The 115343-nt window shown below is 40.7% G+C and carries 122 protein-coding genes, 5 tRNA genes, 1 pseudogene and 1 riboswitch (1 of these 129 running past the window's edge); of the genes and pseudogenes, 31 read left to right on the top strand and 97 right to left on the bottom strand.

Annotation, left to right across the window (positions count from 1 at the left end; all coding sequences use genetic code 11):
• Nucleotides 1-375 carry the 3' portion of a DNA adenine methylase gene (locus C8D76_RS05275; protein WP_116631743.1) on the top strand. It extends 504 nt beyond the left edge of the window, so 375 of the gene's 879 nt are visible here — the last part of the coding sequence; the start codon falls outside the window, past its left edge; the stop codon is at nucleotides 373-375.
• A 44-nt stretch (nucleotides 376-419) separates the two neighbouring features.
• On the opposite strand, the gene C8D76_RS05270 is transcribed toward C8D76_RS05275, so the two are convergent.
• Complete coding sequence (locus tag C8D76_RS05270) at nucleotides 420-1265, bottom strand: type II restriction endonuclease (RefSeq protein WP_116631742.1); 846 nt, start codon at nucleotides 1263-1265, stop codon at nucleotides 420-422.
• A 647-nt stretch (nucleotides 1266-1912) separates the two neighbouring features.
• Between C8D76_RS05270 and C8D76_RS05265 the strand changes: the two genes are divergently transcribed.
• Entirely contained in the window at nucleotides 1913-2971 is a 1059-nt protein-coding gene (locus C8D76_RS05265; protein ID WP_116631741.1) for an IS1595 family transposase, read from the top strand.
• A gap of 36 nt (nucleotides 2972-3007) precedes the next feature.
• On the top strand, nucleotides 3008-3376 hold the full coding sequence (locus tag C8D76_RS05260) for a hypothetical protein (protein ID WP_243405821.1): 369 nt from the start codon (nucleotides 3008-3010) through the stop codon (nucleotides 3374-3376).
• A gap of 1234 nt (nucleotides 3377-4610) precedes the next feature.
• Here C8D76_RS05260 and C8D76_RS05255 read toward each other — a convergent pair.
• The 15 genes from C8D76_RS05255 to rpsU all read right to left on the bottom strand — a co-directional run bounded on the left by C8D76_RS05255 (nucleotide 4611) and on the right by rpsU (nucleotide 16426).
• On the bottom strand, nucleotides 4611-6464 hold the full coding sequence (locus C8D76_RS05255; RefSeq protein WP_133241334.1) for a DUF5906 domain-containing protein: 1854 nt from the start codon (nucleotides 6462-6464) through the stop codon (nucleotides 4611-4613).
• Entirely contained in the window at nucleotides 6445-6690 is a 246-nt protein-coding gene (locus C8D76_RS05250) for a hypothetical protein (protein ID WP_116631739.1), read from the bottom strand. Before C8D76_RS05250 ends, C8D76_RS05255 begins: the two co-directional genes overlap by 20 nt.
• Nucleotide 6691: 1 nt before the next feature.
• Entirely contained in the window at nucleotides 6692-6877 is a 186-nt protein-coding gene (locus tag C8D76_RS05245) for a hypothetical protein (RefSeq protein ID WP_116631738.1), read from the bottom strand.
• Entirely contained in the window at nucleotides 6870-7415 is a 546-nt protein-coding gene (locus C8D76_RS05240) for an ash family protein (RefSeq protein WP_116631737.1), read from the bottom strand. Before C8D76_RS05240 ends, C8D76_RS05245 begins: the two co-directional genes overlap by 8 nt.
• A 44-nt stretch (nucleotides 7416-7459) precedes the next feature.
• Nucleotides 7460-7741 carry a hypothetical protein gene (locus C8D76_RS05235; protein WP_116631736.1) on the bottom strand — a complete coding sequence of 94 codons (282 nt, stop codon included), beginning with the start codon at nucleotides 7739-7741 and terminating at the stop codon, nucleotides 7460-7462.
• Nucleotides 7731-8144, bottom strand: coding sequence for a hypothetical protein (locus C8D76_RS05230; RefSeq protein WP_207775000.1), 414 nt, complete (start codon nucleotides 8142-8144; stop codon nucleotides 7731-7733). Before C8D76_RS05230 ends, C8D76_RS05235 begins: the two co-directional genes overlap by 11 nt.
• Nucleotides 8145-8207: 63 nt before the next feature.
• A complete protein-coding gene (locus tag C8D76_RS05225) occupies nucleotides 8208-8915 on the bottom strand; it encodes a Rha family transcriptional regulator (RefSeq protein WP_116631735.1) in 708 nt (235 codons plus the stop codon).
• Nucleotides 8905-9177 (bottom strand): helix-turn-helix domain-containing protein, encoded by a 273-nt coding sequence (locus C8D76_RS05220; protein WP_116631734.1) that lies wholly within the window; start codon nucleotides 9175-9177, stop codon nucleotides 8905-8907. The genes C8D76_RS05225 and C8D76_RS05220 overlap by 11 nt, the downstream gene beginning before the upstream one ends.
• A 16-nt stretch (nucleotides 9178-9193) precedes the next feature.
• On the bottom strand, nucleotides 9194-9376 hold the full coding sequence (locus C8D76_RS05215) for a helix-turn-helix transcriptional regulator (RefSeq protein ID WP_116631733.1): 183 nt from the start codon (nucleotides 9374-9376) through the stop codon (nucleotides 9194-9196).
• A 132-nt stretch (nucleotides 9377-9508) separates the two neighbouring features.
• Nucleotides 9509-10363: a hypothetical protein gene (locus C8D76_RS05210; RefSeq protein ID WP_116631732.1), complete on the bottom strand. Its 855-nt coding sequence runs from the start codon at nucleotides 10361-10363 to the stop codon at nucleotides 9509-9511.
• A gap of 378 nt (nucleotides 10364-10741) precedes the next feature.
• Nucleotides 10742-11959, bottom strand: coding sequence for an integrase arm-type DNA-binding domain-containing protein (locus C8D76_RS05205; RefSeq protein WP_116631731.1), 1218 nt, complete (start codon nucleotides 11957-11959; stop codon nucleotides 10742-10744).
• Nucleotides 11960-12184: 225 nt separating this feature from the next.
• Nucleotides 12185-12260: transfer RNA gene (locus tag C8D76_RS05200), tRNA-Ile, on the bottom strand.
• Nucleotides 12261-12403: 143 nt separating this feature from the next.
• On the bottom strand, nucleotides 12404-14266 hold the full coding sequence (gene rpoD, locus C8D76_RS05195) for an RNA polymerase sigma factor RpoD (RefSeq protein ID WP_116631730.1): 1863 nt from the start codon (nucleotides 14264-14266) through the stop codon (nucleotides 12404-12406).
• An 80-nt stretch (nucleotides 14267-14346) separates the two neighbouring features.
• Nucleotides 14347-16119 carry a DNA primase gene (gene dnaG / locus C8D76_RS05190; RefSeq protein ID WP_116631729.1) on the bottom strand — a complete coding sequence of 591 codons (1773 nt, stop codon included), beginning with the start codon at nucleotides 16117-16119 and terminating at the stop codon, nucleotides 14347-14349.
• Between the two features lie 91 nt (nucleotides 16120-16210).
• A complete protein-coding gene (gene rpsU / locus C8D76_RS05185; protein WP_005701713.1) occupies nucleotides 16211-16426 on the bottom strand; it encodes a 30S ribosomal protein S21 in 216 nt (71 codons plus the stop codon).
• Between the two features lie 370 nt (nucleotides 16427-16796).
• Here rpsU and tsaD point away from each other — a divergent pair, with 370 nt between their 5' ends.
• Nucleotides 16797-17834: a tRNA (adenosine(37)-N6)-threonylcarbamoyltransferase complex transferase subunit TsaD gene (tsaD, locus tag C8D76_RS05180; RefSeq protein ID WP_116631728.1), complete on the top strand. Its 1038-nt coding sequence runs from the start codon at nucleotides 16797-16799 to the stop codon at nucleotides 17832-17834.
• A gap of 74 nt (nucleotides 17835-17908) precedes the next feature.
• Here the strand turns inward: tsaD and lpcA are convergent, their stop codons facing one another.
• The 6 genes from lpcA to C8D76_RS05150 all read right to left on the bottom strand — a co-directional run bounded on the left by lpcA (nucleotide 17909) and on the right by C8D76_RS05150 (nucleotide 24628).
• Nucleotides 17909-18493: a D-sedoheptulose 7-phosphate isomerase gene (lpcA, locus tag C8D76_RS05175; RefSeq protein ID WP_116631727.1), complete on the bottom strand. Its 585-nt coding sequence runs from the start codon at nucleotides 18491-18493 to the stop codon at nucleotides 17909-17911.
• Nucleotides 18494-18697: 204 nt separating this feature from the next.
• The gene (mfd, locus tag C8D76_RS05170) at nucleotides 18698-22147 is read right to left on the bottom strand and encodes a transcription-repair coupling factor (RefSeq protein ID WP_116631726.1); all 3450 of its coding nucleotides are present in this window, start codon (nucleotides 22145-22147) and stop codon (nucleotides 18698-18700) included.
• A gap of 20 nt (nucleotides 22148-22167) precedes the next feature.
• Nucleotides 22168-24153 carry an LTA synthase family protein gene (locus C8D76_RS05165; RefSeq protein WP_243405820.1) on the bottom strand — a complete coding sequence of 662 codons (1986 nt, stop codon included), beginning with the start codon at nucleotides 24151-24153 and terminating at the stop codon, nucleotides 22168-22170.
• Nucleotides 24154-24235: 82 nt separating this feature from the next.
• A tRNA-Val gene (locus tag C8D76_RS05160) sits at nucleotides 24236-24311 on the bottom strand.
• A gap of 108 nt (nucleotides 24312-24419) precedes the next feature.
• Nucleotides 24420-24495, bottom strand: a tRNA-Val gene (locus tag C8D76_RS05155).
• Between the two features lie 57 nt (nucleotides 24496-24552).
• Nucleotides 24553-24628: transfer RNA gene (locus C8D76_RS05150), tRNA-Val, on the bottom strand.
• Nucleotides 24629-24795: 167 nt separating this feature from the next.
• On the opposite strand from C8D76_RS05150, the gene gltX reads away from it, so the two are divergent.
• Nucleotides 24796-26232, top strand: a complete 1437-nt coding sequence (gltX, locus tag C8D76_RS05145) for a glutamate--tRNA ligase (protein ID WP_116631725.1) — start codon at nucleotides 24796-24798, stop codon at nucleotides 26230-26232.
• Between the two features lie 46 nt (nucleotides 26233-26278).
• Nucleotides 26279-26354, top strand: a tRNA-Ala gene (locus C8D76_RS05140).
• A gap of 121 nt (nucleotides 26355-26475) precedes the next feature.
• On the opposite strand, the gene C8D76_RS05135 is transcribed toward C8D76_RS05140, so the two are convergent.
• The 13 genes from C8D76_RS05135 to nadR all read right to left on the bottom strand — a co-directional run bounded on the left by C8D76_RS05135 (nucleotide 26476) and on the right by nadR (nucleotide 37451).
• Nucleotides 26476-26910, bottom strand: a complete 435-nt coding sequence (locus C8D76_RS05135) for a hypothetical protein (RefSeq protein ID WP_116631724.1) — start codon at nucleotides 26908-26910, stop codon at nucleotides 26476-26478.
• Between the two features lie 402 nt (nucleotides 26911-27312).
• Nucleotides 27313-27789: a 2-C-methyl-D-erythritol 2,4-cyclodiphosphate synthase gene (gene ispF, locus C8D76_RS05130; RefSeq protein ID WP_116631723.1), complete on the bottom strand. Its 477-nt coding sequence runs from the start codon at nucleotides 27787-27789 to the stop codon at nucleotides 27313-27315.
• Nucleotides 27786-28481 carry a 2-C-methyl-D-erythritol 4-phosphate cytidylyltransferase gene (gene ispD, locus C8D76_RS05125; protein ID WP_116631722.1) on the bottom strand — a complete coding sequence of 232 codons (696 nt, stop codon included), beginning with the start codon at nucleotides 28479-28481 and terminating at the stop codon, nucleotides 27786-27788. The genes ispF and ispD overlap by 4 nt, the downstream gene beginning before the upstream one ends.
• A complete protein-coding gene (gene ftsB, locus C8D76_RS05120; RefSeq protein WP_116631721.1) occupies nucleotides 28481-28759 on the bottom strand; it encodes a cell division protein FtsB in 279 nt (92 codons plus the stop codon). The genes ispD and ftsB overlap by 1 nt, the downstream gene beginning before the upstream one ends.
• 90 nt (nucleotides 28760-28849) lie before the next feature.
• Nucleotides 28850-29464 carry a NapC/NirT family cytochrome c gene (locus C8D76_RS05115; protein ID WP_116631720.1) on the bottom strand — a complete coding sequence of 205 codons (615 nt, stop codon included), beginning with the start codon at nucleotides 29462-29464 and terminating at the stop codon, nucleotides 28850-28852.
• Nucleotides 29465-29475: 11 nt separating this feature from the next.
• On the bottom strand, nucleotides 29476-29901 hold the full coding sequence (locus C8D76_RS05110; protein ID WP_116631719.1) for a nitrate reductase cytochrome c-type subunit: 426 nt from the start codon (nucleotides 29899-29901) through the stop codon (nucleotides 29476-29478).
• 93 nt (nucleotides 29902-29994) lie between these two features.
• Nucleotides 29995-30888, bottom strand: a complete 894-nt coding sequence (napH, locus tag C8D76_RS05105; RefSeq protein ID WP_116631718.1) for a quinol dehydrogenase ferredoxin subunit NapH — start codon at nucleotides 30886-30888, stop codon at nucleotides 29995-29997.
• Nucleotides 30888-31793: a ferredoxin-type protein NapG gene (gene napG / locus C8D76_RS05100; RefSeq protein WP_116631717.1), complete on the bottom strand. Its 906-nt coding sequence runs from the start codon at nucleotides 31791-31793 to the stop codon at nucleotides 30888-30890. The genes napH and napG overlap by 1 nt, the downstream gene beginning before the upstream one ends.
• Nucleotides 31794-31873: 80 nt before the next feature.
• Complete coding sequence (napA, locus tag C8D76_RS05095; protein ID WP_116631716.1) at nucleotides 31874-34357, bottom strand: nitrate reductase catalytic subunit NapA; 2484 nt, start codon at nucleotides 34355-34357, stop codon at nucleotides 31874-31876.
• A gap of 32 nt (nucleotides 34358-34389) precedes the next feature.
• A complete protein-coding gene (locus C8D76_RS05090) occupies nucleotides 34390-34650 on the bottom strand; it encodes a chaperone NapD (RefSeq protein ID WP_116631715.1) in 261 nt (86 codons plus the stop codon).
• The gene (gene napF / locus C8D76_RS05085) at nucleotides 34643-35179 is read right to left on the bottom strand and encodes a ferredoxin-type protein NapF (protein ID WP_116631750.1); all 537 of its coding nucleotides are present in this window, start codon (nucleotides 35177-35179) and stop codon (nucleotides 34643-34645) included. The genes C8D76_RS05090 and napF overlap by 8 nt, the downstream gene beginning before the upstream one ends.
• A 304-nt stretch (nucleotides 35180-35483) precedes the next feature.
• Complete coding sequence (locus tag C8D76_RS05080) at nucleotides 35484-36164, bottom strand: metallophosphoesterase family protein (protein WP_116631714.1); 681 nt, start codon at nucleotides 36162-36164, stop codon at nucleotides 35484-35486.
• Nucleotides 36165-36173: 9 nt separating this feature from the next.
• The gene (gene nadR / locus C8D76_RS05075; protein WP_116631713.1) at nucleotides 36174-37451 is read right to left on the bottom strand and encodes a multifunctional transcriptional regulator/nicotinamide-nucleotide adenylyltransferase/ribosylnicotinamide kinase NadR; all 1278 of its coding nucleotides are present in this window, start codon (nucleotides 37449-37451) and stop codon (nucleotides 36174-36176) included.
• Nucleotides 37452-37608: 157 nt separating this feature from the next.
• A riboswitch (FMN riboswitch) is annotated at nucleotides 37609-37747 on the top strand.
• Nucleotides 37748-37822: 75 nt separating this feature from the next.
• Here nadR and ribB point away from each other — a divergent pair.
• From ribB to C8D76_RS05060, 3 genes are all read left to right on the top strand, one after another.
• Entirely contained in the window at nucleotides 37823-38461 is a 639-nt protein-coding gene (ribB, locus tag C8D76_RS05070) for a 3,4-dihydroxy-2-butanone-4-phosphate synthase (protein ID WP_116631712.1), read from the top strand.
• A 68-nt stretch (nucleotides 38462-38529) separates the two neighbouring features.
• A complete protein-coding gene (gene yihA, locus C8D76_RS05065) occupies nucleotides 38530-39147 on the top strand; it encodes a ribosome biogenesis GTP-binding protein YihA/YsxC (protein WP_116631711.1) in 618 nt (205 codons plus the stop codon).
• Nucleotides 39148-39254: 107 nt separating this feature from the next.
• Nucleotides 39255-40796 (top strand): YifB family Mg chelatase-like AAA ATPase, encoded by a 1542-nt coding sequence (locus tag C8D76_RS05060; protein ID WP_116631710.1) that lies wholly within the window; start codon nucleotides 39255-39257, stop codon nucleotides 40794-40796.
• Here C8D76_RS05060 and asnC read toward each other — a convergent pair.
• Nucleotides 40793-41245, bottom strand: a complete 453-nt coding sequence (gene asnC / locus C8D76_RS05055; protein ID WP_116631709.1) for a transcriptional regulator AsnC — start codon at nucleotides 41243-41245, stop codon at nucleotides 40793-40795. The two genes, C8D76_RS05060 and asnC, sit on opposite strands and share 4 nt — an antisense overlap.
• A gap of 180 nt (nucleotides 41246-41425) precedes the next feature.
• Between asnC and asnA the strand changes: the two genes are divergently transcribed.
• The 3 genes from asnA (at nucleotide 41426) to C8D76_RS05040 (ending at nucleotide 44317) form a co-directional block, all read left to right on the top strand.
• Nucleotides 41426-42418, top strand: a complete 993-nt coding sequence (gene asnA / locus C8D76_RS05050) for an aspartate--ammonia ligase (RefSeq protein WP_116631708.1) — start codon at nucleotides 41426-41428, stop codon at nucleotides 42416-42418.
• Between the two features lie 231 nt (nucleotides 42419-42649).
• Nucleotides 42650-42988 carry a P-II family nitrogen regulator gene (locus C8D76_RS05045; protein WP_116631707.1) on the top strand — a complete coding sequence of 113 codons (339 nt, stop codon included), beginning with the start codon at nucleotides 42650-42652 and terminating at the stop codon, nucleotides 42986-42988.
• Nucleotides 42989-43015: 27 nt separating this feature from the next.
• A complete protein-coding gene (locus C8D76_RS05040; RefSeq protein ID WP_116631706.1) occupies nucleotides 43016-44317 on the top strand; it encodes an ammonium transporter in 1302 nt (433 codons plus the stop codon).
• A gap of 406 nt (nucleotides 44318-44723) precedes the next feature.
• On the opposite strand, the gene rplQ is transcribed toward C8D76_RS05040, so the two are convergent.
• The 31 genes from rplQ to C8D76_RS04885 all read right to left on the bottom strand — a co-directional run bounded on the left by rplQ (nucleotide 44724) and on the right by C8D76_RS04885 (nucleotide 62480).
• A complete protein-coding gene (rplQ, locus tag C8D76_RS05035; RefSeq protein WP_116631705.1) occupies nucleotides 44724-45107 on the bottom strand; it encodes a 50S ribosomal protein L17 in 384 nt (127 codons plus the stop codon).
• A gap of 39 nt (nucleotides 45108-45146) precedes the next feature.
• Nucleotides 45147-46136 (bottom strand): DNA-directed RNA polymerase subunit alpha, encoded by a 990-nt coding sequence (locus C8D76_RS05030; RefSeq protein ID WP_116631704.1) that lies wholly within the window; start codon nucleotides 46134-46136, stop codon nucleotides 45147-45149.
• 32 nt (nucleotides 46137-46168) lie between these two features.
• Complete coding sequence (gene rpsD, locus C8D76_RS05025; RefSeq protein WP_116631703.1) at nucleotides 46169-46789, bottom strand: 30S ribosomal protein S4; 621 nt, start codon at nucleotides 46787-46789, stop codon at nucleotides 46169-46171.
• A 29-nt stretch (nucleotides 46790-46818) separates the two neighbouring features.
• On the bottom strand, nucleotides 46819-47208 hold the full coding sequence (rpsK, locus tag C8D76_RS05020) for a 30S ribosomal protein S11 (protein ID WP_012072238.1): 390 nt from the start codon (nucleotides 47206-47208) through the stop codon (nucleotides 46819-46821).
• A 15-nt stretch (nucleotides 47209-47223) separates the two neighbouring features.
• Nucleotides 47224-47580 (bottom strand): 30S ribosomal protein S13, encoded by a 357-nt coding sequence (gene rpsM / locus C8D76_RS05015; RefSeq protein ID WP_116631702.1) that lies wholly within the window; start codon nucleotides 47578-47580, stop codon nucleotides 47224-47226.
• 138 nt (nucleotides 47581-47718) lie between these two features.
• Nucleotides 47719-47832, bottom strand: coding sequence for a 50S ribosomal protein L36 (gene rpmJ / locus C8D76_RS05010; protein WP_005759601.1), 114 nt, complete (start codon nucleotides 47830-47832; stop codon nucleotides 47719-47721).
• 28 nt (nucleotides 47833-47860) lie between these two features.
• Nucleotides 47861-49186: a preprotein translocase subunit SecY gene (gene secY / locus C8D76_RS05005; protein ID WP_116631701.1), complete on the bottom strand. Its 1326-nt coding sequence runs from the start codon at nucleotides 49184-49186 to the stop codon at nucleotides 47861-47863.
• 7 nt (nucleotides 49187-49193) lie between these two features.
• Nucleotides 49194-49628, bottom strand: coding sequence for a 50S ribosomal protein L15 (gene rplO / locus C8D76_RS05000; RefSeq protein WP_116631700.1), 435 nt, complete (start codon nucleotides 49626-49628; stop codon nucleotides 49194-49196).
• A 4-nt stretch (nucleotides 49629-49632) separates the two neighbouring features.
• Entirely contained in the window at nucleotides 49633-49812 is a 180-nt protein-coding gene (gene rpmD, locus C8D76_RS04995) for a 50S ribosomal protein L30 (protein ID WP_005543631.1), read from the bottom strand.
• A 6-nt stretch (nucleotides 49813-49818) separates the two neighbouring features.
• Nucleotides 49819-50319 carry a 30S ribosomal protein S5 gene (gene rpsE / locus C8D76_RS04990; protein ID WP_116631699.1) on the bottom strand — a complete coding sequence of 167 codons (501 nt, stop codon included), beginning with the start codon at nucleotides 50317-50319 and terminating at the stop codon, nucleotides 49819-49821.
• 14 nt (nucleotides 50320-50333) lie between these two features.
• Nucleotides 50334-50687, bottom strand: a complete 354-nt coding sequence (gene rplR / locus C8D76_RS04985) for a 50S ribosomal protein L18 (RefSeq protein ID WP_116631698.1) — start codon at nucleotides 50685-50687, stop codon at nucleotides 50334-50336.
• Between the two features lie 13 nt (nucleotides 50688-50700).
• Nucleotides 50701-51234 (bottom strand): 50S ribosomal protein L6, encoded by a 534-nt coding sequence (rplF, locus tag C8D76_RS04980; RefSeq protein ID WP_116631697.1) that lies wholly within the window; start codon nucleotides 51232-51234, stop codon nucleotides 50701-50703.
• A gap of 15 nt (nucleotides 51235-51249) precedes the next feature.
• Nucleotides 51250-51642 (bottom strand): 30S ribosomal protein S8, encoded by a 393-nt coding sequence (rpsH, locus tag C8D76_RS04975; protein ID WP_116631696.1) that lies wholly within the window; start codon nucleotides 51640-51642, stop codon nucleotides 51250-51252.
• Between the two features lie 37 nt (nucleotides 51643-51679).
• On the bottom strand, nucleotides 51680-51985 hold the full coding sequence (gene rpsN / locus C8D76_RS04970; RefSeq protein ID WP_115636637.1) for a 30S ribosomal protein S14: 306 nt from the start codon (nucleotides 51983-51985) through the stop codon (nucleotides 51680-51682).
• An 11-nt stretch (nucleotides 51986-51996) separates the two neighbouring features.
• Entirely contained in the window at nucleotides 51997-52536 is a 540-nt protein-coding gene (rplE, locus tag C8D76_RS04965) for a 50S ribosomal protein L5 (RefSeq protein ID WP_116631695.1), read from the bottom strand.
• A 17-nt stretch (nucleotides 52537-52553) separates the two neighbouring features.
• Nucleotides 52554-52865 carry a 50S ribosomal protein L24 gene (gene rplX / locus C8D76_RS04960; protein WP_116631694.1) on the bottom strand — a complete coding sequence of 104 codons (312 nt, stop codon included), beginning with the start codon at nucleotides 52863-52865 and terminating at the stop codon, nucleotides 52554-52556.
• Between the two features lie 13 nt (nucleotides 52866-52878).
• The gene (gene rplN / locus C8D76_RS04955) at nucleotides 52879-53250 is read right to left on the bottom strand and encodes a 50S ribosomal protein L14 (protein ID WP_005548786.1); all 372 of its coding nucleotides are present in this window, start codon (nucleotides 53248-53250) and stop codon (nucleotides 52879-52881) included.
• A 313-nt stretch (nucleotides 53251-53563) separates the two neighbouring features.
• On the bottom strand, nucleotides 53564-53818 hold the full coding sequence (rpsQ, locus tag C8D76_RS04950) for a 30S ribosomal protein S17 (RefSeq protein ID WP_116631693.1): 255 nt from the start codon (nucleotides 53816-53818) through the stop codon (nucleotides 53564-53566).
• Nucleotides 53818-54009 carry a 50S ribosomal protein L29 gene (gene rpmC / locus C8D76_RS04945; RefSeq protein ID WP_115636990.1) on the bottom strand — a complete coding sequence of 64 codons (192 nt, stop codon included), beginning with the start codon at nucleotides 54007-54009 and terminating at the stop codon, nucleotides 53818-53820. The genes rpsQ and rpmC overlap by 1 nt, the downstream gene beginning before the upstream one ends.
• A complete protein-coding gene (gene rplP, locus C8D76_RS04940) occupies nucleotides 54009-54419 on the bottom strand; it encodes a 50S ribosomal protein L16 (RefSeq protein WP_116631692.1) in 411 nt (136 codons plus the stop codon). Before rplP ends, rpmC begins: the two co-directional genes overlap by 1 nt.
• Nucleotides 54420-54432: 13 nt before the next feature.
• On the bottom strand, nucleotides 54433-55140 hold the full coding sequence (gene rpsC, locus C8D76_RS04935) for a 30S ribosomal protein S3 (RefSeq protein ID WP_116631691.1): 708 nt from the start codon (nucleotides 55138-55140) through the stop codon (nucleotides 54433-54435).
• A 20-nt stretch (nucleotides 55141-55160) separates the two neighbouring features.
• On the bottom strand, nucleotides 55161-55493 hold the full coding sequence (gene rplV, locus C8D76_RS04930) for a 50S ribosomal protein L22 (protein ID WP_012072223.1): 333 nt from the start codon (nucleotides 55491-55493) through the stop codon (nucleotides 55161-55163).
• A gap of 11 nt (nucleotides 55494-55504) precedes the next feature.
• A complete protein-coding gene (rpsS, locus tag C8D76_RS04925) occupies nucleotides 55505-55780 on the bottom strand; it encodes a 30S ribosomal protein S19 (RefSeq protein WP_005539416.1) in 276 nt (91 codons plus the stop codon).
• A 24-nt stretch (nucleotides 55781-55804) separates the two neighbouring features.
• Nucleotides 55805-56626: a 50S ribosomal protein L2 gene (gene rplB / locus C8D76_RS04920; RefSeq protein ID WP_116631690.1), complete on the bottom strand. Its 822-nt coding sequence runs from the start codon at nucleotides 56624-56626 to the stop codon at nucleotides 55805-55807.
• A gap of 20 nt (nucleotides 56627-56646) precedes the next feature.
• On the bottom strand, nucleotides 56647-56949 hold the full coding sequence (rplW, locus tag C8D76_RS04915) for a 50S ribosomal protein L23 (RefSeq protein WP_207775002.1): 303 nt from the start codon (nucleotides 56947-56949) through the stop codon (nucleotides 56647-56649).
• The gene (rplD, locus tag C8D76_RS04910) at nucleotides 56949-57551 is read right to left on the bottom strand and encodes a 50S ribosomal protein L4 (RefSeq protein ID WP_115636985.1); all 603 of its coding nucleotides are present in this window, start codon (nucleotides 57549-57551) and stop codon (nucleotides 56949-56951) included. The genes rplW and rplD overlap by 1 nt, the downstream gene beginning before the upstream one ends.
• 15 nt (nucleotides 57552-57566) lie before the next feature.
• Nucleotides 57567-58193: a 50S ribosomal protein L3 gene (gene rplC, locus C8D76_RS04905; protein WP_116631688.1), complete on the bottom strand. Its 627-nt coding sequence runs from the start codon at nucleotides 58191-58193 to the stop codon at nucleotides 57567-57569.
• A 16-nt stretch (nucleotides 58194-58209) separates the two neighbouring features.
• On the bottom strand, nucleotides 58210-58521 hold the full coding sequence (rpsJ, locus tag C8D76_RS04900; RefSeq protein WP_001181005.1) for a 30S ribosomal protein S10: 312 nt from the start codon (nucleotides 58519-58521) through the stop codon (nucleotides 58210-58212).
• Nucleotides 58522-58782: 261 nt separating this feature from the next.
• Nucleotides 58783-59298, bottom strand: coding sequence for an MltR family transcriptional regulator (locus tag C8D76_RS04895; RefSeq protein ID WP_116631687.1), 516 nt, complete (start codon nucleotides 59296-59298; stop codon nucleotides 58783-58785).
• A gap of 98 nt (nucleotides 59299-59396) precedes the next feature.
• Nucleotides 59397-60542 (bottom strand): mannitol-1-phosphate 5-dehydrogenase, encoded by a 1146-nt coding sequence (locus tag C8D76_RS04890; RefSeq protein WP_116631686.1) that lies wholly within the window; start codon nucleotides 60540-60542, stop codon nucleotides 59397-59399.
• A gap of 63 nt (nucleotides 60543-60605) precedes the next feature.
• On the bottom strand, nucleotides 60606-62480 hold the full coding sequence (locus C8D76_RS04885; protein WP_116631685.1) for a PTS mannitol transporter subunit IICBA: 1875 nt from the start codon (nucleotides 62478-62480) through the stop codon (nucleotides 60606-60608).
• A gap of 425 nt (nucleotides 62481-62905) precedes the next feature.
• Here C8D76_RS04885 and dusA point away from each other — a divergent pair, with 425 nt between their 5' ends.
• Entirely contained in the window at nucleotides 62906-63889 is a 984-nt protein-coding gene (dusA, locus tag C8D76_RS04880) for a tRNA dihydrouridine(20/20a) synthase DusA (protein ID WP_116631684.1), read from the top strand.
• Between the two features lie 184 nt (nucleotides 63890-64073).
• On the opposite strand, the gene tkt is transcribed toward dusA, so the two are convergent.
• The 4 genes from tkt to uxaC all read right to left on the bottom strand — a co-directional run bounded on the left by tkt (nucleotide 64074) and on the right by uxaC (nucleotide 70676).
• Complete coding sequence (tkt, locus tag C8D76_RS04875) at nucleotides 64074-66071, bottom strand: transketolase (protein ID WP_116631683.1); 1998 nt, start codon at nucleotides 66069-66071, stop codon at nucleotides 64074-64076.
• A 215-nt stretch (nucleotides 66072-66286) separates the two neighbouring features.
• Complete coding sequence (locus C8D76_RS04870; protein ID WP_116631682.1) at nucleotides 66287-67774, bottom strand: UxaA family hydrolase; 1488 nt, start codon at nucleotides 67772-67774, stop codon at nucleotides 66287-66289.
• Between the two features lie 12 nt (nucleotides 67775-67786).
• Complete coding sequence (locus C8D76_RS04865) at nucleotides 67787-69244, bottom strand: tagaturonate reductase (protein ID WP_116631681.1); 1458 nt, start codon at nucleotides 69242-69244, stop codon at nucleotides 67787-67789.
• Nucleotides 69245-69263: 19 nt separating this feature from the next.
• Nucleotides 69264-70676: a glucuronate isomerase gene (uxaC, locus tag C8D76_RS04860; protein ID WP_116631680.1), complete on the bottom strand. Its 1413-nt coding sequence runs from the start codon at nucleotides 70674-70676 to the stop codon at nucleotides 69264-69266.
• A gap of 219 nt (nucleotides 70677-70895) precedes the next feature.
• On the opposite strand from uxaC, the gene C8D76_RS04855 reads away from it, so the two are divergent.
• From C8D76_RS04855 to exuR, 4 genes are all read left to right on the top strand, one after another.
• Nucleotides 70896-71909 carry a TRAP transporter substrate-binding protein gene (locus C8D76_RS04855; protein WP_116631679.1) on the top strand — a complete coding sequence of 338 codons (1014 nt, stop codon included), beginning with the start codon at nucleotides 70896-70898 and terminating at the stop codon, nucleotides 71907-71909.
• Nucleotides 71910-71943: 34 nt separating this feature from the next.
• On the top strand, nucleotides 71944-72435 hold the full coding sequence (locus C8D76_RS04850) for a TRAP transporter small permease (RefSeq protein ID WP_116631678.1): 492 nt from the start codon (nucleotides 71944-71946) through the stop codon (nucleotides 72433-72435).
• Nucleotides 72435-73751, top strand: coding sequence for a TRAP transporter large permease (locus C8D76_RS04845; RefSeq protein WP_116631677.1), 1317 nt, complete (start codon nucleotides 72435-72437; stop codon nucleotides 73749-73751). The genes C8D76_RS04850 and C8D76_RS04845 overlap by 1 nt, the downstream gene beginning before the upstream one ends.
• 109 nt (nucleotides 73752-73860) lie before the next feature.
• Complete coding sequence (gene exuR / locus C8D76_RS04840; protein ID WP_116631676.1) at nucleotides 73861-74631, top strand: transcriptional regulator ExuR; 771 nt, start codon at nucleotides 73861-73863, stop codon at nucleotides 74629-74631.
• A gap of 55 nt (nucleotides 74632-74686) precedes the next feature.
• Here exuR and C8D76_RS04835 read toward each other — a convergent pair.
• Both C8D76_RS04835 and C8D76_RS04830 read right to left on the bottom strand, forming a co-directional pair.
• Nucleotides 74687-75737: pseudogene (locus C8D76_RS04835) on the bottom strand (IS3 family transposase).
• Between the two features lie 140 nt (nucleotides 75738-75877).
• A complete protein-coding gene (locus C8D76_RS04830; RefSeq protein ID WP_116631675.1) occupies nucleotides 75878-78199 on the bottom strand; it encodes a Tex family protein in 2322 nt (773 codons plus the stop codon).
• Between the two features lie 189 nt (nucleotides 78200-78388).
• Between C8D76_RS04830 and tal the strand changes: the two genes are divergently transcribed.
• Nucleotides 78389-79339, top strand: a complete 951-nt coding sequence (gene tal / locus C8D76_RS04825; RefSeq protein WP_116631674.1) for a transaldolase — start codon at nucleotides 78389-78391, stop codon at nucleotides 79337-79339.
• A 139-nt stretch (nucleotides 79340-79478) separates the two neighbouring features.
• Here tal and agaF read toward each other — a convergent pair whose 3' ends face one another.
• The 5 genes from agaF to ftsY form a co-directional block, all read right to left on the bottom strand.
• Entirely contained in the window at nucleotides 79479-79913 is a 435-nt protein-coding gene (agaF, locus tag C8D76_RS04820) for a PTS galactosamine/N-acetylgalactosamine transporter subunit IIA (RefSeq protein WP_116631673.1), read from the bottom strand.
• Between the two features lie 70 nt (nucleotides 79914-79983).
• On the bottom strand, nucleotides 79984-80826 hold the full coding sequence (gene agaE / locus C8D76_RS04815) for a PTS N-acetylgalactosamine transporter subunit IID (RefSeq protein WP_116631672.1): 843 nt from the start codon (nucleotides 80824-80826) through the stop codon (nucleotides 79984-79986).
• On the bottom strand, nucleotides 80816-81592 hold the full coding sequence (agaW, locus tag C8D76_RS04810; RefSeq protein ID WP_116631671.1) for a PTS N-acetylgalactosamine transporter subunit IIC: 777 nt from the start codon (nucleotides 81590-81592) through the stop codon (nucleotides 80816-80818). Before agaW ends, agaE begins: the two co-directional genes overlap by 11 nt.
• 18 nt (nucleotides 81593-81610) lie before the next feature.
• Nucleotides 81611-82084 (bottom strand): PTS N-acetylgalactosamine transporter subunit IIB, encoded by a 474-nt coding sequence (gene agaV / locus C8D76_RS04805; RefSeq protein WP_116631670.1) that lies wholly within the window; start codon nucleotides 82082-82084, stop codon nucleotides 81611-81613.
• 362 nt (nucleotides 82085-82446) lie between these two features.
• Entirely contained in the window at nucleotides 82447-83997 is a 1551-nt protein-coding gene (ftsY, locus tag C8D76_RS04800) for a signal recognition particle-docking protein FtsY (RefSeq protein ID WP_116631669.1), read from the bottom strand.
• Between the two features lie 141 nt (nucleotides 83998-84138).
• On the opposite strand from ftsY, the gene rsmD reads away from it, so the two are divergent.
• A complete protein-coding gene (gene rsmD, locus C8D76_RS04795) occupies nucleotides 84139-84732 on the top strand; it encodes a 16S rRNA (guanine(966)-N(2))-methyltransferase RsmD (RefSeq protein WP_116631668.1) in 594 nt (197 codons plus the stop codon).
• 58 nt (nucleotides 84733-84790) lie between these two features.
• On the opposite strand, the gene C8D76_RS04790 is transcribed toward rsmD, so the two are convergent.
• On the bottom strand, nucleotides 84791-85801 hold the full coding sequence (locus C8D76_RS04790; RefSeq protein ID WP_207775001.1) for an extracellular solute-binding protein: 1011 nt from the start codon (nucleotides 85799-85801) through the stop codon (nucleotides 84791-84793).
• A gap of 179 nt (nucleotides 85802-85980) precedes the next feature.
• On the opposite strand from C8D76_RS04790, the gene C8D76_RS04785 reads away from it, so the two are divergent.
• The 3 genes from C8D76_RS04785 (at nucleotide 85981) to mioC (ending at nucleotide 88752) form a co-directional block, all read left to right on the top strand.
• On the top strand, nucleotides 85981-87276 hold the full coding sequence (locus tag C8D76_RS04785) for an NAD(P)/FAD-dependent oxidoreductase (protein ID WP_116631666.1): 1296 nt from the start codon (nucleotides 85981-85983) through the stop codon (nucleotides 87274-87276).
• 105 nt (nucleotides 87277-87381) lie between these two features.
• Nucleotides 87382-88308: an ADP-glyceromanno-heptose 6-epimerase gene (gene rfaD / locus C8D76_RS04780; protein ID WP_116631665.1), complete on the top strand. Its 927-nt coding sequence runs from the start codon at nucleotides 87382-87384 to the stop codon at nucleotides 88306-88308.
• A 3-nt stretch (nucleotides 88309-88311) separates the two neighbouring features.
• A complete protein-coding gene (gene mioC, locus C8D76_RS04775) occupies nucleotides 88312-88752 on the top strand; it encodes an FMN-binding protein MioC (RefSeq protein WP_116631664.1) in 441 nt (146 codons plus the stop codon).
• 105 nt (nucleotides 88753-88857) lie between these two features.
• On the opposite strand, the gene C8D76_RS04770 is transcribed toward mioC, so the two are convergent.
• From C8D76_RS04770 to C8D76_RS04730, 9 genes are all read right to left on the bottom strand, one after another.
• A complete protein-coding gene (locus tag C8D76_RS04770) occupies nucleotides 88858-89313 on the bottom strand; it encodes an NUDIX domain-containing protein (RefSeq protein WP_116631663.1) in 456 nt (151 codons plus the stop codon).
• Nucleotides 89314-89316: 3 nt separating this feature from the next.
• On the bottom strand, nucleotides 89317-90036 hold the full coding sequence (cobB, locus tag C8D76_RS04765) for a Sir2 family NAD+-dependent deacetylase (protein ID WP_116631662.1): 720 nt from the start codon (nucleotides 90034-90036) through the stop codon (nucleotides 89317-89319).
• A gap of 68 nt (nucleotides 90037-90104) precedes the next feature.
• Nucleotides 90105-90758: an rRNA large subunit pseudouridine synthase E gene (locus C8D76_RS04760; RefSeq protein WP_116631661.1), complete on the bottom strand. Its 654-nt coding sequence runs from the start codon at nucleotides 90756-90758 to the stop codon at nucleotides 90105-90107.
• Nucleotides 90759-90798: 40 nt separating this feature from the next.
• Complete coding sequence (locus C8D76_RS04755; RefSeq protein ID WP_116631660.1) at nucleotides 90799-91800, bottom strand: substrate-binding domain-containing protein; 1002 nt, start codon at nucleotides 91798-91800, stop codon at nucleotides 90799-90801.
• Nucleotides 91801-91803: 3 nt separating this feature from the next.
• Complete coding sequence (rbsK, locus tag C8D76_RS04750) at nucleotides 91804-92736, bottom strand: ribokinase (protein WP_116631659.1); 933 nt, start codon at nucleotides 92734-92736, stop codon at nucleotides 91804-91806.
• Between the two features lie 30 nt (nucleotides 92737-92766).
• The gene (locus C8D76_RS04745) at nucleotides 92767-93690 is read right to left on the bottom strand and encodes a dihydrodipicolinate synthase family protein (RefSeq protein WP_116631658.1); all 924 of its coding nucleotides are present in this window, start codon (nucleotides 93688-93690) and stop codon (nucleotides 92767-92769) included.
• Between the two features lie 19 nt (nucleotides 93691-93709).
• On the bottom strand, nucleotides 93710-95215 hold the full coding sequence (locus C8D76_RS04740) for a tripartite tricarboxylate transporter permease (protein WP_116631657.1): 1506 nt from the start codon (nucleotides 95213-95215) through the stop codon (nucleotides 93710-93712).
• Nucleotides 95216-95222: 7 nt separating this feature from the next.
• Complete coding sequence (locus C8D76_RS04735; RefSeq protein ID WP_116631656.1) at nucleotides 95223-95669, bottom strand: tripartite tricarboxylate transporter TctB family protein; 447 nt, start codon at nucleotides 95667-95669, stop codon at nucleotides 95223-95225.
• Between the two features lie 45 nt (nucleotides 95670-95714).
• Nucleotides 95715-96668, bottom strand: coding sequence for a tripartite tricarboxylate transporter substrate binding protein (locus tag C8D76_RS04730; protein ID WP_116631655.1), 954 nt, complete (start codon nucleotides 96666-96668; stop codon nucleotides 95715-95717).
• Nucleotides 96669-96914: 246 nt separating this feature from the next.
• Here C8D76_RS04730 and recO point away from each other — a divergent pair, with 246 nt between their 5' ends.
• The 7 genes from recO to rimO all read left to right on the top strand — a co-directional run bounded on the left by recO (nucleotide 96915) and on the right by rimO (nucleotide 104700).
• Nucleotides 96915-97628, top strand: a complete 714-nt coding sequence (gene recO / locus C8D76_RS04725) for a DNA repair protein RecO (protein WP_165814346.1) — start codon at nucleotides 96915-96917, stop codon at nucleotides 97626-97628.
• Entirely contained in the window at nucleotides 97628-98950 is a 1323-nt protein-coding gene (rlmD, locus tag C8D76_RS04720) for a 23S rRNA (uracil(1939)-C(5))-methyltransferase RlmD (RefSeq protein ID WP_116631654.1), read from the top strand. Before recO ends, rlmD begins: the two co-directional genes overlap by 1 nt.
• Before the next feature lie 9 nt (nucleotides 98951-98959).
• Nucleotides 98960-101179, top strand: a complete 2220-nt coding sequence (relA, locus tag C8D76_RS04715) for a GTP diphosphokinase (protein ID WP_116631653.1) — start codon at nucleotides 98960-98962, stop codon at nucleotides 101177-101179.
• Between the two features lie 65 nt (nucleotides 101180-101244).
• Entirely contained in the window at nucleotides 101245-101604 is a 360-nt protein-coding gene (locus C8D76_RS04710) for a diacylglycerol kinase (RefSeq protein WP_116631652.1), read from the top strand.
• 17 nt (nucleotides 101605-101621) lie between these two features.
• Nucleotides 101622-102323, top strand: coding sequence for an SIMPL domain-containing protein (locus C8D76_RS04705; RefSeq protein ID WP_116631651.1), 702 nt, complete (start codon nucleotides 101622-101624; stop codon nucleotides 102321-102323).
• A gap of 103 nt (nucleotides 102324-102426) precedes the next feature.
• Entirely contained in the window at nucleotides 102427-103062 is a 636-nt protein-coding gene (slyD, locus tag C8D76_RS04700) for a peptidylprolyl isomerase (protein ID WP_116631650.1), read from the top strand.
• 306 nt (nucleotides 103063-103368) lie between these two features.
• Complete coding sequence (gene rimO, locus C8D76_RS04695; RefSeq protein WP_116631649.1) at nucleotides 103369-104700, top strand: 30S ribosomal protein S12 methylthiotransferase RimO; 1332 nt, start codon at nucleotides 103369-103371, stop codon at nucleotides 104698-104700.
• A 256-nt stretch (nucleotides 104701-104956) separates the two neighbouring features.
• Here rimO and trpS read toward each other — a convergent pair whose 3' ends face one another.
• The 3 genes from trpS to rpe form a co-directional block, all read right to left on the bottom strand.
• Entirely contained in the window at nucleotides 104957-105979 is a 1023-nt protein-coding gene (trpS, locus tag C8D76_RS04690) for a tryptophan--tRNA ligase (protein WP_116631648.1), read from the bottom strand.
• A 125-nt stretch (nucleotides 105980-106104) separates the two neighbouring features.
• Nucleotides 106105-106779, bottom strand: coding sequence for a phosphoglycolate phosphatase (locus tag C8D76_RS04685; RefSeq protein WP_116631647.1), 675 nt, complete (start codon nucleotides 106777-106779; stop codon nucleotides 106105-106107).
• A 14-nt stretch (nucleotides 106780-106793) separates the two neighbouring features.
• Complete coding sequence (rpe, locus tag C8D76_RS04680; RefSeq protein ID WP_116631646.1) at nucleotides 106794-107462, bottom strand: ribulose-phosphate 3-epimerase; 669 nt, start codon at nucleotides 107460-107462, stop codon at nucleotides 106794-106796.
• 121 nt (nucleotides 107463-107583) lie between these two features.
• Between rpe and C8D76_RS04675 the strand changes: the two genes are divergently transcribed.
• Nucleotides 107584-108207: a LysE/ArgO family amino acid transporter gene (locus tag C8D76_RS04675; RefSeq protein WP_116631645.1), complete on the top strand. Its 624-nt coding sequence runs from the start codon at nucleotides 107584-107586 to the stop codon at nucleotides 108205-108207.
• Nucleotides 108208-108294: 87 nt separating this feature from the next.
• Here C8D76_RS04675 and add read toward each other — a convergent pair whose 3' ends face one another.
• The 6 genes from add to C8D76_RS04645 form a co-directional block, all read right to left on the bottom strand.
• Complete coding sequence (gene add / locus C8D76_RS04670; protein ID WP_116631644.1) at nucleotides 108295-109332, bottom strand: adenosine deaminase; 1038 nt, start codon at nucleotides 109330-109332, stop codon at nucleotides 108295-108297.
• A 64-nt stretch (nucleotides 109333-109396) separates the two neighbouring features.
• Nucleotides 109397-110233: a shikimate 5-dehydrogenase gene (locus tag C8D76_RS04665; RefSeq protein WP_116631748.1), complete on the bottom strand. Its 837-nt coding sequence runs from the start codon at nucleotides 110231-110233 to the stop codon at nucleotides 109397-109399.
• Between the two features lie 61 nt (nucleotides 110234-110294).
• Nucleotides 110295-111092: a serine O-acetyltransferase gene (gene cysE / locus C8D76_RS04660; protein ID WP_116631643.1), complete on the bottom strand. Its 798-nt coding sequence runs from the start codon at nucleotides 111090-111092 to the stop codon at nucleotides 110295-110297.
• 26 nt (nucleotides 111093-111118) lie between these two features.
• Nucleotides 111119-112117, bottom strand: a complete 999-nt coding sequence (gpsA, locus tag C8D76_RS04655) for an NAD(P)H-dependent glycerol-3-phosphate dehydrogenase (RefSeq protein ID WP_116631747.1) — start codon at nucleotides 112115-112117, stop codon at nucleotides 111119-111121.
• Nucleotides 112118-112189: 72 nt separating this feature from the next.
• Nucleotides 112190-112717 (bottom strand): protein-export chaperone SecB, encoded by a 528-nt coding sequence (secB, locus tag C8D76_RS04650; RefSeq protein WP_116631642.1) that lies wholly within the window; start codon nucleotides 112715-112717, stop codon nucleotides 112190-112192.
• A 10-nt stretch (nucleotides 112718-112727) separates the two neighbouring features.
• Nucleotides 112728-113165, bottom strand: coding sequence for a rhodanese-like domain-containing protein (locus C8D76_RS04645; RefSeq protein WP_116631641.1), 438 nt, complete (start codon nucleotides 113163-113165; stop codon nucleotides 112728-112730).
• A gap of 217 nt (nucleotides 113166-113382) precedes the next feature.
• On the opposite strand from C8D76_RS04645, the gene proS reads away from it, so the two are divergent.
• On the top strand, nucleotides 113383-115098 hold the full coding sequence (gene proS, locus C8D76_RS04640; protein ID WP_116631640.1) for a proline--tRNA ligase: 1716 nt from the start codon (nucleotides 113383-113385) through the stop codon (nucleotides 115096-115098).
• Nucleotides 115099-115343: the final 245 nt, after the last annotated feature.

Here is a 115343-nt window from a genome sequence, read left to right as displayed (position 1 = left end):
CTCGAAGAAGCAATGGACGGAAAAGATTGGCGCTTTGAGTGTATGACTTTTGAGGATGCTTTTAAGCTTGTAAAAGAAGGGGATTTTGTTTACCTAGACCCACCCTACATTGGACGGCATGATGGTTACTACGATGCTTGGAGCCTAGAATTAGCTGATCAACTCGCTGAGCTTACTCAAACAAGCGGTGCAGGCTACGCTTTTAGTATGTGGTTAGAAAACCAATATAGAAGTAATCTACATATGCAAAAATGGAACGATGGAGTGCTTCTCACAATAGAACATTTCTACTATGTTGGTGCTAGTGAGAAAAATCGGAACAAGATTACGGAAGCATTGATTGTAAGCAAAGAAAACCACAATAAAGTCACATAAACAAGTAGGGGGGCGAGCGTCCCCCACATTTTATTTAGATATACTCATATATCAAATTTCCACCCATTATTCTCCATGGATTTATAAGATTTTAAATACTCTTGATATTTAACCGATAACTGATCTGCCCTTCTATTATCTTTTTTGCGAACCCATTCTATATAGCCTTCTATATTTGTGTACAATGAATCTTTAATTTCCTCTTTATCTTTATATTTGGGGTAATTGACCCAGTACTCATGAAACACTTCATATCCTAAATAGCTAAATGGTCCTACTCCATAAATAAAAGGATATAAACTACTAGAGGAAATTGTTCCAATGTTGTCCGTATTTCCACTACCTTTGCTTTCACCACAAATTCGAAATTTTTCTTGAATGAAAAATTTCACGTTCTTATAAGCAGGAATAATAGAGTCTAAATTTTCTAGATTGCTTGCACCAATTGTTGGATGCTTCTCTCGCTCATATACAATACCTAATATATAATGAGCGTCATAGTCGCTGTAATTCCCGTGTATATTTTTGGTTCCATTTCTCATAAAACTTGTAAAACTACCACCTGTAAAACCAAATTTTGTACTATTAGATCTCCTGTATGTTGTTTTTACATCAATAGCTATTTTTTTACCATTGGGCTTCTTAAAATAAAAATCTGGGTAAACCGTTTGTTTTTCTGATTCACCTAATACGTAACCAAGCTGCTTAGCTGCATTTGCCAATGGCTCGGTAACTAAAACTTCGAATAAACGTCCAATTATCTTAGAATCATTCCCAAACGTATATATATTTCTGTCTGGGCTTATGAATCCTGATAATATCCAATCCTCCTGTCTTGATGGTAAATATTTATAAATGGTTTCAATAATTATATCGGTGTAAGGTGCCATAATCGTCTTTCGTTATACCCACATTTGGGATGATACTATGCTGGATTAATTTCATATTATACAAAAATATAAAGTCAATCTAGTCTTTTTATCCTAATACAATTTTTTCTATTTTACGCAATAACCATTTCATTGACTTCACTATCACTTTCTCTTACATTTAATTCGTTTTGAATCAAATTTCTATATGCCTAGCGTTTGGCTTTAGCACCTTGTACACACAAAGAGTACTTATGGTGCAGCACTATCTGCTCTCTAGCAAATCTTCCGTTTAAGTGAAGATGAAACCTTTCAACTTCTAAAGCAAACCGTTAGGGAAATCATGGTAGAATTATAAAATAACACGTTTAAATTATAGAATAAGTCATTTAGGATAATCACATCAACAATGTTTGAAATATCACCAATCAAACACATCCAAAAAAAATTTCCCTTGATAGAACTCAAGTCTTTCTTTCACTGGATAGATTCAAAAATACCGAAATTTTCAAAAAACACTTAACAAAAGAAAGCGCTTGACAAGCCACCTATAAAATAATACTTTTTTTGCCCACGGATAATAGTCCCTTTATTACAGTTTTTGATTGTTTTTAAGCCTAAAAAGGCTTGGAAAATTGAGAGTTGTAATAAAGGGACTTTTGTTTTTTATGGCACAGCATTTCCTGTTATCTGCAAAAGCCCGCCGCTTGTCACTGACGCAAGTGGCTGGACTTACTGATACTGAAATACTGGCTCTACTCAAAAAGGCCCGATGGGGAACAGAAGAAGAGCAAGTTTGCTCTCGTTGTGGTATTCGTCATTTTGCCTACTTCATTAAAACTCGACAACAATGGCAATGTAAGCATTGTCACACTCGCTTTTCAATTACGACAGGTACCATTTTCCAATCCCATAAATTATCACTAAGGCAAATTCTTATTGCCCTATATCTATTTACTACAGAGAGTAAAGGATTATCTGCTGTTTCGCTTTCACATAAGCTCAATGTGCAATATAAAACAGCTTGGATTCTTCTGCATAAATTCAGAGAGTCACTTAATCTCACTAAAGATTTAACCGCACTTTCGGGCGAAGTTCATATAGATGGTTGTTATGTGAATTACTATCTTCGCCCGAAGAACTTCCAACATAAACGTATTGATAGACGAGCAAAACGCAATCAACGCAAAGACAAGTCTTGTGTAATGGTATTCCGCCAACGTGCAGCTAATCAGAATAGGATTCAAGGTGCGGATAGAAGTATTGTAGCGGTTCTTAAGGAAGAAAATACCCAAGATATTCTAGCCCTAACACATAAATTGGTGAAGCCGAATAGCACAATTTGTGCTGATGAAAATCCAGCTTATGATAGCCTTGCTTTGCATTATCAATTAGAACGGGTAAATCACTCACAAGAATACTGCTCAATAGACGGTATTACCAACAACCTTGCCGAATCGTTTTTTGCTCGGTTACGAAGAATGATTACAGGAATACACCACCGAATGAGTAACCGCTATCTTATTCACTATGCAAATGAAATCGCTTGGCGAGAAGATGAACGCCGTAAAAGTATTCAAGAGAAATTCAATGAATTACTCAATAAATGCCTAAGTTGTCCGCCATCACGCCATTTCGTCGGTTATTGGCAAGGTAATAAAAGACCGCCCGTTTCCTTTGGGGTATCAAGTTTAAGTGACAATCAACAATACCATATAGCAGCTTAATAGAAAGAGAGAGATATATTTATTATGAAATCTATCATGTCTATTGATATACACAGTATTTATTTTGATGATGAAATAGGCAATATTCACGATACCGTACAAGATGATACGGTTTGGTTAGCATTAGAAAATGAAGAAGGGTTGTCTTGGGATGACGTTATGGAGCAACAAGAAGAATCCGATGTTATTCTACCATCACCCTATTATGAGTTCTTACAATCAGAAGAGAATGAACCTTTTCCTGAATTCAGTTCAGCTTATGCTTGTTTTCAAGCACAACAGAAAATCTCACAAATAGATGCTTTAATGGAAACTTTTGAAAAACCGATTATAGCTAGTGAAATGAATGAATACTGGATTGACGGCTATACTATCACTCAAAAAATTATAACAAACATACATTAAAGCGAATAAATACGAGGACTTCTTTTTACATTATTAGAAATATGAGCAAAGCTATTATCAATAACAAAATAGTGTAAGCCATTTATTGTTAAATGATATAATGAAACACCCTAGACTAGCAAAACCAGTCTAAGGTATTAATTTTTTTAGTACTTTTCAGTTTTGTGCAACTGCTACATAATACCGCAAAAAAGCTACTATAACTACAAAAAAGCTACTATAACTACAAAAAAGCTACTATAACTACAAAATTGAGCCAATAAACAGCAAATTTCTATAATTTTTGCATATAAAAACTGTAATAGCGATAAAGCGGAGTTCCATAAGCGGTATTTGAGAATTTTTATCTAAACTTTTTACCCACCCTTTTCCTTGTTTGTATGATGTGTAGTGGGGGTGGGAAAATCGCTATAGGTTTTGCTTATGAAAACCGCCCAAGGAACTCAATTTTTACAATCGCGAAATTAGAAATCTGAAATACAGCAAACTTACATGGGGTTGTTTTTTAAAATTACTCAGCTAATTTTTCAGCTTAGTAACTCATCGTTTTAAAGTAAAGCTAAATTTTGGGTAAGAAGATGATGATGACTAGAACCCCGAAAATTAGGCGAAAACCGCGCTGCCGCAACCCCGTGGAAAGCCATACCCCTTTGGGAGTACCTTTTATTTTCAAATGCTAGGTTTTGACTGGTTCTATCTCAGGTTTTATCAGGTTCTAAATGTCTACATTTGACTACTGAAACTAAGTTTTATGAAGTTTTAACTGTTGCGTTATCGAAACAACTAAAATCAACATCCACCACCAACACTATTATTAATTTGAGATTTCTCAAAAAACACAGCTATTTTTTTATAAAATTTTCGTCTACAAGTCTACAAAATCGCCGTCAAGCCTTATAGCAAAAGGCTTTAAACCCTGTAGAGATAGGCCTACAGAGTAGTGAACTTTCATTAAATTTGTAGGAATAACCGTTTTTCTGACTAAAAAACAATCAAAAATGATATTGAATGTGAGCTGTTTCGATAACAAAACAGTTGCTTTCTGATTTTGGCTGATTTGGATTTTGCAAAATGTTGACATTTGTTGACACAAAAACTTGATCTAAACTTGATCTCAATCGCCGTTGCAATTTGTTCAACTATGGGCATATGACCACGGTTCAAATAGAGCGTTACAGCGCGAGCAATGAAAAAGCCGTGCAATTTAAACACGGCATAGATTAGAAATATTAGGCTAGCCGATCCATTCGTTGATAATGTCATCATTAGCCAGTCTTACATTTGCGCGCAAATAGCCGTTACTGTTGCTATATTGCACCCCTTGCAGTTTTCCTTGTGCGTCTGTGGGGTTGCCTAACTTCTCATTCATCGCGCTTTTAAACGCATCTTTAAACGCATTGAGTGGCAATATATCTTTTTGTTTCAAGTTTTGATAATCGCAAAATGCCATATAGGCTTTATATAACTTTTGTTTGCACTCGTTGGGCGCTGTTGAGCCTGTCGCACTCCCGACTTTCATCCCGTATGAAATCTTATCCGTAAGCTCAAAATGCTGAGCAAATTCAAATAGGTGATTTCCACGCATTTTTATATCAAGGCTTTTAGTATTATTGCGATAAGTCTCTAATATCTTTCTTGCATCGTTTGAATCTGGAAACAAATCAAGTAGTTTTCGCGTTATGCCTAGCACTTCCCTTTTTACTTTATCAACAAAAAGAACATCCTTTTTAGCTAGTGGGATAATCCGATCAAAAGGAATGATTACGCGTCTGCGCACAATATCACCGTTTCTATCGATAAACATCAAGGGGTGGTTTGTGCTCATCATAAAAACCGCATTGAGTTTTATATCTTCCGCATCTCTATAGAGAATTTTCACTTGTTGCACATCTCCGCCAGTGAGCTTTTTCAATTCAACCGCGTTTCCTTTAAATTGCGCTTGATCGGGGCTATAGACGAGTGTTTTTCCTATTGCCTTAGCTCGCCCATTGGCATTATTTTCAAGCGTTTCTATATCAATAAAAGCTGTATTTGCTGAGCCATTTAATAGCGTGGCAATGTGTCCCATAACAGACTTGCCACCACCGCCAACGCCTGAACATTCCAAAAATAGCGCCCATTGATGACGGTTAGTTAATATCATGTAAAGACCCGCCAAAATAGCCTGTGATTTATCCGTATCGCCATTTGAAACGAACGCAAGCCAATCATCAAATAAAGGTGTTTCCCCTGTTAAATCAAGCTCTATCGGCTCAATTTCACGCAAATTTAAATCTGCCGTTAATGGTAAGAGTTCCCCCGTCACTTTGTTGATTGCGCCATTAATAAAGCCATTGAATAAATTGTTAGCTGGTGGAAGTTCAGCAAGGCGAACAAAAAGCAGTGAAACCAATTTATTGAGCTTGTCTGACCCGTAATTTTGCTCATATTCATCAAGAAACTGCGCAAATTTCCGCTTTAACTCAAATTCACTAATAGGTTTCCATATGATACCGTTATAAATATGCGCTCTCTGTGTGCTAACTTCGACTTTTAACGGCTGTTTAAACCATTGCTTAAATTTCTCCACTAATTCTTTCCCAGTGGGATTATCACTCAAAACAGAGCTTTTATTGACCGCACTTTGAATTAACTCGCGCGTATCTTCGTCATTGCGTAATCGTTGAATATATTCGCTAAGGTTTTCAATTAAGCAAAGTTCAGTGCTAACGAGAGAAACCACACTAGACGCGGTTGTTGTCGCAAGATTTAAGCACAATGCGCTAATTTGTTCATTACTCAACTCACCGCACTGAATAAATTTCACCGCGGTTTGCTCTTTGTCTGCTATGCGATACGATGCAATTTTAGCAAGCTCTTTATTGCCTAAAATAACGGGGGTTTGATCGTATGGATGAATAGACTTTTCATCATTAGTGATGAACGGACTTACATTTAAACCGTCCACCAGCAACCGCCATGCAATACTTTCACCCTTGCCCCATGTTTCCCAAGCACGAGAGCCAACCAGTACAAGCAAATCAGAATAATGCTGTTTATTCCACTGTTCTTTTAAATATGGTGCGTTTTTAGTGAGTTTTGTCATCATTGCCCCCTAGCTTTGTTTTTATAAATTCCACACGTTCAGCTAGGGAATTAATATGATAATAAAGTACCGTATTAATACCCTTTAGGGTTTCTTCTAACTCGCTAATATCAAATTTATTCAAGTCAGAATAATGTGCTAGGGCGTGGATGATGGTCGCTGGTTGATGAAGATTTTCAATACCACTTTCTAACTCCCCTAATTGAAGTTCTAAATCAGATTTATTCATTTTACACCTCCCCAAAATGCTCTAAACCTTGATCCATTAATATCAACGCACCGCGCAAAGCTGCCTGCATATCAGTAACGTTGATTTCTTTTTCATTTGCATTGGCCGCCATTAAAATAATGGTGTAGGCTTCCCATAAACGGGATTGTGCTTGCAAATAATGTTGGACTTGTGTAGTTCTAGTCATTGCACACCTCCCTCAACACAACAAAGAAAGGGGCAATTTTGGCGCGTGCTTGTGCTAACGTGTCAGCATTAATGCGCACGGTGTATTTTGGAAAGGCTGAGTAGTGTTTTGCTGTATTGCGTAAATCTGAACGGTTTACGGCTTTGAATAGGTAGATCATGGCTGATAACTCCATTAGTAAATTTGAAGAAGTTACCACGCTGAAGTTTCCAGGCTTAGGGCGGTAACGTGTAACGGGCTGGAAAACTGCGACTAATGGAACACAGCAAAGGGCGAAACCTTTCCCGCTACACGCTACCATTGAGAGAAATGCCACAATGCGAATCTGCATTCTGTTTTCTTTAGGTGTGCGTGTGCTACGAATAAAAAAACACGCTTTGGGCGTGCTATTCGCCATTAGTAAATAATTCGAGTTTCCAGGCTCGGTAGTCGATTTTGCGACTACGCTACAAGAATAGATTGCTTTTGATGTTTTTTCAATGAAATCATCATGAAAAATATTTAAGAGAGTGCTATACTCTGCATTAGTTAATTTCATATTTAAATCCTTTCAAGCCGTTCATTTGAACGGTTTTTTATTGGTTATTTGTTAGTGTTTGTGAGTTCTGCCGCACGTTTTTCTATCTGTGTGAGCATTTTTTTAGCAAACAGTAATTCAGTTTCTAAGAACGCTGTCGGCAATCGTTCAAAATCCGCCATAAGCAACGCAACACGCGATTTTTGCACTTGAATCAAGTCTTCTATTGGGTAAGGCTCTTCATCGCTGTAAAGGCTCATGAAGATGAATAAACGACTATTCCGATTTGTGATGTAATGCTCAATAGCCATAGGGCGCAAAAATTCTTTAGCGGTTCTACATTTCATTTTTGGACTGCTCCACTGTATTTTGATTTAAATCATTTTCCCCCTTGCTGGTGGACTTCCACCATTCAACTACTACGGGCGTATAGTTGCCTTTTTCTACATTCTCGATATGTTCAGCCAATCCCTGAAACTGCTGAATTAAATAACGTGCGCCATTTCTGAAAGCCTTGTATTGTTTGTTTTGCTCTGCGGATAGGGTTACGCCATGATTGCGTAATTCCACCAACAAAGAAAGCCCCATTTGCAATCGTTCAGCAAGTTCAATACATTCCTTAGCCTGTAACTTCTTGAAGTGATAGCAGTCGGGAAAATCGCTTTTACAGTGTTCTGCGCTTTGCTTTGAAATAGCAAAAGTGCGGTTAAATTGTGGGTAGGTTTTAAAGTTTGGTTTGAGTGTTTTCATTCTCTGATTTCCTTAAATGATTTTAGCGGTGGTCGCGCGCGCGCGTACTGCTCCCGAAAGTCTTTATTTCGTTGCCGTGCTTGAGCCTTGTTTGTTGATTAATCCATTACGTACCTTGAAATAAGTCGCACTAAAAGTTAACTGCGCTTTTCGGATCTCGTAATTCATTCCTAACTTGATCATCGTTGCATTTTCACTGGTCAACATATCGATTAGTTCAAGCTGTTTTTCACTCAGATGTTGGCGAATTTCGTCATCTGTAGGCAATCCTTGCGCCTGTAACCATTGCTTACGGTTCGCACCTAATGCCACGAGATAAATCAAATTGTTTTCCTGTGCGTAAGCGTGTTTATTTTGCTTGCCTGTAATGGTTTCACGATATTGAATAGCGTCATTCATGCGGTGTTGGTCGTGTTTTAATTGGTAGCGTTTGCCGATCCAACTTTCCATTTCATTAAATCGTTGAATAAACTTCTCTTTAAATTCAGCCGATTTCTTGCCACGAAAACCCATGACCAAAAATGAAAAGCCGTCACGTGTCATTCTGTACATCGGACGTTTCTCGCCTTTTTCGTCAATGTATTTAACCGGCTGAAAATTCAGCTCGTTAAAATCATCTGAACAATCTAAATTTTCGATAGCTTGTAAAACGTTTTTATGTTCTTTACCAAAAACATGGGCCACATCTCGGCTTGTTGTCATTGCATTGCCTTTGATGTTCTTAACAATATGCGAGAATAAATCTGCACAGATAGAATGATTAGTTGTCATAGTGTTGCTCTCCCTGTGTTTCTTGTTGTGGTTCACTTAGTAGGGTATAAACTGCAATCCCATTGTGCTTTATGCCCGATTGGTCTATTTCTGTTCGGGTGCTAGTGATGATTTCATGGCCTTGTTTTTTTAATTCCATAATGCGCGGAGCGGGTGAGCAAATTCCCTTTGCTCGCAACTCTAACGTGCTATGTGGTCGTTCTCTTAACAATGCTTTGATTAGTGATCTTTGGCTTGCTGTTGAAGTGTTAGTTAATTTCATATCTTCACTCCATAGATTAAGCATTAATGTAAGCTTGAATATCAGCTAAACGCCAACGCGTGGCGCGTCCGCACTTCTTAGGCTGTGGAAATAATCCTTTTTTGATGTGTTCGTAAATTGTGGTAGTAGATAAACCTGTCATCTCTTTGACGCGGTCAATTTTGATAAGTAAGGTTTCTTGATTGGTTTCTGTTGTCATGTTTAATCCCCCTTTTAGGTTTGTTAAATTTCGCCATTGTTTGGCTTGGGGTATTAAACTATTGATTTTGGAAATAAAAAATCCATATAGATCTAATCTTGATCTATATGGATTTTAGGGAAATATTTAGATCTATTTTATATTGTTAGCATTTGCAAATTTAGCTCTTAAATTACTTTCACTTAATCCTTGATAGCCTATATATTTATTAGATAAACTATCAATTAAATCATTCTGATTTTTATATTTACCTGTAGCCAATAATTCATCCTTTAAGGCTTGAATAATATTTAAGTATGAAGTTTCTGATTTTCCCCTAATCTCTTTTTGGTTGTTCTTTAATTTTTCAGAAGATTCATTGATTTTTGTTGATGCTTCTTTTTTGATTTTTTCAAATCCATAATCCCACGCCTTACGCCCTAAAATGTCTTTAATCAAAATAATTAAATCGCTGTCAGTAATATATAAATCACTGTACTGTATTGTTACCCTCTCATTGCATTGTAAATTGGCATATTTAACATCTAATAAGCATTCATTATCAATTCTGATACCTAGCATTTCGTCTTCATCTATTATTATCTCATCATTAATCTCTTTTAATTTTTCACTAGGAACAGTTAAAAGCCCATGAAATGAAAAATAATCATCCGTTATAGTGAATTGTTTAAATGTGCCTGTAAGTTCAATGCTATGAAATTCATCAAGACATGTCATGTAAGAAAAAACAACATTACTATGCTCGGAAAAATAAATATCTATAAATCTATCTTTTGCATCTTCCTCGCTTAGGTTCTCTGTCACTAAATATAGCAGTGATGGAGTTATATAATCAGATAAAACATAAACAAAAATGGGAAAATCATTTTTTACAAAATGAATTATATCTTTAACAGTTAACTCTACACCTGTTTCTTTTTTAATTTCTTCTACAGTTTCAGCTAATGAAAAATATTTGCGTGGTAAACACTCAGAAAGATATCCCATAAACACCCCTATACGTTACCCCCTATCAGTGAAGTGAAAGCACAGAAGAGAATAATAGGGGCTATTCTCTTGTCGGCTCAGTTAATTACTCCGCGCCTATCCGTGCTAATTCGTTTTTACTCGTGTTCTTATTTCTACGGTCATTTTACTGATTTTTTAGACAGTTTCAAGGTGATTTATTTGGGGATTTTTTAGTAGAATTTTGATAAAATGTCTACAAACGTCTACACAATGCTCTACTTGCGTTCAACCCTTATTCTATAAGGCTTTATTATTCTTTTTGTAGATTTATAGACGAAAAATAAAAAAATAGTGGCTGTGTTTTTAAAAATAAAAAAACCGCTTACCAACGGTCAATAATTTGCGTTTGCTGGTGGACTAAATCCCATTTGAACAGCTTTCTACATAATCCCCCCATATCTGCATAACTTTTCTTCGTTCTTCTAAATAATCCGCTCTATTGTAGGCTTTGCGCACTTGGTCTTTTATTCCATGCGCTAAACAGCTTTCTATCACGTCTGAATTAATCAAGCGCTCATTCAGATATGTACTCGCAATAGCTCTCATCCCATGGGAAACTAAACGCCCATGAAATCCAATTAAACGCAATGCGCGGTTTGCCGTCTGTTTGTTCATTGGTTGCTGTGGTTTAACCTCGCTTTGAAAAATATAAGGGCAATGGCTCGATATATTGCGCATTTTCGCCAGTATTGCCAACGCTTGAGTAGATAACGGTATAACGTGCGCTACTTTCATTTTCATCTTGTGTGGTGGAATAGTCCATGTTTTCGCATTTAAATCAATTTCTTCCCATAACGCGCCAACGCTTTCATTTGGTCGTGTCATTGTCAGTAATTGCCACTTAATCAAGAGTTTTGTTTGAGTGCTTAGCTGATAATCTCTAAGTGCGGTTAATAATTCGGGCAATTCTTCAGGGCGTATAGTTTTAAAATGCTCTGCTTTTGGTCTGCTGTAATGGTCTTTTACATTCACGCACTTATTAAACTCTAACGCATTACAGTTAACAGCAAATTTCATCACGCGATTTAATAATGCTATGGCACGATCTCGCGTTTCTGCTCGCCCCCTTTCGTCTAACGGTCTAATCGTTTGAATAACTTGCTTAGGCGTAATGCTTTCTATAGGCATAGCACCTAATTCAGGCAATAAATATTTAGTAATGATAGTCCAGTTCTTAGCAAATGTTTCTTCCTTTAACTCGCCATTCTTGACATCCACCAGCATTTTAGCTTTCCACAGCTCTGCAAGGTGTAAGAATGTATTTTCACGCCTTGCTTGCTCTTCTTCCTGTATCTGTTGGCGGTGTTCTTGTGGGTCAATATCTTGAGCCAATAATGCACGATATTCTTCACGTATAGCGCGCGCTTGCGCTAAAGATACATTCGGGAAAGTGCCTAGACTTATCTCTGTTCTTGCTTTGCTATAAGGTTTGAAATAATTAAACCGCCATATTTTCACGCCTGTTTTCTTCACAAGCAAAAACAGCCCCTTACCATCCATAAGTTTATAATCTGCAGTTTTCGCTTTTGCATTATTCACTTCTGTGTTTGTTAATGCCTTAGTTATTCTAGCCATTCTTCACCAAGCCTTTATTTATAAGGGATTAGCGCATTTTAGGAGTACGCTAAAAGTACCATAGTAGGATCGTACTCCTAAACATACTCCTAAAATTTCAGGCTGTAAACGTATAAAGGCGAAAGAAAACGAATGAAGAAAAAAACAAGAAAGGCGATAAAGTCAGTATTTATAAGGAGTTATTGAAGATTGACGAATGATAACGAAAGAAGAAAAAAGATAATTTGGTGCCCCCAACTGGGATTGAACCAGTGACCAAGCGATTATGAGTCGCCTGCTCTGACCGCTGAGCTATGGGGGCTTGAAGTGTTTTTCGAACGAAAAGTGCGGTCGATTATAGGGGAATTTTGCGGCGAAGTCTAGTCAAGGCAATAAAACTCCACAAAAAAAGGTCTAGTATTTGCTAGACCTTTGTTTTATTTGAATATTTCTTAAACAATCACACTATTCATCTAAGAAACTGCGTAACGTTTCTGAACGGCTTGGGTGACGCAATTTACGCAATGCTTTTGCTTCAATTTGACGAATACGTTCACGTGTTACATCAAATTGTTTGCCCACTTCCTCAAGCGTGTGATCGGTATTCATATCAATACCAAAGCGCATACGCAATACTTTCGCTTCTCGTGGGGTTAAGCCTTCCAACACTTCATGGGTTGCCGCCTTTAGACTTTGCGCAGTTGCGCTATCTAATGGCAATTCAAGGGTGTTGTCTTCAATAAAATCACCTAAATGTGAGTCATCATCATCACCAATTGGGGTTTCCATTGAAATCGGCTCTTTCGCAATTTTCAATACCTTACGAATCTTATCTTCTGGCATTCCCATGCGTTCTGCTAACTCTTCTGGCGTTGCCTCGCGTCCCATTTCTTGTAAACATTGACGTGAAATACGGTTAAGCTTATTGATGGTTTCAATCATATGCACAGGAATACGAATCGTGCGCGCCTGATCAGCGATAGAGCGCGTAATTGCCTGACGAATCCACCATGTGGCATAAGTCGAGAATTTGTAACCACGACGATATTCAAACTTATCGACGGCTTTCATTAAACCGATATTACCTTCTTGAATCAAATCAAGGAACTGTAAGCCACGGTTGGTGTATTTTTTCGCAATAGAAATTACCAAACGTAAGTTTGCTTCGACCATTTCTTTTTTCGCGCGGCGGGCTTTTAATTCGCCTTGAGCAACACGCTCGCCAATATCACGAATTTGAGGTATCGTTAAATTGGTTTCTTCTTCAATGCGTTGCAATTTAGCAATGGCATTGCGAATATCGTCTGCGTATTTTCCGAGTTTTTCGGCATAAGGCTTTTTGCCATCCAGAATTTTTTGTAACCACGCATCGTTTGTTTCTTTCGCTGCACTAAAGATTTTAGTAAATTCATCTTTTGGCATTTTCGCGTAATCAACAGCCCAGCGTTGAATTTGGCGTTCTTCTGAGCGAATACGTTTCATCAGACTACGCATTGGAATCACAAGACTATCAAACTGACGAGGCACTAGACGGAATTGAGTGAAAACCTCAGATAAGGCAACAATCTCATCTCTGGCTTTTTTACTTGTACGACCATGTTTAGCAATGATTTCAATCGTTTTGGTATGTTGTTCTTTTAACAACATAAATTTCTCACGCGCGACTTCTGGATCAATAGAGTTATCACTATCATCGCTTGAGCTATCGCTATCATCACTTTCATCTTCATCGTCGTCATCAATATCATCTGCAGCAACAGCATCATCTTCTTCGTCAAGCTCAATATCGAGCTCTTCCTCTGTGCCAGAGTTCTCATTTGGATCGACAAAGCCAGTAATGAGATCAGCTAAACGCACAGTCCCTTCTTCCACTTGCTCGTATTGTTCAAGTAAGAAAGTCAATGCTTCAGGATATTCAGCGACTGTGCTTTGCACTTCGTTAATGCCGTCTTCGATACGTTTTGCAATATCGATTTCGCCTTCGCGGTCAAGCAATTCCACACTCCCCATTTCACGCATATACATACGCACAGGGTCTGTGGTGCGCCCGAGTTCAGCTTCCACGCTTGAAAGCACTTGGGTCGCTTCTTCTACGGCATCGTCATCGGTATCTGTAATATTGTCATTCAAAATTAAATCATCGGCATCAGGTGCGGTTTCCAACACTTGAATACCCATGTCATTAATCATCTGAATAATGTCTTCAATTTGATCTGTGTCCACCAACTCTTCAGGAAGATGGTCATTCACTTCAGCAAAGGTTAAATAACCTTGCTCCTTCCCTTGGGCAATTAACAATTTCAGTTGTGATTGTGGATTTTGATCCATAAGAATCCGCCTTTGATTAATTGATTATTTTGAATAAGAAATGGTGGCAATTTTACCACTAATTCTATGCTTTCTCTAATTTATTTTCTGTTGCCTAATAATTGGGCTAATTCAAGTTTTTCTCGCCCATCCAAACCAGCACTGCGATCCTTAGCGATTAATTCTTCAATGCGCTGTTCTGTTAATTGATTTGCGTAGTAAGCTAAGGTATCCACAAATGTGGTTTCAATTTGTTCATCGTCAATTAGATGATCCCATACTGCCAACATTTCAAGGGGTTTGACATAATTTGTATCACGGTAATATTCCAAAATTTGCCCCATGCTGATCCCTATATTTTCACGACAAAGTGCGGTCAAATTTTCGAGTAAATCTAAACCTACCACCTCTTGTTTTAATGCGTTGAAAATCGTCAAATCATAAGGCAATTGAGCCAGCTGTGGATTTTGTAGCAATAAGGCGATCATCACGCGCATCGGTGTTCGCTTCATTTCTGGTAAATTTTTGACCGCACTTTTACTGTTATTACTAGTTTGAGCTTGACGGACAAACAGTTTTTCTAACTGGATTGGGTTAATAATCCCCAATTTTTGCCCCAACGCATTCTGCAAATATAAGCGTAAGGTTTCACCTGATACACGATTAATCAGCGGCACAGCCAGAGCGGCTAATTTGCTTTTCCCTTCCTTGGTGGCTAAATCAATATTCTGCTGCAATAAATGTTCAAATAAAAACTCCTCTAAACTTTGTGCTTGTTGAATATATTGCTCAAAACCCTCTTTGCCGTATTGACGAATATAGGTATCGGGATCTTCCCCATCGGGCAAAAAGATAAATTTCAGCTGACGACCATCTTCTAAATAAGGCAAGGCATTTTCCAATGCCCGCCACGCAGCATCACGCCCCGCGCGGTCGCCGTCATAGCAGCACACAATTTGTTCGGTTGAGCGAAACGCCAGCTGAATTTGCTCGGGCGTTGTGGCGGTGCCAAGAGAAGCCACTGCATAATCCACACCAAATTGTGCCAATGCCACCACATCCATATAGCCTTCCACCACCAATAGCATGGTTGGGCTATCATTGGCTTGCAAAGCCTCAAATAAGCCGTAAAGCTCGCGGCCTTTATGATATGTCACCGTTTCCGATGAGTTTAAATATTTTGGTCGTTCATCGCCTAATACCCTGCCACCAAATGCAATGGTTCGTCCACGGCGATCACGAATAGGAAACATCACACGGTTACGAAATGTGTCATAGGCTTTGCCACGCTCACTGCGTTTTAACATACCTAAATCAAACAAACGATCCTGTTCTTCCTTAGAACGTCCAAATCGATTTAACACCAAATCAAAAACATCAGGAACAAAACCAATGCCAAAACGCTGAATCACCTCTGCAGATAAACCACGCTGCTGCAAATAAGCCAACGCCACATCATGCTTAGGCAATTCTTGTTGATACAGCTGAGCAATGTCGTGCATCAGCTCATACAAATCTTTTTTGGCTTTATAGCTTGCGTGCGGTTTAAAGGATTTTTTGTCCGCACTTTGTTCTCGTGGCACGTCCAAACCCAGCATGCCGGCGAGTTCTTCCACGGCTTCGACAAATTCCAGTTTGTCATATTTCATTAAAAAGCTAATGGCATTGCCATGGGCGCCACAGCCAAAACAATGGTAAAACTGCTTATTTTTGCTAACGGTGAAAGAAGGGGTCTTTTCGTGATGAAATGGGCAACAGGCTTGATAATTATTGGTGCCTGCTTTTTTGAGTTTAACGCGAGAGCCTACCACATCCACAATATCCGCTTTCGCTACAATATCGTTGATGAAATCGCGTGGAATATGTCCTGCCATGGTAAATTCTCCTGCGTTTAAAGCAACAAAACCGCGATCCCATTGGCATCACGGTTTGTTGAACTCGAGTTTAATTCGTTAACGTGACGAATTAGTATAAACGTGTATTACGTGCATTTTCACGAGCGACGCGTTTAGCGTGACGTTTTGCACGAGTTGCGTTTTCACGTTTGCGAATTGTTGTTGGTTTTTCATAAAATTCACGAGCGCGAACTTCTGCTAAAATACCTGCTTTTTCGCAAGAGCGTTTAAAACGACGTAATGCAACGTCAAATGATTCGTTTTCACGTACTTTAATTACTGGCATGAGCCATCACCTCTAATAAAATTTTAAAATTTGATAATAAGTTTAAGTTAATTTTGCAAAATTACTGAGCAACTTACTCAATAAGGCTTGAGATTTTACTCTAAAAATCCATCTAAAGTAAAGTTGAAATTTTGATCTTAAGTAGGTCTTTTTAAATTTAAAGCTCAACGAATCTTGGCAGCGAGAGCGCAAATCTGCAAATTCTTCGGCATTCATCTATTTTGTAACCCAAAGTGCGGTCAATTTTTGACAAATTTCCAGCAAAGCTTAAATAGACTATTGGCGAAAATATGCTGCTTGCTTTTACCCACGACAATCAAACAAAAGTGCGGTAAAATTTCACGCAATTTTGAACAAACTAGAGAATAAAATGAAAGTTTTAGGCATTGAAACGTCTTGTGATGAAACAGGCGTGGCGATTTATGATACGGAAAAAGGGCTGATTGCCGATCAACTTTATACCCAAATTGCTGTGCATGCAGATTATGGTGGCGTGGTGCCAGAGCTGGCTTCCCGCGATCATATCCGCAAAACTGCGCCGCTAATTCAAGCCGCATTAAAACAGGCGAATTTAACCGCAGCGGATATTGATGGCGTTGCCTATACCTCAGGTCCAGGCTTAGTGGGCGCATTGTTGGTTGGAGCGACAATCGCCCGCTCTCTCGCCTATGCGTGGAATGTGCCAGCAATCGGTGTGCATCATATGGAAGGGCATTTGCTCGCGCCGATGTTAGAACCTGCGGAAAATCGACCGCACTTTCCCTTTGTCGCCTTGTTGGTGTCGGGCGGGCATACACAATTAGTGCGCGTGGATGGCGTAGGCAAATACGAACTTTTAGGCGAAAGTATTGATGATGCCGCAGGCGAAGCCTTCGACAAAACGGGGAAATTGCTCGGCTTGGATTATCCCGCAGGCGCCGCGCTGTCTCGCTTAGCGGAAAAAGGCACGCCAGGGCGTTTTGTGTTCCCAAAACCCATGACAGATCGCCCAGGGTTAGATTTTAGTTTTTCAGGCTTAAAAACCTTTGCCGCCAATACCATTAATGCCGCCATCAAAGAAGAAGGCGAATTAACGGAACAAACCAAAGCAGATATCGCCCACGCTTTCCAAACCGCTATTGTGGAAACCCTAGCCATAAAATGTAAGCGTGCGTTGAAAGAAACCGGTTATACCAGTTTAGTAATTGCTGGGGGCGTGAGCGCGAATAAACAATTGCGTGAAGGGTTGGCTAAATTAATGGACGAACTCGGTGGCAGAGTATTTTATCCGTCGCCGCAATTTTGCACCGACAATGGCGCGATGATTGCTTATGTGGGGCATCTTCGTTTACAGGCGGGGGAAAACTCTAATTTGGCGATTGAAGTAAAACCACGTTGGGCGATGACCGATCTCCCAGCAGCTGGCTAAACTCACTTCATAGACACTCTATAAAATACAAAACCCACGCCAAAACGTGGGTTTCTTATTATTTATGCCTCAAACTAAACATTTTTCGCCATTTCAAATTCGATGAGCATCATTAAAATATGAATCACTTTAATGTGGATTTCTTGAATGCGATCTGCATAACGGAAATGGGGTACGCGAATTTCTACGTCCGCAAGCCCTGCCATTTTTCCGCCATCTTTCCCTGTCATCGCAATCACTTTCATGCCTTTTTCTTTGGCGGCTTCAATAGCGTTAAGCACGTTTTTAGAATTGCCCGATGTGGATAAACCGAACAACACATCGCCTTTTTGTCCCACCGCTTCAACATAGCGTGAAAACACATAATCGTAGCCAAAATCATTACTCACGCAGCTTAAATGGCTCACGTCAGAAATCGCAATCGCAGGGTAGCCGGGGCGATTTTCACGATAACGCCCTGTCAGTTCTTCGGCAAAATGCATCGCGTCACAATGGGAGCCCCCATTACCACAAGACAACACTTTGCCGCCTTGTTTGAAACTGTCTGAAATTAACAATGCCGCTTGCTGAATGAGCTTAATATTATTCTCATCGGCAATAAATTTTTGTAGCACATCTTGAGCCTCAAGTAGCTCGGCTTTCACTTGATCCAGATACATAATCGTCTCCTTTGGGAATTTGAAATTTTCTCCATTCTCCAACGCTAAAGAGCTTTCGCCCGTTGGGCAATTTGCTTTGTCAGCGAGAGAATCAAAGTGCGGTTAGTATAACAAAAACTTTCGCAAAAATGACCGCACTTTTTGATATTTATTCTCAATCACAAGATTAAATTTATTCGCCCAAACTGCAACTAAGGCGATTGGCTAGGCTAACAGTGAATTCAACAAATTCATCACAAATTCTAACCGCACTTTGGCTTGTTCTAAATTGCAGTTAAAGCGGAATTTTGTTGGCCCATCAAATTTATACACCGCAGGTTTTTCTTTGATTAAATTTAAGAATTTCATTGGGTCTAAATCCGCCGTTGGATTAAATTCCACAAAACCGCCGTTCGCTGTAGCGTCAATTTTGATGACTTTTAGCTGTTTGGCAATAGCGCGCAATTCGGCAATTTGCATAAGATTTTTCGTGGCTTCGGGCAATAGACCAAAGCGGTCGATCAATTCGACTTTTAGCTCGTCCAACGCCGATTTATTTTCCGCGCCAGCAATACGTTTATAGAACGACAAGCGCATATTCACATCGCCGAGATAATCATCAGGCAATAAGGCAGGGACGCGCAGATCAATTTCAACTTGTTGCTGTGTGAGTTCATCAAGGCTTGGCTCACGCCCTTCTTTCATGGCTTTGACCGCACTTTCGAGCAATTCCATATATAAGCTGAAACCGATGCTTTCAATTTGTCCGCTTTGCTCAGAACCCAATAATTCTCCTGCGCCACGAATTTCTAAATCGTGCGTAGCAAGAATAAAACCTGCACCAAGATTATCTAAACTTTCTAGTGCTTCAAGGCGTTTTTGCGCATCTTTTGTCATCAGTTTAGGCGGTGGCGTTAATAAATACGCATAAGCTTGATGATGCGAACGCCCAACACGCCCGCGCAACTGATGCAGCTGTGCCAAACCAAAATGATCGGCGCGCTCAATGATGATCGTGTTGGCGCTCGGCACGTCAATCCCAGTTTCAATAATGGTTGAGCACACCAACACATTAAAACGCTGATGATAAAAATCGCTCATCACCCGCTCTAATTCGCGCTCACGCATTTGTCCGTGTCCGATAATCACGCGCGCTTCGGGCACAAGTGCGGTCAATTTTTCCGCACAATTTTCAATACTTGCCACATCGTTATGCAAATAATACACCTGCCCTCCGCGCAAAATTTCACGCAAAATGGCTTCACGAATCACTAAATCATCGGTCTGGCGCACAAAGGTTTTTATCGTCAAACGGCGTGCAGGCGGCGTGGAAATAATGGAAAGATCACGAATACCATTCATTGCCATATTCAAGGTGCGTGGAATCGGCGTGGCGGTTAGCGTGAGAATATCAATGTTGGCGCGCAACTGTTTGATTTTTTCTTTTTGACGCACGCCAAAACGGTGCTCTTCATCAATAATCAGCAGCCCTAAATCATGAAATTTCGCATCGGATTGAATTAATTTGTGCGTGCCGATCAGAATATCCACCTTGCCTTCTGCCAGTTCTTCCAGCACTTTTTTCTGCTCTTTGGCACTTTTGAAACGCGATAACACTTCCACATTCACAGGCAGATTAGCAAAGCGATCACGGAAATTTTCGTAATGTTGCTGCGCTAATAATGTTGTAGGCACTAAAACCGCCACCTGTTTATGGTTCATCACCGCTAAAAATGCGGCACGCATTGCCACTTCTGTTTTGCCGAATCCCACATCCCCACAAACGAGGCGATCCATCGCTTTTGGTTGGCACATATCGGAAATCACTGCGTTAATTGCCATTTCCTGATCAAAGGTTTCTTCAAAGGGGAAGGTTGCCGAAAATTGCATAAATTCATCGCGATCATATTTAAAGGCAAACCCTTTTTGCGCTTCTCGCTGCGCATACACATCTAGCAATTCCGCGGCGACATCACGCACTTTCTCTGCGGCACGTTGGCGTGCTTTCGACCAGGCATCAGAACCCAATTTATGCAAGGGCGCGGTTTCATCCGCCCCACCCACATAACGGCTAATGAGATGTAGGCTTGCCACAGGCACATAAAGTTTGGCATCGTTGGCGTAGGTCAGCAGCAAATATTCGGCTTTCATACTGCCATTTTCTAAGGTCACTAAACCGCCATAACGCCCCACGCCGTGCTCTAAATGCACAACGGCTTGCCCAATTTTGAGCTCGGCAAGATTGCGAATTAGCGTATCTGGATTAACCGATTTGCGTTTATCGCGCTGGCGCTGTTGCACCCGTTCGCCAAGCAATTCTGTTTCACAAATTATCGCAATTTTGACCGCACTTTGGCCTTCTAACACAAAACCATGATCTAGCGCACTGATGATTAAGCTGAAATGTTGCTGTTGCGCGTCTTGTAAAATTTGAATTTGTTTTGGCTTGAGCTTTAACGGTTTGAGTAAATCTAATAAGGTTTCGCGCCGCCCCTCCGTTTCTACGGAAAACACAATTTTTCCGTCAAAGGTTTCAATAAACTGGCGCAATTGCTGCAACGGTTCTTTTTGCTGAGATTGAATTTGCAGCTCAGGCAAGGGTTGCACCAGCAAATTTTTCTGGCGCACAGAAGCGCGTGCCACTTTGTCTTGTTTTAAGGTGAATTTAGGGTAACTTTTCAGCTGACGATTAATTTCATCAATCTTAATCCATAGCTTTTCGGGCGCCAATAACGGGCGCATTGGGTCAACACGGCGGCTTTCAAAACGTTGTTGAGCATCTTGATAAAAACGTTCGGCTTGGCTTGCGTTCGTTTCAAAATCGATAAATAAACTGTTTTCGGGCAAATAATCGAATAGCGTTGCCATTTGCTCAAAAAACAGCGGCTGCCAATATTCAATGCCTGAAGCCAATGTGCCTTTAGAGATTTGCTGATAAATATGTTCAGGATCGCGGCGGATTTCGCCAAATGTTTCCCTAAATTGAGTGCGGAAAAATTCAATGCCTTTTGCATCCGTAGGAAATTCGTGCGCAGGCAACAAATTAATGCTTGGAATGGCTTCTAGGGTGCGCTGTGTATCCACATCAAAGGTGCGAATGCTATCAATTTCATCATCAAAAAAATCTAAGCGAAACGGCAACGCACTTCCCATCGGATATAAATCCAGCAATGCACCACGCACCGCAAACTCGCCCGGTTCTAGCACTTGTTCTACCGCGCGATAACCTGCATTTTCTAATTGCAGGCGCAAACGTTCGATATTCAGGCGGTCGCCATTTTTAATCAGCAATACATTATGTTGCAAAAACGATGGTGGGCACAGACGCTGCATTAGGGTGTTAATAGGCAGCAATAAAATCCCCGTTTGCGCTTGTTGTAAATAAAACAACGCGCTCAAACGTGCAGAAATAATCTCTTGAGTAGGGGAGAAAGCATCATAAGGCAAGGTTTCCCAATCAGGAAATAAACGAATTTCGCCAGCATAAAAATCCGCTAAAACTCGCTCTAAACGCACCGCACTTTTGTTATCTGGCGTGACCACCACGGTGAGCCCTTTGTGCTGTTGAGCAATATGGCTAATGGCTAGGCTATCTGAGCCTGCAAGGATATTGCCAAGAATTTTGTGATCATTTGCGCGTGTAGGAATATCAAAATTAAAATATGTTGTTGTCATAAGTGCGGTCAATTTTTCTGTTATTTTGTGCCTTTTACCAAATAATTAATTTGCCAAGTGAGTAATTGTTTATAAGCCTCAATGCGTGCCTTTTTCTGTGCACTCATCGGCGTCAGCTGCTCAACCCATAAATTTTCAGGGTAACGTGCGGTTGGATTTTGCCAACAATATTGCACATCTGACGCGCCATCGCTGACCCCTTCCTGATCCGCCCATAAATTTTCGTTATAGGCAAAAGCATATTTGCTGTCGTCTTCCAGCGCAAGCATATTGCGCCCGCCGATGTTCCAATATTCCGTATCGGAAAGGCTTAAAGCGTACAGCGTTGGCAAAATATCTTTATGTGAGCCAATACGGTTCGGATCAAACTGAATCGCCAATTTATTTTGTAACGATGTTGGCACGTGAACATAAAATGGCACGCCTTTCGCCATAAAATTCTGTTTTGGCGCATCAAAACGCACGCAGCGCACGTGGTGATCGCCTGTTGCTGCAATAATTGTTTGATTCCCCACTGCACTTTGGCTGACATTGGTAATGAAATTGCCCAACGCATTATTGGCATATTGATACGTGGCAAGGGATTTGCGATTTTCTTCTTCATTGCCAAACTTTCCTGCCAACGAATTCGGATCAATACGCTCCGCCTGATAATGTGGCGGAATTTCATAAGGCGGATGGTTGGTGATACTTAAGATATTGATAAACAACGGCTCTGTGCTTTCTGATAGCAATTTTTGTGCTAACGCAAAAGCATATTCATCTGCAATGCCCCAATAAGACAACGTGGCTTTTGCTGCGGGGAAAGCTTCAATAATATCATTTTGATCGTAACATTCGTCCACACCTTGCAATGGCAAATAATTGCCGAGATTACGCCACATTAAACCGCCTGAAGTAATAAAAACTGTGCGATAACCCTGTTGTTTATAGGTTTTAAAGGGGCTGTAAGGCAACGCGGTTTGTTGCGCTATCGACTGGCTAATATTCTGGATTGGGCTGTAAAAATACAACGATGCCACGGTGGGCGCAGTACCATCATAATCAGAAATGAAACGCTTGAACACAAAATCTCGTTCAAAGTGCAGTCGTAAATTGCCTAATAAATCGTTGCTTTCGGCATTGTCGAGAACCAGATAATTAGTACCAAAACTCTCCATAACAGCTAACACTACATGCGGTTTGGTTTCTGCTAACGCGTCATTTTTAGGCGTGCGCTCTAGCAGGCTTTCCGTGCCAAAAGCTTGTTGCATTAAGGCTTTACCCTGTTCAAGATCGACGGCTTCAAAATTAATATTGCGTTTGCGGTCACCAAATGCCCATTCCATGGCGATAACGCCATTGGGCACTAATTTGTTAATCACCGCCAGCGAGGCAACTTGCGCATGGTTTTTGCCTAGCGGAGTAGAACGAATCGTACCGCGAACAAAAAAAGCCAAAACTAATAAGCTGATAACAAATAATAGGCTCGATAGCGTCCAATGCAATTCAATGGCTAAAAACCAATGGGATAACCCATAAAAAGTGATCCCTGCTGAAATTAACGCTAACGCCAAAACCGCAAGAGAACCCGAGATAACAGGATAATCATCATAAATATTTTTCAAAACGGCTTTGGTGTCATCTTCTACTAAACCAAACATAAACATATCGTAATAGTTGTTGTAGGTTTTGTAATAATAAAAATTTCCAACCACGATGCCGATCAGCGCAATGGCGAAAATAAGGATATAAATTGACCAAAAAATTGCCGTTGTGTTTATGCTAAAAAAAGCCAAAGAAGCTGAACCAAATAGGAAAAATGGCGCAAGAACAATGGCGATCACTTTCGCATCAAAGCGCGCGCCACGTGTTGTCATACGTTTTAGTGCAGATTGGTATTGTTCACTTTGATGAATTTCTGCGGAAATGAAGGCTTTTGCCATACGGCGGCGATGTAAAAATAGAATCGTTTGGAAATAAGCAAATAAAATCCAAAGGGTAAAAATTAAAGCTGCGAGAGACAAAATGAAGTTCCTGCGAATAATATCAATGAGAGCGCAGTATAACTAAATTAAAATTGAAGTTCAAAGAAAGAAAATAAAGAAGTGGTGGGCGATACCGGTCTCGAACCAGTGACCCCCTCCTTGTAAGGGAGGTGCTCTCCCAACTGAGCTAATCGCCCTTATTTCATTGCTATCATCATTTTAGATTTCTTGAAGTATCAATTTATTACTTACAAAAATCTACGAAATACTAGCTTAAAAATAGGTTTAGATATTTAAGGTTTAAGTGGTGGGCGATACCGGTCTCGAACCAGTGACCCCCTCCTTGTAAGGGAGGTGCTCTCCCAACTGAGCTAATCGCCCACTTAAAGAGCCTTAAAATCAAGGGAAACAACGGAAACCAAATCATTAAAGTTGAAGTGGTGGGCGATACCGGTCTCGAACCAGTGACCCCCTCCTTGTAAGGGAGGTGCTCTCCCAACTGAGCTAATCGCCCGTTGTCGTGGGGCGTATTATATGGATTTATCCTTGTGCGTCAACCTATTTTTTCTAAAAAATGGCTAACTGTTCCAAAAATAACCATAAGAACGGAAATTTCTATTAAGCATTGAACTAAAAAAAGGTACAATAACGCGCAATTTTGTAATGAATATGGAAAATAAAATGAAATTAGAAGCATTATTTAATTTAGATCCTAGCGTAAAAGTGCGTACCCGTTTTGCGCCAAGTCCAACAGGCTATTTACATGTTGGTGGCGCGCGTACAGCACTTTATTCTTGGCTATACGCAAAACACAATAATGGGGAATTTGTGTTACGAATTGAAGACACGGATCTTGAACGCTCAACGCCAGAAGCAACAGCCGCCATTCTTGAAGGGATGGAATGGTTAAATTTATCTTGGGAACATGGCCCTTATTTCCAAACCAAACGTTTTGATCGTTACAACCAAGTGATCGATCAAATGCTCGAACAGGGTTTGGCCTATCGTTGCTACTGCTCAAAAGAACGTTTAGAAAATTTACGCCATGAACAAGAAGCGAATAAAGAAAAACCTCGTTATGATCGCCATTGTTTAGGCGATCACAGCCATTCTATTGATGAACCACATGTTGTGCGTTTTAAAAATCCAACAGAAGGTTCAGTGGTGTTTGATGATGCGGTGCGTGGACGCATTGAAATCAGCAACAGCGAATTAGATGATTTAATTATTCGCCGCACAGACGGCTCGCCAACCTATAATTTCTGCGTGGTTGTCGATGACTGGGATATGGGTATTACTCACGTTGTACGCGGCGAAGACCATATCAACAACACGCCTCGCCAAATCAATATTTTGAAAGCATTAGGCGCGCCAATTCCGACTTATGCTCACGTTTCAATGATTAACGGCGATGATGGTCAGAAATTATCAAAACGCCATGGCGCAGTAAGCGTAATGCAATACCGTGATGACGGCTATCTGCCCGAAGCGCTCATCAACTATTTAGTGCGCTTAGGCTGGGGACACGGCGATCAAGAAATTTTCACTCGTGAAGAAATGATTGAATTATTTGATATTCATTCTGTCAGCAAATCAGCAAGTGCATTCAACACCGAGAAATTGCAATGGTTGAATCAACATTATATGCGCACCTTGCCAGCAGAACACGTTGCAAAATACCTTGCGTGGCATATGAATGATCAAAAAATCAATACAGAAAATGGCCCCGCATTAACAGAAATTATTCCTGTGTTAAGTGAACGCGCGAAAACCTTAAAAGAATTAGCCACTGCTAGCCGTTATTTTTATGAAGAATTTGATAGCTATGACGAAAAAGCCGCCGCGAAAAACTTCAAACCTGAAGCTGTGGCACCGCTCACAAAAATTCTTGAAAAATTGACCGCACTTTCCGATTGGACAGCAGAAAACATTCATGACGCAATGAATGCCACCGCCGCTGAATTGGAAATTGGCATGGGGAAAGTGGGTATGCCATTACGCTTGGCGGTAACTGGTTCTGGACAATCACCGTCAATGGACATCACAGCGCAACTAGTGGGTAAGGAAACTGTGCTTGCTCGTATCAAAAAAGCGATTGAGTTTATTCAAGCACAATAATTCCTATTGACAGAATCCGTGGCGGACTTTATTATATCGCCACTTCGGGGATATAGCTCAGTTGGGAGAGCGCTTGAATGGCATTCAAGAGGTCGTCGGTTCGATCCCGATTATCTCCACCAAATTCAATCAAATGTAATCAAATAAACAAATGTAATCAAAATAAAAAAGTGCGGTGAAATTTTTAAATATTTCACCGCACTTTTCTTTTAATCACAGCTTGTGTCTATAAAGATTTATCCATTAAATATGGCTTACAACCATATCTTTCGCTGCCGCTACGCTATCTGTTGCCACCGCAGCATCTAATGAACCAATCAAGTTATTTAATTTCCAATTTGCGTAATTCACGCCCAATTCAGCACGAAGAGTGTCTTGATGTGAACCATAGTTAAAAGTTTCTGATTCTGCGGCTGATTTAGTTTGTTGCGCTAATTCTTTCGCTTCTGCTGCCAATGTATTGAATGTATTCATATTTGCAGCTTGGCTTAATTGTGCAAGTTTCGCATTCAATTGTGTTTTTAATGCTTGATATTGATTTGCTTCCACATTGAAATCTTGATGATGTTCATTTGAGATATTCGCTTCAATACGTTTTTCAAAAGGGTTTGCCATTGCTTGGCTAGCAAATGCAGCAGCGATAATCGCTAAACTTACTGATTTCATTACATTTTTCATATTCTACTTTCCTATTAGATGAAATAATTTTAAATATACAAACAACGCTAAGTCATTCGATGTGGTGCAGTATATAGTAATTCAAATTTGCAACAATACCCGTTCTGACAAATTAAATTTCCATAAATAGAAAGATAAAGCAAATTTCTCTCTATGCACCAGAATAACAATAACGTTTAGTCATTATTCAAATTCATGACTGAATAACGTCATATCCTTTGATGGCGTGTATTATAGACGGTTAAATTAAGGTGATAAGATGGCTAATAGCAATTTCACTATTAGGATAAAACTAACAATGTTCTATTCTTGGAAGAGTTTTAATTAGAAATGATATTAAAATAAGACAAAGTGCGGTCAAAACTTGAGAAAGTTTGCATTTTTTGACCGCACTTTGTGTGATTAGGCTTTGATCAGTAACGCCACGGCTTCGGTTGCGATCCCTTCGCTGCGCCCTGTAAAGCCGAGTTTTTCCGTTGTGGTCGCTTTCACATTCACTTGTTCAAGTTGGCAAGCGAGATCTTCTGCAATAACCGCGCGCATCGCATCAATATGCGGTCGCATTTTAGGGGCTTGTGCAATAATAGTGACATCCACATTGCCAATTTTATAGCCTTTTTCTTGAACAAGACGAAACGCTTCACGCAGCAAAATTCGGCTATCAATATTTTTAAATTGCATATCGGTGTCTGGGAAAAGTTTTCCAATATCCCCCAATGCCACTGCGCCGAGCAATGCATCGGTGAGTGCGTGTAATGCGACATCGCCATCGCTATGCGCAATGAAACCTGTGTGATACGGCACTTCTACGCCCGCAATAATTAACGGGCGATTTTCACCAAAAGCGTGCACGTCAAAACCGTGACCAATACGAATCATAATGTGTTCCTTGCTAAATAAAATGCCGCTAAGGCTAAATCATCAGGGTGCGTTACCTTAATATTGCTACGTTTTCCTGCCACTAAGTGCGGTCGAAATCCTGCTAATTCCATGGCTGAGGCTTCATCTGTCACCGTTAGCCCTTGGCGTTGAGCTTGCTCTAAAGCATTGATAAGCAGATCGGCTTTAAAAAATTGTGGCGTTTGCGCAAGCCAGATAAAATTGCGATCTTCAGTCATCACAATTTGCCCATCGCTGTTGGCTTTTTTAACTGTATCCGTCGCCGCTAAGGCTAAAATAGCGCCATTGTCGTCCGTGATTTCAAGCAGCTTATCCAATTCATCATGAGTAACACAAGGGCGCGCAGCGTCATGCACCAGCACTTTAACTCGATGAAGATTTTCAATCGCTCGCAAACCATTTAACACGCTGTCGGCTCGATTTTTGCCACCCTCCACCACCTGAATGCAGGGGTGATTAGCAACCGGTAACTGCGGCAAATAAGGATCATCTTTGGCGACAGCCAAAATCACACGGCTGATGGCAGGATAACTCAATAATGCGTTTAGGGTATGTTCTAAAATGGTTTTGCCATGAATTTCTAAATATTGCTTTGGCTTTTCCGCCTGCATTCTCGCACCAATGCCCGCGGCGGGCACAACGGCAACAATGTCATAACAAAGTGCGGTCATTATTTGTTCTCTTTTGTGATGCGATAAAAAGTTTCGTTCGGTTTCACCATTTCATATTGCAAACGCGCCCGTTCTTGAATAGCATTCACACCGTCTTTCAAGTCTTTGATTTCCGCCGCAATCACTTGATTTCGTTGTGAAAGTTTGGTGTTTTCTTCTTTGTGAACAGCAATCTCTTGCTGCGTTTCTTTATAGTCCAAATAACCGTTTTTACCGAACCACAAATCGTATTGAAACAGTAATAACACAGCAGCAAGAATAATAATCAGTAAACGCATAATCTTTCCCATTAATGTAACGGGCTATAGTTTAGGTTAAAACTGCAGGCAAAAAAAGACCGCAGCTTAAAAAGTGCGGTCATTTTTTCATTATTTTTCTTTTTGTTCGTCGTCTTTTTTAATCATATCTTCAGGGATAAAAGATTTTTGCACTTTTTCCATATGCGGGAGACTATGTGCAATCCCTTTGTGGCAGTCGATACAAGTTTTGCCGTCTTGTTGTGCCAAACGATGCATTTCTTGTGCAACTTTTTTCTGCTGCGTGAAATCCATATCGTCAAAGTTATGGCAGTTACGGCATTCTTGTGAATTGTTGGCTTTCATACGTGCCCATTCACGTTCTGCCATTTCTAAGCGGTGAGCCTCAAATTTTTCTTTGGTGTCCACTTTGCCCGTGAAATAAGCATAAACTTCTTCGGCTGCTTGGATTTTACGTGTCCATTTTGGCAAAAATTCATGCGGCAAATGGCAATCTGCACAAATGGCTTTTACCCCGCTGCGGTTGCTGTAATGCACTGTCTGACGGTATTCAGGCACCACATCATTCATATGGCAATCAGAGCAGAATTGTTCAGTGCTTGTATGTTCTAATCCTTCATTCACGCCGCCCCAAGCGAGAATACCACCAATCGCGGATAATAACACCACGACGCCAACTGCCATTTTGCTTGGGCTACGAAACCAGTTCCAAAATTTCTTAATCATTGCCGTACTCCTTATTTGCCTTGATGTTCACGAATGGTGTCAAATTTATTTTGAACAATTGGGTTCACTTCGGCTTGTGGCACATGGCACTGTAAACAGAAGTAACGACGCGGCGAAGTGCCTTCAGTGCGTTGTCCATCACGAGTCATAAAATGACTTTCTGGCACACGCGGCGCACCTGTTGTCGGCGCAACATCTGGCGAGTGGCAACCTAAACATTGGTTCACGTTTGCGGTGACTTGCAAGCCACGGATGCTGTGCGGCACCAATGGGGGTTGATGTGGGAAAGTGGTGGGGATATTTCCCGCATCTTTTACTGGGTTTGTGTATGCTGGCGGGACACTTTCTACTGTGCTATTAATATCCTTAGCAACTTGTGTATTTGCCACAGCAACACCGGCAAATATAGTGAGAAATAAGGTGAGATATTTTCTCATTTGAGTTCACTCCGTTTTTATTAAACTGATAAATCTGACTGAAATCTCACCGCACTTTAGCTGTAAATGTGAGCTGAAAGTGCGGTCAAAAATCTAAATATTTTTTACTTCTACCTGTTTCTCAAAGCGAGAACCGAAAGCAAAAACCTGCTCTGGGCAGACGTCAATACAACGTCCACAAGTAATGCAATCTTTAGAAAGCACAATTTGGCTATCGTCACTCGAACCATGTAGGGGCAAACGTAGCACTTGCGGTTCTGGGCATACGTTGTAGCAATCCATACAGCGGTCACAACGCTTGCGATCCACCACATTGACTTTCACAATACTTTTTGCGCCAATTAATGCATAAGTCGCGCCGATTGGGCATAAATGTCCGCACCAACCATGTTCAACTACAAACAAGTCAAACAGAAAAATAACGGCAACCAGCCAAGCTGTGGCACCGAAGCCAAAGACGAAAGCTCGCCCTAGTGCGGCAACAGGATTAATCCATTCCCATAATAGCGTGCCCGATATAGCACTGCCCACTAAGATCATTGCCAAAATCACATAGCGCAAATTACGCGGAATTTTCGCACTTTGGCGAATGCCTAATTTGCGTCTGAGCCATGCTGCGCTGTCTGTCACCATATTCATTGGGCAAACCCAAGCACAAAAGGCTTTCGTTGCCACTATTGCGTAGAATGCCACAACAATCAGCGCGCCTAAAATGGTTGTCCATTTTGGCAAATAACCCGTTGCCAGGCTTTCTGCGGTCATCAATGGATCGCTCATTGGTATGCTATCTAACAGCAAACTGCCGCTATAATTACCTTTGAGAATCCATACATTCCAAAATGGCCCGCTTAGAAACATTAGGATAATACCCAATTGGCTTAAACGGCGAAGAATCAAAAAACGATAAGCTCGCCACCAGCCTAATTTTTGTCTTGCTTCAAGCCCTGCATCTTTAGGCTTATTTGCCACATATTTTGCTTCAGCCATTATTTCACTCCCTTCATATTGAGATCTAAATCAGGGAAATGCTCTGCTTCTGGCACCGTGGTGGATTTTGGCACATAATCCTCTGTTGCGCGGCTTGGTGTCGCCACCTTTTGATTCGGCTGAACTTGCATAAATTGGTAAGTGGGTTCGTGCATCCCCTCTGGCACACGAGCGTCTAACGCTGGGCGTAAACCCTCTGGATGTTGGTCTTCCAATAATGCTTTGCCTGCATTTTGTTTTTCTTCCCAACCTAAACGGTAATGTCTGCCGAGTAAGCCTTTGGCGAGTTCTATCGGCAATACTTTGATTGCCGCTTCTTCAAGCACACAGGCTTGTTCACATTTGCCACAACCCGTACAGGCATCGGAATGCACCGTTGGAATAAACTTCGCATGAATTTGCGTGCGATTATTGTGCACTTCTTCCAATGTAATGGCTTTATCAATCACAGGGCAAACACGATAGCAAACATCACAGCGTAAACCTTGCCAGTTTAAGCAAGTTTCATGGTCAAGTAATACCGCCAATCCCATACGCGCATCATTGATATCCGTTAAGTTATCACTCAATGCGCCGCTAGGGCAGGCTTTCATACAAGGAATATCCACACACATTTCGCAGGGTTTATCTCGCGCCACGAAGTAAGGTGTGCCGGCTTCCGTTGATGAAATGAGACTCGCCAAATGCAACATATCGTATGGGCAAGCTTGCACGCATTGCCCACAGCGAGTACAAGCAGCTAGAAAATCTTTTTCCGCCAATGCTCCAGGTGGACGCAATGCCACACCTTCCTTTGCATTAGCTTGGTGCTGCTGTAATCCCAAAATCACACCAACACCACAAATCCCTGCTGCAGTTCTTGTCGCATTCTTCAAAAATTGACGACGATTGGGATCCTGTTTCATATAGACCTTCAATGTTTTGTTAGGGCACCATATTCAGCGCCCATTTTAGAGACAGGCTTTTCCTGTCTCAGCCACCTAGGTTATGCCTTAATCACTTTAACCGCACATTTTTTGAAATCGGTTTCACCTGAAATTGGATCCGTTGCATCTAAAGTTAACTTATTCGTTAACTGACCCGCATCGAAGAAAGTGGTAAAAATCAAACCCTCTGGGCATTTATTACGGCCACGAGTATCTAAGTTTGAAATCATTTCGCCGCGGCGAGTAATTAATTTCACTTTATCACCATGACGTAAGCCACGTTTTTTCGCATCTGTCGGGTGCATCCAACATAAGTTGTTCGGGAATGAACGGTGCAATTCTGGTACACGGCGTGTCATTGTTCCTGTATGCCAGTGTTCAAGCACACGACCCGTACAGAGCCATAAATCGTATTCGTCATCAGGGCTTTCTGCAGGTGCTTCGTAAGGAACACCTAAAATAATCGCTTTCTTATCAGGATAGCCGTAGAATGCCACGCCTTCGCCTTCTTTTACATACGGATCATAGCCTTCGCGGTAACGCCACAAGGTTTCTTTGCCGTCCACCACAGGCCAGCGCAAGCCGCGCACTTGATGATAGGTATCAAAATCTGCTAAATCGTGACCATGACCACGACCAAATGATGCATACTCTTCAAATAGGCCTTTTTGGATATAGAAACCAAAATGTTCTGCTTCATCATTGAGATAACCTGGGATATTAGTCGGCACTTGGTATTTATTAACATTACCATTGAGATAAAGTACTTCATAAAGGGTTTTACCACGGTATTCTGGCATTTGTGCTAATAGCTCTTCGCCCCATACTTCATCTGTTTTGAAATATTTTGAGAATTCAACAATTTGCCATAAGTCTGAACGAGATTCGCCAGGGCCTTTCACCTGTTGACGCCAAAGTTGAGTACGGCGTTCTGCATTACCGTAGCCACCTTCTTTTTCCACCCACATACAGGTTGGTAAAATTAAGTCTGCGGCGACCGCACTTACTGACGGATACGGATCTGAAACCACGATAAAGTTTTCTGGATTACGCCAGCCAGGGAAAACTTCTTCATTAATATTTGGACCCGCTTGCATATTGTTGGTACAAAGCTGCCATAGGAAATTTAATTTTCCGTCTTTTAACATACGGCTTTGCATAACGGCTGAATAGCCTGGAACTGTTGGAATTGTTCCTTTTGGCAATTTCCAAATTCTTTCTGCAATCTCAACGTGTTTTGGATTAGTCACCACCATATCTGCCGGCAAACGATGCACGAATGTTCCCACTTCACGCGCGGTTCCGCAAGCGGACGGTTGACCAGTTAATGAAAATGGTCCACAGCCCGGCATTGAGATTTTACCTGTGAGCAAGTGCACGTTATACATCATATGGTTTACCCACACGCCACGCGTATGTTGGTTAAAGCCCATTGTCCAGAAAGAAACGATTTTCTGTTCTGGATCAGCGTACATTTTCGCTAAAGTTTCTAACTGATCTTTCGGCACACCAGAAATTTCGTGCGCTTTTTCTAATGTGTAAGGGGCAACGATTTTTTTGAATTCTTCAAAATCAGAATCATACATTTTGCCCGCTGTTTTCGCATTTTTAGCGGCTTGTTGTAACGGATGTTCTGGGCGTAAACCATAACCAATATCTGTTTCACCACGTTTGAATTTGGTGTGTTTATTCACGAAATCCCAATTGACTTTATCATTTTGGATAATGTAGTTCGCGATATAGTTAAGAATGGCTAAATCTGACTGTGGTTTAAAGATAATCGGGGTATCCGCAAGTTCAAATGAACGATTTTGGAAAGTGGACATCACCACCACTTTGACATTATCGTTTGATAAACGGCGATCAGAAATACGGCTCCATAAAATTGGGTGCATTTCCGCCATATTAGAACCCCAAAGCACGAATGCATCGGTTTTCTCAATATCAGTATAACAGCCCATTGGCTCGTCCATACCAAAGGTGCGCAAAAATGCTACCGCCGCAGACGCCATACAGTGACGCGCATTGGGATCGAGCGTATTAGAGCGCAAGCCAGCTTTCCATAATTTAACTTTTGCCACGCCTTCAAAAATGGTTGATTGACCTGATGAGAACATGCCAACGGCGTTGCCACCTTTCGCTTTCAACGTTGCTTTCACTTTCTCTGCCATAATGCTGAAAGCCTGATCCCAAGAAACTGGCGTAAAATCACCTTCTTTGTGGAATTTACCATCTTTCATACGTAATAAAGGCGTTTGCACACGGTCTGCACCGTACATAATTTTTGAAAGGAAATAACCTTTGATACAGTTTAAACCGCGGTTTACTTCAGCATCTGGGTCGCCTTGTGTTGCCACCACACGACCGTCTTTCGTGCCCACTAGCACACTACAACCTGTACCACAAAAACGGCACGGCGCTTTATCCCACTTAATACCATCATCAGCGGCATAAACATTTTTCACAGGAATCGTCATTCCTGCCGCAGCAGCGGCAGCCATTGCCGCATTTGCCTTCATAAAATCTCTACGATTAAGTTCCATAATGTTTTCCATGTTTGTTAAATGATTAAAAATTATTGCTCATCAAGATAATTTGAAATAAGTGATACCACGATAACACCCTGAATATCCTTCACCTGTTCAATTAAATCCGCAAGCGCAAGCTGTCTGTCACTTTCTAGCGTGACCACTAATTTTCCTTCTTCGGCTTTCACACCGTGAATTTCTGCATAAGGAATGGTTAAAATTTCCGCTTTCACTTGTTCAACTTTAGCGGGCTTGGCTTGTACCACAAGGCTACAAACATACCAATTTGGGCTTTCTAAATTACTCATAATTTCTCAAAATTTTGACCGCACTTACAGGGCATACACTTAAACACGCCCCGCAACCATTGCAGTTTTCTAAATTCAAATGGGGTTTGGTGATGCCGCCTATCTCACGCTTAAATTGAATCGCGCGCGTCTCACAATTATCTTCACAAGCGCGACATTCCACATGATTAAACGCTAAACAATTCGCTTGAATTTCAACTTTATGCTGCCACGCAGCTTCAGCATTTTCGCCTAAGTGCGGTCGAAAAATCGGCTGTTTACACACATCTACGCATTTTTGGCAGAAAGTACATTCGCCACGGCTAAACGTGACTTCTGGAAAGCCACCTTCGCCACGAACGATAATATGCGTTTCGCAAACCCGAATACAATCATCGCAACGCGTACAGCCTGCAACGAAAAGGCTTTCTTCCACCGCCCAAGGGGGGCGGACACCTTGAAACCCCTGAGTTTTAACGGTTTCAGACTGCAACGTTTTCAAAAATCCCCCACGTAAAAAATGTCGACGCGGTAATATTTTTTCTGTCACAATCGTTATACTCTCTAAAAACACTTATTTGAGATTGAATTATAAAGCTACGCCTTTCCTTTTTTCTTACCCTAAATAGGGTATTTGATTGAAATTTCGCAATTTCTTTGCGATAAATCAAAATATGACAGCGTTAAAAATTGACACAAAAAGCGCAATAAAAAAATCTGCCCTTAACGCGCATCATTGTTATATGAATGATTTATTAAGGCGCAGATTTTTATTTCTAAATAGAATGCTATTTTTAGGCAAAAAACTCGGCAAATTTTGACCGCACTTTATGGGTGTTTCACGATATCACAGCTTAGCGATCATCAATGCTTTTCAGCAAATATTCACCCTGTTCATTGGCGATACTTCTAAAGCCGACATTCACAATTTGAAAGGCATTTTTATTCAGTTGCTGATAATCAAAATTCTCGTGATGATGCCCGTGATACACTTGTTTCACGCCCATTGCCTTGGCAAGCGTATTTAATGCGAGAAAACCAGAAGGGTGAGGTTTAGGCGCTTCATGGCTAACTAAAATATCCGCCTGTTGCGTTTGCAATGTTTCTATATCTGACGGGAAAATCGATGTGCGATGACGCAGCGGCAATCCACCGCGCCATAGCTTATCAGCAACACAATATTGGCAATAATGTATTGGGTCAAAAAATAGCGGTTTATTTGGTGGCATCCAAATTTGTCCGCGAAACACGCCGCCAAGCCCCGCAATGCGTTTTCCTTGAATTTCCACCACACGACCATGCAAATTGCGGCTTTTCCATTCTGTTCCCCATAATGCCTTGAACGCCGCCACGGTTTTGCTGTCATGATTTCCATGAATAAACCAAAGATCACAATACTGCGCAAGGCGATCTAATTCATCGACACTTGTCAGCTGCAAATCACCCAAAATCACCAGTGCAACATTAGGTTGATTTTGAACAAAGGGATAGAGATGATCATATTGACCATGGGGATCCCCCGCAAATAAAATCATTTCTGGCTCCTATTTCGTTGTTTTTTCATCGTTATCATGTTCCAAGTGCGAGATTTCCTCGTCATTCAGAATTTTTTCGACAATGACTTTGGCTTGGTTATAACGCTCCAAATAACTTGGCGAAGTAATTTCGATATAAGGCACATTATATTTATCGAGTAATTTTTTTAATAGCTGCTGGAAACGCTGGCGCTGGCGTTCAGAGCCCAAACTGCGCAATCCATCATTAACCCATTTTGTATTATTATTCAATAAGATAGTGATATCGAAAGGGTACTCTTTAATCATGGAATCCAAAAATGGATGCGCTTTGCCCTCATATTGAATACAAAAGGCTTGCGTGGTGATAAAATCCGTATCAATAAAAGCCACTTTGTGAGCATGGCGCACCGCATAATCCACATATTTTTGCTGCCCTAGCGCCATTTGTGGATAATCCGAGTATTGCATTGCTTGCTCATCACCACCGAGCTGTTCAAATACAAATTCTCGCCCATATTCCCACGCCGATGTTGTGTTAAAAACCGTAGCTAATTTGTTCACCAACACCGATTTACCACTGCTCTCACCCCCTAAAATTGCGATAGTTTTGGCAAAAAATGGGCGTACTTCTTTCGGAATAAATTTCCAATAATGGAATGGGTTATTACGAATTTTGGTAGCGGACACATTGAAAAATTCCCGTTTAGGATCCACCAATACTACTTCCAAACCGAGATATTGCTCGTAAGGCGCTTTATCTTGCACTTCGCTACTAAATACCACACTTGGATTCACATTTTTGGCATTGAGCAATTCTTTCACCGCATTTGACCAAGCCTCCCAACCGTTAGGATAGCTCGGCAAACCATCTTCTTGTAAATGATGAATAACGATTTGTTCTTTCTGATATTTAAAAATTTGCTGCATCCAACGTAAACGATCTTGATTCGTTGGCATTCGCTTCATTTTACTGTCTTGGAATAGTTTAAAATCACGCTCTGCGTCCGTACACACCACAACGTGCAACTCATCCACTTTACTGAACGCTTCATAAATCATATTAATGTGCCCAGTATGCACGGGATAGAATTTTCCGAAAATCACCCCGACTCGTTTATCTTCTTGCGGCACAATTTGCAACGCTTTGTGTAGCGCGCTCAATTTTACTGCGCTCGGATTTTTGATTTTTCCGCTCACCAGTTGATTGAAATACGCCCGTGTGACATTTGCCTGCTCGCACAGTGCATTTACTTTTAAATTCAACTGTTTACGTTTTTGCTGCAAATAAGAAAAATCGCTTGCCATACCCATATCCTTTTAAATTTGACCGCACTTTTATGTAGCATAACGCACAACAATAAAGCCCAAAGTGCGGTCAAAATTGTGTAAATTTTGGCTATTGTATGCAATATCCCTCCGAAATAAAACGTTTTTTCGTAGAAAACTTTGGAGTATAATGACGCCGCATTCTCAGGGCAGGGTGAAATTCCCTACTGGCGGTATAGCCCGCGAGCGCTTGCGGCAGGTAAACGAAAGCAAGGTCAGCAGATTTGGTGAAACTCCAAAGCCAACAGTGACAGTCTGGATGGAAGAGAATTAACGGGGCTTGCCCTGTTTTTGTCATTTCTACGCCCTGATTCTGGTAAAACAACGTTTAAATAACAAAGGTCACTACTATGAATCAGTCATTATTATCCCCATTCGGCACGCCTGAAGAGCGTGTTATCAATGCTATCAACGCATTCAAACAAGGCAACGGCATTCTCGTATTAGACGATGAAGATCGTGAAAACGAGGGCGATTTAATCTTCCCCGCAGAAACCATTACGGCAGAACAAATGGCAAAATTAATTCGCTATGGCAGCGGCATTGTCTGCTTATGTTTAAGCGGCGAACTATGCGAACAATTGGATTTGCCGCCAATGGTCAGCCACAATACAATGGTCAACCGAACCGCATTTACTGTCACTATTGAAGCCACACAAGGAATTTCCACTGGCGTTTCTGCCGCCGATCGCGTGGTTACCATCAAAACCGCAGTAGCGGATAACGCTAAACCTTCGGATTTAAATCGTCCAGGGCACGTCTTCCCATTACGTGCTAAAGACAATGGCGTATTAGCGCGCCGTGGCCACACTGAAGCCGCCGTCGATTTCGCTAAATTAGCGGGTTACAAACCTGCAGGCGTCATTTGCGAAATTACCAATGATGACGGCACAATGGCGCGCGCCCCTGAATTAGTGGAATTTGCGCAAAAATTTGGTTATGCTGTGGTCACCATTGAAGATTTGGTGGAATATCGCCAAACCCATTAAAACCAATAAAAGTGCGGTGAAAATGACCGCACTTTTCCACTAACGCACTTTCCATTAAAAAGAGTCTTATGTCTGAATTTAAGCTGAACTATCACAAAACCCATTTTTTAACCAGTGCGGCGAATATCACCCAGCTGCCCGAAGATACAGGCATTGAAATTGCCTTTGCAGGGCGTTCAAATGCGGGAAAATCAACGGCACTGAACGCACTAACCAATCAAAAAAACTTAGCACGCACCTCCAAAACCCCAGGGCGAACACAGCTCATTAATCTCTTTGAAGTCGAGCCCCAATGTAAATTAGTGGATTTGCCTGGCTATGGCTACGCTGCCGTGCCTGAACAAATGAAACTGCAATGGCAAAAATCCCTCGCTGAGTATTTGCAAAAACGGGAATGCTTGCGTGGCGTGGTGATTTTAATGGATATTCGTCATCCGCTAAAAGATCTCGATCAGCAAATGATTGAATGGGCGGTGGCGTCTCAATTGCCCGTATTATTGTTACTCACCAAAGCCGACAAACTCAGTCAAAGTGCGCGTAGCAAAACGGTCAAAATGGTTCGTGAAGCTATTTTACCTTTCCAAGGGGATATTCAAGTGGAACCGCTTTCTGCGATGAATAAATTAGGCGTTGATCGTTTAGCGGCAAAATTAGACAGTTGGTTTGCCGAAAATTTTGCTGAATAATTTTTGATTTTGCGATCTTCATTCCAGAATTAAACAAAATTTATTCAAAATTGACCGCACTTTTTCTATAGTTCTCCGCAATTTTGCCAATTTCGGAGAACTTTTTTATGTCCCTTGCTATCGTTTACAGCCGCGCGTCTATGGGCGTGCAAGCGCCGCTAGTTACCATTGAAGTGCATATTAGCAATGGAAAACCCGCTTTTGTCTTAGTTGGTTTGCCCGAAAAAACGGTGAAAGAAGCGCAGGATCGTGTTCGCAGCGCCTTATTAAATGCCCAATTCAAATACCCAGCTAAGCGCATCACTGTAAATCTCGCCCCCGCGGATCTCCCAAAAGAGGGTGGGCGTTTCGACTTGCCTATCGCCATTGGCATTGGCATTCTTGCTGCATCAGGGCAAATTGAGAATAAGCATTTGCGCCAATTTGAGTTTCTCGGCGAACTTGCCTTAACAGGAAATTTACGCGGCGTGCAAGGCATCATCCCCGCGATTTTGGCGGCTAAAGCGGCGCACCGTCAGATGATTATTGCCGCCCATAATGCAAATGAAGCTTCACTCATTTCAGAACAAGAAACCTATTATGCTCATTCTCTACTCGATGTAGTGAGTTTCTTAAATAATCAAACACAGCTGCCCACTGCAGCTCAATTAATCACACAAAGTGCGGTCAAATTTGTTGAAGAATTTCCAAAAGATCTCACCGATATTATTGGGCAACAACACGCTAAACGTGCGCTGACTATCGCCGCTGCAGGGCAACATAATCTGTTATTCTTAGGCCCACCAGGCACGGGCAAAACGATGTTGGCAAGCCGTTTAACGACACTTTTGCCCGAAATGACAGAGCAAGAAGCCATCGAAACCGCTTCGGTGGCGAGTTTAGTACAAAATGAACTCAATTTTTCTAACTGGAAACAACGCCCTTTTCGGGCACCACATCATAGTGCCTCTTTGCCTGCTTTAGTCGGCGGGGGAACGATTCCGCGCCCTGGCGAAATTTCCCTTGCGCACAATGGCGTGCTGTTTTTAGATGAGCTGCCCGAATTTGAACGCAAAGTATTAGATGCATTGCGCCAGCCATTAGAAAGTGGCGAAATTATCATTTCACGAGCAACCGCAAAAATTCAATTTCCCGCGCGTTTTCAGCTCATTGCGGCAATGAATCCAAGCCCGACTGGCAATTATCAAGGCACACACAATCGCACTTCACCACAACAAATTATGCGTTATCTCAACCGTCTGTCTGGGCCTTTTTTAGATCGTTTTGATTTATCCATCGAAGTGCCATTATTGCCGCAAGGAATGTTACAAAGTAAGAATGAAAGAGGGGAAACTAGCGCAGAAGTGCGGTCAAAAATTCTTAAAGTGAGAGAGTTGCAGCTTCAGCGCCAAGGAAAAGTCAACGCACAATTAACCAGCAAAGAAATTGAACAATTTTGTCCGCTCGACAATGCGGATGCGATATTTCTTGAAAATGCGCTGAACAAACTTGGGCTTTCTGTACGCGCCTATCATCGCATTTTGAAAGTTGCACGCACCATCACTGATCTGCACAATGCCAAGCAGATCAACAGAACACATTTAGCCGAAGCCTTAGGATATCGCGCGATGGATCGACTATTGATGAAATTAAACAATGACCGTGCTTAAGGTTTGATATCACGCAAAATGAGATTCTGCATAGAAATTAAGGTTTCGGTTGACTGAATTTCATCAATGAGCTGAATTTTTGTGGCTAAAACTTGGTGTAATTTGGCAATGGTATGGGTCATTACTTTGATAAAAATCGAATAGTTGCCCGTGGTGTAATAAGCCTCGACCACTTCATCAATCATCTCTAATTGTTTGATAACTTTGTCATAATCCTTTGCGCTTTTCAAAATGATACCAATAAAGCAGCAGACGTCATACCCGAGTTTACGCGCATCAATACGCACTTTAGTGCCTTCAATAATGCCTGCTTGGCGCATTTTTTCCACTCGCACATGAATTGTCCCTGGGCTCACACCAAAATTTTTCGCCATTTCTGCATAAGGGGTACGCGCATCTTGAGTCAAAACACGAAGAATTTGCTGATCTAAATTATCAATATTATACATACAAGCTCCTTTTACGTTGCCATTTTAGAAAAAATCTAAAAATATAGTGTATTTTTTACATATTAAATCAATCATATCATTTTTTTAATAAAAAGTATTGAATTTTATGGTTAATCTGTTGAATAATATATAGCAAGCGTTAGTTGAACGCAGAAACAATATCATTAAGGATAACAATCTATGAAAAAATCATTTATTTTACAGCAACAAGAAATTAGCTTTGCAAAAAATACCTTTACAGAAAATTTGGCTAAACATTTAGGTTTAGTTGAAGTTCAAGGCCCTATTTTGAGCCAAGTGGGTAACGGTATCCAAGATAATTTATCTGGTACAGAAAAAGCAGTTCAAGTGAATGTAAAAATGATTGAAGATGCCAAATTTGAAGTAGTGCATTCTTTAGCAAAATGGAAACGCCATACTTTAGCACGTTTTGGTTTTGCAGAAGGTGAAGGTTTATTTGTGCATATGAAAGCTTTGCGCCCAGATGAAGATAGCCTTGATCAAACTCACTCCGTGTTTGTCGATCAATGGGACTGGGAGAAAGTTATTCCAGCTGGTCGTCGCAACCTTGCATACTTAAAAGAAACCGTGCGTTCTATCTATGCCGCATTGCGTGAAACAGAAGATGCAGTAAGCAAAAAATTTGGCTTAGAAAAATTCTTACCTGAAGACATCACATTTGTACACAGTGAAGATTTAGTGAAACGCTTCCCAGACATGAGTTCTAAAGAACGTGAAAACGCAATTTGTAAAGAATATGGCGCGGTCTTTTTGATTGGTATCGGCGGTGCGTTGTCAGATGGTAAAGCACATGACGTTCGTGCGCCAGACTACGATGACTGGACAACAACATCAGAAGGTGAATACAAAGGCTTAAACGGTGATATTTTAGTGTGGAACCCTGTATTAGACAGCGCATTCGAAGTTTCTTCAATGGGTATTCGTGTAGATGAAACCGCACTTCGTACTCAGTTAGCATTAACTCACGATGAAGATCGCCTAAAATTCGATTGGCACCAAGATTTAATTAATGGTCGTATGCCACTTTCAATTGGTGGTGGTATTGGTCAATCACGCCTTGCTATGTTGTTATTACAAAAACGTCACATTGGTGAAGTGCAGTCAAGCGTATGGCCAAAAGCCGTGATGCAAGAATTTGAAAATATTCTTTAATTCAATCAATTATGAATAGCGATAATTTTAATCAAGGTTAAACCAACTCGCTAAGGCTTGTTTCCTTGGCGGGTACACACCGCAAAGGAAACAGGCTCTCTTCTGAGATTTCTCTCTTTCGACTCCCTGTTTACCCCAATTCGGTTTCCCTCTTATTATTTGGACAAAATGCTTCCAAATGATATAGGCGCGTTTTGCCTAAATTTATTAACACCTAAACAGGAGCAAACCATGAAACAACTCACCGCAGTAATTCAGCCATTCCGTCTTGATGATGTTAGAGATGCCTTAAATGATATTAATATTCATGGCATGACCGTTTCCGAAGTGAAAGGTTTTAGTCGTCAAAAAGGGCATACTGAACTCTATCGTGGCGCGGAATATATGATCGATTTTTTGCCTAAAATTCAACTTGATATTGTACTCACTGATGAAATGGTAGAGCCTGCGATTGAAGCAATCTGTGGCGCAGCTAAATCAGGACGTATTGGCGATGGTAAGATTTTCGTCAAGCCCATCGAGCATGTAATTCGTATCCGTACGGGTGAAATTGACGAAAGTGCGGTCTAAATTTGAATAATTTTTCGGGGAGCAAATATGAAACGCAAATATTTAACAACGCCTATATGGGCAATGATACCCTCAGTGAGCATGGCTGAAACAAGCGATTGGATAAAACCGATTACGGATATTAGCGCGGGCGATACCACCTGGGTCATGGTCGCCACTATTTTAGTCTTATTTATGACAATTCCAGGCTTAGCCCTGTTTTATGGCGGAATGGTACGCAAAAAAAATGTATTAGCCACAATGATGCACAGCTTTGCCACCGCTTGCTTGATTGGCTTAATCTGGGTTGCGGTAGGCTATAGTTTAGCGTTCACACCCGGCAACAAATTTCTCGGCGGATTTGACCGCACTTTTTTACATGGCTTAGATCTGTTTACAGAGAAAGGACTACTGACCATTTACCCCGGTGCCGCAACCATTCCCGAATCTGTCTTTATGCTGTTTCAAATGGCATTTGCGATTATCGCAGGCGCAATCATTACAGGCGCTTTCGCAGAGCGTATGAAATTCTCCGCATTACTTTGGTTTGTGGGGTTATGGTCATTACTTATTTATGTGCCAACGGCACACTGGATTTGGGGAATTGGCGGTTGGTTAGCCTCAGATGGCGTGCTTGATTACGCAGGTGGCACGGTTATTCATGTGAACGCTGGTGTGGCAGGACTAGTCGCTGCTATTATGATCGGTAAACGAGTGGGCTATGGACGCGAAGTGATGGCGCCACATAACTTAGTGATTACATTAATCGGCACGGCAATGCTTTGGTTTGGCTGGTTTGGCTTTAACGCAGGTTCAGCACTCGCTGCAGATGCTCGTGCTGGAATGGCATTAGCCACAACACAAGTTGCCGCTATTGCTGGCGCATTAACTTGGACGCTCATTGAAGTCTGCTCAAAACATAAACCTTCAGCATTAGGCCTTGCTTCCGGCGCAGTAGCAGGATTAGTGGGGATCACACCCGCCGCGGGTTTTGTTAGTATTCAAAGCGCGCTATTTATCGGTATCATCACCAGTGCGATCTGTTATATCGGCGCAACAAAACTAAAATATTGGTTTGGCTATGACGATACCCTAGATGCCTTCGGTATTCATGGAATAGGCGGTATAGCAGGTGCAGTTTTGACTGGCGTATTTGTTTCTACCGATATATCTGGCGCAGACACAACAATTTGGCGACAAACTGAAAGCGTGTTGATCACCATTGCATATAGCGCGATTGGTAGCTTTATCATTCTAAAAATAATTGACAAAATTATCGGCTTACGCGTGGAATATGATGATGAACGCAAAGGTTTAGACCTTGTGTTACATGGTGAACGCGTTGAATAAGACTAAAAGTGCGGTCAAATTTTAAGAAATTTTATCGTACTAAATAAAAAGAAAAGCGTTGGTAACACAACGCTTTTTAATCAACTCAAAATATTAGTGATAAGAATTTAACTGAATATGATTTTCTCTCAACAGATACCTATTATCAATAATTTCAATATCACACATCATCTCTCCTACTTACTGGCTCACTAAACTAAAGTCTACAAACAAATTCGGATAAACATGAAAAATGGATGGTTTCGAAGTCATTTATCAAGGGTTTACAAGAGTTAGGGTTGAACAAGACGTTTATTGGGATTTTAGAGTTAAATGAGTAAAACTAACAAAATACGTTTTAACACTATCTTTTAAGCAATAAAAAAAGCCCACTTTAAAAGTGAGCTTTTTATTTTATCAATCAGTTTTATTCCGCAGCTGCTTCTGCAACTTCTGGACGGTCAACTAACTCAATGTAAGCCATTGGCGCGTTGTCGCCTGCACGGAAACCACATTTTAAGATGCGAGTGTAACCACCTGCACGTTGAGCAAAACGTGGACCTAATTCATTAAATAATTTTGCAACGGTTTCAATGTTGCGTGTACGAGCGAATGCTAAACGACGGTTAGCTACGCTGTCAGTTTTTGCTAATGTAATTAACGGTTCAACTACACGACGTAATTCTTTTGCTTTTGGCAAAGTAGTCTTGATGATTTCATGACTAACTAAAGAACTTGCCATATTACGGAACATCGCTTGGCGATGGCTGCTATTACGGTTTAGTTGACGACCACTCTTACGATGGCGCATGATCTTATCCTTCTCAGAAAAATCTTAACCTAATGACCACTATTCATCAGCAATACTTGCTGGTGGCCAATTATCAAGGCGCATACCTAATGAAAGGCCGCGTGAAGCAAGTACGTCTTTGATTTCAGTAAGAGATTTCTTACCAAGATTAGGCGTTTTTAATAACTCAACTTCAGTACGCTGTACCAAATCACCGATATAATGAATTGTTTCTGCTTTCAAACAGTTAGCAGAACGAACTGTCAACTCTAAGTCATCAACAGGACGTAGTAAAATCGGATCAAATTCCGGTTTTTCTTCCTTAACTTCTGGTTGACGAACATCACGCAAATCAACGAATGCATCAAGCTGCTCTGCTAAAATTGTTGCTGCACGACGAATTGCTTCTTCTGGATCAATAGTGCCATTAGTTTCTAACTCGATAACTAATTTATCTAAGTCAGTACGCTGTTCAACACGCGCTGCTTCTACATTGTAAGCAATACGATCTACTGGGCTATAACAAGCATCGACTAATAAACGACCAATTGGACGCTCTTCATCCTGTGTATGTACACGAGCTGATGCTGGTACATAACCACGACCACGTTGAACACGAATACGCATATTAATAGATGCGTTTTCATCTGTTAAATGACAAATCACGTGGTTAGGATTTACGATTTCAACATCACCATCATGAGTAATGTCGGCTGCAACAACAGGGCCAATTCCAGATTTATTTAGTGTCAGAAAAACATCATCTTTATTCTGAACTTTTACCGCTAGGCCTTTTAAGTTTAAAAGCACTTCAAGGATATCTTCTTGAACACCTTCCTTACTACTATATTCATGCAAAACGCCATCAATTTCTACTTCAGTTACTGCACAACCAGGCATCGAAGATAGAAGAATACGACGTAATGCATTTCCTAGAGTATGGCCAAAACCACGCTCTAACGGTTCTAAGATCACTTTAGCATGAGTTGAACTAATTTGTTCAATATCAACTAAGTGTGGCTTTAAAAATTCTGTAACAGAACCCTGCATTTTATCCTCTCTTTGCTTCTAAGCTTTAACTATTATTTAGAGTAAAGCTCAACGATCAGATGTTCGTTAATGTCTGCTGATAAATCAGAACGTTCAGGAACACGTTTGAACACACCTTCCATTTTAGCAGCATCAACTTCTAACCAAGTTGGTTTTTCTTTTTGTTCTGCTAATTCCAATGATGCTTTAATACGTGCTTGTTTTTTCGATTTTTCACGAACAGCAATCACATCATCAACTGAAACTTGGAAAGATGGAATATTAACAACACGACCATTTACAACGATCGCTTTGTGGCTCACTAATTGACGAGCTTCTGCACGAGTTGCAGCGAATCCCATACGATATACAACATTATCTAAGCGACCTTCAAGTAACACTAATAAGTTTTCACCTGTATTACCTTTTAAACGGTTTGCTTCTTTATAATAGTTGCGGAATTGACGTTCTAAAATACCGTAGATACGGCGAACTTTTTGTTTTTCACGTAACTGACTACCATAGTCAGATAAGCGTGGTTTGCGAGCACCGTGTTGACCAGGTGCTGTATCAATTTTACATTTTGAATCGATAGCACGCACGCCTGATTTAAGGAATAAATCAGTGCCTTCACGACGGCTTAGCTTGAGTTTTGGACCCAAATATCTTGCCATTTTCTTTCTCCAATAATCCTAACGTCTGATTAAACGCGACGTTTTTTCGGTGGACGACAACCGTTATGTGGAATCGGAGTCACGTCAGTAATATTCGTGATACGGAAACCCGCTGCATTTAATGCACGAATTGTTGATTCACGACCTGGACCCGGACCTTTAACCATAACTTCCAAGTTCTTTAAACCGAACTCTTTAACCATTTCAGCACAACGCTCTGCAGCTACTTGCGCAGCAAATGGAGTTGATTTACGAGAACCACGGAAACCTGAACCACCTGCAGTTGCCCATGCTAGAGCATTACCTTGACGGTCAGTAATAGTCACGATTGTATTGTTGAAAGATGCGTGAATATGCGCTACGCCATCTACAACTTGTTTTTTTACACGTTTACGTGCACGAACTGGTGTTTTAGCCATTAATCTTTACCCCGACTATTTTTTGATCGGCTTGCGAGGACCCTTACGGGTACGCGCGTTAGTTTTAGTACGTTGACCACGTACCGGTAAACTACGACGGTGACGTAAACCACGGTAACAACCTAAGTCTAAAAGACGTTTGATGTTAAGTGTTACTTCACGACGTAAATCACCTTCAACGGTAAATTTACCAACTTCGTCACGCAGTTTGTCAATCTGCTCTTCAGACAATTCACTGATCTTAACGTTCTCAGCAATACCTGTCGCTGCACAAATAGCTTGTGCGCGAGTTTTGCCGATACCATAAATTGCTGTTAAAGCGATTACAGTATGTTTATGATCAGGAATGTTAATGCCTGCAATACGGGCCACTATGCACTCCTATTGTTAATTAATTTGACATACTGATCTTGAAAAGCCCGTTTTCAGGATACTCAAACAGTATGCCAAGGATGTAAATGAGCTGAGCATTATATATGCCCAGCCTGTTCTTGGCAAGAAAATTATCTATTAACCTTGACGTTGTTTATGTTTAGGGTCGCTGCATAATACACGAACAACACCTTCACGTTTAACAATTTTACAGTTACGACAGATTCTCTTTACGGAAGCACGAACTTTCATTGCTTATCCTTATTATCTATAGGACAAATTATTGTCCAAAACCTTTGAGGTTTGCTCTTTTCAACGCAGATTCATATTTAGTCGACATTAAGTGACTTTGAACCTGAACAATGAAATCCATAATTACCATTACGATAATAAGCAAAGATGTACCACCAAAATAGAATTGTACATTCCAAGCTGACATCATAATGTAAGGAACCAAACATACAAATACGACATATAGACCGCCAATTAATGTTAAGCGAGCCATAATTTTGTCAATATAACGTGATGTTTGCTCACCTGGTCTAATTCCGGGTATGAATGCTCCAGATTTTTTCAAATTATCTGCTGTATCACGTGGATTAAATTGCATTGCAGCGTAGAAGAAACTAAAGAACATAATTGCAGTTGCATACACGATTAAATAAATCGGCTGTCCCGGCTGCAACATCATCGCAAAGTTAGTTAACCATTCAAAACTTGCACTTTGACCAAACCATGAACTAATTGTCGCAGGGAATAAAATAATGCTTGATGCAAAGATTGCTGGCATTACCCCTGACATATTCACTTTTAATGGTAAATGTGTTGAATGTCCACCTAAGATTTGACGACCTTGTTGGCGCTTAGCATATTCTACTTTAATACGGCGTTGACCACGTTCTACATAGACAACAAAATAAATTACTGCAAAAACAATTACGGCAATCAATAAAAGAACTAATGGGTGCATTTGCCCTTGACGAGCTTGCTCAATAGTATGACCAATCGCTGCTGGTAAGCCTGCAACAATCCCTGCAAAGATAATAATCGAAATCCCATTACCAATACCACGTTCTGTAATTTGCTCACCTAACCACATTAAAAACATGGTTCCAGTAACCAAACTAATCACTGCAGTAAAATAAAAAGCGAATCCTAAGTTAGGAACAAGACCTGGTAACATACTAGGTAAACCAGTTGAAATACCAATTGCTTGTAAGGTTGCAAGAGCCAATGTGGTATAACGAATATATTTACTCATTTTACGGCGACCAGCTTCCCCTTCTTTTTTTAATTCAGCTAATGCAGGATAAACCGTTGCAAGTAATTGAATAATGATTGATGCCGAAATATACGGCATGATACCTAATGCAAAAATCGATGCTCGACTTAATGCACCACCAGAGAACATATTTAACATGTCAATGATGGTGCCTTTTTGTTGGTCAAGTAATTGAGCTAACACAGCCGCGTCAATACCAGGAACTGGAATGAAAGAACCAATACGGAAAACGATCAGTGCACCTAATACAAAAAGTAATCTGCTCTTAAGTTCACCACTACCGCTTTGAGTACTTCTACTTTGATAACCTGGTTGCTTAGCCATTTGTTAATTATTCCTCAATTGAACCGCCAGCAGCTTCAATCGCTGCTTTAGCACCTTTAGTTACACCTAAACCACGTACAACAACTGCAGATTTAACTTCACCCGCTAAAATAACTTTAGCGAATTGAATTTCTTTAGTTACTACATTTGCAGCTTTTAATGCTTCTAAAGTTACTACATTACCATCTACTTTAGCTAAATCGTCTAAACGAATCTCTGCTGTTACGGCAGCTTTCATAGACGTGAAACCAAATTTTGGTAAACGACGATATAAAGGCATTTGACCACCCTCGAAACCGCGGCGAACTTTACCACCTGTACGAGATTTTTGACCTTTATGACCACGGCCACCAGTTTTACCTAAACCAGAACCGATACCACGACCTAAACGCTTAGCACTGTGCTTAGCACCTTCAGCCGGAGATAGAGTATTTAAACGCATTCTATTACTCCTCCACTTTAACCATGTATGAAACTTGGTTAATCATACCACGTACTGCTGGAGTATCAATTAACTCAACGGTATGATGCATATGGCGAAGACCAAGACCTCGTAAAGTAGCTTTATGCTTCGGTAAACGAGCAATTGAGCTACGAACTTGTGTTACTTTAATAGTTTTAGCCATTATCAATTACCCCAAAATTTCATCAACGGTTTTGCCACGTTTAGCAGCTACCATTTCTGGTGATTTCATATTTGTCAATGCATCAATTGTTGCACGAACAACGTTAATTGGGTTAGTTGAACCGTATGCTTTTGATAAAACGTTACGCACACCAGCGACTTCTAATACTGCACGCATTGCACCACCAGCGATAATACCTGTACCTTCGCTAGCTGGTTGCATAAATACACGTGAACCAGTATGAACACCCTTAACTGGATGTTGTAATGTGCCGTCATTTAAAGCTACGTTGATCATGTTACGACGTGCTTTTTCCATTGCTTTTTGGATTGCTGCTGGAACTTCGCGAGCTTTACCATAACCAAAACCGACACGACCGTTACCATCGCCTACTACTGTTAAAGCAGTAAAGCTCATAATACGACCACCTTTTACAGTTTTAGAAACACGGTTTACCGCGATTAGCTTCTCTTGCAGTTCACCAGCTTGTTTTTCGATGTTTGACATCTCAATTTCCTCTATTAGAACTGTAGACCAGCTTCACGAGCAGCGTCCGCTAAAGTTTGGACACGACCATGATATTTAAAACCAGAACGATCGAAAGCAACGTCTTTAACGCCTTTCGCTAATGCGCGCTCAGCAACGGCTTTACCCACTACTGCAGCTGCATCTTTATTTCCGGTATATTTAACTTGCTCACTAATTGCTTTTTCTACTGTTGAAGCAGCGGCAAGCACTTCTGAACCGTTTGGTGCAATTACTTGTGCATAAATATGGCGTGGAGTGCGGTGAATCACTAAACGAGTTACACCTTGTTCACGCATCATATGACGAGCACGAGCTGCACGACGGATACGAGCTGATTTCTTATCCATAGTGTTACCTTAATTATTTTTTCTTCGCTTCTTTAGTACGAACAACTTCATCAGCATAACGAACACCCTTACCTTTATAAGGTTCAGGTTTACGATACGCACGAATATCTGCTGCTACTTGACCAATTAATTGCTTATCCGCACCTTTCAACACAATTTCAGTTTGAGATGGGCATTCTGCAGTAATACCTGCTGGTAAAGTATGTTCAACAGGGTGAGAGAAACCTAAGCTTAAGCCAATAACATTGCTTTTAACTTGTGCACGGTAACCAACACCTACAAGTTGTAATTTTTTAGTGAAGCCTTCAGTAACACCGATAACCATTGCATTAACTAACGCACGTGCTGTACCTGATTGAGCATTAGCACCAACCATACCATCACGTGGTGCAAATGTTAATACACCGTTATCTTGTTTAACTTCGACTGAGTCATGAATGTGACGAGATAATTCGCCATTCTTACCTTTTACTGTTAATAGCTGACCATTGAGTTTAACCTCAACACCGGCAGGAATATTAACAGGTGCTTTAGCAACACGAGACATTTTCCTACCTCTCTATTAAGCTACGTAACAGATGATTTCGCCGCCTAAACCCGCTTGGCGAGCAGCACGGTCAGTCATCACACCTTTAGATGTAGAAACAACAGCAACACCTAAACCACCCATAACTTTTGGTAATTCGTCTTTACGTTTGTAAATACGAAGACCAGGGCGGCTAACACGTTGAATACTTTCTACAACTGGTTTGCCTTGGAAATATTTTAAAGTAATTTCCAATTCAGGTTTAACACCTTCTAAAACTTTAACGCTTTCAATATAACCTTCAGAAGCTAATACGTTGGCAATAGCCACTTTTAGCTTGGAAGAAGGCATACTGATCGCAACTTTGTTCGCAGCCTGACCGTTACGAATACGGGTCAACATATCTGCGATTGGATCTTGCATACTCATTGTATTTTATTCTCCGATTCCAAAATAAAGTGGTAAATTACCAACTTGCTTTTTTAAGGCCAGGGATTTCGCCACGCATTGCTGCTTCACGAACCTTGATACGACTTAAACCAAACTTACGAAGAACACCATGAGGACGTCCAGTTTGGCGGCAGCGGTTACGTTGGCGGCTTGGGCTTGCATCACGCGGTAAAGATTGTAATTTTAATACCGCACTCCAACGCTCTTCATCAGATGAATTCGCATCAGAGATGATTTTTTTCAATTCTACACGTTTAGCATAGAATTTTTCAGCCAATTTAACGCGTTTTACATCGCGTGCTTTCATTGATTGTTTAGCCATTGTAACCTGCCTTATTTACGGAATGGGAAATTAAAGGCAGCAAGTAGTGCTTGACCTTCTTCATCATTCTGAGCGGTAGTAGTAATAGTAATATCTAAACCACGTACACGATCAACTTTATCATAGTCGATTTCAGGGAAGATGATTTGCTCACGCACACCCATGCTATAGTTACCACGACCGTCGAAAGACTTCGCACTTAAACCACGGAAGTCACGGATACGTGGAACAGCAATTGTAATTAAACGTTCTAAGAACTCCCACATACGCTCACCGCGCAGTGTTACTTTACAACCGATTGGATATCCCTGACGGATTTTAAAGCCTGCAACAGATTTGCGTGCTTTAGTAATTAAAGGTTTTTGACCGCTGATTGCCGCTAGATCTGCTACTGCATTATCTAGAAGTTTTTTGTCGGTCAATGCTTCACCCACACCCATATTCAGGGTAATCTTTTCGATTCGTGGGACTTGCATGACAGATGCGTAGTTGAATTTATTTTTTAATTCATTAACTACTTGATCTCTGTAGTAATCATGCAGTTTCGCCATCGCATTACTCCAGTTTGTTAAATAATTTCATTGTTAGATTTGAAGAAACGGACTTTTTTGCCATCTTCGAATCTAAAACCTACACGGTCAGCTTTATTTGTTTTCGGGTTGAAAATCGCCACGTTTGACGCATCAATCGGCGCTTCTTTCTTCACTAAACCACCTTCTTTACCTAAAGCAGGCACTGGTTTTTCATGCTTAGTGATGATTTTGATTCCTTCAACAATCACTTTACCGTTTGGTAACACTTGAGTTACCTTACCACGTTTGCCTTTATCTTTACCGGCAAGAACGATTACTTCATCATTTTGACGAATTTTTGCAGCCATTTTTCACTTCTCCTTACAGTACTTCTGGAGCTAAAGAAATGATCTTCATAAACTTCTCAGAACGAAGTTCACGAGTCACAGGTCCAAAAATACGAGTACCGATTGGTTGCTCAGTGTTATTATTTAAAATTACACAAGCGTTACCATCGAAGCGAATGACTGATCCGTCTGGGCGACGAACACCCTTCTTGGTGCGCACAACAACTGCTTTTAATACATCACCTTTTTTCACTTTACCGCGAGGAATTGCTTCTTTCACTGTGATTTTGATGATGTCGCCAATAGCAGCATAACGACGGTGCGATCCACCTAGAACCTTGATACACATTACGCTGCGAGCCCCTGAATTATCAGCAACATCCAGCATAGTCTGTTCTTGGATCATATTAGTGCTCCGTTAAAATTGAAAACACCCTTTCGGGACGAACCTATTTACCCAAATGTAAACAGGTCGGGAAATATATCACAAATACAATTCAACAATCAAGCTGATTTTCACTATTCAGTCAAGATTTCCTTATAAGATTTATCGCAATTCTTTATTTGACAGCAAAAGTCAAATCGTAGCTTACGAAGCTAAAAAGTGCGGTGAAAAATTTAAAAGTTTTTCAATCACGTAAGTAATAAATATTTTGATAATAAAAAACCGCACTTTTTAACAAAGTGCGGTTTAATTTACGATTGTTTTAAAGCAACAATTAAATTACTGCTTTTTCAACAACACGAACTAAAGTCCAAGATTTAGTTTTTGACATAGGACGACATTCTTTGATTTCGACTACATCACCTAATCTTGCTTCGTTGTTCTCATCGTGAACGTGCAATTTAGTTGTGCGACGGATAAATTTACCTAAAAGAGGGTGTTTCACTTTACGCTCAATTGCGATTGTGAAAGATTTATCCATTTTGTCACTAATTACACGACCTTGAACAGTACGAATTTTATCAGTCATTACTCACCCGCCTTTTGGTTTAATACAGTTTTCACTTGTGCAATGCTACGACGCACTTGTTTTAACTGGTGGGTTTGTTGAAGCTGACCGGTGGCTGCTTGCATACGCAATTTGAATTGCTCACCTAAAAGGTTTGCTAACTCAGCATTCAGCTCTTCAACATTTTTGTTACGTAGTTCTTGAGCTTTCATTACATCACCGTCTTAGTTACGAACGTTGTTTTAATTGGAAGTTTCGCTGCAGCTAATGCAAATGCATCGCGTGCGATTTCTTCTGAAACTCCGTCCATTTCATAAAGTACTTTACCTGGTTGGATAAGAGCTACCCAGTATTCCACGTTACCTTTACCTTTACCCATACGAACTTCTAATGGTTTTTCAGTAATTGGTTTGTCTGGGAATACACGAATCCAGATTTTACCTTGACGTTTAACGGCACGAGTCATAGCACGACGAGCGGCTTCGATTTGGCGAGCTGTTAAACGACCGCGACCAACCGCTTTTAAGCCGAATGTACCGAAGCTAACTTCTGTACCATTGGCAAGACCACGGTTACGTCCTTTGTGGACTTTACGGAATTTTGTACGTTTTGGTTGCAACATCTAGCAGTTCTCCTTACTTACGACCTTTGCCGCGTGGTGCCTTTTTAGGCGCAGCTGGTTGTTGTTCTGGTTGTTGTGCAATTGCAGCCATTCCACCGAGAATTTCACCTTTGAAGATCCATACTTTAATACCGATTACACCGTATGTAGTATGAGCTTCAGCAGTGTTATAGTCGATGTCCGCACGTAACGTATGTAATGGAACGCGACCTTCACGATACCATTCAGAACGTGCAATTTCTGCACCACCTAAACGACCGCTTACTTCAACTTTGATACCTTTGGCACCAAGTCTCATCGCATTTTGTACTGCACGTTTCATTGCACGGCGGAACATAACACGACGTTCTAATTGAGAAGCGATACTATCTGCAACTAATTTTGCATCTAATTCAGGTTTTTTCACTTCAGCAATGTTGATTTGCGCTGGCACGCCTGCAATTTTTGCTACAGCGTTGCGTAATTTTTCAACATCTTCGCCTTTTTTACCGATAACGATACCTGGACGAGCTGTGTGGATTGTAACACGAATGCTTTTCGCTGGACGTTCAATAGTGATACGTGACACTGAAGCGTTCGCTAATTCTTTATTCAAGAATTTACGTACTTTGAAATCGCCTTCTAAATTATCAGCGAAATCTTGTGTATTCGCAAACCATGTAGAGCTCCAAGGCTTAACAATACCAAGGCGAATACCATGTGGATGGACTTTTTGACCCATTTTCTGTTATTCCTCTACGATTAACGATCTGACACAACCACAGTTATGTGGCTTGTACGTTTTAAAATGCGATCTGCGCGACCTTTAGCACGTGGCATAACACGTTTCATGCTAGGACCTTCATCAACGAAGATTTTAGCAACTTTAAGATCATCGATATCTGCACCGTCATTGTGCTCTGCATTAGCAATAGCTGACTCTAATACTTTCTTAACTAAAGCCGCAGCTTTTTTGTTTGTATAAGTTAAGATTTCTAATGCCGCAGCTACTTTTTTACCACGGATTAAATCCGCAACTAAGCGAGCTTTTTGAGCTGAAGTGCGAGCGTAACGATGTTTTGCGATAGTTTCCATCTATTTACCTCTTACTTCTTAGCTTTTTTATCCGCAGCGTGACCGCGGTATGTACGAGTCGGTGCAAATTCACCTAATTTATGTCCAATCATTTCGTCTGAAACATAAACAGGAACGTGCTGACGACCATTATGGACTGCGATGGTCAAACCAATCATTGATGGAATGATCATTGAACGACGGGACCAAGTTTTAATTGGTTTTTTATCCCCGCTTTCCACCGCCTTCTCTACCTTCTTCAACAAGTGTAGGTCAAGGAAAGGACCTTTCTTGAGAGAACGTGGCATGGCTTATCCTCTTAATTAAATCTATTATTTGCCACGACGACGTACGATATATTTATCAGTACGTTTGTTGTGACGAGTTTTCTTACCTTTGGTTTGAACGCCCCAAGGAGTTACTGGGTGTTTACCAAAGTTACGACCTTCACCACCACCGTGTGGGTGATCCACTGGGTTCATTGCTGTACCACGAACTGTAGGACGGATACCTCTCCAACGGCTTGCACCAGCTTTACCTAGTACACGCAACATATGTTCAGAGTTACCTACTTCACCGATAGTAGCAACGCACTCAGCTAATACTTTACGCATTTCGCCTGAACGTAAACGTAAAGTAACATAGTTACCTTCACGAGCAATGATTTGTACATACGCACCAGCAGAACGAGCAATTTGACCGCCTTTGCCTGGTTTTAATTCTACGTTATGTACAGTCGAACCAACTGGGATATTACGCATTGGTAATGAGTTACCCACTTTAATTGGTGAGTTAACGCCAGCTTGGATTTGATCGCCTACAGATAAACCTTTAGGAGCTAAGATATAACGACGTTCACCATCTTTATAAAGCACTAAAGCGATATTCGCAGAACGATTTGGATCATATTCAAGACGCTCAACAACCGCTGGGATATCTAACTTGTTACGTTTGAAATCGATTAAACGGTAATGTTGTTTATGACCACCACCGATATGACGAGTAGTGATACGTCCTAAATTATTACGACCACCAGTTTTAGATTTAGTATCTAATAATGGTGCGTAAGGTTTGCCCTTATGTAATTCAGGGTTCACGATTTTAACAACGTGACGACGACCAGCGGAGGTCGGCTTACATTTAACGATAGCCATAATTCTTTATTCCTCCGTAATTACTCTGCTGCACCTTCAACGAAGTCAAGTGATTGACCTTCTTGAAGAGTAACATAAGCTTTTTTCCAGTCACTGCGGCGACCCATTTTATTACCGCGGCGTTTGGTTTTACCTTTAACAACAACTGTGCGAACTGAATCTACTTTCACTTCAAAAAGTTGTTCAACTGCGTTAGCAATTTCAACTTTGTTTGCATCTAATGCAACTTTGAATACGATAGTATTTGAGCTCTCTGCGTTGTTTGTTGCTTTCTCAGAGACATGTGGTGCTTTAAGCACTTTTAGCAAACGTTCTTGTTGAATCACGCTAACATCTCCTCAATTTGTTTCACTGCATCAACAGTAACAACCACTTTATCAAAAGCAATTAAGCTTACAGGGTCGATACCTTGAACATCACGCACATCAACTTTATATAAGTTACGCGCAGCTAAGAATAGATTTTCATCTAAACTTGCAGTGATGATAAGAGCGTCATTTAACGCCATATCTTTTAATTTTTGTGCTAATACTTTCGTTTTTGGCGCATCAATTTCGAATTTTTCTACAACAACCAAACGGTCTTGACGAACTAATTCAGAAAGAATGCTTTTGATTGCACCACGGTACATTTTTTTGTTCACTTTTTGGCTGTGATCTTGTGGTTTCGCTGCGAAAGTAATACCACCTGAACGCCAGATTGGTGATTTGATATCACCAGAACGTGCACGGCCTGTACCTTTTTGACGCCAAGGTTTTTTACCTGAACCAGACACTTCAGCACGAGTTTTTTGAGCACGTGAACCTTGACGAGCACCCGCTGCATATGCAACAACTACTTGGTGGATTAACGCTTCGTTAAACTCACGTCCGAAGGTAGTTTCAGAAACAGTTAGTGCGTTTGCACCTACAACTTGTAATTCCATCTCTATCTCCTAGACTTACGCTTTAACTGCTGGTTTCACGATAACATCACTATTAGTAGCGCCTGGGACAGCACCTTTAACTAATAATAATTTACGCTCAACATCAACACGAACAACTTCAAGTGATTGAACAGTAACACGTTCAGCACCTAAATGTCCTGCCATTTTTTTACCTTTAAACACACGACCTGGAGTTTGGTTTTGACCAATAGAACCAAGTACACGATGTGATAAAGAGTTACCATGTGTAGCATCTTGAGTACGGAAATTCCAACGTTTAACACCACCTTGGAAACCTTTACCTTTTGAAGTACCAGTAACATCAACTTTTTTAACATCTGCAAAGATGTCAACATTAATTTCTTGACCTAAAGTGAATTCTTCACCTTCAGTACGAAATTCCCATAAACCGCGACCAGCTTCAACACCTGCTTTCACGAAATGGCCAGCTTCAGGCTTAGTTACACGACTTGCTTTTTTCGCACCCGTAGTAACTTGAACTGCAGTATAGCCATCGTTTTCAAGAGTTTTAACTTGAGTTACGCGGTTGGCTTCGATTTCGATAACAGTAACTGGAATTGACACGCCGTCTTCAGTGAAAACGCGGGTCATACCAACTTTACGACCGACTAAACCAATCATTGTAATAACCTCTTAATTAACCTAGGCTGATCTGCACGTCAACGCCGGCAGCCAAATCTAAACGCATTAATGCATCAACAGTTTTTTCTGTTGGCTCAACAATATCAACTAAACGTTTGTGAGTACGGATTTCGTATTGATCACGAGCGTCTTTATTAACGTGTGGAGAAATCAATACTGTGAAACGTTCTTTACGAGTTGGTAAAGGAATTGGGCCACGAACTTGTGCACCAGTACGTTTAGCTGTTTCTACGATCTCCGCAGTAGATTGATCGATCAAGCGATGATCAAATGCTTTCAAGCGGATACGGATTCTTTGGTTCTGCATTAGACCAGAGCTCCAATAAAATTTAGCTATAAAAAAACTGACACCATCACCTTTAACTTCTTAAATAAAGGGAAGTGCAGCAGACCTATTTAGTTTCCAAATCGGAAACATTTTATCTATTACATATCGCAATAGTACGTTTAATAAATGATTACATTAAACGGCTTTCAAATTGAAAGCTCGTGAATTATACCTATCATCTAAGGAAAAGCAAGCTTTTTCCTAAAAAACTTGCAAAAAACTGACCGCACTTTCGCTTAATTAAAGCGGACTTTCAACGCGTAGCTGTCGATAAATTTCTGTTACGGTTAGAATTAAACAAGAACGCACCAATCGTTCTTTACGTTGCTGCTTCATTTGCCCCACTAACGTGGTTAAATCAATCGCGGTTTCTTCAGTTGGCAGCAAATCTTTATCTTTGAACAGGTTTAATTCATGGGCAAAACTTAAAATCAACTCATCGGCAAAGTGATGTTCATCTGCATCATTATTGAGCTGTTCTTTCAGCTGCAAAAAGGCGATGACATCTTCAAACACCTCATGAGAAATCACGCCCAATCCTAATAATACTTTTAAGCGAATGCTCAATGTAGCTAAGGGTCCTGAAGTTTCAAAAAGGCTGTCTACCACTGATTTCACGGCAAAATCGTTTTTGCGAAAAACTTTATTTATCAGCTGATCAATTATTTCATCAAAGATAGCGACAGTCGCAGTGACAAAGCCACGAATAGAGCTGACATCATTGAGTTTTTCATAAATTGGATCTTCAGATACCACAATAAAATCCTTGGCAAAAAATTGAATAAAGTGCGGTCAAAATTTGCTGAATTTTCGCCGCACTTCCGCAGTAACTTTCGTCGTTAGCTTTTCACTAATTAAGCATTATATGCCGCTGCAATGCGTGCGATCACAGATTCATCTTGTAATTCTGTGTATTTTTTCACGGTAGCCACCACGCCGTTCTCTGCTAATGATTGCGCAAGCTCAAGGGCTTGTGGATCATTTTCATTGCGGTATTTCAACGCTGTTGCAATGGCGCGGATAAGATTGTCATTCGGCAATCCATATTCCAACGTGCCACGCAATGGTTTGATTAAACGATCATTATGGCTCAATTTACGCAGTGGCTCACGGCCAACACGATCCACATCATCCACTAAATATGGATTTGCAAAGCGTTTTAAGATTTTTTCAATATAGGCTGCGTGGGCTTGCGGATCAAAGCCATAGCGTTTGATCAAGACCGCACCACTTTCTTGCATTACCGATTTTACAAAGGCTTTAACATCGGTATCTTCAATGCTTTCTTTTACGAATTTGTAGCCTATCGATTTGCCATAATAAGATGTTACCGCATGGCCTGTATTTAAAGTGAACAATTTGCGCTCTACAAATGCCATTAAATTATCCGTTTGTTCCATGCCTTTGATGTTAGGAATTTCGCCTTTGAATTGGGTTTTATCCACAATCCATTCGCTAAATTCTTCCACCGTCACCAATAATGGATCATTGGCATCAGGTTGCACTGGTGGCACGATGCGGTCAACCGCGCTATCCACAAAGCCGATTAACCGTTCCACTTGATCTTTAACCGCAGGATTCAAATGTTGGAAAACTTGCTCTTTTAAGAAAGAGGTCCCGCGCACCATATTTTCACAAGCGATGATGTTTAACGGTTTGGTATTACCACTTGCCAAACGAGCTTCCAAGGCTTTGGCGACCGATTTTGCGATGATTTTTAATACATTAGGACCAACCGCTGTCGTGACTAAATCCACTTCATTGAATAACGCCGTGATGGCGGCTTCGTCCGTTGAGTTCACGCCAGACACATTTTTCACTTGTTCCACTGTATTGATGCTGTCGCCTACAATTTTCACACCATAAGTGCGGTTAGTTTTAAGCAAATTTATGACGTTTTCATTAACATCGGCAAAAATCACTTCCACATTGCTATCGGCTAATAATTTGCCAATAAAACCACGCCCGATATTACCTGCACCAAAATGTAATGCTTTCATATTTTGTCCTTTTATAACGCTGAATTCAGTATAAAAAAGGTGGGTCTGCACCCACCCTAGGAATTATGCTGTGAGAAGTTCTAAAATTTTGTTCACATCATCTGTTGAAGTGAGCAATGCGATCGCTTCGTCACTATCTAATGCATTGGTGATTGCTGACACCACTTGGATATGCTCGTTATTGCGCGCTGCAATACCAATCACCAATTTCGCCACGCCGTCTTCTTCATCTGTGAAGCGTACGCCTTCAGGATATTGGCAGACCACAATACCTGTTTTTAGCACTGCATCTTTCGCTTCAATCGTGCCATGTGGTACAGCCACCCCTTCGCCCAAGTAAGTTGACACTAATTTTTCACGTTCAAACATCGCATCCACATAGCTTGGCTCTACAAAACCCGCTTTCACTAATTGTTCGCCAGCAAAACGAATGGCTTCAAACTTATCCTCCGCGGTTAAGCCTACGAAAATTTGCTCTGCTTTTAAGCTAAATGTTGTGCCATTCACTGAAATTTCATCGGCTTTTAGCGCACTTGGCGCGGCATTTTCGTTAAAGTTTGCTTTTAAATCACTGACTAAGCTGTCATAGAATTTATTGTCTAAGAAGTTAGTTAAAGACAAGTGCATTGCATTTGGTACTTGTTTTTTCGCGCGCAATGTTAAGTCTTGATGCGTGATTACTAAACGTGCATTTTCGGGTAAATCGTTAATCGCACAGTTTGCTACTTCAATTGGAAGACCTGCATCGTTCACTTTTTTACGCAACATACTCGCGCCCATTGCGCTCGAACCCATGCCTGCATCACAAGAGACAAAGATTTTTTTCAAACCGTTGTAATCTGTCACTTGTTGCGCATCACCTTTGTATTTCATTGCCTTAGACGCTGCTTGCGCTTCTTCTAATTTATCTGAACCGTCTTCTTTTTGTAATTTTACAAAGAATGAAGAAATTAAGAATGACACTGCACAAGATGCAACCACAGATGTAATCACCCCTAAAAATGACGCTTTTGGTGTCATCGCTAATACAGCGATAATCGAACCTGGTGAAGCGGGCGCTTGTAAACCTGCGTGGAATAACACAAGCGTAAACACACCTGTTGCACCACCAGCAATTACGGCAAGGATTAAACGTGGATTCATTAATACATAAGGGAAGTAAATTTCATGAATACCACCGAAGAAGTGAATAATCGCCGCGCCGCCTGAGGTTTGTTTTGCAGAGCCTTTACCAAACAGCATATAGGCTAACAATACGCCTAAACCTGGGCCTGGGTTGGCTTCAATTAAGAAGAACACAGATTGACCAAATTCTTGCGATTGTTGAATGCCCAATGGCGAGAATACACCGTGGTTAATCGCATTGTTTAAGAATAGGATTTTTGCCGGCTCAACAAAGATAGAAGTTAATGGCAGAAGATTGTGTTGAACTAACACATCAACACCCGCAGCCAATGCTTGAGATAAGGATTTCACCACAGGGCCGATTACCCAGAAGAAGATAATCGCTAAGATCATCCCGATAATCCCCGCTGAGAAGTTATTCACTAACATCTCAAAACCGCTTTTAATTTTGCCGTCTGCCCATTTGTCGAATTTTTTAATCGCCCAACCGCCAGTCGGTCCCGCAATCATTGCGCCTAAGAACATTGGAATATCCGTACCCACAATCACACCCGCTGTGGTGATCGCCCCGACAACCGCACCACGGTCGCCACCAGCAAGTTTACCCCCTGTGTAACCGATTAATAACGGCAGTAAATACGTCACCATTGGACCAACTAATTTGGCAAGCTGCTCATTTGGCAACCACCCCGTTGGAATGAAAAGTGCGGTAATAAAACCCCAAGCGATAAATGCCCCAATATTCGGCATCACCATATTTGATAAGAAGCGTCCAAAACTTTGGATCTTCAATTTTGCACTTGCTGATAGCATGTTATTTCTCCAAAAATAAGAAAATGGATTTGGTTTTGAGTTGGTTTTGAATGGGTGAAAAATAGCACAGCCCATTTAAAAGCCGAAACGATTTTGTATTGTTATGTGATCACGATCACAAAATATTTTTTATGGTTATTTTATAAAATGTGATAACGATCACACTTTTAAATCCAGCATGATTTTTATGTGATCTGCATCACAAAAAAGCGCGGTCAAAAATAACAAAATTTTCAGCGTTATGAGCATAGTTGGTAAAAACAAAAGGGTTCATTAAAATCATTAACAGTGACTTTTAGATTTTTATTGCCACTATTTCGTGCTAAAAACCAACAAAAGCGATACTCGCCCTTGCTGGCTCTGAAATTCTCAAGCGAGCAGATTTTAGGTATAATTCGCCAAATTTCTTATTTAAGCAGTTAAAAATGAAGCAAAATCAACCGCACTTTTATCGTGGACGTTTCTCTGTCGCCCCAATGCTCGACTGGACAACACGCCATTGTCGCTATTTCCACCGCCAATTTTCGCAATATGCTCTGCTCTATACCGAAATGGTGACGGCACAAGCTATTATTCACGCAAGTTATGATCACCTTGCCTTTTCCACGGCGGAAAACCCCGTGGCAATTCAATTGGGTGGCAGCGATCCTGCTCAACTTGCCCACTGTGCGAAATTGGCGGAAGAAAGGGGATATGTAGAAATTAATTTGAATGTCGGCTGCCCTTCGGATCGGGTTCAAAATGGAATGTTCGGCGCTTGTTTAATGGCAAAAGCAGATTTAGTGGCTGAATGTGTAGGCGCAATGCAAAGTGCAGTCAATATTCCAGTTACAGTGAAAACCCGTATCGGCATTGATGACTTAGACAGCTATGAATTTCTCTGTGATTTTGTCGAAAAAGTGGCTGCCACGGGTTGCAATGAATTGATTGTGCATGCACGCAAGGCTTGGCTTTCTGGTTTAAGCCCGAAAGAAAATCGTGAAATTCCGCCTTTAAACTATGAGCGTGTTTATCAGCTAAAACGTGATTTTCCTGAGCTCTGGATCAGCATTAACGGGGGGATTAAAACCATCGAAGAAATGAAAAACCATTTGCAGCATGTTGACGGCGTGATGGTGGGGCGTGAGGCTTATCAAAATCCGTCTTTATTAGGGAAAATTGATCAGGCATTATTCGATGAAAATGCGCCGATTATTACGGCTCGCCAAGCGGTGGAAAATATGTTGCCTTATATTGATGAGCAATTACACCAAGGCATTTACTTAAATCATATTTCTCGCCATATGTTAGGTGCGTTCCAAAACTGCAAAGGTGCGCGACAATGGCGCCGCTATCTCAGTGAAAATGCCCATAAACAAGGCGCGGGAGTTGAAGTGGTGCAAACCGCGTTAAGTTTTGTGGAAGAATAACGCGCTCAAAAACTGCGGCTAAATCGACCGCACTTTATCTTCTTCACTCTCCAAGCTAATCTCCCTAGGCGAACAGTGAGTATTATTTAAGCAAGCGTATAAAATACGACTTTTCATTTTCTCCAATAAAAAACGCCTAGCGTTATCTTGCTAGGCGTTTTGGAAATCAAAGTGCGGTCAAAAATTACAAAATTTCTTTCGCTTTTGCCACCACATTTTCAACGGTGAAACCGAAGAGTTTGAATAGCTCGCCAGCTGGCGCTGATTCGCCGAATGAATTCATTGCCACAACACGGCCTTCGAGACCCACATATTTATACCAGAAATCAGCAATTTGCGCTTCGATAGCAACACGTTTTGTCACGGCGGCAGGCAACACGCTTTCACGATATGCTGCATCTTGTTTGTCAAAACGGTTGGTGCAAGGCATTGATACTACACGTACATTTTTGCCTTCTGCCGTTAATACATCGGCAGCTTTCACCGCTAATTCCACTTCAGACCCTGTTGCGATAAAGATTAAATCTGGCGTGCCTGCGCTGTCTTTCACGATATAAGCACCGCGCGCAACGTTAACCAATTGCTCAGAAGTGCGGTCTAATTGCGCTAAGTTTTGGCGGGTGAAAATTAATGCGCTCGGGCCGTCTTTGCGTTCTACCGCTTGTTGCCACGCAATCGCCGATTCCACTTGATCCGCTGGGCGCCACGTTTCTAAATTCGGGATTAAACGTAATGCCGATGTTTGCTCCACAGGTTGGTGGGTTGGACCATCTTCGCCAAGGCCGATTGAGTCGTGGGTGTAAACAAACAACGTGCGTTGTTTCATTAATGCCGCCATACGCACGGCGTTATGGGCATATTCATAGAACATTAAGAATGTTGCGCCGTAAGGAATGAAACCGCCGTGTAAGGCGATACCGTTCATAATTGCTGACATACCGAATTCACGCACACCATAATTGATGTAGTTGCCGTCCACATTTTCTGTGGCACGGATTGGTTTTGAGCCTGACCATAAGGTTAAGTTTGAACCCGCTAAGTCTGCAGAACCGCCTAAAAATTCTGGCAATATATGGGCATAGGCTTCGATAGCATTTTGCGATGCTTTACGGCTTGCAATTGAGGTAGGATTTGCCTGTAGTTTTTCAATAAATGCTTGGCTTTCTTGCGCCCAATTTGCCGATAATTCGCCTGCTACACGGCGTTTAAATTCTTTCGCCAATTCTGGGTAAGCTTTTTCGTAAGCGGCGAATTTATCATTCCATGCTTTTTCTGCTTCCGCTCCTTTCGCTTTTGCATCCCATGCGGCATAAATATCAGCTGGGATCTCAAATGGTGCATAATCCCAATTTAATGCCTTGCGGGTTAATGCAATTTCTTCATCGCCTAATGGCGCGCCGTGGCTATCATGGGATCCAGATTTATTTGGTGAACCATAGCCAATGATTGTTTTACAAATAATGATTGACGGTTTGTGGGTTTCCGCTTGCGCTAATTTCACTGCGGCTGCAATTTGTTCAGGATCATGGCCATCTACATTATCAATCACCTGCCAGCCATAAGCTTCAAAGCGGCCTTTTGTATTATCAGTAAACCAACCATCAACGTGACCATCAATGGAGATATTATTGTCATCATAGAATGCAATGAGTTTACCTAAACCCAAAGTGCCCGCTAGCGAACACGCTTCGTGAGAAATCCCTTCCATTAAACAACCATCACCTAAAAATACATAAGTGTGGTGATCAACGATGTCATGCCCTTCACGGTTAAATTGCGCGCCTAAAGTTTTTTCCGCAATCGCCATACCCACGGCATTCGTGATACCTTGACCTAATGGCCCTGTGGTGGTTTCAACGCCTGGTGCATAACCATATTCTGGGTGCCCCGGTGTTTTAGAATGTAATTGACGGAAATTTTTAATATCGTCAATGGAAAGATCGTAACCTGTTAAGTGTAAAAGGCTATAAATCAACATTGAACCATGACCATTTGAAAGGACAAAGCGGTCGCGATCTGCCCATTTTGGATTGGTCGGATTATGTTTCATAAACCCACGCCATAATACCTCTGCGATATCCGCCATTCCCATCGGCGCACCCGGATGCCCTGATTTTGCTTTTTGCACTGCATCCATACTTAAAAAACGGATAGCATTTGCGAGTCGTTTGTGATATGTCATTTTAACTCCTACTAAAAAATAGACTGTAACGAAATTACAGCCTATTCTTATCTAGTTATATGGATTTTGCAAATAAAATATTGCTATTTGGTAAATAGGCTAGGTTTAGTTGGGATGATGATAAGTTTCAATATTCAAATATTTAGTAAATGCTTCTTCTAAAATATTTGCTGTTGGAATAATTTAACCTAGCTTAAATATAGTAATGTTCTTAACTAAAGCGTAACTCCACTTTTGAAAATCGCTAATTCACGAAATTCATTAATTTCATTCTTTGTTAACTTACCATTTACCGTAACGACAACTAGATCAATAAAGTCCTCTAGCAGTTCAGACATTGTCATGTTGTAAACTAACCGCCCTGCATCGAAATCAATCCAATGCTTTTTCTTTTGTGCCAGTTCGCTATTTGTTGCAATTTTCATAGTTGGTACAAAGCCGCCATAAGGTGTGCCACGCCCAGTTGAAAATAACACCATATGGCACCCAGCGCCAGCTAAAGCACTGGTTGCGACTGCATCATTGCCTGGTGCACTGAGTAAATTTAAACCTTTTACTTTCAACCGTTCTCCATATTTTAATACATCCACCACCTGGCTATGACCCGCTTTTTGAGTACATCCAAGAGATTTATCTTCTAATGTAGTAATCCCACCTGCTTTATTACCAGGCGATGGATTTTCATAAATTGGCTGATTGTGGTTTATGAAATATTGTTTAAAGTCATTAACCATTTCCACCGTTTTATGAAAAACTGTCTCATTTTCGCAATGACTCATTAAAATGCGTTCTGCACCAAACATTTCAGGAACTTCAGTTAATACTGTTGTTCCACCATGACTGATAAGATAATCAGAAAAATTACCGAGCATTGGATTGGCAGTTATACCCGAAAAGCCATCAGAGCCACCACATTCAAGACCAAATTTCACTTCGCTGAGTTTTCCTAGTTGACGCTGATCTTGACGCATTTCTTGGTAAAGTTGTTGTAATAATGCAACGCCAACTTCTACTTCATCATCATAATGTTGTGAAATCATAAATTTCACACGATCTTTATCGTAATCACCAAGACTCTCTTGAAAAGCACCAACTTGATTATTTTCACAACCTAACCCAATCACGAGTACAGCACCAGCATTGGGATGCTTAACCATATTTTGCAACATTACTTTGGTATTTTCATGATCATCCCCTAACTGCGAACAGCCATAACTATGGTTAAATGTGAAAACCCCATCAATATCAGACAAATCATTATTTTGCATAAATTGCTTTTTGATTTGATTAGCAATACCCACTACACAGCCTACTGTAGGTATAATCCAAAGTTCGTTACGGATACCAATATCACCATTTTTACGACGATAAATTTGTACATCACGATCAGATATTTCAGTAGAAAGTGCGGTCAATTCTGGCAAATATTCGTAGTCATTAATATCGCTTAAATTGGTTTTTACATTATGCGTGTGAATATGCTCACCAACAGCAATATTTTGCAAAGCATGCCCAATTGGATAACCATATTTAATCACATCTTGATTTTGACGAATGGGATTAACTGCAAATTTATGTCCACGGGCAATATCCGCTTTTAACTCAATTTGTTGCCCATCAATATCAAGCAATGCACCTACTGATAAATCTTGTAATGCAACCGCCACATTATCTTGATGATGAATTTTAATAAACTGCTTCATATTCATACTCACTTAATTAAGACAATATTGGCGTAAGGCAAAACGCATACCATTTTCTATAATTGTTTCCAATTGCATCGTCACTGTATCAACCAATTGCGAAACTTGGGTTAAATCCTGTTCCCAGTGAGCCTCTTGTTTCAACACATTATGCACAAGTTGACGTAATGATAATTCACCACTTGCGACTTGTTGCCACCAAGTTTTGAAATTTACCAGCCAAATTTCATCATCCTGTAATGGAATTGATTGTCCATCACGCTCACCTCGATAAAAAGCAATTAAAGCAGCTAAAGCAAAAGTTAAGTGCGGTGGCAATTTGTCAAATTTCTCAATATAAGAAAGTAATTGTGGCAAATTACGGGTACGATATTTCGTCATACTATTTAATGAAATAGATAACAATTGATGTTGAATAAACGGATTTTGAAAACGCTTAATGACTGCATCAGCAAATTGTTGAAGTTCGTCTTTGGGTAAAGAAAGCACAGGAATAATTTCTTTCTCCATTGTATGTTGTACAAATTGGCAGAGTTCTGCATCATTCATCGCTTCACCAATCGTATCCACATTTGACAAGTATGCTACTGGCACCAACGCTGTATGAGCACCATTTAAAATAGCGACTTTACGCTCTTTATATGGTTTTATATCATCTACAATTAATACATTTAAATTAACTTGATCTAAATGGAGTAATTTCTCAATAAACTTCGGTCCTTGAATAACAAATAGATAAAAATGTTCTGCTGTGTCTAAGAAGGTATCCTTATAACCTAATTCCACTTCAAGCGCTTCCGCCTCGCCACGTGGATAGCCTGTAACAATACGGTCAACTAAGGTTGAACAAAAGGTATTTGCTGATTCTAACCATTCAATAAATTCACTAGACAACTGCCATTCTTGAGCATATTTAAAAACCAATTCTTTTAAATGCTCACCATTGTAATCAATCAATTCGCAGGGAAATAAAATAAAACCTTTTTCTTTATCACCATTCGCAGCAATAAAACGCTCATAAAGCAAACGCGTTAATTTTGCTGGATAACTTATCTGTGGACGATCATCAAATTTATCGCCTTCGTGATAGCTAATTCCGGCTTCAGTGGTATTAGAAAAAATAAATTTAATCTCTAAATTATGTGCTAACTGTAGATATTCATCATATTGTTGATAAATATTAATCTCATTATTCACAGAACAGATAATCCGACTTTCTTTTACTTTGTTGCCATTCTCATCTAAACCACGAATTATCGTTGTATAAAGCCCGTCTTGTGTATTTAATGATGGTGGAAAATCAGTATTAATCGGACGCACAACAGTAATACCTGCATTTAAATCCGTTTTTTCATTTAAAATATCAATCTGCCAATCAATGAATGCACGCAAAAAATTACCTTCACCAAATTGAATAATTTTTGTTGGATGTTGGCGGCCTGGGTGATTAGTTTTATTTAGTTGTTCCATAATAAATACCCCAATCAAATTAGTTTAATTCAATTTCAAAATAGCGTTTTGCATTATCAAAACAAATATCTGAAACCATTTGACCTAAAAGTTTAATATCATGTGGAGCTTCGCCATCACGTACCCAATGGCCAAGCATCTGACATAAAATACGGCGGAAATATTCATGTCTAGTATAAGAAAGGAAACTTCGACTGTCTGTTAGCATACCAACAAAATGACTCAATAACCCTAATTGACTGAGCTGTGTCATTTGACGGATCATTCCATCTTTTTGGTCATTAAACCACCAGCCAGAGCCGAATTGCATTTTTCCTCGGATACCAGATTGTTGATAGTTGCCACACATAGTTGCAACCACTTCATTATCCCGTGGATTTAGGCAATATAAGATTGTTTTAGGTAATGAGTTATTAGCAGCTTGTGCATCTAATAAACGGGATAATGCAAATGCTATAGGTTCATCATGAATGGAGTCAAATCCAGTATCGGGACCTAATTGATTGAACATAAATGTATTATTATTACGTAAAGCACCAATATGATATTGTTGTACCCACTTACGTTTGTGATACTGTTCTCCTAAGAATACTAAAACTGCAGTTTTAAATTTTGCAATTTGTTCTTTATCTAATATTACGCCTGATAATCTCTCTGCAAGGATTTGATTTAATTCTTTCTCATCTGCTCTTCCATATAAAACTACATCTAATGCATGATCTGAGACACGGCAACCATGTGCATGAAAATAATCAATACGTTTTTCAAGTGCTTGACATAAGCTTGCAAAGGAAGATATTTCAATATCAGCTACTTCACCAAGTTTTTGGATATAACTACCAAAAGTATCCAATTCAATATTAAATGATTTATCAGGACGGAAACTTGGCGCTACCTTAGTTTTAAAGTTAGAATCTTGAGCGATAATTCTATGATGCTCAAGTGAATCTATAGGATCATCTGTTGTGCCAATAAACTTCACATTCATCTTTTGGATGATACCTTTTGCTGAAAAATCTTTTTGTTGTAGAAGTGTATTCGTCTCATACCAAATATCATCTGCGGTAACAGGTGACAATAATTTATCTGTTATACCAAAAGGACGGTGTAACTCTAAATGTGTCCAATGATATAAAGGATTCCCTATAGTATGTGGAACCGTTTCTGCCCAAGCAAGAAACTTATCATAATCAGATTGCAAACCGGTACAATAACTTTCATCTACCCCATGAGTGCGCATTGCACGCCATTTATAATGATCGCCTTTCAACCAAATGTCATATAAATTCTTAAATTGGTAATCTGCTGCGATTTGCTCTGGTGGTAAATGACAGTGATAATCAAAAATAGGCTGATTTTCTGCGTAATCAAAAAAAAGCTCTTGTGCAATCTCAGTATCAAGTAAAAAGTTCTTAGTCATAAAAGAGTTCATTTGAATTTCTCCATTTTGGTATCTAACACACCTAAATATGTTATACCAAAAACAGCAATAAATTCTAACTATTTTTGTGATCCAGATCTCATATTTGAGAATTTATACGACAAATTTATTTTTTTACTGCTAACATACATGCTAACAATCAGTTTTTAGATGTAAAAATACTATTAATAAAAAGTTATCATACAACCTTTATAAATGGAGATTTATATTATGAAAATTAATAAGTTATTACTTTCTAGCTTATGCATAGCCCTACCAATGCTATCAGTATCAACGAATGCATTAGCACAAAAAGTAACATTAAAATTAGCCCACAACTTGGACCAAACCCATGTAGTACATCAGGCTCTAGCCAAAATGGCAAAAGAAGTACAAGAAAAATCAAATGGTGAATTAAAAATTCGTATTTACCCTAGTGGCCAGATGGGTGGACCACGTGAAACTATTGAATTAATTCAAAATGACGCATTAGATATGACAAAAGCAAGTGCGAGTGAAATGGAATCTTTTGTAAAAGAATTCTCAATTTTCAGTAGTCCATATTTATTTGATAATGAAGAACATTTTAAGAAAGTCTTATTTGGCGAAGTTGGAAAAGAAATTACAGACAAAACTCAAGCGAGTGGGTTTAATGTATTAGCTTCTTATGTTGCTGGTACCCGAAGCTTTTATGCTAAAAAGCCTATTCATTCTCCGGCAGACATGAAAGGTTTAAAAATTCGTGTTGTATCAACACCAACCACAAATAAACTTATTGAATTATTAGGCGGTTCACCAGCTCCAATCCCATTTGGTGAAGTTTATACTGCTCTACAACAAGGTGTTATTGATGGGGCAGAAAATAATATTCCATCTTATAACCAAACTCGTCATGTAGAAGTCGCTAAATACTATATTGAAGATCAACATACGAGTGTTCCAGATTATCTCATTATTTCAAGTAAAACTTGGGCAAAACTGGACGATAACCAACGTAAAATATTAACTGAAGCAGCTAAAAATTCCGAGATTATTCAGCAACAACTTTGGGATGATGAAGTGAAAAAATCACGCGCAGAAGCAGAAAAAGTTGGAGCTACGTTTATATCTGTCAATAAAGAACCATTCCGTAATGCGCTAAAACCACTATATGATGATTTTGCTAAAGATCCTGATTTAGCTACATTAATTGAAAAAATTAAAGCAACAGCTAATGAGTCAATCATAGAACATCCCTTTAAATAAAAGGGATGTTAGATTTTCCTAAAGGAGTACATCTATGTTACTTGAAAAAGTGAAAAAGCCCATTGATACTTTTATTTCAACATTTGCCATCATCGTAATGGTTTTGCTTGTTATTTGTGTGACATGGCAAGTTTTTAGTCGTTATGTTTTGCATATGCCTAGTACCATGACAGATGAAATTGCACGTTTTAGTATGATTTGGGTGGGATTATTAGGTGCTGCATACACAGTAGGTTTACAAAAACACTTATCCATTGATTTATTTACTCATAACCTTTCAATGAAGAAAAAAGCAATGAGTAATATATTTATTAATCTTTGCATTATAGCTTTTTCTTTAGGCGTAATGGTATATGGTGGATTTACATTGGTTTCTAATGTTTATGCAACAGGACAAATCTCTCCATCTATGCAAATCCCAATGGCATATATTTATATTGCGTTACCACTAAGTGGCATTTTAATGCTTTTTTATAGCATATTATTCTTATTTGAAAATATTGCATTATTAAAGGAGAATAACTAATGGATATTTTATTATCATGGGAATGGTTTGTTCCTTGCGTGATGTTTCTCTCTTTTTTTGCTCTTGTGTTTATGGGAGTACCGATTTCATTTTCAATCGGTATCGCAACATTAACATCAGCAGCATTAATGTTCCCATTTGATACAACATTGATTGTATCTGGACAAAAAATAGCGACAGGCTTAGATAGTTTTTCACTACTTGCGATCCCATTCTTCATTTTAGCTGGTTCATTAATGAATAGTGGTGGAATTGCGACTCGCTTAATTAATTTCTCCCAGATTCTAGTTGGGCGCATACCCGGCTCATTAGGTCATACAAATGTAATGGCAAACATGATGTTTGGTTCAATTTCAGGCTCTGCCGTTGCCGCCGCTGCAGCTGTTGGTGGAACGATGTCACCTTTGCAAGCAAAAGCAGGATATGATCCTGCATATTCTGCAGCCATTAATGTGTCATCTTGTATTACTGGGCTCTTGATACCACCATCTAATGTGATGATTGTGTATGCCTTAACAGCAGGAGGAATTTCTGTTGCAACATTATTCATGGCTGGCTATATACCTGGTATTTTAATGGGAGCAGGTATCATGATAATGAACTATATTATTGCTAAAAAACGTCAATATCCTGTTTCAGAAAAACCAACTTTTTCGACCGCACTTAAATATACCTTGGATGCAATTCCTAGTTTATTAATGGTTGTTGTCGTAATGGGAGGCATCTTAGGCGGAGTTTTTACAGCAACTGAAGCCTCTGCTATTGCCGTAGTCTACACTTTCATATTATCAGTTCTCATATACAGAGAAATTAAATTATCAGAGCTACCTAAAATTATTCTGGATGCTATTGTAACAACCTCTATTGTACTTTTCCTAATCGGTGTATCCGTTGCAATGTCTTGGGCAATGACAAATGCTGATATTCCTTATATGGTTAATGATTTACTAATTAGTGTTTCTGATAATCTCATTGTCATTTTATTAATTATAAATATTCTGTTATTAGTTATCGGCATCTTTATGGATATGACACCAGCGGTCCTTATTTTTACTCCAATCTTTTTACCTATTGTAAAAGAGTTAGGAATGGATCCTGTCCATTTTGGTATTATGATGATTTTAAATTTATGTATTGGTTTGTGTACACCTCCTGTTGGAAGTGCTCTTTTCGTTGGTTGCTCTGTATCAGGCGTAAAACTACAAGATCTAATCAAACCATTAATACCATTCTTCTGTGTGTTATTAGCCACTCTATTTCTTGTAACATATATTCCATCATTATCTTTATTCCTACCTAATTTCTTCGGGTTATAATAAAGCTAGTTGCTATCTTCAATAGATAGCAACTAATCTACGCTAATCAGCAAAGATTAATAAATTATATGTTACAATTAGCTAACAATTTTTTAATTACTGAGATCTTATGAAGTTATCTGACCATCAACGTTTATATCAACAGGTTGCCCAAAATCTTAAATATAGAATCACAAACGGCATTTATAAAGTTGGTGATAAATTACCTGCTGAACGCTTTATTTCCGAAGAAATGAATGTAAGTAGAACAGTCGTGCGAGAAGCAATCATAATGCTAGAAGTAGAAGGATTTGTTGAGGTCAAAAAGGGATCTGGCATACATGTTATTTCCACAACACCTAAAAATATAAATAATCTCCCCCATATTCGTGGATTGGAATTTTCTGCTTGCGGGCCATTTGAATTACTACAAGCAAGACAACTTATTGAGCCTATTATCGCTGAATTTGCTGCAACTCAAGCAACAAAAGAAGATATTATTGATATTATGGAAATTCAAAAAAATGCCCGTCAAGAAGATCGTTTTCGCGATTCTGAATGGGATCTAAAATTCCATACTAAAATTGCTGAAATTACTCGAAATAGCGCATTAATTACGATTGTACAAGAAATGTGGCAGCAGCGTGTCTTAAGTCCATATTGGAAAAAATTGCATGAACATATTGATGCAAAATCAATTGATAGTTGGTGCAATGAACATGATGCAATATTAAAAGCATTGATCAATAAAGATTCATTCGGAGCCAAAATGGCAATGTGGCAACATTTGGAGAATACTAAACAAATGTTATTTAATGGTGCTAATGATGATTTTGAAATAGAAATTGATAAATTTCGTTTCTCGGAGAATCCTGTGATTCACTTAGATTCCGCAAAATAAATATATCAAATAAAAAGGAGCTTATTGAGCTGACCCCAAAAAGTTAGACTCTATTTTAATTCAAGGACTGAGTTCTGTATTCCACAGGGCTTAGTCCTTTTAGCTTCACTTGAATACGCTCATTGTTGTAGTAATGAATGTATTCGTGAATCACTTTTTCAAGCTGTTCAAATGTCCCAAACCGCTTGCCAAAGTAACATTCTGTCTTTAATCGCCCGAAAAAGCTTTCCATTGCCCCATTATCAAGACAATTGTCTTTTCTCGACATACCTTTGCTTAATACCGTGTTTTTTCAATATATTCCGATAACCTATCATTTGGTACTGCCATCCTTGGTCGGAATGGCGTATCGGTTTTGCCCCATTCAAGCGTTTCATCGCCTGCACCCTTTTGTGGTTGATAATCCAGTATTTTCTTAATTCCAAGGTAATTCGACGACAACCATAATTTTCGTCATTTTTGCGATAAATCACCTCTATTTGCTGTAAAATCTCGGCATTTTTATCAATCTTTGGTTTGATATAATAAAAGAAGGAACTGCGTGCCAATCCGATTAGCCTGAGCAATAATTCCCACGGAAAACACAAACGCAAGACATTTACAATGATGACTTTTCCTGCATTTTTTGTTGGCTGCGTTCCTGCCACTTTTTTAGAATAGCATTCTCCGCTTCTCATTCCAAAATTCGGTAACGCAAGCGTTTCTCTTCCGTTTTGGGCTTCGGTGGCATTTGGGGCGATTTTAGTTTCATACTTGAACGACCTTTAGGTTTGGGTAATAACCCCTCTATACCTTGTTTTTCGAAGGCTTGCAACCATTGGCTAATGATTCCTGAATTGGGAATATCAAAGTGAAAGCACGCGGCTTCAGCGGAATACTGTCTTTTTGAATAGCTTGAATAACTTTTAATTTAAATTCAACAGAATAACATCGTTTTTACCCAACACCGCTAATCCATTGATTTCATTATGATTAAATTTAGCAATCCAGTGCTCTAACGTGCTTTTGGTAAGCTGAAAATACTGGCGAGTAAGCGAACGATTTTTTCCATTTTGAAGATAAAAGTCGAGTACTTATTGTTTGAAACTTTGAGTATATTTAGTCATAAACAATCTGCACCTTAATCAGTTGGTTAGTTAGCCCAACTTTTGGGGGACAAATCATTTCTTTAAATATTAATCCTTTTATAGAAAGGGTTAGCGATAAAAACTGCGGCGAAATTGACCGCACTTTTATGTAACAAACGTTATTTTTTCCAGCCTTTTAGCGCATCCGCAAAGGCGTTATTGGCGAACTGATTGCGCGATGGTTGGCGTTTGTCATGATGAGCGTTATCCCGCCCTTGACGTGGTTTTGCCGATAAAGTGCGGTCAGATTTATCAGAATTTTTCACCGCACTTTCGTCTAAACGCATGGTTAAGGCAATACGTTTGCGCGCCACATCCACTTCCAGCACTTTCACTTTGACCACATCGCCTGTTTTCACCACTTGATGCGGATCTTCCACAAATTTATCACTGAGCGATGAAATGTGAACTAACCCATCTTGGTGCACGCCAATATCCACAAACGCACCAAAATTGGTGACGTTGGTAATTGTGCCTTCCAAAATCATCCCCGCTTTTAAATCTGTGATCTCTTCCACGCCGTCCATAAAAGTTGCTGTTTTAAATTCACCACGAGGATCGCGCCCCGGTTTTTCCAACTCTTTGAAAATATCCATCACTGTCGGCAAACCAAATTGCTCGTCAGTAAATTGTTTCGCGTCAAGTTGGCGAACCGCTGTGGCATTGCCCATCAGATCTTGAATAGATTGCTCTGTCGCTTGTAGAATTTTCTCGACCACCGCATAGGCTTCAGGGTGAACACCTGAAGCATCAAGCGGATTTTTTCCATGCGTAATGCGCATAAAACCTGCGCATTGTTCAAAGGCTTTTGGCCCCAAACGTGGAACTTTTTTCAGCTCAGCACGGCTGTCAAAACGCCCATTTTCATCACGATAATCCACAATATTTTGGGCAAGAGTTTTTGTCATTCCTGCCACACGAGCCAATAATGGCGCGGAAGCCGTATTTAAATCTACGCCCACGGCATTTACACAATCTTCCACCACCGCATCCAGCTTGCGGGCTAATCGCGATTGATTGACATCATGTTGATATTGCCCCACGCCAATGGCTTTTGGCTCAATTTTCACTAATTCGGCGAGCGGATCTTGCAGACGGCGGGCAATAGACACCGCACCGCGCAAGGAAACATCTAACTCTGGAAATTCTGCTGCTGCAAGCTCTGAGGCTGAATAGACCGATGCGCCCGCCTCGCTCACCACCACGGTTTGCGGTTTCAATGGTTTAATTTCTTTGATGACATCTTTCGCAAAACGCTCTGTTTCACGAGAAGCCGTGCCGTTACCAATAGCGATCAACTCCACATTATGCTTTTTGATCAGCTGATAAGTGGTGAGCATTGCGGCATCCATTTGCCCTGTGTGTGGATAAATAGTCGCGGTTTCCAATAATTTCCCTGTATTGTCCACAACGGCAACTTTAACCCCCGTACGCAAGCCGGGATCAAGCCCCATTGTATTTTTAGCCCCAGCGGGTGCTGCCATTAAAAGTGCGGATAAGTTTCGCGCAAAAACATCAATGGCTTCGTCTTCGGCTTTTTCACGCAAAGCCGCCATTAATTCCGTTTCTAAATGCAGGGCAACTTTAATTTTCCACGTCCAGCTGATGACTTGCTCACGCCATTTGTCCGCAGGCTGAGCATTAAAACGTACGCCTAAATGATCTCGGATGATTTCTTCACAATAGCTAGAACGCGCGCCTTCTTCTGCGTCTGGATCGGCATTTAAGCTCAGTTGCAAAATCCCTTCATTGCGCCCTCGGAACATTGCCAAAGCACGATGGGAAGGGACATTTTTCAATGGTTCTTGGTGATCGAAATAATCTTGGAATTTTGCCCCTTCCGTTTCTTTTCCTTCTAAAACTTTTGAAATGATGACCGCACTTTGTTGCAAATAACGGCGCACTTTTGCCAATAATTCAGCATCTTCGGCAAAACGTTCCATCAGAATATAACGCGCGCCGTCCAATGCGACCTTGCTGTCAGTAATGTCTTTTTCCGCATCAACAAATTGTTCGGCAGCGATTTCTGGCTGTTGGCTAGGATCGTTCCAAAGTAAATCTGCTAAAGGCTCAAGCCCTGCTTCAATCGCGGCTTGCCCTTTGGTGCGGCGTTTTGGCTTATACGGCAAATACAAATCTTCTAGTTCAGTTTTGCTCTGGGTTTGCAGAATTTTATCGCGCAGCTCATCGCTGAGTTTGCCCTGATCATTGATCGATTTCAAAATAGTTTGGCGGCGATCTTCTAGCTCGCGTAAATAAATTAAACGCGTTTCAAAATGGCGCAGCTGGGTATCATCTAAACCGCCAGTCACTTCTTTACGATAACGAGCGATAAAAGGAATGGTGTTGCCATCATCAACTAATTGAATGGCGGCAAGGATTTGCTGTGGGCGAACATTCAGTTCGGTGGCAATAATTTGGCTGATTTGTTGATTTAACATTTTTATATCTTCTAATGAAAAAATTGTCGATAGGATACTGGTTTTGATAGGTTTGCTCAACTGAAAAAATCCGAATTTTCAGCAAAAGAAAGCGTGATCTTAATCACAAATTGGGGAATAATAACTAGTGATTTTTATTATTATCATTAATAATGATCAACTAATTATTTACTCGTGAAAGGAAATACTATGACAACACAATTAGACGCACTCAAACAAATGACTGTCGTTGTGGCGGATACTGGCGATATTGAAGCCATGAAACTTTACAAACCACAAGATGCCACAACCAACCCTTCTTTAATCTTAAGCGCATCAGCACTTCCACAATATGTTTCATTGATTGATGATGCTGTGGCTTACGCAAAAGCTCAAAGTAGTGATAAAGCGCAGCAATTAATTGATGCCGAAGATAAATTAGCCGTTAACATCGGTTTAGAAATTCTAAAATTAGTGCCTGGACGCATTTCAACGGAAGTGGACGCACGTCTTTCTTACGATACACAAGGAACCATTGAAAAAGCGCGTAAAATTATTCGCTTATACAACGAAGCTGGCGTAGCCAATGATCGTATTTTGATTAAAATTGCATCAACTTGGCAAGGTATTCGTGCTGCAGAAGTGCTTGAAAAAGAAGGCATTAACTGTAACTTAACCTTATTATTCTCACAAGCACAAGCATGTGCTTGCGCAGAAGCGGGCGTATATTTAATTTCGCCATTCGTAGGGCGCATTTTAGACTGGTATAAAGCCAACGAGAAAAAAGAATATGCACCAGCGGAAGATCCAGGCGTTATCTCGGTGACAAGCATTTACAATTACTACAAAGAATACGGTTACAACACGGTAGTAATGGGCGCAAGTTTCCGTAATATTGGGGAAATCACTGAATTAGCAGGTTGCGACCGCTTAACCATTGCTCCAACTTTGTTAAAAGAATTGCAAGAAAGCAACGCACCATTAAGCCGCAAATTAGAATACAAAGGCGAAGTAAAAACACGCCCTGCACCAATGACCGAAAGCCAATTCTATTGGGAACACAATGCAGATCCAATGGCGGTAGAAAAATTAGCCGAAGGTATTCGCAAATTCGCAGCAGATATTGAAAAATTAGAAGCAATGCTTGCAGCAAAACTTTAATTTTTCCTTATATAACAAAAAAGTGCGGTCAAAATTCTTAAAGAAAATTGACTGCACTTTTTTCATTTAAATTATTTGTAGAAGATCAGGTTTGAGCTGGCAATCAATTGATTAACCACGGCAGGTTTACTCAATAACCTCAAATTCCGTCATCTTCTGTTCTATCCGCTCTTTTGGTTCTTTGTTGAGCCGACAATGTGGTGATGCCTTGGTTTGCACTAGCTAGCGCTTGTTTAACCAATTCTGCAAACTCAAGTTCATCTTTTGCCATTATAGTTTCAATCAACATCTGTAAATTTGTGCCAACAACCACTTCCGCGCTCTCAAACTGTTGTGCGAGCATCGCACATTGACGAAATGGTGTACCACCCAAAATATCGCAGCAAAAAAGCACCGCACTTTCATTTTCCGCGCTCAGATATTGTTTAATGTTTTGAGATAATTGCTCTGGTGTAATTTGCTTATCATCAAAATCAAAAAATGCCACTTTCGGATATTGCCCGATAATTTGCTCTAATGCACTTTGTAATCCTGTGGCAAAATGCCCGTGTCCACTCACGATTAAGGTTGTCATTTTTTCTCCTTACTAATAAAAAATGAATGAAAAATGCCGAGCAAACACTCGGCATTTGTAACCACTAAATTTATAGAATACCCGCAAAACGTCCGCCGATACCAATCACTACTGTAAGAATGATTAAGCGTAATGGCGACCAATTACGTTTCACCAAGTAGTACATCAATAAGGTGTACACTAGCGGTAAAAAAGCCGGCATAAGTTTATCTATTACATCAGCTTGTACTTTTACCACCGCGTCCCCTGCTGTGATTTCTGCGGTAGTTTGGAAACGAATGTAAGTGGCAACTAATGCGCCAATCACGGTCATACCAATCATTGATGCAGCGTGTGAAACTTTTTTGGTGTTTGCTTTAATGGTTGGAATAGCCGCTACCCCCATTTTGTAGGCGTAATGCGCTAAACCAAAACGTAAAGCGAAATGCACAATATTAAATACCACAAAGAAGAAAATCGCACCAAGAATCGATCCTTGTAAAGCAAGACTTGCACCGACACCACCACAAATTGGCAATAAGGTGAACCAGAATAAGGCATCACCGATACCGCCTAATGGTGCACCCACGGCGATTTTTGTACTTTGAATCGCATTCACTTCCTGTTTAGAACGTTCCATTGCCAGCACAATACCCATTACAAACGTAACAAGGAATGGGTGGGTATTGAAAAAGCCTAAATGCCCTTTCATTGCCTTGCTTAAATCTGCTTTGTTGGTGTGAATTTTTTTCAATGCGGGGCTAATTCCATATAGCCAACCCGCTGCTTGCATACGTTCATAGTTGAAAGAGGCTTGTAGCAATAAAGAACGCCACGCCATAGTATTAATATCAGATTTAGTGAGTTCTGTTCCCATTGTTTGATCTTCGTACACATTATCATTTTGTACGTTTTGACGTGCTTTAGATTCCATCTTGAAACTCCTCTTTTTGCGTTGCTTTCGTTTCAGTATTGCCTTTACGCATATAATCAATGAGTGCCATTGCAACCGCAGCGGCGGCAATCGCTAATACAGGAAGATTAAGCCAAGCGGCACCCACAAAACCTAGGATAAAATACGGGATATAGGTATTTTTCATCATAATTTTCATTAATACCGCAAACCCGATGGCAGGCATAATGCCACCCGCTACCCCTAAGCCATCAATCACTTCTTTTGGCAACATTTCAATGATTTTACCCGCATATTCCGCACCAAAGTAAGTTGGTAAGAAAGCACAGAAGAAATAGAATGTACCAAGAATTAACAAGCCAAGATAGTTCACATAATCAATGCCTTTGAGATTAGCTTCTTCCGCCATTTGGTCACAACGAGACATTACCGCAGACATTACGGAGAATAAGAAGGTAATCCCCATTTGCACCGCAATAGAAAACGGTACCGCAACCCCAACTGCGACTTTCGGATCAGTTTTGGTGGTAATGGCAAATGTTGTTCCCACAATCGTACCGATAATCACATTTGGCGGTTGTGCCCCCGCTAATGGTGCAAGCCCCATCCAGACTAGTTCAAGGGTTCCCCCAACCAAGATCCCTGTTTGTAAGTCCCCTAAAATCGCTCCCACAATAGGCCCTAATACAACTGGTCTATGAAAATGCGTTAAACCATTATAGAGGTCAAGACCTGCAAAGAATGCAAGTACACCCAATAAGAGCGCCTGTAAAAGTCCAATTTCCATAGTTTCCTCTCTTCTTTCTTACAATAATTTAAACAAATCTATTGCCTCTTCAGTTGGCACACCTTGAATAAAACACTGCACACCAAGTTGGCGTAGCTGTTCAAATGCATCTCTGTCTTTATCATTTACGGATACGGTTTTATGGATCTGTGTTTTGCCCTCCTCATAATGCATATTGCCTACGTTAATTTTTTCAATGGGTACGCCACCTTGCACTAAGGTTAAAAAATCGCTAGGGGTTTTGCACACAAGCAAAATTTTTTGTCTGTCCGCTGCGCGGTGGATATTGTCAATCACCTTTTGTAATGGCCAAAAGCGCACATCAATCCCTTCCGCTAGCACCATTTCCATGAGATTTTGCTGCATTGAATCTTCTGCCACTTCATCATTAGCAACTAACACCAAATTCGCACCTGCAAAGCCAACCCACTGCACACCAACTTGACCGTGGATTAAACGTTCATCGATTCGATTTAACACAATATTTGGCATAACGCTCCTCCTCACTTATTTTAGGTAGATTCATTCTATACCTAAAAAAATAAGGAATACAAAGGACAAAATAAGGAAGTGTGATCAAGATCTAAAAATATTTTTATCGTATCGTAAGAAAGGCTATCATCGTTAAAATGTGAAATAGGATAAGTTGGCTCTTGGCTAGCAGCCCTAATGAAAAAATAAGCCTATGCGGTATTTTTAAATAGGATGATAATAAAAAGAGTGAATAATGAACCTCATATAGACATTACTTGATAGTAAACGCATTTGGACTAAGAAGAATTTAAGCTTATACACATAACAAAAAGTGCGGTCAAAAAACTTTTAATTTTTTGACCGCACTTTTTTCATTCAACTTATTCCGCTTCTTGGCTAAATAATGCTTCGATAAACTCATCGGCATTAAACGTGCGGAGATCTTCAATTTTTTCTCCGACACCAATATAGCGGATTGGCAAGCCGAATTGATCCGCGATGGCAAAGATCACGCCGCCTTTCGCGGTTCCATCTAGTTTTGTCAAGCTTATCCCTGTTAATCCCACGGCTTCGTTGAATAATTTTGCTTGGCTAATCGCATTTTGCCCAGTGCCGGCATCTAATGTTAGCATAATTTCGTGGGGCGCGCTTTCATCATATTTTTTCATCACGCGTACGATTTTTTTCAACTCATCCATCAGATTATTTTTATTTTGCAAACGCCCTGCGGTGTCGGCAATTAAAATATCGATATTACGAGCAGCGGCTGATTGCATTGCATCAAAAATCACAGAAGCAGAATCAGAACCCGTGCTTTGCGCCACCACAGGAATATGGTTGCGCTCGCCCCACACTTGCAATTGTTCCACCGCGGCGGCGCGGAATGTATCCCCTGCAGCCAGCATAACCGATTTGCCTTGTTGTTGAAACTGACGAGCAAGTTTGCCAATCGTGGTGGTTTTTCCCACGCCGTTCACGCCCACCATTAAAATCACATACGGTTTCTTGCTAGCATCAATTTCCAAAGGCTGTTCAACAGGTTTTAAAATTGCTGACATTTCCACTTTAAGTTGTTGATAAAGCAAGTCTGCATCGTTTAATTGTTGGCGAGTGGCGTGTTGTTCTAAATTTTTGATAATTTTTGTGGTCGTTGGCACACCCAAATCCGCTACTAAAAGCTGTTCTTCTAATTCTTCAAATAGCTCATCATCAATTTTCTTCCCAAGGAAGAAAGAACGAAAACCTGCGCCAATATTTTGTTTAGTTTTCACCAAGCCTTTTAATAAACGGCTAAAGAAACCGCCTTCGCTCGGTTTTTCTTGGGTGATTGCGCTATCTGGTAGCGATTCTTGCTCAGCGGATGTAATTTCTTCTTCATCAAGCGTTTGCTCTTCCGTTTCTACTTCTGATATTGGCAAAACTTGCGGATTTTCCACCGCACTTTCTGTTGCTTCCAATTCGGGTTCAGGAGCAGTTTCCAGTGGCGTTTCTACTGTTTGTGGGGCAATAAATTGCTCGGGTTGTGTAGGCTCAAGTGCGGTCTGATTTTCGTGAGAATTGAGCAAAACTTCCGAACGTGCGAAATTTTCTAGCACATCTTTGGTTTCGTCTTCTAATTTTTCGTCAAGTTTATCCGTAATTGCATCGAGTTTTTGTTCAAACTGTTCACCAATTTCTTCTAATTTATCTTCAATTTTATCTGAAAAACTTTCGATTTTTTCTTCAATTGGCTCGATAACATCTTCTGCTTTATCTTCAATCTCGTCGTTAAGATCTTCCACTTTTTCTTCAATCTTGTCGCCAAGATCATAAATTTGCTGCTTAACTTCTTCAATATTGTTTTCAACGGCTTCTGCTGGCTGTGTTTTTTCTTCTTTTTTACCTAAACCGAACCACGACCAAAATCCGCCTTTTTTCTTTTCGTCTGCCATAAAATCTCTCAAAGTCTGTTAGAATGCCAAAATCAATGGTTTGTAGGGTAAGTTGTGAGTTAAGGTGTCAGCAAATGTAGCCTTCACCAACCCTACGATTAACCAAGTATAAAAATTTCCTTAAGTTTATCATTTATCCTTATGAAAAAACACACAAAAGCTCAGGTCGCCAATCCGAAAGGCAAAGTTCGTATCATTGCTGGCTTATGGCGTGGACGTAAATTGCCCGTGTTGAACGCACAAGGTTTGCGACCGACAGGCGACCGCGTAAAAGAAACTTTATTTAACTGGCTTATGCCATATATTGTGGGCGCTCGTTGTTTAGATGGCTTTGCTGGCAGTGGTTCGCTCGGTTTTGAAGCCCTATCGCGCCAAGCAAAATCGGTGACATTTTTGGAATTGGACAAAACCATTGCCAATCAATTGAGCAAAAATCTGCAAACGCTGAAGTGCGATCAAAATCAAGCGCAAGTGATCAATCAAAGTAGTTTAGAATTTCTAAAACAGGCGCAAAATCAACCGCACTTTGATGTGGTTTTTCTCGATCCGCCTTTTAATTTTGGCTTGGCAGAACAAGCTATTGAGCTTTTGGCAACGAATCATTGGCTAGCGCCTGATGCGCTTGTTTATGTGGAAACAGAGCGAGAAAAGCCCTTGAGCGTGCCAACAAACTGGGCATTGTTAAAAGAAAAAACCACAGGGCAAGTGAGCTATCGTTTATATCAAGTGAGCTAAATCATATTTATATGATAAAAAACCGAAATAACGTTGCCATTATTTCGGTTTTATTCGGTTAATTATTAGTTTTTAACTGGTTCCAATATTTTTCATAAATATCGACAGCCGCCCCAACATCTTCTTGGAAAATCCCTTTTTGGACTTCGCTTTCAGGCGGGAATAATAATGGATTTGCCACGTTTTCAGGTTTTAACAAGGCTTTCACGCCTTTATTCGGCATAGAGAATCCCATTCGCTCAATGATGATTTTAGCGTGTTCTGGGCGCAACATAAAATCGATGAATTTATGTGCGGCGTCTATGTGTTTTGAACCTTTCGGAATGGCGTAATTATCCATCCAGAAAATTGCCCCTTCTTTTGGATAAACAAACTGAATATCAGGATTTTCTTTGTGCGCCATATAAGCGGAGCCATTCCAAATCATCCCTAAATCCACTTCGCCTTGGATATAAGGCAATTCTGGCGTATCGGAATTAAAGGTTGCCACATTAGGCAAAAGTTTGGTCAAGCGTTCATAGGCGGCTTTGATTTCGTCTTCATTGGTGGTGTTTGGCGATTTGCCGTCTAACAACAAGGCAATGTGAAACACTTCTCGTGCATCCGCAGTGAGCAAGACTTTTCCTTTATATTCTGGATTCCATAAATCGCCCCAGCTGGTGATTTTGGCAGGATCGATCACCGATGCATTCACGCCAATCCCTGTTAAACCATAAACATAAGGCAGAGAATATTGATTATTCGGGTCAAAATCTTTGTTCAATAAATTTTCTGGAATTTGTTTGAAATTCGCTAATTTATTGTGGTCGATAGGCTCAAGCATTCCCTCTTTCGCCATTTTGCCAATGTAATAACTTGATGGAAAAACCAAATCATAACTTGCATCGTTCATCAGTTTGAGCTTGGAATACATTTCTTCGTTACTTTCGAAGGTGGAATAATTCACATTAATACCCGTTTCTTTTGTGAATTCTGCAATCAGATCAGAGGGAATATAGTCGGTCCAATTATAAATACGAATTTCTTCAGCAAGTGATGAAGCGGAAAAGAATGTTATAGCAGAAAACATAAAGCCTTTTACTATGCGAGAGAAAGTGTTTTTCACGATAAATTCTCCTAAAAAGTGCGGTCAAAAATCAGGCTATTTATGAAAAATAAACAGCGTCCGCGCCATTGTAACATATTGGAAAGCGTTGACATACTCATTCAGCCGAGTAAGATCTTGCGCTGCAAAATGAAGGAAATGCTATGCTCAAATTCGCCCATCAAGAACATCACAAAACCTATTATTACGACAGCAGAAATCTCGAGCTAATCCGACCGCACTTGGCGCAGAATGCCAGCGCAGATGTGTGTGTGATTGGCGCAGGATTTGGCGGGTTATCTGCCGCTCTTGAGCTAGCCGAGCAAGGCAAAAGCGTGATTGTATTAGAAGGGGCTCGCATTGGTTTTGGTACATCAGGGCGCAGTGGCGGGCAGGCGATCAACGGTTTTGAAGACGGCATTGATGAATATGTTTCCCAATTTGGTTTCGAGATGACCAAAAAATTGTGGGAAATGTCATTGGAAGCTATTGATATTATTGATGAGCGTGTGGCGAAATATGGCATTCAATGCGATTGGAAAAAAGGCTATGCCACCTTGGCGCTCAATCATCGGCGTATGGATGATTTAATCGCCATTGAGCAAAGCAGTCGCGAAACCTTTGGTTATAGCAAAATGCAATTGTGGGATAAAACACAGCTCCAACAGCATTTAGGATCTGAGCTTTATGTGGGCGGGCTATTTGACAGCAATTCTGGGCATTTGCATCCGCTTAACTACTGCTTGGGGCTTGCCAAAGCCTGTTTGGATCTTGGCGTGCAAATTTTTGAGCAATCGCCCGTTTTAGATATGCAATTACAAGGCGATAAAGCGATCCTTAAAACCGATAAAGCCAGCGTCAGTGCACAAAATGTGGTGATTGCAACAAATGCCTATATCGCAGATTCGCCGAAATCTATTCATCGCGGTTCCGCACGCAAAATTTTACCTGTCGAAAGTTTCATTATTGCCACCGAACCCCTCGACCAAACCACTGCAGATAGCTTGATTAACAATGGCATGTCGGTATGCGACAACAATTTATTGCTTGATTATTATCGTTTAAGCGCAGACAACCGTTTATTGTTCGGTTCAGACAGCAGCTCCAACAAAGATATGATACAGGTAATGCGTGGCAATATGTTGAAGGTTTTTCCGCAGTTAGAACAGGCAAAAATCGATTATGGCTGGGCAGGGCCAATTGATATGACCATCAACTCCCAACCTTATTTTGGACGACTTGCGCCTAATGTTTTTTTCGCCTATGGTTATTCAGGGCATGGCGTGGCGCTCACAGGCTTGGCGGGGCGAATTATCGCAGAAGCTATTTTAGGCAATGATGAACGTTTCCGCACTTTTGAACAATTAAAAATCCCTGCAATTTACGGGGGCAAATGGATAAAAAATCTGGCGATAAAAATCGGCATTCCTTATTACCGTTTTTTAGATAAATTTCGGTAAAAATGACCGCACTTTCGTGCAAAAATCCATTACAATAGCAATTATTCATTTATCTCGTTAAGCGGCTAAAAGCGGATAACGAGAACTCAACAAAAGGACAACATTATGATTATCGTGACTGGCGGCGCAGGTATGATTGGCTCAAATATCGTGAAAGCATTAAACGATATGCGGCGCAAAGACATTTTAGTGGTGGACAATCTAAAAGATGGCACAAAATTTATTAATCTGGTGGATTTAGACATTGCCGATTATTGCGACAAAGAAGATTTTTTAGCGTCAATTATCGCAGGCGATGATTTAGGCGACATTGATGCCATTTTCCACGAAGGCGCTTGTTCCGCCACCACAGAATGGGACGGCAAATATTTAATGCACAACAATTATGAATATTCAAAAGAGCTGTTGCATTACTGCCTTGACCGTGAAATTCCTTTTTTCTACGCTTCAAGTGCGGCGACCTATGGCGACAAAACAGACTTTATTGAAGAACGCCAATTTGAAGGTCCACTCAATGCATACGGCTATTCTAAATTCTTATTTGATCAATATGTGCGCGCTATCTTGCCAGAAGCCAATTCCCCAGTTTGTGGCTTTAAATATTTCAATGTCTATGGCCCGCGTGAGCAACATAAAGGCTCGATGGCAAGCGTAGCTTTCCACCTGAATAATCAAATGTTAAACGGCGAAAACCCGAAACTTTTCGCAGGTAGCGAGCATTTCATTCGTGATTTTGTCTATGTGGAAGACGTGGCAGCCGTCAACATTTGGGCGTGGAAAAATGCGGTTTCTGGCATTTTCAATCTTGGCACAGGTAAAGCAGAGAGTTTTAAAGCCGTTGCGGAAGCGGTGATAAAATTCCATGGCAAAGGTCAAATCGAAACCATTCCATTCCCAGTGCATTTAAAATCTCGTTATCAAGAATATACTCAAGCTGATTTAACCAAACTTCGCGCCGCAGGTTGTGATTATCAATTCAAAGATGTGGCAACTGGCGTGGCAGAATATATGGCTTGGTTAAATCGTAAATAAACTATGAAGAAAATTTGTATCATTACGGGCAGCACTCTAGGCGGCGCGGAATATGTGGGCGACCATTTGGCGGATCTACTTGAGCAGCAACGTTTTGAGATTCAAGTGGAAAATCATGCCGACTTAGCCGATGTTCGCGATCAAAATTTATGGCTAATCGTCACCTCAACCCACGGCGCAGGCGAATTGCCCGATAATCTCAAACCGTTATTTGAACAGATCAAAAACGAACAACCTGATTTGTCAGATTTGCGTTATGCCGTGGTGGGATTAGGCAATTCGGATTACGATACCTTTTGTTTTGCCGTTGATGAAGTTGAGCGAAGTTTAGATGGGCAAAGTGCGGTCAAAATTTGTCAATCTTTACGCATTGATGTGAATGCCGAGCCAGATCACGAACACGCGGCACAAGACTGGCTGCCTAATTTTGTGAATGCGCTTTGAAAAATTGATAATGCAAAATCAATGACACTCAATCAACAAAACCCGAGTTTATGCTCGGGTTTTATATTAATGATGATTTTCTGCCATTTTGAAGATAATCCAGTCTTAAGCAAAAACCGATAACAGTGTTAAAGGATAATGCTCGCCTTTTAAATAATCTTGAATCGCTTGTATCACTAAGGGATTGCGCGCACATTGCCCCTCTTGGGAAATATAGGTTTGAAATTCCTCCACACTGAGCCAAAGCCCGCGTGTAATATTCGCATCATGGGGCGTAATCTCTGCCCAATCGTCAAGTTCTAAACTAAACACAAAACGTAAATAATCCGTCTGGCTACGTGGTGCATGCCATTGGTAAATTTTCAATAACTTTTGTATGTCGGCACAAATGCCTGTTTCTTCATAAAGTTCTCGGCTCGCGCCCTGCAAAATACTCTCGTCTTTCTCTAAATGTCCTGCTGGCTGGTTCAAGGTGCGTTTGCCGTATTCAATTTCTTCCACAAACAAAAACTTGCCTTTGCAATGCACCACACAAGCCATAGTTATATTGGGTTTATGCATGATTTATCCTTTTAATTGCGCTAAAAATTCATTCACAAATTGCGGCACAATTTGCGTTGCCTTGCCATAATGCGCTTGTTTAAAACGTGATCGGGTCAGGCTCGGTTCTAAATTTAATTCGATGGTTTCTGCCCCTGCCAAATTTGCCTCTTGCACAAAACCCGCAGCAGGATACACGTTGCCAGAAGTGCCAATAGAAATGAAATAATCACAATCAGCAAGTGCGGTTGAAATTCGCGACATTTCTAAAGGCATTTCACCAAACCAAACAATATGCGGGCGTAAACGGCGTGGCGGCGAACAACAATCACAACGATCCTGTTCGGTAATATCTCCTTGCCAAGGGTATTCCTTACCCGACCAACTACAACGCACGGTGAATAAATCGCCATGCATATGAATCAAATTTTTTGAGCCTGCACGCTCATGCAAATTATCAATATTCTGCGTGACCAATAAAAAATACTTGCCTAGCGCCTGTTCTAATTGCACCAAGGCAAGATGTGCGGCGTTGGGTTGAACAGCGGGGTCGAACAATTTTCGGCGCCGTGCATTATAAAATTCTTGCACTAATTGCGGATTGCGCTCAAATCCCTCTGGTGTTGCCACATCCTCCACTGGATAATTTTCCCACAAACCATCTGCCGCACGAAAGGTCTGAATACCCGATTCCGCAGAAATACCAGCGCCCGTTAGCACAACAACATTAGGTAAAGTTTGCATAAAAGCTCCAAAAATTATTTGAACACAAAGGTTCAAATTTTGTTATTAATTTGATTAAAATGCAGGATTTATAGCTTCATCGCCCGAAAAAGTTGCGTAATTTCCACCGCACTTAGCTCACGAAAATCGCCATTTTTAATCCCGTCTAAGCAAAAACCTGCCATAGCATAACGCACTAACCGCAAGGTTGGAAAACCGATATGCGCTGTCATACGGCGCACTTGGCGATTTTTGCCTTCTGTAATTTTGATTTCAAGCCAACTGGTCGGAATGTTTTTACGCTCCCGAATTGGCGGATTGCGCGCCCATAAATTTGGCTCGGAAATTAACCGCACTTTCGCGGGTTTGGTTAAACCATCTTTCAGCTCTACGCCATGGCGCAATGGTGCTAAATCTTGCTCAGTTGGCACACCTTCCACCTGCACCCAATAGGTTTTTTCGGTTTTAAATTTGGGATCAGCTAAACGATGTTGCAACGCGCCATTATTGGTCAAAATCAACAATCCCTCGCTATCGCGATCTAAACGCCCTGCCGCATAAATATGAGAAATAGGAATGAAATCTTTTAATGTCGCCCGCCCATTTTCATCAGTAAATTGGGTCAACACATCAAAAGGTTTATTGAATAAAACCACCTTGGTTTCAGCGGCAGAAAGCGGCGTTGTTTTACGCAGTTCGGGAGATTTACGCGCAACAGAACGCTTAAATGTAAATGTTTTCATATCATGGCATTCGAGAAAATTTCGAATGCCAATATACCAATTATTTTATAGGGGGCGCAACTGATGGACGTACAATAAGGTTAGGTTGAAGAATGACTGTTTTATTTTTCCGTTCTGGACTTTTAATACGCTCTAATAACATTTCTACCGCTCTTTTACCAAGTTCAACCTTGGGTTGATGAATCGTTGCCAGCGGGGGGGCAAGATACTGCGAAAGGTTGATATCATCGTAGCCAATAACAGATATATCTTGCGGAATACGCAAATTATAACGCCATGCAGTTTGATAAATTCCCAGTGCAATAGTATCACTACAAGCAAAAACTGCTGTTGGCAATTCATTTTGCTGCAATAACTTATCCATGCCAACCACACCACCTTGAAAATCAAATTGGCTTTCTACGATCCAATGTTTATTCAGCGGAATTTGTGCTTCTAACAAGGCTTTCTTGTAACCATTAAGACGATTTAAAGCAAGAGGTTTTTGTAAATTCCCAGTGATAATCCCTATTTTACGATGTCCATGTTGGATCAGACACTTCGTTGCAAGATAACCACCAAGTTCAGAATCTTCAAAAATTCTATCCGCATTTAATTCTGTGGGCCACCAATCCATAATGACGGTTGGAACAGTAAGATGAACAGTTGCATGTTCTTGTAAATGTGTTTCCGTACACATTAATAAAAGTCCATCTACTTGTTTTTGTAATAAAGTTTGTAAGCTTTTTTCTAAGCGCATGCAATCGCCATCAGTATTACACAAAATGAGATTGTAATCATTTTGCGCACAATAATGCTCTACGGCGGCAACAACTTCTGCAAAAAAAGGATTATTACTTGCTGTAACGAGCATACCAATGGTTTTAGTTTGCTGTAGCTTAAAACTACGAGCCAGTGCTGATGGACGATAATTAAGTTCTTGCACCACCGACATCACTTTCTCGCGAATTTCATCACTCACAAATCGTGTTCCATTAATCACGTGAGATACTGTGGATGTTGACACTTTTGCAATACGCGCAATATCCTTCATGGTCGCCATAAGTTAACCTTGTGAACTAAGAAATGCCATGGTTTCATCTCGCGTCGGAATAGATGGTTGTGCGCCTTTCCGTGTCACACTAATTGCCGCTGCTGCATGAGCAAATCTAATGGCTTCTTGCATATTTTTACCATCTAATAATGCAGTTAAAAATGCGCCATTAAATGTATCGCCAGCTGCAGTCGTATCCACTGCCTGAACTTGAAAGCCTTTTATAATTTCACCATGACCTTTTTCACTAACATAAACGCCCTTGGAGCCTAATGTAATTAGCACGGTTTCGATGCCCTTACGATGAAAAACTTGTGCAGATTTAGCCGCACTTTGTTCATCAGTCACCACAATACCTGTCAAAATCTCCGCTTCTGTTTCATTGGGTGTAATTATATCCAAATTACTTAATAGCTCATCTGGCAATTCACAAGCTGGTGCTGGATTTAATACAACCTTTGTATCATTCGCTTTTGCCAATTTCGCTGCACTAATCAAAGCAGGTAATGGTGTTTCAAGTTGCATTAACAAATAATCTGCCTGTGTAATTTTTTCTGCAAACTCATCTACTTGTGCATCATCTAAACAAGCATTCGCTCCAGCAGAAATAACAATACTATTCTCTCCGCTATCAGCAACTTGAATCATTGCAATACCTGTTGTTTCATTTTTTATCTCTTTGATAGCTGATACATCAATACCATCTTGAGCAAAGGATTTTTTCATTGCAAAGCCTGTATCATCTTCTCCAATACAGCCAATAAAACTGACAATCATTTGTGATTTGTTACATAAACGAGCAGCAGCTACTGCTTGATTAGCACCTTTACCGCCATAAGCGATATGATAATTTGAACCTGTCAAGGTTTCCCCTGGTTTGGCAAAATAGGGAACTGAAATCACATGATCTGCATTAATACTGCCAAGAACTGTTAGTTTATTCACTCTTATTTACTCCTTTAATAAAAGAGATAATTAACGAAGATTTAGCTTTTTACGGAAACGATCTGAACCTTGCATAATATGATCAAGCAATTCTTCAACGGCCCAATATTTAACTTTAATATCATCTTTAATTACTCGAGAATTATAATTCTCAAAGGTGCCAATTTTAACGTGCATTAATTTCGCAATGTTTGGATATCCAAAACTTTCGGCCGCACCACTCACCGCTAAAAAATGTACTAATTCTTGTATCATTGGCTCATCGGAATCTTTATGTTTATAAATATATGCATACAGATCTGGGTGAATATTATTAAATACGCCAGAGAAACCTTCAGAACCAGCTTTCATTGCTTCAAAAGCAATCGCTGCGTTAGCATTGACAATTTTAAGATTACTGTTTTTAGTTAATGCAACACGTCGCTTAACCGTTTCTAGATCGCACGATACATCTTTTAATACCACCATATTTTCAAAGCTTGCAAAATAACTGATTTCCTCATCGGTTAATAAACGGCGATATGGCACAGGACATTCATATAAACCTAAGGTGATATCCTTTGGAAGTGCGGTCAATAATTTTTCAAAATTTGCTTTCATTACTGCCGTACCCTCATTATTGGGATCAAGACGGTTAGTAATTAAAATCACTGCATCAGCACCTGTATTGTAAATTGCAGTCAATTCTTCTACCTGTATTTCAAACGTATCACTAACATGACCCGATGAAACTACAGGAATACGCCCTTTTGTTTGTTCAATCACAGTTTTCGTAATTTTTACGCGTTCTTCTAAACTAAGAAATAAGATCTCACTTGATTGACAAGCAGCAAATAATGCATCTGATCCGTTATCAATATACCAATCCGTTAATCTTCTTAACCCATCATAATCGACTTCATTATCTTTTGTGAAAGGGGTCAACATCACAGGAATAATGCCTTGAATACTCATAGTTTTCTCCAAATCTAATTTAATTTTTCTCGTTAAAGTTTTTAATAATGCCTCTAACTTGCAACACAACAACAAGTAAGAAACAACAAGCTAATACTGCAGAAACAGGACGTTCTATGAAAGCAATTAAATTGCCGTCAGATTTCGTTAAGGATGCAAGTAAATTACGCTCAAGCATTGGACCTAAAATCATACCTAATATAATTGGCGAAATTGGGTAATGATTTTTTTGTAAGAAATAACCAATGATCCCCATAATTAACATTACAACAATCGCTTCTGGTGAATTATTAATAGCAAATGCGCCAACCATACTAAAGATAATTACGATTGGATAAAGGATATATTTATTAATTTGGATGATTTTTTTCAAAAAATTCACCACAATTAATGCCAATGGAATTAAAGCTAAATTTGCAATTAAGAATAGAATAAACACCGCATAAAGTTTATCAGGCTGGAACATAAATAATGATGGACCAGGTTGCATATCTTTCATATACAACACACCGATAATAATTGCTGCTGCTGAGTCACCAGGAATACCAAATACTAATGAAGGAATCCAACTTCCAGCAAGGCTAGCATTATTACTACTGGACGCATCAATAATAGCGTCTTCAGATCCTTTGCCATAAAGTTCAGGATTTTTTGATGTTTTTTTGGATATTGCATAAGAAATCCAAGCTGCAATATCTGCTCCCGCGCCTGGTAATGCTCCAATTAAAGTACCAATCAAACTACTACGTAAAATACTGCCTTTGCGTTTATTCAACGGTTTGGCTAAACCTTTAAATAAATTTAAAGAACCGCTTGTTTGTGTTAATTCCGCCGCATCTACATTATCCTCTGATTTATAGCGATTCGCGTAATAGTTGATCGCACCAGAGATAGCAAAGAGCCCTATCATTGCTGGAATAAAACTGACTCCTTCATATAAAGAAACAATATCAAAAGTAAAGCGAGCTTGACCTGTAAACTCATCAAAGCCAATTGTTGAAATTAAAATACCAAATAATAAAGTCAATAAACTTTTAGTAATAAACTTACCTGCAATTAAAGTAGCGCAACTTAAACCTAACAGTGAAAGCCACATATATTCAAAAGAACTAAACTTTAATGCAAATTTAGCAAGCGATGGTGCAGCTAAAGCTAAAACAATAGTGCCAATCACGCCCCCAATAACAGAACTAGTTAATCCTAAACCAAGAACACGATTTACCTTACCCTGTTTCACTAAAAGATAGCTGTCATCTACATAGGCGGCAGATGCTGGTGTACCAGGAATTCTCAATAAGGCACCAGGAATATCTCCTGCATAAATTGATGATGCACCGACAGAAATCATTAGTGCTAGTGCAGGGATAGGATCCATAAAAAATGTAAAAGGAACCATTAAGGCAACTGACATTGTAGCGGTTAATCCTGGAATTGCGCCCACAAATAAGCCAAATAAACCAGCTGCAAAAATAGCGATAATTGAATTTAAATCAATATAAGAAAATGCATTTGTTAAAATTTCCATATGTCACCTATTCAAATAAAATACCGCCAGGAAGCCCAACTAATAACAATTTGGCAAATAACAAATAAATACCAATGGCAAGAATAAATAATAAAACTGCAATAAGAATTTTATTCTTAACCATAAATGGTAAAGTTAAGAAACAAAGAATCAAGGTAGTTGTTAATACAAAGCCAAGATAATCTACAGTTAAAATATAAAACCCTATAACTGCGGTTATTAATAAGATAATTTTACCATCTTGGATTAAATCAAAACTTTGGAAAACATATTTTCCCTTTAATTTAATCTCCATAATAAAATCAATAAAACCAAAAAAGGCGAGTATTACGCCGATAACGGTGGGATAAAAAGCAGCACCATATTCAGAAAAATCGCCATAAGCTTGATAGCTATAAACAGAAACTATCAGTCCAAAGATAAAAAGAAAAATAGGGGTGAATAATCGAATCATAAAATTAAAATAGCTCTCTTTCGAGAGCCATTCTCCTTACATTTATTATTTTTCAGTTGAAAGTAAATCACCGAATTTTTTATCTTCATCGTCCATAAATTTATCTAATTCAGAACCATATAATGCACTTGCTTCAAATCCTTGTTTATTAGCAAATTTTTGTAGTTCCCCAGTGGCATAAACTTTTTCCATCGCTTTCACTAAAGTCTCTTTCACATCATCTGGCAAACCTTTTGGTGCAGTTAACACATTCCAACCATTTAGCGTCCATTTATTGCCAGTAACTTCTTGATAAACTGGAATATCAGCATAAAGCTCACTTTTGGTTGGAGTGGTAATCGCTAAATGGCGCACCATTCCTGCGTCAGCCATACTTTTAGCCTCCCCCGGAGAAGAGGTAACAAAATCAATTCCTCCTGAAACAAGTTCTTGTTGCGCCGCACTTGCACCTTGTGATGGTACAAACTTCACGCTATCTTCAGGTAATCCTGCACTTTTTAAAATTCCCAATAAATTCAAGTGCCAAATAGAATTTAAACCACTACCAGAAGCTTTTAATTTACCTGGATTTGCTTTTATTGCAGCTAATAACTCATTAATATCTTTATAAGGTGAATCTTTCGCCACTTGTACTCCACCAGGTACAACACCTAAACGTACAATTGGCGTGTAGTCTTTATAACTTAAATCTGTCATTTTTTGATGATGCATTAGAGCAACCTCAACCGTTACCACTCCTAATGTATAACCATCTGGTTTTGCTACTTTAATTGCATTATGACCCACGACACCACTACCGCCCGTGCGATTAATTACATTCACATTCGTTTTCAATTCTTCTTGTAAACCTTTAGCTACTAAACGTGCAATGGTATCTGTATTACCGCCAGCTCCCCAAGGCACAATAATCGTAATAGGCTTTTCAGGATAAGCTGCCATACTTGCTGTTGAGAACAAGACTGATGCTGCCACTAATGTTTTCACAAATGATTTTTTCATTTTTCACCTCATAGTTTCTGTCGCTAAGTTTAACAAGTTGCCATCGAAACGTTTCGATATTGTCTATTGCGTAACATATAGGAAAATCAAAAGGAATAAAACGCATTTTTTCCCATTCTGTGATCTAGTTCACAAAGAATTATTGGGGTACCAAAATTTGGTTATATCTTATTTAAGATAGTGCTAAAAGTGCGGTCAAAATTCTGATAGAATATGTCGACTTTTTACAGGGGATCTTGAGCTAACGTGGCGATTGAAAGTTTTCAGCGTGGTTTTGTGTTGCATCGCAAGGCGTATAGTGAAACCAGTCTGCTGGTGGATCTGTTCACAGAAGAAACAGGGCGGTTGACAGTGCTTGCGAAAGGTGCGCGGGCAAAACGTTCTGCTTGGAAAGGCGTGCTGCAACCTTTTACGCCGCTATTATTGCGCTGGACGGGCAAAGGCAGTTTGAAAACCTTAACAAAAGCAGAGCCTGCCGCTATTGCTTTGCCGTTGCAACAAACGGCATTATTTAGTGGTTTTTATGTCAACGAATTATTGATGCGAGTGATTGAACCCGAAACGCCAAATGCTACTTTATTTCAAGATTATTTGCATTGTTTAACGCGTTTGGCCGTTGAAAATTCAGTCGAGCCCGCATTGCGTACATTTGAATTTCAACTGTTGCAAACGTTGGGTTATGGCGTGGATTTTATGCATTGTGCAGGTTCAGGACAGCCCGTTGATCAAACAATGACTTATCGTTATCGTGAAGAAAAAGGGTTTATTGCCTCTTTGATTAAAGATAACCTCACCTTTTATGGCAAAGATTTATTGGCATTTGAGGCGCGAGATTTTCAAGAGCCCTCGGTATTGCAAGCGGCAAAACGGTTCACACGCATTGCATTAAAACCTTATTTAGGCAATAAGCCATTGAAAAGCCGAGAATTATTTACTCAAAATCTATTACATTTGAAATAATGGCATTATTCTATACTCAACAAAAACCACCCAAATCCCATCACGCCACAAAATCTGTTGTTGCAGAGATTGTCGATCTTGATTACCAAGGGCTAGGTGTTGCCAAAATTCAAGGTAAAACGTGGTTTGTAGAAAATGCGTTGCCATCCGAACAAGTGCAGTTACAGATTCTCGAAGAAAAGCGCCAATATGGCTTGGCTGTCGCTAAAAAAATTCTTACCCCAAGCCCGCAACGCCAACTGCCGAAATGTGAGCATTATGGGCGATGCGGTGGTTGCCAATCTCAGCATATTCCGATAGAAATGCAACGTGAAGCCAAACAAAACGCGCTGTTTCAACGCTTGCAAAAACTTCAAAACGATATTGAATTTATGCCAATGATAACAGGCGAACAATGGCAATATCGCCGCCGTGCGCGTCTTAGCATCGGATTTAATACTAAATCGAAAACCCTTGATATTGGCTTTCGCCAAAAGCGTTCTTCAAATATCATCTCCATTACACATTGCGATGTTATTGAGCCAAAATTAAATAATTTATTGCCAAAATTGGCCGCACTTTTCGCCCAATTTTCTCAGCCCAAAGCACTGGGGCATATTGAATTGGTTGCCGCGGAAAACGGTGTAGCGATGTTATTGCGCGTTACTCAAAATTTATCCGAAATTGACCGCACTTTGCTGCGACAATTTGCGCAAAAATACGCCCTAAATCTATTTGTGCAAAACGACGTTGGCACCGAAATCTTACAAGGCGAATCTCCCTTTTATCGCTTGCAAAACCTAAAACTGAATTTTGATATTCGTGATTTTATTCAAGTTAATGCTCCATTAAATCAAGAAATGGTGGCGACTGCGCTAGATTGGTTAGCCTTGGAATCCACGGATTCTGTGTTAGATTTATTTTGTGGAATGGGGAATTTCACCCTGCCTTTAAGCCAGTATGTGCAAAGTGCGGTGGGTATTGAGGGCGTTTCGGCGATGGTCGAGAAAGCGCGCAAAAATGCTGAACAAAATGGCTGTCACAATGTCGAATTTTATCAGGCGGATTTAGACAAACCTTTTGCGGATCAACCTTGGGCGACGCAAAAATTTAATAAAATCTTACTGGATCCGCCGCGCAGCGGGGCAGCCTTTGCCTTAGACGCTTTAGTGCAATTGGCGGCAGAGAAAATTCTTTATGTGTCTTGCAACTCTGCAACATTGGTGCGAGATGCGCAAAGCCTGTTACAAGCGGGCTATAAACTCAAAAAAGTGGCGATGATCGATATGTTTCCCAATACTGGGCATTTAGAAAGTATCTCATTGTTTGAAAAGGAAAAATAAGGAAATATTATGGTTGCTGTTCGCGGTTCTCACCTGTTAAATCCTAAAGATTTTGCGGTAACTAAATGGTGTGCATCATTAAATTTAGCCCCAGAGGTTGAGCAAAAGCTGGTGCACGCTTGGCATTATGCCCAAGAAAAAGCGCAGCAACTGTTTCTCAACAGCCACTGGTATCTGCGAGATGGTGTAGAAATGGTGGAAATCCTGCATAGCCTGAATATGGACGGCGATACCTTATTAGCCGCTATGTTATTCCCTATCGTCAATGCCAAAATCGTCAATACGGAGCAAATTAAAGAAGATTTCGGCGCGAAAATCAGCAAACTTATCAAAGGCGTGACGGTGATGAACAATATCCGCCAGCTAAATGCTTTGCAATCTAGCGATGTACAAATCGACAATGTTCGCCGTATGTTGCTGGCAATGGTGGACGATTTCCGCTGTATGATCATCAAACTTGCCGAACGCATTACCTATTTGCGTGATGCGGATAAACGCTATTCTAACAATGAGAAAATCTCAGCCGCGCAAGAATGTTCAAATATTTATGCGCCATTAGCCAATCGTTTGGGTATTGGGCAGCTAAAATGGGAACTAGAAGATTATTGTTTCCGCAATCTGCAGCCACAAGAATACTTTAAAATCGCAAAATTATTGCAAGAACGCCGCCTCGACCGTGAGCAATATATCCAAAATTTTGTTAGCGAACTTTCAGGTTTATTAAGCGAAAGCATCACCAATGCCAATATCTATGGTCGTCCGAAACATATTTATAGCATTTGGCGAAAAATGCAGAAAAAGCATTTGGATTTCAGCGGTTTATATGACGTGCGAGCCGTGCGTGTGCTCGTGCCTAATTTGCAAGATTGTTACACCGCGCTAGGCATTATCCACACCCATTATCAACATTTGCCGAAAGAATTTGATGATTATATTGCCAATCCGAAACCGAACGGCTATCAATCCATTCACACGGTGGTTTTAGGCAAAGGCGATAAGCCCATTGAAGTACAAATCCGCACACAAAAAATGCATGATGATGCCGAACTTGGCGTTGCCGCCCACTGGAAATACAAAGAAGGCACCACAGGCGCAATGTCGGCTTATGAAGAAAAAATCTCTTGGCTGCGTAAACTATTAGCGTGGCAAGATGATATGGCAAGCAGCAGTGAAGTGGTGGACGAAATGCGCAGCCAAGTGTTTGATGACCGCGTGTATGTGTTCACGCCAAAAGGCGAAGTGGTGGATTTGCCAACAGGCTCAACGCCATTGGATTTTGCCTACGCCATTCATAGTGATGTGGGGCATCGCTGCATTGGCGCCAAAGTGGCAGATCGGATTGTGCCTTTTACTTATCAGCTGCAAATGGGCGATCAGCTAGAAATCATTACCCAAAAGAACCCAAACCCAAGCCGTGACTGGCTGAACCCGAATTTAGGCTTCACCCATACGCAAAAAGCGCGGTCAAAAATTGCTGCATTTTTCAAAAAACTGGATCGCGATAAAAATATCCCATTGGGTAAAGAACAACTTGATGCTGAGCTCAATCGCCTTGGTTTAACCTTAAAACAAATCGAACCAATCGCCTTGCCACGATATAATCTCAAACAAGTTGACGATCTCTATAATGGCATTGGCAGCGGCGATATTAAACTCAATCAACTCGCCAACTTCTTGCAAAGCAAATTGTTAAAACCAACGGCGCAAGAAGCCGATGAAGAAGTGTTACGTCACGTCACCCAAAAAAGCGCCATTTATGCCCAACAAAAAGTGGAAAAACAAGGCTATGTGGTGGTTGAAGGCGTGGCTAATCTGATGCATAGTATGGCACGTTGCTGTCAGCCATTGCCTGGTGATAAAATCGCAGGCTATGTAACTCAAGGGCGCGGTATTTCAATCCACCGTGTCGATTGCGAACAGCTTGCAGATCTGGCGGCTGATCACCCCGAACGTGTGGTTGAAGCCAGTTGGGGCGAACAAGATCAGCACGGTTCATATCATGTAACGATTCGTGTGCTCGCCAGCGACCGCAATGGTTTATTGCGTGATATTACCACCGTACTTGCCAATGAAAAAATCAGTGTAACGGGTGTTGTCAGCCGTTTAGACAACAAACGCCAGTTGGCTACGCTAGATTTGGAAATTGAGCTAAATAACGTGGATATGTTGAGTAAAATCTTAACGCGTTTGTCTTCGTTAGAAGATGTCATTGATGTAAAACGTTTATAAAATTATCAAAAAATCGACCGCACTTTTGCCTAGTGCCAATGTGCGGCGCAATATTAGGGAATTCTATGGAATACAAAACCACAGGCTTAACGCATTTAATTAATTCAACCAAATATTCACTGCAAGGCTTGCGCAGCGCCATTAAAAATGAAGCCGCATTTCGCCACGAATTGCTTGGCGGCATCATCGTGGTGCCCCTTGCGTTTTTCTTAGCACAAGACAAAATTGAGCTGGCATTAATGCTCGCTGCCTATCTGATTATATTAATTGCGGAATTACTCAACAGCGCCGTGGAATGCGCCATTGACCGCATTGGCACGGAACGCCACGAACTGTCAGGCCGCGCCAAAGACCAAGGCTCCGCCGCCGTGTTTGTTGCCTTAGTGAATTTTGTCATCGTTTGGGGCGCCATTTTATTTTTCTAGTCATTTAAGGGAAAACTATGAAAAAATTACTTTTTGTTTTATTGGCATTACCGACTTTCGCCTCCGCACAGGACGACAACGAACAGGCTAAACTCCCTCGAGTGAGCTTTTCTGTTGAAGTGGAAAAAGAAGTGCCGATGGATATTCTGCAAGTTCGCTTATTTGTGCAAGAAGAAGGCTCGGATTTAAAGGCGCTACACAGTAAAGTGTCAGAAAAACTGAATCAGGCGCTCAGCAAAATAAAAGGGCAAAGTGCGGTCAAAATTCAGCAAAATAATCGCCATACTTCAGCTCGTTATAATGAAAAAGGTGTTAAAAATGGTTGGTTAGAGCGTGCAGATTTGGTATTAGAAAGCCAAGACTTTTTTGCGCTATCTCAGTTAATTGATGAGATTTCCAATACCTTTTCGATTGATTACATTCAAGCGAAACTCTCTTCTGCTGCGCAAGCCAAAATGGAAGATGAAATGACGCAAGCAGCACTAGCAAAATTCAGCCAAAAAGCCGAGCTAACCGCCAATGCACTTAAGGCGAAAGGCTATCGAATTGTCAACTTGGATTTGCCGCCCTATGGAAATAGCCCAGCGACATATGGAAATTATATGCTGGAATCACGCGCAATGTTGTCATCCGCGAAATCTGCAGAGCCAGTGCAGTTGGAAAGTGGAAACACCCACTTAAAAATGAATGTCAATGCGACAATTGAATTGTTGCAGTAATAACTATAATGACAGTTTGGTATAAATCCTATACAATACCGCCGATTTTTACTGGATTTAACCACTGAATTTAATAACCGAATTCAACAACAAAGGAAAACAAATGAAAGTAGCAAAAGACGTTGTGGTAAGCATTGCTTATCAAGTTCGTACTGAAGATGGTGTATTAGTTGATGAAGCGCCAGCAAACCAACCCTTAGAATATTTACAAGGTCATCATAACTTAGTCCAAGGTTTAGAAAATGCCTTAGAAGGCAAAGCCGTAGGCGACAAATTTGAAGTGCATGTAAAACCTGAAGACGGTTACGGCGAATACAATGAAAATATGGTTCAACGTGTGCCCAAAGACGTGTTTATGGGCGTTGATGAATTAGAAGTTGGTATGCGTTTTATCGCAGATACAGACATGGGTCCATTGCCAGTTGTGATCACTGAAGTGGCAGGCGATGAAGTAGTGGTTGACGGCAACCATATGTTAGCGGGTCAAACACTTCTTTTCACCGTTGAAGTGGTGGCAACACGCGAAGCAACCGCAGAAGAAATCGCTCATGGTCATATTCATTCTGACGCTCACGGTGGCTGTGGATGCAGCGATCACGATCATGGTCACGGTGGTTGCGGTTGTGGCGGTCATCATCATGACCACGATCACCACCATCATCACGGCGAAGGCTGCTGCGGTGGTCATGGCAAAAAAGAAGGTCATGAACACGGCGGTTGTGGCTGTGGCGGACACTAATCGTTAAAAACTTTACAAATTTTCACCGCACTTTAACCCCTAAAGTGCGGTGATTTTTTTATCTATTTTAACGCTCATAGTGAAATGATGCATTAAAGCTTGTCAAACGCCACGCTCTCATCACATTTCATAGAAAACCGCACGATTTTCTCCCCCCTTAACGCCATTCCCACGATGTTGTTAGCAAATTATGCCTAGTAATGACATTAGTTTTACAAAACCGTGGCAGAGAAGATGTCGCAATTTGCGTGATAGTTCGGTAGAATACGCTCCCGAAATAACCTTATTACTGGAAATATTTGATTTATGTCTAAAACCCCGAACATTGGCTTTGTTAGCCTTGGCTGTCCTAAAAATTTAGTCGATTCAGAGCGCATTCTCACTGAGTTACGTACCGATGGCTACAATATTATCCCAACCTATGAAAATGCAGATCTGGTGATCGTCAACACTTGCGGCTTTATTGATTCCGCGGTGCAAGAATCTCTTGAAGCCATTGGCGAAGCATTAGAAGCGAATGGGAAAGTTTTGGTAACGGGCTGTTTGGGGGCAAAAGAAGATCAAATTCGCGAAGTGCATCCTAAAGTCTTGGAAATTACGGGCCCGCATAGCTATGAAGCGGTGATGGCGCACGTGCATAAATATGTGCCGCGCCCAGAACACAATCCCTACACAAGCCTTGTACCTGCGCAAGGGGTGAAGCTCACGCCAAAACATTATGCTTATTTGAAAATTTCTGAAGGCTGTGATCATCGTTGCACTTTCTGTATCATTCCTTCATTGCGTGGCGATTTAGACAGCCGTCCAATTACCCAAATTTTAGACGAAGCCAAACGCCTTGTTGATTCAGGGGTGAAAGAACTTTTGGTGGTATCGCAAGATACTTCGGCGTATGCCCTTGATCAAAGCAAAGAAACACAAAACAAAACCGTTTTTTGGAACGGTATGCCGATTAAAAATAATTTAATCACACTCTGCCAAATGTTAGGAACATTAGGCGTTTGGGTGCGTTTGCATTATGTTTATCCTTATCCACACGTGGATGAACTGATTCCACTGATGGCAGCGGGTAAAATTTTGCCTTATTTAGATATTCCGTTGCAGCACGCCAGCCCGAAAATATTGAAAGCAATGAAACGCCCTGGTTCAGTAGATCGTGTATTAGAGCGCATTAAAAAATGGCGCGAAATCTGCCCAGAGCTCACTTTGCGTTCCACCTTTATTGTGGGCTTTCCAGGGGAAACCGAAGAAGATTTCCAAGCGTTATTAGATTTTCTACAAGAGGCGCAACTTGATCGTGTGGGCTGCTTTAAATTCAGCCCAGTCGAAGGGGCGAAAGCCACTGATATGGCAGATCAAGTGCCAGAAGAGGTGAAAGAAGAACGCTTCCAACGCTTTATGGAACTGCAACAACAGATTTCAGCTCAACGTCTGCAACAAAAAGTTGGCAAAACATTAAAAGTGATTGTCGATGAAATTGATGACGAAGGCATCATCGGTCGTTCTATGGCAGATGCGCCAGAAATTGACGGCGTGGTTTATGTCGAAAATCTCACTCAAAGTGCGGTCAAAATTGGCGATATTTTAGAAGTTAGCATTACTCATGCGGATGAATACGATTTATGGGGCACTTGTTAATTAGGGTTATTAATAGCCGAACAACAAGAAATACCAAAGATTGAGTGCTGAGTTAGTGAAGGTTTGTAAAAGCAATAAACTGCGCTGAAGAAAAATGCAGCAAAGAAAATCACTAAAAACAAAAGCATCATCGCTGAGTTAGCGTATATTTATAAGGGCAGATAATATCTGTCCTTATTTTTTGTTACACAAAATCAAAGCAATAAAAAAATCTCGCTAAATTTACACTCAACGAGATTTTTCTTTGCGCTTAAATTTATTGTGGACTGACAAAGCCAACCGCGTCATAAACGGCTTTCAAGGTTTGGCTTGCACGCGCGCGGGCTTTTTTCGCTCCTTCTGCAGCAATACGGTTAAGCAAGACTTCGTCATTGCGATAATGATGAAAACGCTCTTGAAGTGCGGTCAACATTTTCACAGTTTCTTCTGCCACCGCCCCTTTCAAATGGCCATACATTTTGCCTTCAAACTCTTTTTCCAATTCAGGAATGGTTTTCTCACTCATCACGGAGAGCATTTCTAACAAGTTCGACACGCCCGCTTTGTTTTTCACATCGTAAATCACGCGCGGCGGTTCTTCGCCGTCCGTCATTGCACGCTTAATTTTTTTCTCTACCGATTTCGGATCTTCTAATAAGGTAATCACATTGTTGCGGTTATCATCAGATTTCGACATTTTTTTAGTTGGCTCTTGCAATGCCATAATTCGCGCGCCCGCCTTTGGAATAAAGGCTTCAGGAATGATGAACGGATTCTGTTTGCCGTCTTCCGTGCCATAAAGCGCGTTAAAACGCTGCGCAATATCTCGTGTGATTTCTAAGTGCTGACGCTGATCTTCGCCCACCGGCACTTGATGCGCTTGATATAACAAAATATCAGCTGCCATTAATACAGGATAAGTGAATAGCCCCACATTGATATTATCTGCGTGTTTGGCGGATTTATCTTTAAATTGGGTCATGCGGCTCATTTCGCCGAAATAGGTATAACAATTTAACACCCACGCCAATTGGGTATGTTCAGGCACATGAGATTGAATGAAAATCGTGCTTTTTTCGGGGTCAATGCCGCAAGCTAGATAAAGCGCCAACACATCCAATGAGGCTTTGCGCAATTTTTCAGGATCTTGGCGAACGGTAATCGCGTGTAAATCCACAATACAGAAAAGGCATTCATAATCATCTTGCATTTTCACCCATTGGCGTAATGCGCCAAGGTAATTGCCGATAGTAAGTTCGCCACTTGGCTGAACGCCGCTGAGTACAACTGGTTTTGTCATATTTTATTCTCTAATTATAGGGGCTCACTTGCCCGCCTGTTGTCATTTAAATCTTGTTTCGTTACATAAATCCGTCGGTAAAAATACCGTAGAAACGAAAAAATTTCTCAAAATTTGGCCGCACTTTACACGATATTTAGGATTTCAGCAAAGTCATCAAACACCCAATCAGGCTGGCTGTCGGCGATTGGAATGTTGTAGTTATAACCGTAAGTTAAGCCAACGGCTACACAACCTGCATTGTGCGCGGCGAGGATATCATTGCGCGAATCGCCCACAAATAGCATTTGATGGGGGTAAACACCAAATTTTCCGCATAAATAATATAACGGGCCTGGGTGCGGTTTAATCGCTGGCAAAGATTGCCCGCCCAATGCGTCATCGAATAAATGATCAATATGGAATGCTTTTAATACAGGCAACACATGTTGCGTTGGCTTGTTGGTTACCACCGCTAATTTGAAGCCCTGCGCTTTTAATTTTTCTAAGGTTTCTTTCACATTTGGATACAAACGACTGACGTTACAAATGTTCTCGCCATAAAAATGATTAAAACGCACTTTCAACTGGGCAATTTCATCATCGTTCAAGGTTTTGTGCGTTTGTTCCGTTGCCCACGCAATCCCTTTGCTAATTAATACATCTGCGCCATTACCAATCCAAGTTAGCACTAATTCTTCAGGGGCGGCAGGGAAATCAAATTCCGCTAAGGCAGAATTAACCGATAAAGCGAGATCAGGCAAGCTGTTCACTAAGGTACCGTCTAAATCAAATCCAATAACTTTAAATTGAGAGCTCATTTTTCTTCCTATTTTTATACTTTAGCCAATTCTGCTCGCATTGCATCAATCACTTGTTTATAATCTGGCGCATCAAAAATGGCGGAACCTGCCACGAACATATCTGCACCTGCGGCGGCAATTTCGGCAATATTATTCACTTTCACGCCACCATCAATTTCCAGACGAATATCAAAACCGCTGCGATCAATGCGTTGGCGTACTTGGCGAAGTTTTTCCAACGTTGCTGGAATAAACGATTGTCCGCCAAAGCCTGGGTTTACCGACATCAATAAAATGATATCCACTTTATCCATCACATAATCCAGATAACTCAACGGCGTTGCAGGATTAAACACCAAGCCCGCTTGGCAACCTTGGTCGCGAATGAGCTGTAAAGTGCGGTCAATATGCTGGCTAGCTTCTGCATGGAATGTAATTAAACTGGCGCCTGCTTTCGCAAAATCCACAACCAAAGAATCCACGGGCGTTGCCATTAAATGCACATCAATAGGCGCATTAATGCCATAGTCACGCAAGGCTTTACACACAGGCGCGCCAAAGGTCAAATTGGGTACATAATGGTTATCCATAACATCAAAATGAATGACATCTGCCCCTGCCTTTAACACATTCGCCACATCTTCACCAAGACGGGCCAAATCTGCTGACAGAATGGACGGCGCAATTAAATAAGGTTTCATAGCGTCCCCTTTGGATTAAATGAAAAACGCCCCTAGTGTACTACTTAACTGCGATGAATTTAAAGGGAAAAACAGAAAAAGTGCGGTATAATTTCCGAGAGTTTTTTATTTAGGCTAAATTATGGACTTTTTTCTTCAAGGTTTTCTTGTTTGCGGTGGGCTGATCATCGCTATCGGTGCGCAAAATGCGTTTGTGTTAAAACAAGGGTTGCTCAAACAAAATATATTGCCTGTGATTCTGACTTGCTTTATATGCGATGTTATATTGATTTCCATGGGCGTGTTAGGGCTTGGATCCATGATTAGCAAAAGCCAAATGGCAACAGTGGCACTTGCCATTGTCGGCGCATTATTCTTATTGGTGTATGGCGCGCGCGCATTTCGTTCCGCCTATCAAGGCAATTCTGCACTCGCATTAAGCAATAAAGCAATGCCAAAACAATCCGCATGGAAAGCGGTGCTTGCAACCTTAGCCATCACCTTATTAAACCCTCACGTTTATCTCGACTGTTTTGCGATTATCGGTGGCATTGCAGGGACAATTCCAGCAGACAGAAAAATATTCTTTCTTGCTGGCGCACTCTGCACTTCTGCCTTATGGTTCTTTAGCTTAGGCTATGGCGCACGCTTGCTGATTCCGTTATTCAAACGCCCAATGACATGGCGCGTTCTGGATTTCATGATTGGATTCGTAATGTGGGGCATTGCATTCAGCCTTGCCCAATACGCATGGCAATCTTATTAACAATGAAAAGCTAGGTTTGACCTAGCTTTTTCTTATTATCAGCGCCTTTTGCTTAAATATTATCACGATGATTATATATCCAATGGATTATTCAAATAACTGCGGATAGCGTTGTTGGATAGTATTCAGCAAAGCCATTTTTTCTTCGGCTGGCAGAAAAGCTGCGGCAATACTGTTTAACATTAATTGCTTCGCTTCTGCGCGAGATAATTGATATTCCTGCGCCAACAAGCGATATTCTTGCTGCAAAGACGTTTGCGATACGGTCATATTATCCGTATTCAAGGTTGCCACAATCCCGCGCGTTAAAAACCTGCGTAATGGATAATCTTTCAAAGACTGTGCGGCTTTCGTTTGCAAATTACTACAAGGGCACATTTCCAACGGCGTTTCTTGGCGAACTAATTGCGCCATCACACTTTCGCTTTCGATTGAACGAATACCATACCCAATGCGTGATGCGCCTAAAGCTAAGGCTTGCTGTACACTTTCTGCACCTGCCGCCTCGCCTGCATGAATGGTGAAAGGCACGCTAATCTCACTCGCATAATGAAATTCTTCGGCAAAGTTATTCGTAGGAAATAAGCCTTCGGCACCCGCTAAATCAATTGCCACTACGCCCGCCTCCGCTTTGGCTAAATATTTTTTCGCCAAGCGAATAGTTTCTAAATTTTCCGCTTTGTTATCGGCAGCACGCATACAGCATAAAATCAAATTGGCTTTAAAAAGCTGCGTATTTGCCAATCCATTTTGCAACCCTGTCAGCGCGGCTTGAACGGCATCTTCTTGCGACATAGCCAAACCTGTATGCAACTGTGGGGCAAAACGAATTTCGGCATAAATCAACCCTTGCTGATCAAGGCGTTGCAACACATCAGCCACCGCCGCAGACAAGGCTTCGGGTGTTTGCAATAAAGAGAGCGGCAAATCAAAGCAACGTAAATATTCATTCAAATCGCTACAATCCTGCGGGGCAGAAACGTAAGGCAGCAAGGCTTCTGGGGTATGCGCGGGTAATTCGATCTGCTGTTTCTCCGCCCATTCCAACATCCAAGCTGGCGATAAAGAACCATCTAAATGAAGGTGTAAATCAATGACCGCATATTGCGCTAAGGTTGAAACCATTCTCTCTCCTTTGCCTATTTCATTCGCCTATTTCATTCATCTAAGATTGCAATAACTGGGCGAATTACTTTTGTTGTTGTAGTTGTAAAACCATTTGGCGTGAGTATTCGCCTGCTTCCTGTACAAGTTCGTCACTTGGACGTTGATGAGTATATAAAGCAAATTGTTCAACCGCTTGTAAAACAATCACTTCAGCGCCCGAAATGGTTTGTTTTCCTAATTTTTGAGCCGTTTTTATTAAGGGGGTTTCTGCGGGCATTGCCACGACATCAAAAACCGTATGGGCGGCTTGGATCATCGTTTCGGGGAAAGACAGCATATTTTCTTCTGAGCCGCCCTGCATACCAATTGGCGTGACATTGACAATAATATCCGCGGTTTGTCCATTAAGACTCGGGATATATTCAAAGCCGTAAAGTGCGGCCAAATTTGAGCCAGTTTCTGCATTGCGCGCACAGACTTTAAGCTGGCTAAACCCTGCATTCTTGAATGCCGCTACCACCGCTTTTGCCATACCGCCACTTCCGAGCACGATCACCGATTGCTTCTTATCTAACTGATATTTCTCAATTAATTTGTAAATCGCAATATAATCTGTGTTATAGGCTTTAAGATAGCCGTTGTCGTTGACAATCGTATTCACTGATTGAATTGCGGCGGCAGATTCCGTCAGTTCATCAATAAATGCCATACAAGTTTCTTTATGCGGCATAGACACCGAACAGCCACGAATGCCGAGTGCACGCACGCCCTTGACCACATGCTCAATATCATCCACTTGAAACGCTTTATACACAAAATCGAGTCCCAATTTTTGATACAGATAATTATGAAAGGTGGTGCCAATATTGCTTGGTCTTGCAGAAACGGAAATACACAGTTTGGTGTCTTTATTGATGATCATAACAACTCCTTAATCAGAAAAGTGCGGTCAAAAATCCGCGATTTTTATTCTTTCTACCCTAAATATTCAGCATTTCTGCGTCATCAATAAAATATTGGTTCATCTCAAACGCAGGTTTTGCTGAGTGGTCTTTACTAATAATGCGAGCAGGCACGCCAGCTGCTGTTGCGTGTTCTGGCACGGGTTGTAACACAACGGAATTCGCGCCAATTTTGGCGTATTTTCCGACTTCAATATTGCCTAAAATCTTCGCACCCGCACCAATCATCACGCCCTCACGGATTTTCGGATGGCGATCGCCGCTTTCTTTCCCCGTACCGCCTAAGGTTACGCCTTGCAAAATAGACACATCATTTTCGATCACCGCGGTTTCCCCAACGACAATCCCTGTCGCATGGTCGAACATAATGCCGCAACCAATACGCGCGGCGGGGTGAATATCCACATCAAAGGCAACAGAAATTTGGTTTTGTAAATAAATGGCTAAAGAGCGGCGACCTTCTTCCCATAAATAATGGGTGATTCGATAACTTTGCAATGCTTGAAAGCCTTTTAAATACAACAAAGGCGTTGACCACAAATCCACGGCGGGATCTCGCTGACGCACGGCACGCACATCGCAAGCGGCACTTTCAATAATGCTAGGTTTCGCTTGATACGCATCTTCAATAATTTCACGCAGGGAAATGGCTGGCATTGTGGCAGTCGCCAAATTATTCGCCAAAATATAACTTAAAGCTGCCCCTAAATTCTTGTGTTTCAAAATGGTTGAATGAAAGAAACTCGCCAATACAGGTTCTTTATTTACTAAACATTGGGCTTCATCTCGAATCTTTGCCCATACTTCAACTGCCATAATTTTCCTCATACTGTTCGCAAACGTTATTCGCCTTTGCGATCACGCCCCAAAAGTGCGGTCGCCATTTCTTGTGGTTTTTTGCCGTGAAAAAGTGCGGCATAGATTTGTTCTGTAATCGGCATTTCCACGCCTTGTCGCTGCGCCAATGCCATGGTTTCTTTGGTATTGTAATAGCCTTCCACAACTTGTCCAATTTGGTTGATAGCATCTTGAGCCGAAACGCCTTGCCCTAATGCCAAGCCAAAACGGCGATTGCGTGATTGATTATCTGTGCAAGTTAGCACCAGATCGCCCAAGCCAGACATGCCCATAAAGGTTTGCGGATTAGCGCCGAGTGAAACGCCCAAACGGCTGATTTCGGCAAGCCCTCGGGTAATTAAGGCGGTGCGTGCATTGGCGCCGAAACCCAAACCATCAGACATTCCCGCAGCAATGGCAATCACATTTTTTATCGCGCCGCCAAGTTGAACACCAATCATATCTTGATTTAAGTAAACGCGAAAGTGCTTGCTGCAATGAATGCGTGCCTGTAATTCTTGGGCGAATGTGTCATTATTTGATGCGAGCGCAATGGCGGTTGGCAAACCTGCAGCTAATTCTTTGGCAAAGGTTGGCCCGGATAAAACCGCTAAGGGATAACTCTTGCCTAGCGTTTCTTCTACGACAGATTGTAATAAACGCCCCCGATCTCGCTCTAGCCCTTTGGTTGCCCAAGCAATGCGCTGATCAGCGCGTAAAAAGGGTTGGATTTGTTTTAGCACATCGCCAAACACATGGCTCGGGACGACAATTAATAAATCTCGTGATTTTTTGACCGCACTTTCGAGATCCGCAACAATCTCGAGTGCATCTGGGAAAGCAATATCAGGCAAGAAACGCGTATTTTTTCGCTCATCAGCTAAACGCGCACATTCATCAGGATTATGTCCCCAAAGCAGGGTGGGGAAACCGTTCCGCGAAAAGGCAATGGCGAGTGCGGTGCCGTATGAACCAGCACCTAATACCGTAATGGGCTGTTGCATCATCTGTGATCCTGAAAATTTGATCCTGAAGAAAAGCTCACGCAAAACGTGAGCTTATTTGATTTAAAAGACTTAATTCAAGGTTGGCTGAGATTCAGCTTGCGGCTGCGCTTGTTCTTCCTCTTCCACTCGACGCATATGTTCAAGGAATAAGGCATCAAAATTCACTGGTGCCAAATTGAGTGGAGGGAATGTGCCACGGTTCACCATGCTTGCCACCAACTCTCGCGCATAAGGGAAGAGCATTTCTGGGCAGCGAGAAGTTAATGTGTGCGCCATATGCATATCTTCTAAACCGCTAATGGTAAAGACACCTGCTTGTTTCACTTCGCAAATAAAGGCAAGATCACCGCTGTCTTCAAGGGTAGTTTCCACCGTAAGATTCAGCGTAACTTCATATAAATCATCACCAAGTTGTTTGGCTTCAGTACCCAAATTAAACTCTAAATTGGGTTTCCATTCTTGTTGGAAAATATTCGGAAGATTCGGCGCTTCAAAAGAAACATCTTTCACATAAATACGCTGAATTTGTAATACAGCCTCTTGTGTTTGCTCTTGATCTTGAGCAGCTTCTTGAGCGACTTGGTTTTCATCTGTCATTGTAAAATCCTTATTTAACGAGTGGTAAATTTGCAGCATTCCAACCTGCAATGCCTTCATTTAAAGCATAAACATGGTTAAACCCTTGTTTAGCTAAAATTTCTGCTGACGCGCGTGCAACCACACCTGTTGCATCCACCAAAATCACTGGTGTATCTTTATGTTGCTCTAATTTGCCAATGTTGTGATTTTTAATGTCTGTGGGCAAAAATTGTAAACTATTGACAATATGACCGCGCTTAAATTCATCGATAGAACGTAAGTCAATCAACACAGCATTTTGGTTGTTAATCAATGCTGTTGCTTCGGAATTAGAAACAAGTTTTACTTTGCTCAGTGCCGATTTGGTAAAGGTATAAATTGTTGCCACCAATACTGCGACCCATGCGCCGACAAGTAAAGTGTGATTTTTCACAAACGGCATAACTTGAGTTAAAAATTCTTCCATTCGGTTCTCTTTAATAATAATGAAAAATAGGTGTTAAGTATAACCGCACTTTGTGTTTTTTCAAAGGCTGTTATGCATGCGGTTTTGCGATAAAGTGCGGTCAAAAATTTCCTCGTTTTTGACCGCACTTTGGGGAGAATTAGTGATAGAATAGCGCCCATTACACGATATAGAATGGCGATTTATTCCGCCTATCATTTATTTTGAAGGAAAAACAATGCGTACAAGTCAATATCTTTTTTCGACCTTGAAAGAAACCCCCAACGATGCACAGGTGGTTAGCCACCAATTAATGTTGCGTGCGGGCATGATTCGTCCTATGGCTTCGGGTTTATATAACTGGCTGCCAACTGGGATCAAAGTGTTGAAAAAAGTGGAAAATATTATTCGTGAAGAAATGAATAAGGGTGGGGCAATTGAAGTGTTAATGCCCGTGACCCAACCTGCGGAACTTTGGCAAGAATCAGGACGTTGGGATCAATATGGCCCTGAATTGCTGCGCTTTGTGGATCGTGGCAACCGAGATTTTGTTTTAGGCCCAACCCATGAAGAAGTGATTACCGATCTTGTACGCCGTGAAGTGTCATCATATAAACAACTTCCGCTAAATTTATATCAAATTCAAACAAAATTCCGCGATGAAGTGCGTCCACGTTTTGGCGTGATGCGTTCCCGTGAATTTATTATGAAAGATGCTTATTCATTCCATACCACACAAGAAAGTTTGCAACAAACTTATGATGTGATGTATCAAGTTTACACCAACATTTTTAACCGCTTAGGCTTAGATTTCCGCGCAGTGCAGGCAGACACGGGGTCAATCGGCGGTTCAGCTTCCCATGAATTCCAAGTATTAGCATCAAGCGGGGAAGATGATGTGGTGTTCTCAACCGAATCAGATTTCGCGGCAAACATTGAATTAGCCGAAGCCGTCGCAGTGGATGAGCGCCAAGCGCCAACGGCGGAAATGCAATTAATCGATACACCAAATGCGAAAACTATTAATGAATTAGTGGCGCAATTTAACTTGCCTGTTGAGAAAACCGTAAAAACCTTAGTGGTAAAAGGGGCAACGGAAGAACAGCCTCTTGTGGCGTTAGTTTTGCGGGGCGACCATGAATTAAATGAAATCAAAGCACAAAAACATCCGTTAGTCGCTGATCCACTCGAATTTGCAGACGAAGCGCAAATTAAAGCGAGAATCGGTGCTGGCGTGGGCTCATTGGGTGTCGTTAATCTGAATATTCCTGCGATTATCGATCGCTCAGTTGCAGTTATGTCGAATTTTGCTTGTGGTGCGAATATTGACGGTAAGCATTATTTTAATGTGAACTGGGAACGTGATGCGGCAATGCCAGAAGTGGCGGATCTGCGTAATGTGGTAGAAGGCGATCCAAGCCCAGATGGTAAAGGCGTGCTACAAATCAAACGTGGTATTGAAGTAGGACATATCTTTCAATTAGGTAAAAAATATTCCGAAGCGATGAAAGCAACCGTACAAGGTGAAGATGGTAAACCAGTGGTTATGACAATGGGATGCTACGGGATTGGCGTCACTCGTGTCGTGGCATCGGCGATTGAACAACACCATGATGAACGCGGTATTATCTGGCCTTCAGATGAAATTGCGCCGTTTACTGTGGCGATTGTGCCAATGAATATGCACAAGTCAGAAAAAGTACAAACTTTCACTGAAGAACTTTATCAAACCTTAAAATCACAAGGGGTGGATGTCATTTTCGATGATCGTAAAGAGCGTCCTGGCGTGATGTTTGCTGATATGGAATTAATCGGTGTGCCGCATATGCTGGTTATCGGTGAGAAAAATCTCGACAACGGCGAAATTGAATACAAAAACCGCCGTACAGGAGAGAAATCAATGATTGCCAAAGATCAGTTACTAGATTTCTTAAAAGAGAATGTAAAAGCATAATAAAATAAGGGGCTATATTATTAGCCCTAAATTTATACTGAGATCTCAATGTTTTTAACCATTTTAAAACGAAAGTGCGGTCAAAAAATCCTAAATTTTTTAAGGATGTGATGATTTAGTTAGAAAGGTAACAATGGGATTTTTATAAATGCACAAAAACAAAAAGGGTATCTTTCGATACCCTTTTTAATGCTTGTTAACGTTATTTACGCAACATCAATTATTTGATGATTTTCGCTACAACG

Origin of the sequence: Alitibacter langaaensis DSM 22999, assembly GCF_003096995.1 — a bacterium.
In the GTDB taxonomy this organism is placed as follows: domain Bacteria; phylum Pseudomonadota; class Gammaproteobacteria; order Enterobacterales; family Pasteurellaceae; genus Exercitatus; species Exercitatus langaaensis.
This window is presented reverse-complemented; position numbering and strand designations above follow the sequence as displayed.

Excerpts from the sequence above, each read along its gene's own strand:
- C8D76_RS05270 (WP_116631742.1), bottom strand. The coding sequence starts at position 1,265 with ATGGCACCTTACACCGATATAATTATTGAAACCATTTATAAATATTTA.
- C8D76_RS05265 (WP_116631741.1), top strand. The coding sequence starts at position 1,913 with ATGGCACAGCATTTCCTGTTATCTGCAAAAGCCCGCCGCTTGTCACTG.
- C8D76_RS05260 (WP_243405821.1), top strand. The coding sequence starts at position 3,008 with ATGTCTATTGATATACACAGTATTTATTTTGATGATGAAATAGGCAAT.
- C8D76_RS05255 (WP_133241334.1), bottom strand. The coding sequence starts at position 6,464 with ATGATGACAAAACTCACTAAAAACGCACCATATTTAAAAGAACAGTGG.
- C8D76_RS05250 (WP_116631739.1), bottom strand. The coding sequence starts at position 6,690 with ATGAATAAATCTGATTTAGAACTTCAATTAGGGGAGTTAGAAAGTGGT.
- C8D76_RS05245 (WP_116631738.1), bottom strand. The coding sequence starts at position 6,877 with ATGACTAGAACTACACAAGTCCAACATTATTTGCAAGCACAATCCCGT.
- C8D76_RS05240 (WP_116631737.1), bottom strand. The coding sequence starts at position 7,415 with ATGAAATTAACTAATGCAGAGTATAGCACTCTCTTAAATATTTTTCAT.
- C8D76_RS05235 (WP_116631736.1), bottom strand. The coding sequence starts at position 7,741 with ATGAAATGTAGAACCGCTAAAGAATTTTTGCGCCCTATGGCTATTGAG.
- C8D76_RS05230 (WP_207775000.1), bottom strand. The coding sequence starts at position 8,144 with ATGAAAACACTCAAACCAAACTTTAAAACCTACCCACAATTTAACCGC.
- C8D76_RS05225 (WP_116631735.1), bottom strand. The coding sequence starts at position 8,915 with ATGACAACTAATCATTCTATCTGTGCAGATTTATTCTCGCATATTGTT.
- C8D76_RS05220 (WP_116631734.1), bottom strand. The coding sequence starts at position 9,177 with ATGAAATTAACTAACACTTCAACAGCAAGCCAAAGATCACTAATCAAA.
- C8D76_RS05215 (WP_116631733.1), bottom strand. The coding sequence starts at position 9,376 with ATGACAACAGAAACCAATCAAGAAACCTTACTTATCAAAATTGACCGC.
- C8D76_RS05210 (WP_116631732.1), bottom strand. The coding sequence starts at position 10,363 with ATGGGATATCTTTCTGAGTGTTTACCACGCAAATATTTTTCATTAGCT.
- C8D76_RS05205 (WP_116631731.1), bottom strand. The coding sequence starts at position 11,959 with ATGGCTAGAATAACTAAGGCATTAACAAACACAGAAGTGAATAATGCA.
- rpoD (WP_116631730.1), bottom strand. The coding sequence starts at position 14,266 with ATGGATCAAAATCCACAATCACAACTGAAATTGTTAATTGCCCAAGGG.
- dnaG (WP_116631729.1), bottom strand. The coding sequence starts at position 16,119 with ATGGCAGGACATATTCCACGCGATTTCATCAACGATATTGTAGCGAAA.
- rpsU (WP_005701713.1), bottom strand. The coding sequence starts at position 16,426 with ATGCCAGTAATTAAAGTACGTGAAAACGAATCATTTGACGTTGCATTA.
- tsaD (WP_116631728.1), top strand. The coding sequence starts at position 16,797 with ATGAAAGTTTTAGGCATTGAAACGTCTTGTGATGAAACAGGCGTGGCG.
- lpcA (WP_116631727.1), bottom strand. The coding sequence starts at position 18,493 with ATGTATCTGGATCAAGTGAAAGCCGAGCTACTTGAGGCTCAAGATGTG.
- mfd (WP_116631726.1), bottom strand. The coding sequence starts at position 22,147 with ATGACAACAACATATTTTAATTTTGATATTCCTACACGCGCAAATGAT.
- gltX (WP_116631725.1), top strand. The coding sequence starts at position 24,796 with ATGAAATTAGAAGCATTATTTAATTTAGATCCTAGCGTAAAAGTGCGT.
- C8D76_RS05135 (WP_116631724.1), bottom strand. The coding sequence starts at position 26,910 with ATGAAAAATGTAATGAAATCAGTAAGTTTAGCGATTATCGCTGCTGCA.
- ispF (WP_116631723.1), bottom strand. The coding sequence starts at position 27,789 with ATGATTCGTATTGGTCACGGTTTTGACGTGCACGCTTTTGGTGAAAAT.
- ispD (WP_116631722.1), bottom strand. The coding sequence starts at position 28,481 with ATGACCGCACTTTGTTATGACATTGTTGCCGTTGTGCCCGCCGCGGGC.
- ftsB (WP_116631721.1), bottom strand. The coding sequence starts at position 28,759 with ATGCGTTTACTGATTATTATTCTTGCTGCTGTGTTATTACTGTTTCAA.
- C8D76_RS05115 (WP_116631720.1), bottom strand. The coding sequence starts at position 29,464 with ATGATTAAGAAATTTTGGAACTGGTTTCGTAGCCCAAGCAAAATGGCA.
- C8D76_RS05110 (WP_116631719.1), bottom strand. The coding sequence starts at position 29,901 with ATGAGAAAATATCTCACCTTATTTCTCACTATATTTGCCGGTGTTGCT.
- napH (WP_116631718.1), bottom strand. The coding sequence starts at position 30,888 with ATGGCTGAAGCAAAATATGTGGCAAATAAGCCTAAAGATGCAGGGCTT.
- napG (WP_116631717.1), bottom strand. The coding sequence starts at position 31,793 with ATGAAACAGGATCCCAATCGTCGTCAATTTTTGAAGAATGCGACAAGA.
- napA (WP_116631716.1), bottom strand. The coding sequence starts at position 34,357 with ATGGAACTTAATCGTAGAGATTTTATGAAGGCAAATGCGGCAATGGCT.
- C8D76_RS05090 (WP_116631715.1), bottom strand. The coding sequence starts at position 34,650 with ATGAGTAATTTAGAAAGCCCAAATTGGTATGTTTGTAGCCTTGTGGTA.
- C8D76_RS05080 (WP_116631714.1), bottom strand. The coding sequence starts at position 36,164 with ATGATTTTATTTGCGGGGGATCCCCATGGTCAATATGATCATCTCTAT.
- nadR (WP_116631713.1), bottom strand. The coding sequence starts at position 37,451 with ATGGCAAGCGATTTTTCTTATTTGCAGCAAAAACGTAAACAGTTGAAT.
- ribB (WP_116631712.1), top strand. The coding sequence starts at position 37,823 with ATGAATCAGTCATTATTATCCCCATTCGGCACGCCTGAAGAGCGTGTT.
- yihA (WP_116631711.1), top strand. The coding sequence starts at position 38,530 with ATGTCTGAATTTAAGCTGAACTATCACAAAACCCATTTTTTAACCAGT.
- C8D76_RS05060 (WP_116631710.1), top strand. The coding sequence starts at position 39,255 with ATGTCCCTTGCTATCGTTTACAGCCGCGCGTCTATGGGCGTGCAAGCG.
- asnC (WP_116631709.1), bottom strand. The coding sequence starts at position 41,245 with ATGTATAATATTGATAATTTAGATCAGCAAATTCTTCGTGTTTTGACT.
- asnA (WP_116631708.1), top strand. The coding sequence starts at position 41,426 with ATGAAAAAATCATTTATTTTACAGCAACAAGAAATTAGCTTTGCAAAA.
- C8D76_RS05045 (WP_116631707.1), top strand. The coding sequence starts at position 42,650 with ATGAAACAACTCACCGCAGTAATTCAGCCATTCCGTCTTGATGATGTT.
- C8D76_RS05040 (WP_116631706.1), top strand. The coding sequence starts at position 43,016 with ATGAAACGCAAATATTTAACAACGCCTATATGGGCAATGATACCCTCA.
- rplQ (WP_116631705.1), bottom strand. The coding sequence starts at position 45,107 with ATGCGCCATCGTAAGAGTGGTCGTCAACTAAACCGTAATAGCAGCCAT.
- C8D76_RS05030 (WP_116631704.1), bottom strand. The coding sequence starts at position 46,136 with ATGCAGGGTTCTGTTACAGAATTTTTAAAGCCACACTTAGTTGATATT.
- rpsD (WP_116631703.1), bottom strand. The coding sequence starts at position 46,789 with ATGGCAAGATATTTGGGTCCAAAACTCAAGCTAAGCCGTCGTGAAGGC.
- rpsK (WP_012072238.1), bottom strand. The coding sequence starts at position 47,208 with ATGGCTAAAACACCAGTTCGTGCACGTAAACGTGTAAAAAAACAAGTT.
- rpmJ (WP_005759601.1), bottom strand. The coding sequence starts at position 47,832 with ATGAAAGTTCGTGCTTCCGTAAAGAGAATCTGTCGTAACTGTAAAATT.
- secY (WP_116631701.1), bottom strand. The coding sequence starts at position 49,186 with ATGGCTAAGCAACCAGGTTATCAAAGTAGAAGTACTCAAAGCGGTAGT.
- rplO (WP_116631700.1), bottom strand. The coding sequence starts at position 49,628 with ATGCGTTTAAATACTCTATCTCCGGCTGAAGGTGCTAAGCACAGTGCT.
- rpmD (WP_005543631.1), bottom strand. The coding sequence starts at position 49,812 with ATGGCTAAAACTATTAAAGTAACACAAGTTCGTAGCTCAATTGCTCGT.
- rpsE (WP_116631699.1), bottom strand. The coding sequence starts at position 50,319 with ATGTCAAACATCGAAAAACAAGCTGGTGAACTGCAAGAGAAGCTAATC.
- rplR (WP_116631698.1), bottom strand. The coding sequence starts at position 50,687 with ATGGATAAGAAATCAGCTCGTATCCGTCGTGCAGCTCGTGCTCGTCAT.
- rplF (WP_116631697.1), bottom strand. The coding sequence starts at position 51,234 with ATGTCTCGTGTTGCTAAAGCACCTGTTAATATTCCTGCCGGTGTTGAG.
- rpsH (WP_116631696.1), bottom strand. The coding sequence starts at position 51,642 with ATGAGTATGCAAGATCCAATCGCAGATATGTTGACCCGTATTCGTAAC.
- rpsN (WP_115636637.1), bottom strand. The coding sequence starts at position 51,985 with ATGGCTAAACAATCAATGAAAGCACGCGATGTAAAACGCGTTAAATTG.
- rplE (WP_116631695.1), bottom strand. The coding sequence starts at position 52,536 with ATGGCGAAACTGCATGATTACTACAGAGATCAAGTAGTTAATGAATTA.
- rplX (WP_116631694.1), bottom strand. The coding sequence starts at position 52,865 with ATGGCTGCAAAAATTCGTCAAAATGATGAAGTAATCGTTCTTGCCGGT.
- rplN (WP_005548786.1), bottom strand. The coding sequence starts at position 53,250 with ATGATCCAAGAACAGACTATGCTGGATGTTGCTGATAATTCAGGGGCT.
- rpsQ (WP_116631693.1), bottom strand. The coding sequence starts at position 53,818 with ATGACTGATAAAATTCGTACTGTTCAAGGTCGTGTAATTAGTGACAAA.
- rpmC (WP_115636990.1), bottom strand. The coding sequence starts at position 54,009 with ATGAAAGCTCAAGAACTACGTAACAAAAATGTTGAAGAGCTGAATGCT.
- rplP (WP_116631692.1), bottom strand. The coding sequence starts at position 54,419 with ATGTTGCAACCAAAACGTACAAAATTCCGTAAAGTCCACAAAGGACGT.
- rpsC (WP_116631691.1), bottom strand. The coding sequence starts at position 55,140 with ATGGGTCAAAAAGTCCATCCACATGGTATTCGCCTTGGTATTGTTAAG.
- rplV (WP_012072223.1), bottom strand. The coding sequence starts at position 55,493 with ATGGAAACTATCGCAAAACATCGTTACGCTCGCACTTCAGCTCAAAAA.
- rpsS (WP_005539416.1), bottom strand. The coding sequence starts at position 55,780 with ATGCCACGTTCTCTCAAGAAAGGTCCTTTCCTTGACCTACACTTGTTG.
- rplB (WP_116631690.1), bottom strand. The coding sequence starts at position 56,626 with ATGGCTATCGTTAAATGTAAGCCGACCTCCGCTGGTCGTCGTCACGTT.
- rplD (WP_115636985.1), bottom strand. The coding sequence starts at position 57,551 with ATGGAATTACAAGTTGTAGGTGCAAACGCACTAACTGTTTCTGAAACT.
- rplC (WP_116631688.1), bottom strand. The coding sequence starts at position 58,193 with ATGATTGGTTTAGTCGGTCGTAAAGTTGGTATGACCCGCGTTTTCACT.
- rpsJ (WP_001181005.1), bottom strand. The coding sequence starts at position 58,521 with ATGCAGAACCAAAGAATCCGTATCCGCTTGAAAGCATTTGATCATCGC.
- C8D76_RS04890 (WP_116631686.1), bottom strand. The coding sequence starts at position 60,542 with ATGAAAGCATTACATTTTGGTGCAGGTAATATCGGGCGTGGTTTTATT.
- C8D76_RS04885 (WP_116631685.1), bottom strand. The coding sequence starts at position 62,480 with ATGCTATCAGCAAGTGCAAAATTGAAGATCCAAAGTTTTGGACGCTTC.
- dusA (WP_116631684.1), top strand. The coding sequence starts at position 62,906 with ATGAAGCAAAATCAACCGCACTTTTATCGTGGACGTTTCTCTGTCGCC.
- tkt (WP_116631683.1), bottom strand. The coding sequence starts at position 66,071 with ATGACATATCACAAACGACTCGCAAATGCTATCCGTTTTTTAAGTATG.
- C8D76_RS04870 (WP_116631682.1), bottom strand. The coding sequence starts at position 67,774 with ATGAAGCAGTTTATTAAAATTCATCATCAAGATAATGTGGCGGTTGCA.
- C8D76_RS04865 (WP_116631681.1), bottom strand. The coding sequence starts at position 69,244 with ATGGAACAACTAAATAAAACTAATCACCCAGGCCGCCAACATCCAACA.
- uxaC (WP_116631680.1), bottom strand. The coding sequence starts at position 70,676 with ATGAACTCTTTTATGACTAAGAACTTTTTACTTGATACTGAGATTGCA.
- C8D76_RS04855 (WP_116631679.1), top strand. The coding sequence starts at position 70,896 with ATGAAAATTAATAAGTTATTACTTTCTAGCTTATGCATAGCCCTACCA.
- C8D76_RS04850 (WP_116631678.1), top strand. The coding sequence starts at position 71,944 with ATGTTACTTGAAAAAGTGAAAAAGCCCATTGATACTTTTATTTCAACA.
- C8D76_RS04845 (WP_116631677.1), top strand. The coding sequence starts at position 72,435 with ATGGATATTTTATTATCATGGGAATGGTTTGTTCCTTGCGTGATGTTT.
- exuR (WP_116631676.1), top strand. The coding sequence starts at position 73,861 with ATGAAGTTATCTGACCATCAACGTTTATATCAACAGGTTGCCCAAAAT.
- C8D76_RS04830 (WP_116631675.1), bottom strand. The coding sequence starts at position 78,199 with ATGTTAAATCAACAAATCAGCCAAATTATTGCCACCGAACTGAATGTT.
- tal (WP_116631674.1), top strand. The coding sequence starts at position 78,389 with ATGACAACACAATTAGACGCACTCAAACAAATGACTGTCGTTGTGGCG.
- agaF (WP_116631673.1), bottom strand. The coding sequence starts at position 79,913 with ATGACAACCTTAATCGTGAGTGGACACGGGCATTTTGCCACAGGATTA.
- agaE (WP_116631672.1), bottom strand. The coding sequence starts at position 80,826 with ATGGAATCTAAAGCACGTCAAAACGTACAAAATGATAATGTGTACGAA.
- agaW (WP_116631671.1), bottom strand. The coding sequence starts at position 81,592 with ATGGAAATTGGACTTTTACAGGCGCTCTTATTGGGTGTACTTGCATTC.
- agaV (WP_116631670.1), bottom strand. The coding sequence starts at position 82,084 with ATGCCAAATATTGTGTTAAATCGAATCGATGAACGTTTAATCCACGGT.
- ftsY (WP_116631669.1), bottom strand. The coding sequence starts at position 83,997 with ATGGCAGACGAAAAGAAAAAAGGCGGATTTTGGTCGTGGTTCGGTTTA.
- rsmD (WP_116631668.1), top strand. The coding sequence starts at position 84,139 with ATGAAAAAACACACAAAAGCTCAGGTCGCCAATCCGAAAGGCAAAGTT.
- C8D76_RS04790 (WP_207775001.1), bottom strand. The coding sequence starts at position 85,801 with ATGTTTTCTGCTATAACATTCTTTTCCGCTTCATCACTTGCTGAAGAA.
- C8D76_RS04785 (WP_116631666.1), top strand. The coding sequence starts at position 85,981 with ATGCTCAAATTCGCCCATCAAGAACATCACAAAACCTATTATTACGAC.
- rfaD (WP_116631665.1), top strand. The coding sequence starts at position 87,382 with ATGATTATCGTGACTGGCGGCGCAGGTATGATTGGCTCAAATATCGTG.
- mioC (WP_116631664.1), top strand. The coding sequence starts at position 88,312 with ATGAAGAAAATTTGTATCATTACGGGCAGCACTCTAGGCGGCGCGGAA.
- C8D76_RS04770 (WP_116631663.1), bottom strand. The coding sequence starts at position 89,313 with ATGCATAAACCCAATATAACTATGGCTTGTGTGGTGCATTGCAAAGGC.
- cobB (WP_116631662.1), bottom strand. The coding sequence starts at position 90,036 with ATGCAAACTTTACCTAATGTTGTTGTGCTAACGGGCGCTGGTATTTCT.
- C8D76_RS04760 (WP_116631661.1), bottom strand. The coding sequence starts at position 90,758 with ATGAAAACATTTACATTTAAGCGTTCTGTTGCGCGTAAATCTCCCGAA.
- C8D76_RS04755 (WP_116631660.1), bottom strand. The coding sequence starts at position 91,800 with ATGGCGACCATGAAGGATATTGCGCGTATTGCAAAAGTGTCAACATCC.
- C8D76_RS04745 (WP_116631658.1), bottom strand. The coding sequence starts at position 93,690 with ATGAGTATTCAAGGCATTATTCCTGTGATGTTGACCCCTTTCACAAAA.
- C8D76_RS04740 (WP_116631657.1), bottom strand. The coding sequence starts at position 95,215 with ATGGAAATTTTAACAAATGCATTTTCTTATATTGATTTAAATTCAATT.
- C8D76_RS04735 (WP_116631656.1), bottom strand. The coding sequence starts at position 95,669 with ATGATTCGATTATTCACCCCTATTTTTCTTTTTATCTTTGGACTGATA.
- C8D76_RS04730 (WP_116631655.1), bottom strand. The coding sequence starts at position 96,668 with ATGAAAAAATCATTTGTGAAAACATTAGTGGCAGCATCAGTCTTGTTC.
- rlmD (WP_116631654.1), top strand. The coding sequence starts at position 97,628 with ATGGCATTATTCTATACTCAACAAAAACCACCCAAATCCCATCACGCC.
- relA (WP_116631653.1), top strand. The coding sequence starts at position 98,960 with ATGGTTGCTGTTCGCGGTTCTCACCTGTTAAATCCTAAAGATTTTGCG.
- C8D76_RS04710 (WP_116631652.1), top strand. The coding sequence starts at position 101,245 with ATGGAATACAAAACCACAGGCTTAACGCATTTAATTAATTCAACCAAA.
- C8D76_RS04705 (WP_116631651.1), top strand. The coding sequence starts at position 101,622 with ATGAAAAAATTACTTTTTGTTTTATTGGCATTACCGACTTTCGCCTCC.
- slyD (WP_116631650.1), top strand. The coding sequence starts at position 102,427 with ATGAAAGTAGCAAAAGACGTTGTGGTAAGCATTGCTTATCAAGTTCGT.
- rimO (WP_116631649.1), top strand. The coding sequence starts at position 103,369 with ATGTCTAAAACCCCGAACATTGGCTTTGTTAGCCTTGGCTGTCCTAAA.
- trpS (WP_116631648.1), bottom strand. The coding sequence starts at position 105,979 with ATGACAAAACCAGTTGTACTCAGCGGCGTTCAGCCAAGTGGCGAACTT.
- C8D76_RS04685 (WP_116631647.1), bottom strand. The coding sequence starts at position 106,779 with ATGAGCTCTCAATTTAAAGTTATTGGATTTGATTTAGACGGTACCTTA.
- rpe (WP_116631646.1), bottom strand. The coding sequence starts at position 107,462 with ATGAAACCTTATTTAATTGCGCCGTCCATTCTGTCAGCAGATTTGGCC.
- C8D76_RS04675 (WP_116631645.1), top strand. The coding sequence starts at position 107,584 with ATGGACTTTTTTCTTCAAGGTTTTCTTGTTTGCGGTGGGCTGATCATC.
- add (WP_116631644.1), bottom strand. The coding sequence starts at position 109,332 with ATGGTTTCAACCTTAGCGCAATATGCGGTCATTGATTTACACCTTCAT.
- cysE (WP_116631643.1), bottom strand. The coding sequence starts at position 111,092 with ATGGCAGTTGAAGTATGGGCAAAGATTCGAGATGAAGCCCAATGTTTA.
- gpsA (WP_116631747.1), bottom strand. The coding sequence starts at position 112,117 with ATGCAACAGCCCATTACGGTATTAGGTGCTGGTTCATACGGCACCGCA.
- secB (WP_116631642.1), bottom strand. The coding sequence starts at position 112,717 with ATGACAGATGAAAACCAAGTCGCTCAAGAAGCTGCTCAAGATCAAGAG.
- C8D76_RS04645 (WP_116631641.1), bottom strand. The coding sequence starts at position 113,165 with ATGGAAGAATTTTTAACTCAAGTTATGCCGTTTGTGAAAAATCACACT.
- proS (WP_116631640.1), top strand. The coding sequence starts at position 113,383 with ATGCGTACAAGTCAATATCTTTTTTCGACCTTGAAAGAAACCCCCAAC.